We start from the raw sequence: 104,997 nt of genomic DNA on the forward strand, positions 1-104,997 counted from the left end.
CTCAACGCGATTTTCGAAACCCTTGCCGTGACGCAAGAGGATCTGCGCGCCTTCGGGCCATCCACGCACGTCATCAATATCCGCGACAGTTTTGTCCCACTCATCGATCTCGGCGCCGAACTCGGCTACCGGACACCCCTCGACGACTACACCGGCGGCGTGGTTTTGCTCATCGGGCAAGAAGACGGTCTGTCCGCCGCAGTGGTCGTGGATGCCATCGAAGACCAGCGGCAAGTGGTCATCAAAGGCCTTCAGGAATCCTATGGCCGTGTGCCCGGAATCGCGGCGGCCACCATCTTGGGCGATGGTCAGATCGCTCTGATCCTCGACCCCATCGACCTGATCGCCCAAGCCTCGGGGCTGACCAAGATCTCATCCGCCGTCAGCGGGCCAAAATCGCTTTCAGGTTCCTCTTCGCACGGAGACTTCACATGACCGATCCTGACACTCTGGCAGACAAGACGACCGATGGCTCGGTCCGCGAGTATCTGTCCTTTCTCGTAGGACGGCAGGATTACTGCGTCGATATCATGCAGGTTCGCGAAATCCGTGGCGGGGCCAAGGCAACGACGCTTCCTCATTCGCCACCCTACATGATCGGCGTGATCAACCTGCGCGGCACGGTCCTTCCGATCATGGATCTCGCGGGGCGCCTTGAACTGGGTACGGAGACGGACAGCGAGCGGAACGTCATCATCGTGGTGGCCATCGGTGAGCGGGTCGTCGGCCTTATGGTCGATGCGGTTTCCGACATTCTCGCCATATCTGAAGGCGATCTTCAGCAGCCCCCCGACCTTCCCGCGGATCAGCAACGCAGCTTCGTCTCCGCGCTGACGATTATGGACAACCGCATGATCCGCGTGCTCGACCTCGGCGCCGTTATCCCGCGTTCGGACGAGGAAGCCGCGTGACCTCTGACCTCCACCACGTAAAGGGCGGGCGCTCTCATGACTTCGCGCTCCAGGGGCCGGTCATGTCCCCCGACTCGTTTCGTCGCCTCGCCCACATTGCCATGCGGGAGGCGGGCCTCGCCATCGCCGATAACAAATCCGACATGGTCCGCACACGCCTCGCCCGCAGGCTCAGGCACCTCGGCCTGTCCAGTTACGAAGGGTATTGCGATCTTGTCGAGCGACCAGAAGGCGCGGACGAACTTGGTCAACTGATTTCCGCGCTTACGACGAACGTTTCTCACTTCTTCCGCGAAAGCCATCACTTCGATCTCCTCGCCACGGATGTCGCGAAAGACCTATTGGAAAGAGCGGGCGCAGGGCAGCCCACACGGATTTGGTCTGCAGGCTGCGCAAATGGGCAAGAGCCATACACGATCGCGATGGTGCTCAACGGCGTTGGGCTGGGACCAGAAAACGGTTGCAAGATCCTTGCGACTGACATCGATCCGGATGTGATCTCGTTCGCACGAACCGGCGCCTATCCGAAGCAAATGCTCGGCGGGCTTTCGGACGAGCATCTGTCGCGCTATTTCCAAGCCGATGGATCGGGCACGTTCAATGCCAAAGGTGCCTTGCGCGATGCGGTGACGTTTCGTGTTCGCAATCTCCTGAAACCTTGGCCAATGACTGGTCGCTTCGATGCCGTTTTCTGCCGCAACGTTGTGATCTACTTCGATAAAGAGACCCAGTCGCGGCTGTGGTCGAAATTCGCCGAACGCATCCGGCCGGGCGGCTGGCTTTTTCTGGGCCATAGCGAGCGTATCTCGCCATGCGCAGAAGCCTACTTCGCAAAATCGAGTGTCACCACTTATCGCCGGACCGATGTCCCGATCACGGCCACGGGAAAGGAAAGCTGATGCCCCTCAGAGACCAGATCAGAATTCTTGTCGTTGACGACATGTCGACAAGCCGCGGCCTCCTGACACAGGCGTTGGACGGTTTCGGGGTACGGCAGGTTGAAACGGCCGCAGACGGTCAGTCAGCGCTCCAGAAAATCGCGCAGTGGCCGGTTCATCTTGTCATTTCGGACATGAACATGCCCGGTATGAACGGTTTGCAGCTGCTTCACGCTCTCCGGTCCGGCGCACAAACGCGCCGGGTCGGCTTCCTTTTAATCACCGGCAAAGCCGACAAGACAATCATCGAGACCGGTAAAAAGCTCGGGATGAACAATTTCCTCCCGAAACCCTTTCAGCCGGACGATCTTCGCAAATCGATCGAAGCTATCGTCGGACGCCTTTGACGATGGCTGACAACCGGGGCGTTGCGCGATTTGATTCAGACCCTCGGCGCGCCGAACTCAATTTGGTACGGCGGGTCGGCGACGAACTGAAAAACGCTTCACAAGATTGTGGACGTCTACAAGTTCTGGTGTCGTCACTCTTGGACAAGACCGACCATCCGGATCTCGTTGGGGAATTCCATATGCTCCAGGATCTGGATCGGCTTCATCAGGTCCTCGCCGACTTGGCTTGCCTGTTGAATGAAATTGGTCGGGCCTCACAGGAGTTGACTCCTGACGACAAGGCTCTGGCCAGCCTTTTGAAGTTGGCCAGCCTTCGGCATCGGCTGTTTCCGGACCTCTCCAACATGGATCCGTCTGACGAGAATGAGGTCACGTTCTTCTAGGTCGAGCGACATCCTGTGACGCTTCGATTGTAATGAAGGGCTAGGCAACTCAGAAAAGCTCGACATCCTTCTTCTCGGTGCGTTCCGGAGAGCGCAGAGGCACCTCTTGCGACACGTACTTCAATCTCGCACGCCCGGTCCCCGGCCAGAACTCGACGCGGCGCGCGCTGGTGCCTCCGATGTCGTTTCCGACTTCGACGATGCCTTCTGTCTCGAGAAAATCTCGCACGAAAGCTGCATTCCGAAGGCCCGCATCCGACAGGCCGTCGATCATCCGCGCGCCACCGAACACCTTCGCTCGGAGGGTCCGCCGGTCCGCACCAAGACGGAGCAGGCCGTTTATGAGAAGTTCCATGGCATTGACGCCGAATCCAAAGGCCGCATCGGCCGATCGAGTATCGTCGACAAACAGGACATGGTTCATTCCACCGATCCCTCGACCCGGATCCCATATGCAGGCGGAGATGCAGGACCCCAGCAGGGTCGCAATGACGGCATCGGGTCCCCCGTCGATTGCGAAATCGCCTTGGGATATATAGGTCCGACCGGACTTTTTCTGTTGCAGGCTACTCACGTTCGACCTCCCGAACTCTAGAATCCGGCTTCGACGTTTCCCGTAACAGACGCGTGGCAATCTTCGGCAATGGCACCGCTTCCTGAACACCACCCATAACGGCTGCGACACGGGGCATCCCGTAGACGACACATGTGTTTTCGTCCTGGCCAAAGGTGGTGGCGCCGGCATTTCGTAGCGACCTGAGGCCTTCTGCACCATCGCGGCCCATCCCGGTCAAGAGCGCCGCCACAATCGATGACGCATGAGGGACTGCGGACAAGAACATCTCATCGACTGACGGGCGATGGCCGGAACGCTTCGGCGCGGTGACGAGGTTTGTCTGGAATGGCTCATCCGCGTCGATGTGCAAGTGATAGTGGCCGCCGGGTGCGATCACGACCTCGCCCTGCTGTACGCGCATTTTATCGCGGGCTAGGCGGACCCGCGGGACAACGGCTGCGTTGAGCCGAACCGCGAAACTCGCCAGAAAATTCTCGGGCATATGCTGGGTCACCATCGTCGGCGGGCAATTCTCAGGAAACTCTGAGAAGACACTCTCCAACGCTTCGACACCTCCCGTAGACGCCCCAATCAAGATGGTTTTTCCGTTCCATCGGAAATCATCCGCTTGCGGGACCTTTTTGGGGCGCAGCCTGTCCCGTCGCGGCGCTATGCTCGAGGTTGAAAGCTCGAAGAGCAATTCAGCAAGATGCGCGAGGGTGGACTGCGTTGCGCCGAACCGAGGTTTCTCCACACAGTCGAGCGCACCGAGGGACAGGGCGCGTAAAGCCGCTTCGCTGCCCTTGGCCGTCAGCGAAGATACCATGACGACCGGCATAGGCCGGGACCGCATCAACCTTTCAAGGAATTGCAGCCCGTCCATGCCCGGCATTTCAATATCGAGCGTCATGATGTCGGGGCTCAGGCTCTTACCATATCTCGCGCGTCGCGCGCTGAGGACGCTTCGCCGACGATCTCAAGGCGATTGTCTCCTTCGAGGCCGGTGCGGATCAGTTTTCGCATCGTTGAGGAGTCGTCCACGATCAGGACGCGGCGGGGACGGGTCATTTGCGCCGCGTCCCTCAGAATTCGTCCCACCCATCATCGTCGGGCGCCTGCGCCACGGCGGTAGCGGTGGTTCCGGTCGCCCGGGCCGCGCTGGCTTGCGGTCGCGCGGGTGCGGTGTCGCGTTTGGTCGTGAAGGCCACGGGGGCCGCCGCGTCGCTGGCCGGGGCGCCGGTCTGGAAGCGGCCCATGGTCCGGGCCAGCGTTTCGGCTTCGCGGGTCAGCGCATGGCTCGCTGCGGTCGTCTGCTCGAACATCGCCGCGTTCTGCTGGGTCACCTGATCGAGCTGGTTCACCGCCGCGTTGATTTCGGCAAGACCCGAGCTTTGCTCGCGCGAGCTTACGGCGATCTCGGAGACGTGTTTGGAGATTTCCGACACGCTTTCGACGATCCCTTTCAGCGCCTCGCCCGCCTGTCCGACAAGGTCCACGCCGCGTTTGACCTGACCGCCCGACGCCGAGATCAGCTCGTTGATTTCACGGGCGGCATCGGACGACCGCTGCGCCAGCGCCCGGACCTCCGAGGCGACGACGGCGAAGCCGCGCCCGGCCTCGCCGGCCCGTGCCGCCTCGACGCCCGCGTTCAGGGCCAGAAGGTTCGTCTGGAACGCGATGTCGTCGATGACGCCGGTGATCTTGGAGATCTGGGTCGACGAGTTCTCGATCTCGCCCATCGCCGTCACAGCCTCGCGCACGACCTCGCCCGAGGCTTCCGCGTTCTCGCGGGCCTTGTCGACGATCTCGTTGGCATGGGTCGCGCCATCGGCCGCCGACCGCACCGACGAGGTGAGTTGATCGAGCGCGGAGGCGGTTTCCTCCAGCGTCGCGGCCTGTTTCTCGGTCCGGGCCGACAGGTCGTCGGCGGCGGTGGAAATCTCGGCCGCCTCGCCGGTGATGAGATCGGCGTTCTCGATCACGCCGCGCATCGCCTCCAGCAGCTTGTCGGCCGCCTTGTTGAAGTCGTTGCGCAGTTGTTCATAATCCTCGGTGAAGGCCTCGTCGATCCGGGTCATCAGATCACCCTCGGCCAGAGCTTCCAGACCTTCGCGCAGCGCGTCCACGACCTTGTCCTGGGTGACCTTGGCCGCTTGGCGTTCCGCGTCGGCCCGGTCGAGGGCTTCACGATCTTCGGTCACGTCGTTTCCGACCAGAATGATGCGCAGAAGCTTCCCGTGGACATCCTGGACGGGTGTGAAACCGCCGTCCACGATCGTGACGCCGCCCCCGCGCCGCTTCAGCTTGAACGATCCATAGACGGTTTGGCCCTTGCGAAGACGGTCAAAGACGGTGCCACGCTCTTCGGCCAAGGTCGTGTCGAAGTCGAACACCTCGTCGGTGCGGACGCCACGAAGGTCTCCGGTTCCCATGTTGCAGGCCGAGCGGAACAGGGGGTTCGCGTCGAGAAGTTCGCCCGAGACGCCGAATTCGGCCTTGATCTGGTTCGATTCGATGGCCGTCAGGATCGCCTCGTTCATGTATTGCTCGGTCTTGTCGGACCATTCGATTACGTAGCCTTCGAGAGAACCGTCATCGTTTTCGACGCTGCTGATGACCAGTTCGAAGCGGCCTTCGCCGACGCTGATGTTCGCCTTGTAGGGAAGGTTGGCGGGATCACCGAGCAGTCGGCGCACCTTGTCCTTCAACGCGCCGGGGTGGAAGAAATCCATGTCGGTTCCGACGACGTTCTCGGGGTCGAACCCCTTCGCGGCCTTTTCGAAATCGGTCCGGAACTTGCGCATGATTTCCATGACAGAGTTGTTCGCGGACATGATGCGCATGTCGGCGCTCGCCATCATGATGGCGGCGGAGGAGGCCTCAAACGCCTTGCCACGGAACCGGTTTTCCTGCGCCAGTTCGGTGCCCATTTTCAAGGTCGTGCGGAGGCTGTCGACGGATTTCCCGAGATCGCCGAGTTCGTCGCCGCGCCGCGCCGTCTTGATGTCGATGTCGTAGTTCTCGCGCGACACCTCGTCGACGATTCTGGAGACGCCGACGAGAGGCTTGGTGATCCAGGCGCGGATTCCGGCCATCATGAGGAGCAGCCCCGCCAGCACGACAGCGGCCGAGATCAGGATGACGCGGTTCTGAACCAGTCGCGCCTCGGCGATAAGGTGTTCAGCCGTCCAGGCCAAGGCCACAGCGCCCACGGCACTGTCGCGTTCGCCGTAAAACACGGGCACGGCGATGTTGTAGCCGTCTTCGGACACGACCGTTTCACCGGTCCCGACCGCGCGTTCCGCCAATGTCGTGAGTTCGCTTTCGAGGTCCGGTGCTTGCCCTCCCGCGGAAATCACGCTTCCGTCCGCTTTCGTTGCAAGGCCATGCACCGTCTCGGCATTTTCGTGATCGGTCAGGCCGTGAATCTGCGCCGAAATGTCTTCGGCGTCGCCGAAGGCGATCGCGCCGCCCAAGGAGTCAGCCGTCATCTCGGAGATTTCCAGCGCCGAATGCTTCAACACGGTTTCGAGCTCGTAGACCGCCGCGCCCGTGTAAAGCCACGACGTCAGGGCGGTCAGCAAGGTCGACATGACAAAGATGACGCCCGCGAGCTTCAAGAAGATCGAATTGATGCGGACACCGCCGCGCTTTTGGGATTTCTCAGTCTTGTCCATGACCTTGCGTCTCCAGTTGGTCGTCTTGGATTAGAACAGGGCTTCGGCGTTGATGCCGACGGTCATCGCACCGATGACCTCGCCGCTGTCCGGGTCGGTGATCGCGAAGGACGCTTGGCCCTGATAGGAGCGGGTCGATTCGTCTTTCTCGATCTCGGAGAAATGGCGCGCGTCGGCACCCACACCGTAGGTTTCGGAGAACTTGGCTTCGTCGCCCTGCCAGAAGTCGGACGTCGTCGCCGAAGCCGCGACGTTCAGCCCGTGATTGTCCATGATGAACACTTCGGTGATGGCCCCGGCCGAGGCATCGACACGTGCACGCAGGAAATCCGATGCCGCGCTGTCGATGACGCGCGAGATCGTCGGGGTGTCGGCCTGCCCCACCTCGTTTCGCCACGCCTGATCCATTGCGTCGATATTGGCCTGTGTCAGGCCCGCGTGCGCCTCGTTCTGGGCGCGGATCGCATCGACGAGAACCGGGTCCGTCGCCCAGGGCGCGACATTTTCGTCGAGAAAGGCCCCCATCGCCGTGGAGGCATCGTCGGCGAGAACGGGGGTCGCGAGGCCCAGGGCCAGCGCGGTGGCGAGAAGTGATTTCATGTCGGGTCTCCGTTGCAGGACATTTCCCCCGGGATCGGGGACATGGTGCGAGACCCTACGCGGCTTGTCTTTCTCGTCGGTTAATGGCCCTCAAACCCTGCGGCGCAGATTTAGGAACATCTTTCAAATTGTTGATTTCAAACGAGAAAGGGCCGCTCCAACGAGCGGCCCTTCCGACATAAACGATCCCTTGGGATCAGCGCTTCGAGAACTGGAAGCTGCGGCGGGCTTTCGCACGGCCGTATTTCTTCCGTTCCACGACGCGGCTGTCACGGGTCAGGAAACCCGCGGCCTTAAGCGCCGGGCGCAGCGACGGTTCGTACAGTTGCAGCGCCTTCGAGATGCCGTGCTTGACCGCACCGGCCTGCCCCGAAAGACCACCGCCCACGACGGTCGCCATCACGTCGAATTCACCTTCGACACCGGCGACGGTGAAGGGCTGACGCAGGATCATCTGAAGCACGGGACGGGCGAAGTACTTGTCCATCTCCTTGCCGTTGACGGTGACCTTGCCGGAGCCCGGCTTGATCCAGACGCGGGCGACCGCGTCCTTGCGCTTGCCGGTGGCATAGGAACGGCCCAGCTCGTCACGAACGGGTTCGCGCGGCGCCGATGTTTCGATGACGGTTTCGCCTTCGGTGCCTTCGACGACCGAGTTCAGCTCATCAAGCGATTTGATTTCTTCAGCCATGATCAGCCCTCACGCGAATTCTTTTTGTTCATGGATTTGACATCCAGCACTTCGGGCGACTGGGCCTCATGCGGATGCTCGGCCCCGGCGTAGACGCGCAGGTTGGTCATCTGCTGGCGGCTCAGGCGGTTGCCCGGCAACATGCGCTTGACCGCGAGGGTCAGGAGACGCTCGGGGTATTCGCCTTCGAGGATCTGGCCGGCGGTGCGGTTCTTGATCCCGCCCGGAAAACCGGTGTGCCAGTAATGGATCTTGTCGGCACGCTTCTTGCCGGTCAGCTGCACCTTGTCGGCATTGATGACGATGACATTGTCACCGCAATCCATGTGCGGGGTGAAGCTGGGCTTGTGCTTGCCACGCAGACGCATGGCGATGATCGAGGCAAGACGGCCCAGAACAACGCCCTCGGCGTCGATCACGACCCATTTCTTGTCGATATCTGCAGGGGTTGCAGAAAAGGTTTTCATGTCATTCGGCCCTTGGTGGGTTGTCGGATGGCGCGGTTTTAGTGATTTCGCGCGCCCGGTCAAGGGCTTTGTTTCCGGCAAATGCAAGCAATTTCAATGACTTGCAATTTGGGTATTATTTTACCCCAACTATTCGGGCCTGATTTCCGGTGCGATGAGCGCCCGCGCCTCCTCGGACCCGCGCAGACGGTGGTGAAACGCCTCGAGGCTCGCGCGCGTCTCGTCCTGCGTCTGTTGTCTGAGGAGCGACCCGAAGTCATCTTCGAGTTCAAGGCTCTTGTGCGTCCAGGCGAGGATCGCCAGCGCATGTTCAGCGCGCCCCAGCCCCTTGTAGGCCTCGGCACGGTAATGGCGCAGAATCTCGCGCTCATCCGCCATTTCGAGGATCGTGGGGATCAGACGCTGGCGCACGAAGACGCCGAACTTGTCCAGCATCGCCCCCTGCACTTCGGGATCGCGGAACTCGAAAGGCCCCATGCGCTTTTCGGGCAGCACGACACGGGACCGCGTGATCGCCGTCGCGCTCCACGGGCGATACCCGGTTCCCTTGCCATGTGCGACGAGTTGCTCGACCGGATCCCACACGACCTGCGGCACCGGAATGACGCGCATCGCGCCGGAGCGCAGGAATTGCGCCTGCATCCCGACGCCCCCCCACATCTCGTCGTTCATCTGCCAGACGGCAAGGCCACGGCGCCGGCGCATAAGCCCCAGCGCGACGAGTTGCCCCGTACAGGCCTCCAAGACCGCTTTCGTATGTTCTTTCATGGACTTGCGGCTCGTTCCTTGCGATTCCAGAATAACCGAAATGGTCCAATCTCCGAGCGAAAGTTAAGAGCCGGTAGAAGAAACACGTTGTCTCGTTACCGTGGCGGAGACAATCATGCGTCAGCCTCACACATTGACCACCGATTGCATACGATCAAAGGGGCGCGGCCGGACCACGCCCCCGCATCGCCCGCACGCAAACCGTAGCCGCCCGAATCCTTTCGGAGCAGGCAAACCCCGCCGCGTCACTCAGGACGGCAGATTTCGCCCCGCAACGTGGCCAGAACCGTGCGGTAGACCAGACCGATCACGACGAGGATCAGGATCACCAGCACCCCAAGGCCGATGGCCTGATGCGCCGCCGTTCCTTCCAGACGCGCGAACAGGAACGACGCGATCGACAGCGCGGCCAGCGGGAACGACAGCGCCCACCAACTCAGGGCGAAAGGAATCCGGGCGAGGCGCGGGATCTGCGCCACCACGAGGGCCGCGAAGATATAGGCGATGTAGATCAGGCTGCGCGCGAACCCGTCGACGGCCCCTACCATCGCGATATAGGCCACGAAGGCGACCGACGGCGGCGCGATCAGGATCACCATGGTCGGAAACAGCCGGGCCGGGATCGGGTCGTGAAACACCAGCCGGTTCATGACGAGGGTCAAGAGCACACCCCAGAACATCATGCCGCCCGCGAAGAACAGCCACGACAGTTCGATATAGCCCATGCGCGCGCCGGCCACCGGGACGATCACGTTGCCGACGGCCGGGATGAACCACGCGGGCGTCAGGTGCCCGACCTGAAACGACCGATGGCTGATCCAGCCGGTCACGACCGCGATGGTCAGCACCGCCTGCCCGGCGGCCCCGACGATCCAGAGCGGCTCGGACAGGGCCGGATGAGTGTCGCGCAGGGCGGTCGCCAGCAGAAGCAGCGAAATCGTCATTGTCGGAAAGAACGCGATCCGCACCGGATGCTGCCACTCCTCGATCACGGCGCGGGGGTGGCGCAGAAGCTTGGCGAGGTAGAACGCGGCGATAGTGACCATCACACCGACGGCCACCCAGACCATGACCTCGGCCACCGCTTCGGTCCACCCCAGCACGGGGGCCGAGGCGCGCAAGGCCAGCGTCAGGCCCAGAAGCCCCATGACGATGGCGAAGAAGGTGATGGGAAAATGCTCCAGCCGGTTTCCCGCAATGGCGTCGCCCGTTGCCTCGGTCATCCTGTCTCTCCCGATCCGTTCACATTACGGATACTGCATGTGTTCCCGGCGCCAAACCTTGACCCAAATCAACGGGCCGTCATTGCTCCGGCGGGATCGAATAGGTCAGCCCCGCCCGCGCGACCGGCGCATCCTGACCTTCAGAGTAGATGAGCGTATCGCCCACGGCGAGGACTTTGCCGAGCTTCAGAATCCGCGTCTCGGCCCGCAGGTTCGCATTGGCGACGGGCTTACGCATGAAGTCGATGGCGCAATTCGTCGTGACCGCCAGCGCCTTGGGCCCGATCATGGCGAGGATACCGAGGTAAACCGACACGTCCGCCAGCGCGAACATGGTCGGACCCGACACGGTGTTGCCGGGCCTGAGATGCTTGTCATCCACCAGCGCGCGGGTGGTGATCCGCATCGGGGACACGTCCAGCACCTCGAAATCGCCGGCCACCTGCGGGAAATGCTCGACGAGGAACACGTTCAACTCGTCCAGCGACATCTTCAACTGCATCTTTATCCTCCTTCATGTCGCGCCTATCGTTGGTCAACGGACAAGGGAGGACAAGATGACGGATATCCTGCTGCGCGAGGACGTGGCGTCAATCGCGACGCTGACACTGAACGATCCGGGCAAGCTGAACGCGCTGTCCGACGCCATGCTGGCCGCGCTCAAGGCCGAGTTCGCGGCGCTGCGCGAGGATCGTTCGATCAAGGCCGTGGTTCTGGCGGGCGCGGGCAAGGCGTTCTGCGCGGGCCATGACCTCAAGGAAATGCAGGCCGGGCGGCAAAGCGAGGACGGCGGGCGCGCCTATTTCGCGGACCTGTTCGCCCGCTGCGGCGAGGTCATGCAGATGATCCCCACCCTGCCCCAGCCGGTCATCGCCCGCGCACACGGCATCGCCACCGCCGCCGGCTGCCAACTCGTCGCCTCCTGCGACATGGCGGTCGCCGCGACCGGCACCCGGTTCGGCGTGAACGGCGTGAACATCGGCCTTTTCTGCTCCACGCCCATGGTCGCCCTCAGCCGCAACGTGCCGCGCAAACAAGCGTTCGAAATGCTGACCACGGGCGAATTCATCGACGCCAGCCGCGCCCGCGATCTGGGCCTCGTCAACCGTGTCGTCGCCCCCGAAGACCTCGAAGCCGAAACCACCGCGCTCGCGATCACTGTGGCCGAAAAACTCGCCTCCGCCGTCAAGATCGGCAAACAGGCCTTTTACGAGCAACTCCAGATGCCACTGGATGCCGCCTATGCCTTCACCGGCGACGTCATGGTCCACAACATGATGGACACGTACACCGCCGAGGGCATTCAGGCCTTCATCGAAAAGCGCAAACCCGACTGGCCCGCCTGATCTTCTCTGTTTCATAAATACTTCGGGGAGCGCGAGGGGCTGGCCCCTCGCTCCCGCCCCATCCACACCCGCCACGCACGAACACACCCACCCCGCTTTCGCTGCACCTGCAAAGGCGCTAGGCTTCCCGCGACTCTCATCCCACAGGAGCGCGCCTCATGGACAAGATCAAGGTCGACAACCCCATCGTCGATATCGACGGGGACGAGATGACCCGCATCATCTGGGATCTCATCAAGACGCAGTTGATCGAACCCTATCTCGACATCGACCTGCTCTATTACGATCTGTCGATCCAGAAGCGCGACGAGACCGACGATCAGATCACCGTGGACGCGGCGATGAAGATCAAGGAGGTGGGCGTCGGCGTGAAATGCGCCACCATCACGCCGGACGAGGCGCGGGTCGAGGAATTCGGGCTCAAGAAGATGTGGAAGTCGCCCAACGGCACGATCCGCAACATCCTGGGCGGCGTGGTGTTTCGCCAACCGATCATCTGCAAGAACGTGCCGCGCCTCGTGCCGGGCTGGACCAAGCCGGTGGTCGTCGGGCGCCATGCCTTCGGGGACCAATACAAGGCCACCGATTTCACCTTCCCCGGCAAGGGCAAGATCACGCTGAAGTTCGAGGGTGAGGATGGCACCGTGATCGAGCGTGAGGTCTACGACGCCCCCGGCGCGGGCGTGACGATGGCGATGTATAACCTCGATGAGAGCATCATCGATTTCGCGCGGGCCAGTTTCAACTACGGCCTCAACCTCAAGTGGCCCGTGTATCTGTCCACCAAGAACACGATCATCAAGGCCTATGACGGGCGCTTCAAGGATCTGTTCCAGCAGGTGTTCGACGAAGAATTCAAGGACCGGTTCGACGAGCTGGGCCTGTGGTACGAACACCGGCTGATCGACGATATGGTCGCCTCCTCGCTGAAATGGTCGGGCGGCTATGTCTGGGCCTGCAAGAACTACGACGGCGATGTGCAGTCCGACACGGTGGCGCAGGGCTATGGCTCGCTCGGGCTGATGACCAGCCAACTCATGACCCCGGACGGTAAGATCGTCGAGGCCGAGGCGGCCCACGGCACCGTCACCCGCCATTATCGCCAGCACCAGAAGGGCGAGGCGACCTCGACCAACTCGATCGCGTCGATCTATGCCTGGACCGGGGCGCTGAAGCACCGCGCCAAGCTGGACGACAATGCCAAGCTCAAGGCGTTCGCGGACACGCTAGAGGCCGTCGTGATCGCGACCGTCGAGGGCGGACAGATGACCAAGGATCTCGCCCTTCTGGTCGGCCCGGATCAGGGATGGCTCACCACCACCGGCTTCCTCGACGCTGTGGATGAGAACCTGCAAAAGGCGCTGGGCTAAGGCCCTCAACCCTTCCGTAACCCAAGCCCGCTACCTTTCGCCCCGCGTTTCGGCGCAGAAGGGGAGCGTGCCATGCCGATCATCGGAGTCTACGACTGGTCCGCCGTGTCGATTCCGGCGGCGCTTACACCGGATCACCGCGACACCGACCTCGACGCCAACGATCCCGGGGCCCTGAACTACGACCCCTCGAGTCCGAGTTGGATCGGGCAGACCTATACCTATACCGGCGCTGGCCCGGTGCATCTCAAGGTCATCGACGATGACGGGATGCTCGAGGACAATAATGCCGAGACGGGGGCGATGGCGGTGCTTGCCGAAGACGTCACCCTGAACGGCGTCACCTATGCGGCGGGCAGCACGGTCTACTCGGAATTTTCGCTGGTCGACGGTTCCGGCGCCGAAGTCTGGATCATCACCATCGACGGCACCAACGTGGGCTTCTCGCCTCAGGTGCCTTATTACTACGTGCCAAAGGGGGCCACGTTCTATCCGAAGGCGAGCAGCGATGTCGCGCTGAACAGCAGCAGCACGGGCGACACGAACACGGTCGCATATGCGGGCGTGGTCTGTTTCACGGCGGGCACGATGATCGACACGCCGTCCGGTCCGGTGCCGGCGGAGCGTCTTGGGCCCGGCGACCTCGTGCGCACGCTCGACCATGGCGCGCAGGTCTTGCGCTGGACGGGGGCGCGCCGAGTAACGCTGGGACGGTTCCCCAACCGAAATCGCCCGGTGTCCTTCGCGCCCGGCAGTCTTGGCGGCGGCTGGCCGCGCCGCACCCTCGTCGTGTCCCCCCAACACCGTGTGCTTCTGCGCGGGGGCGAGGTTCGGCGCAGTTTCGGGGTGGATGAGGTTCTGGCCCCGGCGATCGGCCTGACCGATCTGCCGGGCGCGCGCGTTCTGCATGGGCGTTCGGGCGCGACCTATGTTCATCTTCTGCTCGCGCACCACGAAGTCCTGATCGCGGATGGTGCCCCTTGCGAAAGCCTGCACCTTGGCCCGATGACCCGGCGCGCGTTGGGGAACAGCCTTCCGCCAGGGCTCCGGCACGAACGCCCTGCCCGCCCGCTTGTCACCTGCGCCGAAGCGGCACGACATGCCCGGCGATTGCGCAAACGTGCGCGCAAAGCGCAAGCCGTCATCGGCCTATGCGACGTGACGGTCTGAACGCGCGCGGCCTCTTCCCTTCCCCGACGCCCGCGCCTAGCCTGACCCGAAGCAGGAGGCGCGCATGGTCGACGCGGTCGAACTTCACATCACCTATCCGGACGCCGAGACCGCACAGGCGGCTGCCGCGGCGCTGGTCGACGCGCGGCTCATCGCCTGTGGGCAAGTCAGCGCGGTCACATCGGTCTACCGTTGGAACGACGAGATCGAGCGCGAGTCCGAATGGCTTCTCACCGGCAAGACGCTCGCCTCGGCGCTGCCCGTGGTGGCCGACAAGGTGCGCGAAACGCACCCCTATGACGTGCCGCAGATCACCGCGCTCCCGATCGTGTGGGGGGCGCAGGATTACCTCGACTGGATCACCGACAACGTGGACGCCTGATGCCCTATCTCATCCTTTTCTTCGCCGTGGTCGCCGAGACCATCGGGACCACCGCGCTTCAGGCAAGCCAGCAGTTCACGCGGCTCGCCCCCAGCATCGTCGTGGTGATCGCCTATGGCATTTCCTTCGCGCTGCTCGGCTGGGCGCTCAAGTTCCTGCCGGTCGGTATCGCCTATGCGATCTGGTCGGGGCTGGGCATCGTGCTGATCGCCTTCATCGGCTTCGTCGTGTTCGGTCAGCGGCTCGACCCCGCCGCGATCTTCGGCATGGCGATGATCCTTGGCGGGATCTTCGTCATTCACCTGTTTTCCAAGACGGCCCCGCACTAGATGCTTCTGCTTTCCGCCCCGCCTGACCGACACTCGCTGGTCGAGGACGCCGTCGCATATGTCATCGCGACGACACTCGTCGCGCTCGGCATCGTGTTCCTGCAAACCGCCGGGCTGTTCACAGGCCAGATCGCGGGAACCGCCCTGATCCTGTCCTACTTGGGCGGCTGGCCCTTCGGTCTGGTCTTTTTCCTCCTGAACCTTCCGTTCTACGTCTTCGCCGCCCTGCGCATGGGCTGGATGTTCACGATCAAGAGCTTTATCGCGGTCATCCTGATGTCGACCGTGTCGGAGTTTTTCGCAGATACCATCACGCTCGACCTGCCGCATCCCGCCTACGGGGCGATCATCGGTTCGGTTCTGGCCGGTATGGGGCTTTTGAGTTTCTTTCGTCACGGGGCATCGCTTGGCGGGATCGGGATGCTTGCGTTGTATCTTCAGGACCGGTTCGACTTTCGGGCGGGCCTGACGCAGCTCATTTTCGATGCGGGTGTTTTCATCGTCGCCTTCTTCCTGTTCGAGCCGAAGGTGGTGATCTGGTCGCTGCTAGGCGCGGCCTTCCTGAACATCCTGATCGCGCTCAACCACCGTCGCGACCGCTACATCGCCAAAGGCTGACGCAGCGGAGGTTTTGACAGCCGGCCCGCGCAGGCGCCCAATGGCTGCGGGAGGACGACATGAACGACAAGACCTTTATCGAGACGAACGGCATTCGGCTGGCCACGCGCATCGAGGGCGACGGGCCGCTCGTCATCCTCGTCCACGGCTTTCCCGAGACCGCGTATAGCTGGCGCAAGCAGGCGTCGCCGCTGGTGGAAGCGGGCTACCGCGTGTGTATTCCCGATGTACGCGGCTACGGCAATTCGGACGCGCCGGAGGCCGTTTCGGCCTATGCGATGGAGGTCATGACGCGCGACTTTCTGGGTCTCGCGCAGGCGTTGTCGGAAGTACCCGCCGTCATTGTCGGGCATGACTGGGGCGCGCCCTTGGCATGGAACACCGCGCGGCTCTTCCCTGAGCAGTTTCGCGCCGTCGCTGGGCTTTCCGTGCCCTACGCACCACCTGGCGACGTCGCGCCGATCGACCTTTACCACAAGCTTTTCACCGACAAGGGCCGCTTCTTCTATCAGGTCTATTTTCAGGACGAGGGCGTGGCCGAAGCCGAGTTGGAGGCGGATGTCGAAGACAGCCTCGCCAAGTTTTACTACGCGTGGTCCGGCGACTGCCCGCCGAACGGATGGCCCAACGACAAGGCGCACGGCGACCCGGTGCTCAAGGGCCTGCCCCGGCCCGATCTGCCGCTGCCGTGGCTGACGCAAGATGACCTCGACCGCTACGCCGCAGATTTCCGCACCTCCGGGTTTCGTGGCCCGCTCAACCGATACCGAAATCAGCGGGAGGATCACGCGTTTCTCAAAGCGCATCCGTCGAACCCGATCATCCAGCAGCCGAGCCTGTTCCTTTATGGCGACCGTGACCCGGTGCTGACCATGTTCCGCACCCCGCCCGAGGATCTTCTGCCCAAGACGCTGGCCGACCTGCGCGGCGTGCACCGCCTGCCCGGTGTCGGCCACTGGACCCAGCAGGAAGCGCCCGAAGCGGTCAACAAGGCGCTCATCGACTGGCTCGCCACGCTTTGACGCCGCTTTGCCCCTAGCCATTCCGCCCGTCCGCCTGTAAGCGACCCGCGAGCAGGACAAGGACCCCGCAATGGAAATTCGCAATATCGCCATCATCGCCCACGTCGACCACGGCAAGACGACCCTCGTGGACGAGCTTTTGAAGCAGTCGGGCGCGTTTCGCGAAAACCAGGCCACGTCCGAGCGGATGATGGATTCCAACGACCTCGAGCGGGAGCGCGGGATCACGATCCTTGCGAAAGCCACCTCGGTCGAATGGAAGGGCACGCGCATCAACATCGTCGACACGCCCGGCCACGCCGATTTCGGCGGCGAGGTTGAGCGTATCCTGTCGATGGTCGACGGCGTTGTCCTGCTGGTCGATGCCGCCGAAGGCCCGATGCCGCAGACCAAGTTCGTCACCTCCAAGGCGCTGGCGCTGGGTCTGCGCCCGATCGTGGTGCTGAACAAGGTCGACAAGCCGGATGCCGAGCCCGACCGCGCGCTGGACGAGGTGTTCGACCTGTTCGCGAACCTCGGCGCCGATGACGACCAGCTCGACTTCCCGCATATGTACGCCTCGGGCCGTTCCGGCTGGGCCGATGCCGACCTCGACGGGCCGCGCAAGGATCTGTCGGCGCTCTTCGCGCTGATCGTGAACCATGTTCCGAAGCCCCGTCAGCTTGCCCATCAGGGCGAGGACTTCAAGATGCTGGCGACCACCCTGGGTGCCGACCCGTTCCTCGGGCGCATCCTCACCGGCCGCGTCGAGAGCGGCAAGCTGAAGGCGGGCGCCACGGTGCAGGCGATCAGCCGCATCGGGCAGAAGATCGAACAATTCCGGGTGTCCAAGATCCTCGCCTTTCGCGGTCTCGGCCAGACCGAGATCGACGAGGCCGTCGCGGGCGACATCGTTTCGCTCGCCGGTATGGGCAAGGCCACGGTGTCGGACACGATCTGCGCGCTGGCGGTCGAAGAACCGCTCGAAGCCCAGCCGATCGACCCGCCGACCATCACCGTGACCTTCGGCATCAACGACAGCCCGCTTGCCGGTCGTGACGGCAAAAAGGTGCAGTCGCGCGTGATCCGGGACCGTCTGATGAAAGAGGCCGAAAGCAACGTCGCGATCAAGATCAAGGATACGCCGGGCGGCGAGGCCTTCGAAGTGTCGGGGCGCGGCGAACTCCAGATGGGCGTCCTGATCGAAAACATGCGCCGCGAAGGGTTCGAACTGTCGATTTCGCGCCCGCAGGTCATCATGCGCGAAGAGGATGGCGTGCGGATGGAGCCGGTCGAGGAAGTCACCATCGACGTCGACGACGACTATTCCGGCGCGGTCATCGAAAAGATCACCGGCGCGCGCAAGGGCGATCTGGTCGAGATGAAACCGGCGGGCGCGGGCAAGACGCGCATCGTGGCGCACGTGCCGTCGCGCGGTCTGATCGGCTACCACGGCGAGTTCCTGACCGACACGCGCGGCACCGGCGTTCTGAACCGCGTGTTCCACGGCTGGACCCCGCACAAGGGCGCGATCCCGGGCCGTCGCGCGGGCGTTCTGATCTCGATGGAGGATGGCGAGGCCGTGGCTTACGCGCTGTGGAACCTCGAAGAGCGCGGCAAGATGTTCGTCGAGCCGCAGGAAAAGGTCTATCAGGGCATGGTGATCGGCGAGCATTCGCGCGACAACGACCTTGAGGTGAACCCGCTCAAGGGCAAGAAGCTGACCAACGTGCGCGCCTCGGGCACCGATGACGCGGTGCGCCTGACCCCGATCAGCCGCATGTCGCTGGAACAGGCCATCGCCTATATCAACGACGACGAACTGGTCGAAGTCACGCCGAACGCGATCCGCCTGCGCAAGCGCCACCTCGACCCGCATGAGCGCAAGCGCGCGGCCAAGTCGGCCTGATCGCGAAAAATCGAACACGACGAAAGGCCGGCGCGGTTTCCCGCCCGGCCTTTTTTCATGGCGCGGCCCTGCTCAGTTGCAGGGAATGGGTTTCATCAGCTTGTAGGAGGCTTCGAGCAGCGTCCGCTCTTCGCGGTAGACCGCCGGATATTCGACCAGCTCGACCCGGCCCGTCGACCGCTTGACGTAGGCCTGCCGTGCGGGTTCCATCAGAACCTTTTTCACCGAGTATTTGGCCGGAACCATCACCTCGTTGAAACAAGCCAGCAATTTCACCCGGTCGTTGCCGATGTTGATATAGCGCTCCTCGGCCGACGCCGACCCGGCGGCGGCGACGAAAAAGAGTGTCAGGATTGCCCTGCGCATTGCTCGTTCCTCAGTCTTGTTCAAACCGAAGCATTGTCGACAAATGCGGCACAATTATGCCCGCGCTCCGGAATTCTTCCGGCAGGTCGCGGGCGGGCGTTAAGGTTAATGCACGAAAAAGGGCGTGGAGATCGCCCCCCACGCCCAAAGGCTTGCCATGGCAGCTTGGACTTAAGCCCTTACTTGCACTTCGCCGCTTTGGCGACGTAGTGACCGGGGGCCGTCATGGTCTTGATCTCTTTGTAGACGGCCGGGTAATGCACCTTGACCATCTGACCTTTCTTGTTGTGCTCCCACTCGGTGTGAGCCGCCATGATCAGCTTCTTCGAGTAGGCGTACGAGGCCGGTACCCAGACTTTGTCATAGCAAGCCACAACTTGACCTTCCCAGGCAAAAGCCGGGGCAGCGAAGGCCGAAGCGAGCACAGCGCCAGCAATCAGTTTTTTCATTGATCGATCTCCCAAATGAATTGTTGGTAAATGAACCTTAACTAAGTTTTTCACAGTTGCGCGACAGGAATTCTCGTTTCCACCCCGTTAAACCCCCGATATTCCTTGGTTTTAGGTAAAATCCCCCAAATCCGGCTGAATCGGTTCAGTTTTGGCACCAATCCTGTGGCATGTTCGAAACATGCTAGGTTTCCCCTTTGGAAACAGCGTGATGAGAGCCAGCGTCGCGTTTCCGGGCCGGAAACAATGCCACAATTTTGCCGAATCACCGGGTCGGCTGGAAAAGGCCCAGTCGCTCGGTTTCGGGTCTGTTTGGCGGTTTCTTGCCGGGGAGTTACTCGGTCGTCTCGATGATGACCAGATCTCGCTCGGACGCGCCACGCGCGTGGTCGAGTGCGGCCTGATACTCGGGCGAGATATAGCAGGCCTCGGCATCCTCGACGGACGGGAATTTCGCGACCACGTTGCGCGGGCGATCCGTGCCTTCAAGCTGCACATAGCGCCCGCCGCGCGCGATGAAAGCACCGCCATGCTTGGCGATGGCCGGGCCCGCAAGCTCGGCATATTTCCCATAGGCGTCGGCGTCGGTGACCGTGACGTGAGCGATCCAGAGTGCGGGCATCTTATCCTCCAATTACCGATTTCGCCGCGGCGATCGCGGCATCTGCGTTGGCGGCATCCTTGCCACCGCCTTGCGCCATGTCGGGGCGGCCACCGCCGCCCTTGCCGCCAAGTTCGGCCACCGCCGCGCGCACGAGGTCGACGGCCGATACCGTATCGGTCAGGTCGGGCGTCACACCCGCGGCCACGGCCGCCTTGCCGTCGACATCCGCGATCAGCAGGACGGCACCGGAGCCGAGCCGCGCCTTGTGCTCGTCGATCAAAGGCGGAAGGTCGCGACCGGAAACGCCCGTCAGCGACTGGGCGAAGAACGCCACGCCGTTCACCTGTTCCGCGTCCGGCCCGGCCCCTGCGCCACCGGACATGGCGAGTTCCCGGCGCAACTGGTCGACCTGCCCGGCTAGTGTCTTGCGTTCGTCCAGAAGAGCCTGAAGGCGCGTCAGCACGTCCTGCTCGGACACTTTCAAAAGTCCCTCGACCTCGGACATGAGCATTTCGCGACGGCGCAATTCCCCCATCGCCGCCTCGCCTGTCAGCGCCTCGATCCGGCGCACGCCGGCCGAGGAGGCCGATTCAGCTGTCAGAACGAATGCGCCGATGTCGCCCGTGCGTTTCACATGGGTGCCGCCGCACAATTCGATGGAATAGGTTTCCTTGTCGACGCCCTTGCCGGTCGCCGCGCGGCCCATGGACACGACGCGCACCTCGTCCCCGTATTTCTCGCCGAAGAGCGCCTGCGCGCCAAGCGCACGGGCATCGTCGGGGGCCATGATGCGGGTTTCGACCGGCGTGTTCTGCCGGACGTAGGCGTTCACATCGCGTTCGACCCGCCCGATCTCATCCGCCGTCAGCGCCTTGTTGTGGCTGAAGTCGAACCGCAGACGGTCGGGCGCGTTGAGCGAGCCGCGCTGCGCCACGTGATCGCCAAGCGCCTCGCGCAGCGCCTCGTGCAACAGGTGCGTGGCGGAATGGTTGGCGCGAATGGCCGAACGGCGGTCATGCTCGACCGTCAGTTCCGCGCCCTGCCCGCGTTCGATCGACCCTTCGACCACCTCGGCGAAATGGATGAAGACGCCCGCCACCTTCTTGGTGTCGGTGACACGCGCCTTGCCGGTCTCGGTCGTGATCGTGCCGGTATCGCCGACCTGACCCCCGGCTTCCGCGTAGAACGGCGTCTGGTTCACGACGATCTGAACGCTGCCGGTATCGACCTTGTCGGTCTTGTCGCCGTCCGCGACAAGCGCGACAATCTGGCCCTCGGCCTTTTCGGTGTCGTAGCCAAGGAATTCGGTCGTGCCTTTTTCTTCGGCGATGTCGTACCAGACGGTCGCATCCGCCGCTTCGCCGGACCCCGACCATGCGGCGCGCGCTTTCGCCTTTTGCTCGGCCATCGCAGCGTCGAAGCCTTCAGTGTCCACCAGCCGGTCCTTTTCGCGCAACGCATCCTGCGTAAGGTCGAGCGGGAACCCGAAGGTGTCGTAAAGCTTGAACGCCGCTTCGCCGGGAAGCGCCGCGCCTTCGGGCAGCTTGGCCAGTTCCTCGTCCAGAAGTTTCAGGCCGCGATCAAGCGTCGCCTGGAACCGGGTTTCCTCGGTCAGCAGGGTTTCCTCGATCATCGACTGCGCCTGCCCGAGTTCCGGGTAGGCCTGCCCCATCTGCCGCACGAGTTCCGGGACAAGACGGTGCATCACCGGGTCTTTGGCCCCCAGCAGATGCGCATGGCGCATGGCGCGGCGCATGATCCGGCGCAGCACGTAACCGCGCCCTTCGTTCGACGGCATCACCCCGTCGGCCATCAGAAACGAGGTCGAGCGCAGGTGATCCGCGATCACGCGGTGATGCACGTTGTGGTCACCATAGGGGTCGACGCCGGTGGCATGGGCCGATGCCTCGATCAGCGCCTTGAACAGGTCGGTGTCGTAATTGTCGTGGCTGCCCTGAAGCAGCGCGCCGATCCGCTCCAGCCCCATGCCGGTGTCGATCGACTGCATGTCCAGTTCGCGCATCGAGCCGTCTTCGAACTGCTCGTTCTGCATGAACACGACGTTCCAGATCTCGATGAACCGGTCGCCGTCCTCTTCGGGCGAACCCGGAGGGCCGCCCCAGATGTGGTCGCCGTGGTCATAGAAAATCTCGGTGCAGGGGCCGCAGGGGCCGGTCGGGCCCATCTGCCAGAAGTTGTCCGAGGTGGCGATGCGGATGATCCGCTCTTCCGGCACGCCGACCTTTTTCCAGATCTCGAACGCTTCGTCGTCGGTGTGATACACCGTCGTATAAAGCTTGTCTTTCGGGATGCCGAACTCACGGGTGATGAGCTCCCACGCGAAGGGAATCGCCTCTTTCTTGAAATAATCGCCGAACGAGAAGTTGCCGAGCATCTCGAAGAAGGTGTGGTGGCGGGCGGTGTAACCGACATTGTCGAGGTCGTTGTGCTTGCCCCCGGCGCGCACGCATTTCTGCGAAGTGGTCGCGCGGGTGTAATCGCGGTGCTCGACCCCGGTGAACAGGTTCTTGAACTGCACCATGCCGGAGTTCGTGAACATCAGCGTCGGATCGTTGCGCGGGACGAGCGGCGAACTGTCGACGACCGTGTGGCCGTTCTTTTCGAAATAGCTGAGGAAAGTGGAGCGGATATCGTTCAGGCTGGCCATGGCGCGGGTCCGGGCATTCGTGTTTCGGTCCGCCCGGTTTATCGGGGGTCACGACCACTGTCCACCACGACGAAAAAGGACAGGCCGAGGCCTGCCCTTTCCCAGGTATTCTCCGCACCGGTTTCACCCGCCACGTGGGCCTTTTCCGGAGTTGGCCTTCACCGACCGATCAGTCCTCGACGACGTCCGCGTCGTCGAAGTCGGCGCCGCCCATATCGAAGTCGAGACCATGCGCCGCGCGGATCTTGTCCTCGATCTCAAGCGCGATGGAGGGGTTTTCCTTGAGGAAGGTCTTGGAGTTCTCACGCCCCTGCCCGATCCGCTCGTCGCCGTAGCTGAACCAGGCGCCCGATTTCTCGACCACGCCCGCCTTGACGCCGAGGTCCAGAAGTTCGCCGGTCTTCGAGATGCCTTCGCCATACATGATGTCGAATTCGACCTGCTTGAACGGCGGGGCCACCTTGTTTTTCACCACTTTCACACGGGTCGCGTTGCCCACGACTTCGTCCCGGTCCTTGATCGCGCCGATGCGGCGAATGTCGAGACGGACGGAGGAGTAGAATTTGAGCGCGTTACCGCCCGTGGTGGTTTCGGGCGAGCCGAACATGACGCCGATCTTCATCCGGATCTGGTTGATGAAGATGACCATGCAGTTCGACCGCGCGATCGAGCCGGTGAGTTTGCGCATCGCTTGGGACATCAGGCGGGCCTGCACGCCGACGGACGAGTCGCCCATGTCGCCTTCGAGTTCCGATTTCGGGGTCAGCGCCGCGACCGAGTCGACGACGACCATGTTCACCGCGCCCGAGCGCACCAGCGTATCGACGATTTCCAGCGCCTGTTCGCCGGTGTCGGGCTGCGAAATCAGGAGTTCGTCAAGGTCGACGCCCAGCCGCTTGGCGTATTGCGGGTCGAGCGCATGTTCCGCGTCGACGAAGGCGCAGACCCCGCCCTTTTTCTGTTCCTCGGCCACGCAATGCAGCGTCAGCGTGGTCTTACCCGAGCTTTCGGGGCCGTAGATTTCGATGATCCGGCCCTTGGGCAGCCCGCCGATCCCCAGCGCGATGTCGAGACCGAGCGAGCCGGTCGATGTCGAAGCGATCTCGGCCACCGGGTTGTCGGCGCCGAGCTTCATGATCGAGCCTTTGCCGAATTGGCGTTCAATCTGCGCCAGTGCGCTGTCGAGCGCCTTCTGCTTCTCGCTGTCGCGTTTCATATCAAGGTCCAGGAGGTTTGCGGTTGCCATGTTTTCCATCCTTATTCCATACCCGGAGCCGGGCAGCAATTGTTGCTCTTGTTCGCCTCTTGTTCTGGTTTTCTACATGAAGAACAAAAGAGAACATTTCAAGAAAATTCTATGGATTCACCTTGCGCCAAGCCTGGTTAATAAACCTTTAGCGCGGTCAGGATCGGAGTGGATTTTTGGAAAGCCGCGTCATTTCAGACGCTTGGCCTAGTGGATCTGGGCCGCGACTGTGGCCGTCAGTTCCGAAAGCGAAAACGGCTTGGGCAGGAACACCGAGTTCGGGATGCGCTTTTGGTGTTCGGACACCGATTCCTCGGCATAGCCCGACACGAACACGACCTTGACCCCGGGCCGGTCCTCGAGAGCCTTGGCCACCCAGGTCGGCCCGTCCATGCCGGGCATGATGACATCCGTGACTACCACGTCGATTTTGAGCGTCGGGTCTTCGAGCAGGGCGAGCGCGGATTCGGCGCTGTCGGCTTCGAGCACCGTGTATCCGCGCAGCGCCAACGCACGGGAGGCGAAGGCGCGCACCGGCGCCTCGTCCTCGACCAACAGCACATTGCCCGACTTGCGTTCGAGGTTCGGATCATGCGTCGGTTTCGGCACCGACGCCTTCTCGGCATCCTCCAGCGTCGCCGGCGCGGACGCGCGCTTGTCCTCGATCATCCGCGCGGCGGCTTCGCGAAGGACCGCATCCGTGCGCTCCTTCTCGGCCACCATGGTCGGAGACAGCATGTGGTCGGCGGGCGGTTCGTAAACGGGGAAATACAAGCTGAACGTGGTGCCCGACCCCTCGACCGAATCCACGAAGATGAACCCGCCGGACTGTTTCACGATGCCATAGGCCATCGAAAGGCCAAGTCCGGTGCCCTTGCCCGCGCCTTTGGTGGTGTAGAACGGCTCGAATATCTTGGCGATCCTAGAGGGCGGAATGCCGTGGCCGGCGTCGATCACGCGGATGGTGACGTAATCCCCGCGCGGCACCCGAACACGGTCGCGTTCCAGCGCACGGTCCAGATACACGTTATGCACCTCGAGACGGATGGTGCCGCCACCGGGCATCGCGTCGCGCGCATTGACCACGAGGTTCATCACGACCTGTTCCAACTGGCGTTTGTCGGCGCGCACCGGGCGGATGTCCTGATCGTGGAGGTAGTCGAGCGTGATGGTTTCCCCCACCAGACGCCCCAAGAGATGCACGAGATCGGCCATGCTGTCGGCAAGGTCGATGACGTCCGGGCGCAGGGTTTGCTTGCGCGAAAACGCCAGAAGCTGACCGACGAGCGCGGCGGCCCGGTTCGAGTTCTGCGAGATCTGTTTGAGGTCGGGGAAATCCTCGTCATCCGGGTTGTCGTGCCGTAGAAGCAGCAGGTCGCAATGCCCGGAGATCGCCGTCAGCAGGTTGTTGAAATCATGCGCGACGCCACCGGCCAACTGGCCGATCGCCTGCATCTTCTGGCTTTGCACGAATTGCGTTTCGAGGGTCTTCAACTCGGTCGCATCGCTCATGACGACGACAAGCGCATCGCCTTCGTCGTCGCGCACCTTTTCCAGCGAGATTTGCAGGAAGGTCTCTTCCTCGCCCTCGCTCGTGCGCAGGGTTTCGGTCCGACCCAGATTGCGGCCCACCCAAGCCTCGGACAACCAGTCCGACACGGGCCGCCCCAACCCCTCCACAAGGTCCGAGAACAGACGCCCCACAACCTCATCGACGCCCAGCAGCTTGCGCGCGCGTGCGTTCGCCATCGAAACGCGTCCGTTCGGCGCCAGACGCAGGAGCGGAACGGGCAGGCTTTCGACCACGCCCCAGTCGGCGGCTTCGAGCATCGGGGATTTGGGTTCGGGCAGCAGATAGATCTCCCGCCGTCCGGCCGAGCGTTCGACCTCGGCCACCAGCACCGGCATGACGCCGCGCGCGCCGTGGATCACGTGGGTTTCGCCGGGCCGGAGAGGGAGGTCCGAGAACACCCGGTCGAGCGTGGATTCGCGCCCGCCCAGAAGGCGCCGCAACGCTTCGTTCATGGAAAGGATCGCGCCGGATCGCGAGGCGGTCATCATCGGCAGGCCGATGTCGTCACCGGAATGGCCCGTCGGGCGCATCGCCCCGACTTCCTCGATCCGCCACAGGAAGGTTTCCGAGCCGACGCGATGGACCGACACGTTGACCTGCCCGCCCCGGATCGCCACGCCTTCGCGCGCCGCCCCCAGCGCCAATGCACGGTTTTGCAGGCGGTAGAGCAATGTCGCGGGCTGGAGCCAGAGATCGCCCAGCACCTCGGTCAACGTCTGACCCTCGCGCGCCTCGAACGCCGTGCGGGCAGCCGCGTTGGCGAACCGGATCGCGCCGTCGGGGTCGGTCATCAGCGTGGGCGCCGAATCCTCGGCCACGAGCGCCTCGGTCAGGCTTCTCAGACTTTCGGCCGCGCGGTCGTGCCAGAACTTCAGACCGAATGTCAGAAGCGCGACGGACAGGAGCGTGAGGCCGATCAGGAACAGAAGCAGCGCGGCGACCGGAGGCACGACGAACCACGAACCACCCAACGCGACGAGCGCCACAAGCACCACCGCCCACAGGCGCGGCGCCAACCCAAGCGCCGCCCGGGTCATCGGGCCAGGTGTAAGGACAACGTGGGACAAGACCCTACCAAGCGTTGATTCGACTGCGCCTCAGTCAACCTAGTCAGCGTTAACGTCAGCTTAATCGAGAAACGACATTCAATCTAGGGTTGCTATTCGCGTAAGTTAGCGCGTGCCGGGCGAAGTTTCGAGGATCGCAACGAAAAACCCATCGCCCCCGTCGAGCGGTGTGAAACGGCGCGAGGCGGTCAGGGTCCACTCCGGGCGTCGCGCGACGAAAGCCTTGATCTGGCTCATGTTTTCTTCGTCGAACAGAGAACAAGTGGCGTAGGCGATCCGCCCTCCGGGGCGCACGTGGTCGGCGATTTCGTCGAGGATCGTGGCCTGCATTAGGCACAGTGCGTCAAGCCCGTCCCGCGTCAGGGACCATTTCCCCTGTGGTGCGCGGCGCCAGCTTCCGGACCCGGAACACGGCGCGTCGGCGAAAACCAGGTCGAAGCCGTCGCCGGACTGACCCGGCGCGGAGATGTCGATGTCGACCCCGGCGCGACGGGCACGTTCCGGCAGATCGCGCATCCGCCCTGCGTCAATGTCATGTGCGGTCACGGCAGCGCCCTGTGCCGCAAGGGCAAGCGCCTTGCCGCCGCCCCCGGCGCAGTAGTCCAGCACCCTCATACCGGGCGTCACGTCGAGCAGATCGACCACCGCCTGACTGGCAGCATCCTGAAGTTCGACAAGCCCATCCTGATACACGCGGCTGATGTGAACGCGCCGCGCGCCGGAGGTGACTTCGAGGGCCGTGTCGGACAGGGTGTGCTCGGTCGTGCCGATCCCTTCATCGGCAAGTGCGGCTTGCGCGCCCGCACGGCTGACCTTGGCCGTGTTCACACGCAGAAACACCGGGGCCCGGTGCCGCAGCGAGTGCGCGACCGCCTCACAGTCCGCGCCGAGGCTGTCCTGCATCAACGGCAATACCCAGTCCGGCAGGTCGAGCCTTACGGCAGGCGGGGCATTTCTCAGATCGAGCACCGTGCGCTCTTCTTCGGTAAGGGGCGACGGCGCGAAACGGTCGCCGGTGAAAAGCCCATCCGGGTCGGCCCCTGCGGCGCGCAGCCCGCCAAGCACCAGTCCGCGCCCGGTTTCACCGCCGCCGAGCGTGGCGAAGGACCGTCGGCAACGGACCGCATCATAGACGATATCGCGGATCGCGGCCCGGTCCTTGGACCCCGCATAGCGGTTGGCGCGCCCCCAGCGTGTGAGCACCTGTTCCGGCGCAGCACCAGCCAGCCAGTTGTCCAAGATCTCGATCGCGGCCGAGAGGCGGGCAGCGGGCGTCATGCCTTACCCAAAATGTGAATATCGACCGCCAAGCCCTTCAAATCTCAGCCGATCCGGTAGTTCGGGCTTTCACGCGTGATCTGCACGTCGTGGACATGGCTTTCCTTAAGCCCCGCACCGGTGATCTTGACGAATTGGCAGTTCGTGCGCATCGCCTCGACCGTCGCGTTGCCGGTATAGCCCATCGCCGCCCGCAGCCCGCCGACGAGCTGGTGGACGACCGCATTCGCGGACCCCTTGTAAGGCACCTGCCCCTCGATCCCTTCGGGGACCAGCTTGTCGCTCGCCGCGTCTTTCTGGAAATACCGATCCGCCGAACCGCGCGCCATGGCGCCCAGCGACCCCATGCCGCGATAGCTCTTGAACGAGCGTCCTTGATACAGGATCACCTCGCCCGGGCTTTCGTCCGTGCCCGCGATCATGCTGCCGACCATCGCGCAGGACGCCCCCGCAGCGATCGCCTTGGCGAAATCGCCCGAGAACTTGATGCCGCCATCCGCGATCACCGGGACGCCCGTCTTGGCCGCTTCGCGCGCGCTTTCCATGACCGCTGTCAATTGCGGCACGCCGACGCCCGCGACCATGCGGGTCGTGCAGATCGAGCCGGGGCCGATCCCCACCTTCACCGCGTCTGCCCCCGCGTCGATCAACGCGCGTGTCGCCTCGGCGGTCGCGACGTTGCCAGCGATGATCTGAACCTCGTTGGACAGTTTCTTGGCCCGGTCGACCGCTTCGAGCACCCCGCGCGAATGGCCGTGCGCGGTGTCGATCACCACGATGTCGGCGCCCGCGTCGACCAGAGCCTCGGTCCGTTCGAACCCGCTGTCGCCCACGCTGGTCGCGGCTGCGACCCGCAGGCGACCCAGATCGTCCTTGCAGGCGGTCGGGTTCAGCACGGCCTGTTCGGTGTCGCGCAGGGTCAGAAGCCCGGTGAGCTTGCCGGTCTTGTCCGTGACAAGCAGCTTCTCGATCCGGCGCGACTTCATCAGGCTGATCGCCTCGTCCCGGTCGGCGGGCTCCTGAAGGATCGCAAGATCGTCGCCCGTCATCATCACGCGCACAGGCGTGTCGTCATGCTGGGCGAAGCGCATGTCGCGGTTGGTCACGATCCCGACGACGCGGCGGTTTTCGTCCACCACCGGGAAGCCCGTGAACCCGTATCGCTCGGTCAGCGCCTTGGCATCGGCCAACGTCTGATCCGGCGTCAGCGTGACGGGGTTATAAACGATCCCACTTTCGAACCGCTTGACCCGCCGCACCTCGCGCGCCTGTTCCTCGACCGTCAGGTTCTTGTGGATCACGCCGATCCCGCCCGCCTGCGCCATGCAGATCGCCATGCGGCTTTCGGTGACCGTGTCCATCGCCGAGGACAGAAGCGGTATGTTGAGCTTGATCGACTTGGTGACCCAAGTGGTCGTGTCCGCCGTGGACGGCAGCACCGTGCTTTCGGCTGGAACCAGCAAAACATCGTCGAAGGTAAGCGCCTCGCGAATCTCCATGAGCGGTCTCCTTTGGAGGGATCGTTTGGCACTTCCCTATTTCACGGGCCGGGAAGAATGGAAAGGGGTCCGGGGGCGAAAATCCGCAGCACTCATGCAGGTCTTTCGATCCGGGCCGAACCGTCACGATTGCCGTTTGCCTGCGGGCCGCTTGTGGATAGGATTCACGGCAGGACGAGGGAGGATCAGCCATGCGACGCGACATCGGAGCCGAATTCCGTGCCCTTCACAGGCCGGGCGATCCGTTCATTCTGGCGAATGCCTGGGATGCGGGGAGCGCGAAACTGCTGGTCGGACTGGGAGCCGAGGCCATCGCGACCTCGTCCTCGGCCCATGCCTTCACGCTCGGACGCCCCGACATGGGGCGCATCTCGCGGGAAGAGGCGCTGGGGCATGCCGAAACGCTAGTGCGTGCGGTCACCGTCCCGGTCTCGGGCGATTTCGAGAACGGCTTCGTCCATGACCCTGAGGATATTTTCGACACCGTGCTTCTGGCCTATGAGGCGGGGCTGGCGGGCATTTCCATCGAAGACGCGATGCTGCCGTCCCCCACGCCCTACGACCGCGACATTGCGGTCGCGCGCATCAAGGCGGCAGTCGAAGCGGCCCGGGCCCTGCCCCGCGACTTCGTTCTGGTGGCGCGGGCGGATGGCGTGATGAACGGCCAATACGATCTGGACGAGGCCATCGCGCGGGTGCGGGCCTATGAGGCCGTGGGCGCGGATTGCGTCTATGTCCCCCATCCGGGCGACCTTGCCGCGCAAAAACGGGTCTGCGACGCGGTGTCGGTGCCGGTGAACGCCTTGGCCGCCGGACCCTTCGCGGGGGTGACGCGGGCTCAGTTCGCCGAAATCGGGGTGGCGCGCATTTCCATCGGGGGCGCGCTGGCACGGGTGACGCAGGCCGCGATCCTGAACGCCGGTCGCGCCATGTTCGGGCGCGGCGACTTCTCGCCCCTCACCGCGGCGGCGAGCGGTGCCGAGGTCGACGCGCTGTTGTCGGGTCAGGCCGTCGTCACGTCGTAGTCGTAGATCCAGTCGTAGCGTTTGAGCACGCTGTCCGGCGACAGGTTGCCCGCGAAGCGCAGCGCATTGTGGCCCAAGAACCGCAGGACCGGGTTGGCGTAGTGGTAGTTGCGGGCATTGCCGTTCGCCGCTTCGATCACGTTCTCGGCCCGGTGGCGTCTGCGGGCCTGATAGAGCGCCGGACCTTCGTCCAGCCCCGCAACCGCGAGGCTATCGGCAAGCACCCAGGCATCCTCGAGCGCCATGACCGCGCCCTGCGCCATGAACGGCAACGTCGGGTGCGCGGCATCGCCCAGAATGACCGCAGGCCCCTTGTGCCACTGGTTCGCGACCGGATGACGGAACAGCCCCCAGATGTTCACCGTCTCGGCCCGGGCGAGCAGTGCGCGCGGCGCGTCGGCGAACATGGCGAAGGCCCGGCGCAGGTTGTCGGGGTCATCCGGGTGGTGCCAGCCCTCGTCGGCCCAGCCATCCCGCTCCTCGACCGCCACGATGTTGATGAGAGAGCCGTCGCGCAGCGGATAGGTGACCATGTGGCGGCCCGGCCCCATGAACACGCGGGCCTCCATGGGTTCGCCACCCGTTGCAGGCACCAGCGCGCGCCACGCGACCTGCCCGGTGAAAAACGGGTCACGCTTGCCGGTCAGGATTGGACGCAGGACCGAATGCAACCCGTCGGCACCGATCACGAAGGGCAGATCCCGGTCCACACCGTTCACCGTCAGCGTCACGTCGTCATGGCCGATGGTCGCCGCCGTCACTGCCTGCCCCGTCTCGACGACGACGCCCAGCCCGGTCGCGCGCGTCAGAAGGATGTCGATCAGGTCGGCGCGGTGCACGAGGCGGAAATCCTGATCGGGTCGCAGACGCTCCAGATCCATGCGGATGACGCTGCGCCCGGTCAGGCCGTCGAGCAGATGAACGGCTTTCGACCGGGGGCAGCGCGCGCGCACCTCGTCCCCGACCCCGAGCGCGTCCAGCACCGACAGGCCATTGGGGCTGACCTGAATGCCCGCACCGACCTCGCGCACCGCGTCGGCCTGTTCCAGAACCGTCACTCGCGCCCCGCGCATGGCCAGCGCACAGGCGGCGGCAAGCCCGCCGATCCCCGCACCGACGATGCAGATGTCCTGACCGATCAACATGGATGCCCCATCAAAAAAAGGCACCGGGGCGCATCCGCCGCGGTGCCGGTCAAATCTCATCCCCTGCGCCGACGATCAGTCGTCGCGATGAACCCGCTCGCGCCGTTCGTGACGCTCCTGCGCTTCGAGGCTCAGGGTCGCGATCGGGCGGGCGTCGAGGCGCTTCAGCGAGATCGGTTCGCCGGTCTCTTCGCAGTAGCCGTATTCGCCCTCGTCGATGCGGCGCAGCGCGCTGTCGATCTTGGCGACGAGCTTGCGCTGGCGGTCGCGGGTGCGCAGTTCAAGCGCCCTGTCCGTCTCTTCCGAGGCGCGGTCCGCGATGTCGGGAATGTTGCGGGTGCTGTCTTGCAGGCCTTCGATGGTGTGCTTGCTGTCGCCCAGCAATTCGGCTTTCCATTTCAACAGTTTGACGCGGAAGTATTCCAGCTGCCGGTCATTCATGAAAGGTTCGTCTTCGGCCGGCGTGTAGTTGTCCGGCAGGAAGCTTTCCACCTTCATCCCACTCTCCTCTTCAACCCCGGATGCCCCGTTAACTTGGTTACTTTTTACCATTCGGTGCTCTCCTGTGGGGTCGTGTATCCCAGCCCTCCGGGGATGTCACTACACAAACCGTTCGCCGTGTTCACGTTTTGGGCGATGGTGCCGACCAAGCTGCACATTTCGCAGTCTTGCACACCCAAATCCTCGTGCAAGTTTTTGAAAGATAACCATATCTCTGGCGCTCAAATAGGTGAAGGCCACCTGATTCTGCAACCTCTAATTCGCGTTTTGCATTAACGCGCGCCGCCCGTCCGTGCCGCCACGTTTCCGCGCGCCCCACTTGCATGTCAGCCTTGCTGCCGTTTACTTCGTGCCAACCAGCCGGGAGTGGATGATGCGATTTGAGAGCACCGAAACCTATGTCGCGACCGACGACCTTGCCATCGCCGTGAACGCGGCGGTCACGCTCGAACGCCCCCTGCTCGTCAAGGGCGAACCGGGCACGGGCAAGACCGAACTCGCCAAGCAGGTGGCCGAGAGCCTTGGCCTCAGGATGATCGAGTGGAACATCAAATCGACCACCCGCGCGCAGCAGGGGCTTTACGAATACGACGCGGTCAGCCGCCTGCGCGACAGCCAGTTGGGTGACGAGCGGGTTCATGACGTGTCGAACTACATCCGGAAGGGCAAGCTCTGGCAGGCCTTCGAGGCGGACGAAAGGGTCGTTCTGCTGATCGACGAGGTGGACAAGGCCGACATCGAGTTTCCGAACGACCTGTTGCAGGAGCTCGATAAGATGGAGTTCCACGTCTACGAAACCGGCGAGACGATCCGCGCCAAGCACCGCCCGGTCGTCATCATCACCTCGAACAACGAAAAAGAGCTGCCCGACGCCTTCCTGCGCCGCTGCTTCTTCCACTACATCAAATTCCCGGACGTCGAGACGATGCGCAAGATCGTCGAGGTCCACCATCCGGGCATCAAGGAGGCGCTGCTGACCACCGCGCTGACGCAGTTCTACGAAATTCGCGAACAGCAAGGGCTGAAAAAGAAACCGTCGACCAGCGAAGTGCTCGACTGGCTGAAACTGCTTCTGGCCGAGGATATGGACCCCGAAGACCTGAAACGCGATGGCTCGACCGCCCTGCCCAAGCTGCACGGCGCACTCCTGAAGAACGAGCAGGACGTGCATCTGTTCGAACGCCTCGCCTTCCTCGCACGTCGCGAACGCGGCTGACGCAGACCCTGACGATGCGACAGGCCCGCGCCCCGGCGTGGGCCTTTTTCATGCGCGCCTGCCCGAAACAAACCGCAGTTCGCCCGCGCATTGTCCCGGCCTTGCCCAAAATCGGAACCAGTTGAGCGGCTGACTGTTGGGCATGAGTATGATTCGAGTCGCCACGCTCTCGCCGCCGCAATTCCGCCACATTCCGCAGCGCGGCATTGTGCTGTGCGGCGATACGCCCACCACATCTTGCGGAGCGATTGTTGCCCGACACGGGACAATCCATTTTCTGCCCCAATTCGGCCACTTTCCGCTTGGGGAATCCGGGCGGGGTGACCTAACCATTGAACCTGCCTGGGGGGGCAAGGAACGGTGTGCCTGTAGCGTGTTGGGAGACACTACACAGATCTCCGTCCGTGCACTGACGCGTGCGGACGAGCCCCAGTGGCGTCGCCTCTGGACAGAGTATCTGCGGTTCTATGAGAGCGCGGTCGACGAGGAGGTGTACCTGACCACCTTCGAACGGCTTCTCTCGGGGAACGAACCGCAGCATTGCTTTGTCGCCGAGGCGAACGGCGAAGCTGTGGGGCTCGTCCATTTCCTCTATCACCGCCACAACTGGCGGATCGAGGACGTCTGTTACCTGCAAGACCTGTATGCCGATCCCGAGGTCCGTGGCCTCGGCGTGGGGCGTGCGCTGATCGAAGCGGTCTATGAGGCCGCCGACCGGAACGGCACGCCCGTGGTCTATTGGAACACGCAGGAGTTCAACACGACGGCACGACGCCTTTATGACCGGATCGCCGAGAAGACACCGTTCATCAAGTACCAACGGGGGATACGCACATGAACGGGCACAGATGGATCGTGGGGGCGGTCACCGGGGCGGCTCTGGTTCTGGCAGGTTGCACAGGTGCACTGCAAACGCCAGCGTCGGAGTTCGCCCGAGAAGTCACGGCGCGGCAGTTGAACCTGCCCACGGAACTGCCACCAATGAAGGCGTTCAATTCGGGACCGACGCTAGCCGTCGCCCGCTCGAACGGCGAGGTCGCGTCGGACTTTCTCGATCTGTCGTTCCAGCTTGAATCGGGGCGCGCCCTGCCCGTCATGTCGCGCTTCGAAGGTCCGGTGACGGTCAAGGTCTCCGGTCGCAAGGCCTCGGTCCTCGACAGCGAGCTGGACCAGCTCATCGGGCGCCTGCGCACCGAGGCGGGCATCGACATCTCGCGTTACACGGGTCAGGGCACGCCCTCGATCACGCTCGAGGTCATTCCGAAACGTCAGCTTCAGGCGCTCGTGCCCGGTGCGGCCTGTTTCGTGGCCCCGAACGTTTCCGGCTGGCGCGACTACAAGACCAACCGCCGCTCGCCGCGCACGGACTGGACCAAGTTGCAGGTGCGCACGCAGATGTCGGTGTTCATCCCCGGCGACGTGGCTCCGCAGGAAATGCGCGATTGCCTGCACGAGGAAGTGGCGCAATCGCTGGGCCCGGTGAACGACCTCTACCGCCTCGCCGACAGCGTGTTCAACGACGACAATTTCCATACTGTTCTGACCGGCTTCGACATGCTGATCCTGCGGGCCTACTATTCGCCCGAACTCAGCTCCGGCATGACCCGCGAACAGGTGGCGGCGCGCCTGCCCGGCCTGCTCGCGCGGCTCAACCCGGCGGGCGGCATGGGGTATCCGGTCGCCACCTCGCCGACCCCGCGGTCGTGGAAAGCCGCGATCGAGACCGCACTCAGCGCCAACGAAAGCGGCACCCAGCGACGCAAGGCCGCCGGTCAGGCCGTGGACCTCGCCCGCGCCTATGGCTGGAACGACACGCGCCTCGCCTTCTCGCTTTTCGCGCTCGGGCGTCTCAATCTGGGCATCAACTCGGACGTGGCACTGGCGGCCTTCCGCGAGGCCGAGGCGATTTATGGCGCCCTGCCCGGCACCCGGCTTCAGGCCGCGCATATGGGCGTGCAGCTTGCCGCCCATGCCCTGTCGCTCGGCAATGCCGATACCGCGATCCGCATCGTCGACAACCATATGCCCGCCGTGCGTTCGGCCCAGAATGCCGCGCTTCTGTCGACGCTCCTGATGATAAAGGCCGAAGGGCTCGAGATTCTGGGGCGCGACGCTGAGGCGCATCTGGTGCGTCTCGACAGCCTCGGCTGGGCACGATATGGCTTCGGTTCCGACGCCGAGGTGGGACAGCGGCTGCTTGAAATCGCCGCGATCTCGCCCATCAAACGAGGCTGACCCTCCGGGGCAGCGACTTGCCCCGGGAGGCCACATGATCGTTTTCGCATTCGCCGTGTTCGGCGCGCTTCTCGGCGCTTATCAGGCCCGCAAACGCGGGGGTCAGCGGCTCGACCTTGCGCAATACGGCGCGGCCTATGGCATGGCTTTTGCAATTCTCGGCCTGTTTGTTACGGTCTTCCTCAGCCGAGGCCTGTAACAGGAGCACGCCGCCCGTGTTCATTCCCTTTTTCGAAACGCTCCGGAACAACAAGGTTCCCGTATCGCTGCGTGAATACCTGACCTTTCTGGAAGGGATGCGCGCGGGGCTTGCGACCTATGACGTCGAGGCCTTCTACTACCTCGCGCGCGCCTCGATGGTGAAGGACGAGCGCAATCTCGACAAGTTCGACCGCGCCTTCGCGCAGGCCTTCGAAGGGCTTGAGGCGATCAGTTTCGATCAGGTGTTGGAGGCGGTGGACATTCCGTCCGACTGGTTGACCAAGATGGCCGAGAAGCACCTGAGCGACGAGGAACGCGCCGAGATCGAAGCTTTGGGTGGCTTCGACAAGCTTATGGAAACGCTCAAGAAACGGCTGGAAGAACAAAAGGAACGGCATCAGGGCGGATCGAAATGGGTCGGAACCGCCGGCACCTCGCCCTTCGGCGCTTATGGCTACAATCCCGAAGGCGTCCGCATCGGGCAGAAGGAAAGCCGCCATCAACGCGCGGTCAAGGTCTGGGACAAGCGCGAGTTCAAGAACCTCGACGACTCGGTCGAGCTTGGCACCCGCAACATCAAAGTCGCGCTCAAGCGTCTGCGTAACTGGGCGCGCGACGGGGCGCATGAGGAACTGGACCTCGATGGCACGATCCGTTCGACCGCCGAGCATGGCTATCTCGACGTCAAGGTCCGGCCCGAACGGCGCAACGCGGTCAAGGTTCTGCTGTTTCTCGACGTGGGCGGCAGCATGGACCCGCATATCAAGGTGGTGGAAGAGCTGTTCTCGGCGGCACGGACCGAGTTCAAGCATCTCGAATACTACTACTTCCACAACTGCCTTTACGAAGGCGTCTGGCGCGACAACCGCAGGCGCTGGACCGAACAGACCCCGACATGGGACGTGCTTCATACCTATGGGTCGGACTACAAGTGCATCTTCGTCGGTGACGCTTCGATGTCGCCCTACGAGGTCGCGATGCCGGGCGGTGCCAACGAGCACTGGAACCCCGAGGCCGGATCGGTCTGGCTGCAACGCGCGCGCGAACAATGGCCCGATCACCTGTGGATCAACCCGCTTCAGGAACGCTATTGGCCCTATACCCAATCGGTCGAGATGATCCGTGAGATCTTCGAGGATCGCATGGTGCCGATGACGCTTGAAGGGATCGACCGGGGGATGCGCGAACTGGTGCGCTGATCCGTCTGCCCTGTCAGATGTGGCGGATCAGGTCGAACCACTTCGAATTGTCCCAGGCGCCGCTGATCGGCTTTTCGGCCCCGTCGGGTGCGAAGGCCGGGTTGATGAAAAACACGTCCACCTGACACAGCCGGTTGTCGTAATAGCACAGGTCGATGATGTCGAAGAGCGAGAGGCCAGCATCCACAAGGTGCTGACACCGCGCGAAAAAGCTTTCGACATGCGCCTCCATCACGACGCCGGAGCATTGGCTCAGGATCGGTGCCGCGCCTTTCAGGATCATCTCTTCCGCCCCGTCCACATCGATCTTGAGCAGGAACGGCCCGGTAAGGTTCAGATCCTCGACCAGCGTCGACAGCGTGACGGTTTCGACCGCACGCAGCGTCTGCCCCGGCGCATCCGTGTCGTTCAGGCGCGCATGTGTGATCGTGCTGGCGTCCGATGTGGTCGACAGCGCGATCTGCGCCGTTCCGTCGCTGTCCGAGGCCGCGCGGGCATCGAGCAGGAAATCGACGCCCCGCGCGGTGTAAGTGCGCCTGATGCTGTCATGGTATTCGACGATCGGCTCGCACAGGATGTGGCGGCGGTCGCCCAGCGTGTCGATCAGTTCCGGCGTGCCATACTGCACGCCCACGTCGATCACGGTTTCCACCGGAAACCCGGCGGCAAGAAACTTGGCGATGGAATCGCGCTTACCCGGAATGCGTGGCAAGATGCGTGAAATATCGTCCATAAGGGACTCCCGTTCTGGTGTCCCCTCATCTCCACTTGTCACCCACAATCCCAAGTTGAATGGATTCTTCGTGAGCGGTCAAGTTTGTGAACGCCGCGACGCGCATACGCACTGGCGCGAGGACGCGGCAAACTCCATATTCCTGACATGCTGAAGTTCACGCCCATCCTGATCGCGCTGCTTTACGGGTTCGTCCTGTGGTGGTTCTCGGCATGGCGTCTGCGGCATGAACTGGACGCGAAATCGACCGAGCTCGCCGATCCCAAGCTGCGCGCGCTGACCGAGCGGATGGCACAGGCGCTCGACCTGCCGCGCATCCGCGTGAACATCTACGAGATCGAGCCGGTCAACGGCCTCGCCTCGCCCGATGGACGCATCTTCATCACGCGCGGGTTTTATGACCAGTATCGGCAAGGCAAGGTTTCCGCCGAAGAACTGGCGAGCGTCATCGCGCATGAACTGGGCCATGTGGCGCTGGGTCACGCGCGACGGCGGATGATCGACTTTTCCGGGCAGAACGCGCTGCGCACGGCGCTTATCATGCTGCTGGGACGGTTCATTCCCGGTCTGGGGCCGATGATCGCGGGCGCGCTGTCGTCGATGGTCATGGCGCGCCTGTCGCGCGGCGACGAATACGAGGCCGACGCTTATGCCACCGCCCTGCTCATGAAATCCGGGATCGGCACCGCCGCGCAGAAGTCGCTTTTCGAGAAACTCGAAGACCTCACCAAGAGCCGGGGCAACGGTCAACCCGCGTGGCTTCTGAGCCACCCGAAAACGCACCAGCGCATTGCCGCCATCGAAGCGAACGAGGCCAAATGGGCGCGGTGACGCGCCTCAGCCGAACAGCCGGTGACACAACTCCAGCCCTTCGACGAGCCGGTCGACTTCTTCCGTCGTATTGTACATGCCGAAACTCGCGCGCGCCGTGGCGGGCACGCCGAGGTGGTCCATCAGCGGCTGGGCGCAATGGTGGCCGGCGCGGATCGCGATCCCTTTCTTGTCGAGGATCGTGGACAGGTCATGCGCATGTGCCCCGCCTTCGACCGTCAGCGAAAAGATCGCGGCCTTGCCCGGCGCCTTGCCCTGCACGTTAAGCCAGTTGAGCCCCTCGAACCGTTCGGCGGCATATTTCGCAAGCGATGCCTCGTGGGCCGCGATATTCTCCATCCCGACGCCCATCATGTATTCCAGCGCGACACCCAGACCGATGGTCTGGACGATCCCCGGCGTGCCCGCCTCGAACTTCATCGGCGGATCGTTGTAGGTGACGGTTTCGCGCGTCACCTCGCGGATCATGTCGCCGCCGCCCATGAAGGGCCGCATCTCGTCCATCCGCTCACGCTTGACGAAGATCGCGCCCGAGCCGGAGGGACCGTAAAGCTTGTGGCCGGTGATGGCGTAGAAATCGACGCCAAGATCCGCGACATCCACCGGCATGTGCACCGCGCCCTGTGAGCCGTCCACCAGCACGGGCACGTCCCCCGCACCGGCCTTGATCGCCTTCACGTCGACGATGGAGCCGAGGACGTTGGAGCATTGCGTCACCGCGATCAGCTTGGTCCGCTCGGTCACGGCGGCCAGCACCTTGTCCGCCGGGATCGACCCGTCCGCGTCGGGTTCGACCCAGACGAGCCTGACCCCCTGCCGTTCGCGCAGGAAATGCCACGGGACGATGTTGGCGTGATGCTCGGCCACGGTCAGGACGATCTCGTCGCCCTCGGCCATGCGCGGCGCGGCCCAGCCATAGGCGACCATGTTGATCCCCTCGGTCGTGCCGGAGTTGAACACGATCTCATCCTCGGACGGCGCGTTCAGAAAACGGGCGACGATGCCGCGCACCGCTTCGTATTTCTCGGTGGCGAGGTTCGACAGATAGTGCAGACCGCGATGGACGTTGGAATATTCCTCGGCATAGCCGCGCGTCACCGCATCGATCACCACCTGCGGCTTCTGGGCCGAAGCCCCGTTGTCGAGATAGGTCAGCGGCTGGCCGTTCACCTCACGCGCGAGGATCGGGAAATCCGCGCGGATCTTGTTCACATCATACATTACCAAGCTCTCCCGAGGTCATGGCCCCGCCGACCCCGAGGATCGCAAGGATGATCGACAGGATCGCGACGGCGATGAAACTGGTCAGAAGGATCGTCAGGAATACGCGCAGGGCCGAGGCGAAACCGTGCAGTTCCGCGATGAAATGGCTCAGAATCCAGAACCCGGTGAAGCCACCGAAGAGCCACAGCAGCGCGGCGAGAGACGGGGCGAAAAGGCTTAGGACCAGAACGACGGTCTGCACGATCAGAAGCACGAAGTTCAGCCAGGCGACCGTGACGATCCCGTCCTCGAACCGGCCCGTTCCGCCCGCCGACCGGCCCAGCCAGTAGATCAGAAAAACCGTGATGACGGCGATCGACGCCTCGGCCATCGCGACGATCAGCGGCATCGCGAAAATCGTGCCTTCGAGTTCCGGCGCGGGCGGGAACAGGACCGACGACCCGACACCCAGAATGGCGCCGATCACCATGAGAAGGATCAGGATCTGCCAAAGCGTCGCCCGGTCGAGGTTCAGCGCGAACAGCTCCCGCGCGATCTTGCGCGGCTCCGGGATGGACTGCATCGCCATTCCGAGAAGGTATCCCGGCTCGAACCTCACGCAACCGCTCCCACACCCGCCTCGGCGCTGACGAGGTTGACGATCCAGTGGATCAGGAAGGCCGCAAGCGCGATGGCACCCACGATGCTTTCTTCGACGCCCGGTCCGATGAACCCGGTGACGAGGCCCCAGAGAAGCCACAGGGGGCTGGCGACGAGAAGCGCCCAGAACAGTGCGAAGCGGGCTGCGAACCACGTGCCCTGCCCGCCCACGACCTTCGCGATCAGGTGGCTGATCGCAGCGATGCCATAGGCGGCGAGCGGCATGATGAAGAGCCAGGCGAACATCGCGCCGCCCAGAAGCGGGTTCAGTTCCTGCCCGGTTTCGATCGAGATACGTTGCAGGCGCGGGGCTTGGGCCACGAAAACCAGCATGCAGGCGACCATCAGCACGGCCAGTGCACGATCTTCGCGCACCGTATCGCCGAGGCGGCGCAGAAACACCGCGCGCGGCGCACGATAGGCGCGGATCACGTCACGCACGACCGACATGCTTATCCCCGCCTGCGCAGCAGCCAGCTTTCCAGCCGCTCGGTGATTTCCTCGCGGAAGCTCTCGTCCTCGATCTCTTCGATGGCTTCGGCCACGAAAGCGATGACGAGCAGGTCCATCGCGGTGCCTTTGTCGACGCCGCGCGCGCGCAGGTAGAACAGCATGTCCTCGTCGATGGCACCGGAAGTCGAGCCGTGTGAACAGGCCACATCGTCGGCATAAATCTCAAGCTCGGGTTTGGCGAGGAACTGCGCTTCGTCATCCAGAAGCAGCGACTGCGACTTCTGGTATCCATCGGTCTTCTGCGCCCCGCGCTTGACGAGGATCTTGCCCTGAAACGCGCCCACGGCGCCCTTCTGGAGCACCTTCTTGAACACCTGACGGCTTTCGCAGTTTTCCGCATCATGCGTGATGAAAACCGTGTCGTCGTGGTGGAAGTCACCGTGACCGAGCGCCGCACCGGCGATGTGGGCCGAAGCATTGGCGCCCTTCATCTCGATGAAGCTTTCGTTGCGCGTGAGGCGACCGTTGGCCGTCAGCGTGAAGCTCTTGAACAGGCTCTCGGCTCCCTGACGCACGAACATACCGGTCACGGCCTGACGTTCATGGTCACGCCCCTGCGCCCGGATATGGTGGAACCGCGCACCGTCCGCGATGTCCACCTCAAGGCACTTGTTGAACCGCGCCGCAGCCGGGCCGTTTTCAAGCAGGGTAAGCTCCGCGCCGGGCTCCAGCTTGACCACGTTGTGCAGGATCGCGTCGGAACAGTCGTCTTCGTGCTTGTAGATGAGCGAGATGGGCTTTGCGGCCTTCCCGGTCACGCGGATCAGCACGCCGTCGGTCGCGAAGGCGGTGTTGAGCGCGGCGAGCGGGCGTTCCACCGGGGTCTGGCTCGCCAGTTCGACTGTGCCGAAAACGCCCTTCGCCCAGTGGATGTCGGCTTTCGCGGCCTCGGCCAGCCTGTCGATCTCGACCCCGGCGAGGGTCAGGTCATCGGATTGCGCGGCGTCGAACACGCCATCCACGAAGACGATCTTGATCCGGTCGACCTCACCGAAAACCGGCATCTCGTCGCCGTGGTCAAACACGGCGGCGGGGGCGGGCTTGGGTGCGTTGAGAAGATCGGGCTTGGTGAAGCGCCAGTATTCATCGCGCGGCGCGGGCAGGCCCATCGCCTCCAACCGGCCAAGGGCCGATTTGCGCGCCTCGGTGATCCACGCGCCGCCTTCGGGCAGCGTCAGCGCGCCCAGCCGTTCGGCCAGCGCGTCGCGCTTGCGCGCGAGCAGTTTTTCCTTCGCGACCGCCATTACGCGGACTCCATCAGATCGGCATAACCGTTCTTCTCGACCTCGAGCGCCAGTTCCGGGCCGCCCGACTTCACGATCTTGCCGCCCGCCATGATGTGCACGACATCCGGCACGATGTGGTCGAGCAGGCGCTGATAGTGCGTGATGACGAGGAAGGCGCGGTTCGGGTCGCGCAGGGCGTTCACCCCGTCCGACACCAGTTTCATGGCGTCGACGTCCAGCCCGGAGTCGGTTTCGTCCAGAATGCACATCTTCGGCTCCAGCATCGCCATCTGGAGGATCTCGTTGCGCTTCTTCTCACCGCCCGAGAAGCCCACATTGACGGGGCGCTTGAGCATATCGGCGTCGATCTTGAGGTCTTTGGCCTTGGCCCGGATCACCTTGAGGAATTCGGCCGCCGACATTTCCTCTTCCCCGCGCGCCTTGCGCTGCGCGTTCACGGCGGTGCGCAGGAAGGTCATGTTGCCGACGCCGGGGATTTCCACCGGATATTGGAAAGCAAGGAACAGGCCAGCGGCGGCGCGTTCTTCCGCTTCGAGGTCGAGCAGGTCGTTGCCTTCGAGCGTGGCGGTGCCATCCGTCACCTCATACCCATCCTTACCGGACAGCACGTAGGACAGCGTGGATTTGCCCGAGCCGTTCGGCCCCATGATCGCGTGGACTTCGCCAGCGGGCACTTCGAGGGACAGCCCCTTGAGGATCTGCTTGTCCTCTTCTTCCAGTTTGACGTGCAGGTTTTCGATCTTCAGCATTTTCGTAATCCTTGTCTGGGCGCGTCCGGGCTTAGCCGACGCTGCCTTCCAGCGAGATGGCGACCAGTTGCTGGGCTTCCATCGCGAATTCCATCGGCAGGGCTTGCAGCACTTCCTTGGCGAACCCGTTGACGATCAGGGCGACCGCCTCTTCCTCGTCCATGCCGCGCTGGCGGCAGTAGAACATCTGGTCGTCGTCCACCTTGGATGTCGTCGCCTCGTGCTCGACGCGCGAGGACGGGTTCTTGACCTCGATGTAAGGCACCGTGTGCGCACCGCACTGGTCGCCGATCAGAAGGCTGTCGCACTGCGTGTAGTTGCGGCTGTTCGTGGCCTTGGGGTGCATCGAGACGAGCCCGCGATAGGTGTTGTTCGACTTGCCCGCCGAAATACCCTTGGACACGATGCGCGAGCGCGTGTTCTTGCCCAGATGGGTCATCTTGGTGCCGGTGTCGGCCTGCTGCATGTTGTTGGTGATGGCGATCGAGTAGAATTCACCCTGGCTTTCGTCGCCACGTAGCACGCAGGACGGGTATTTCCACGTCACCGCCGAGCCGGTTTCGACCTGCGTCCACATCACCTTGGACCGATCACCCCGGCAATCGGCGCGTTTGGTCACGAAGTTGAAGATGCCGCCCTTGCCCTCTTCGTCGCCGGGGAACCAGTTCTGAACGGTCGAGTATTTCACTTCGGCATCGTCGAGGATGACGATCTCGACCACGGCGGCGTGAAGCTGCGCGGTGTCGCGCTGGGGTGCGGTGCAGCCTTCGAGGTAAGAGACGTAAGCCTCTTTGTCCGCGATGATGAGCGTGCGCTCGAACTGGCCGGTGTTTTCCGCGTTGATGCGGAAGTAGGTGGACAGCTCCATCGGGCAGCGCACCCCCGGCGGGATGTAGACGAAGGAACCGTCCGAAAAGACCGCGCTGTTCAGCGTCGCATAGAAGTTGTCGGTCGGCGGAACCACCGACCCCAGATACTTTTTAACAAGCTCAGGATGCTCGCGGATCGCTTCCGAGATCGAGCAGAAGATGACGCCCGCCTGCTCAAGCTCCTTCTTGAACGTCGTGCCGACCGAGACGGAGTCGAACACGGCATCCACAGCGACCTTCCGCTCAGAATTGTCGCCGTCCGCCGGAACCTCACCCGCGCCTTCGACGCCCGCGAGGATCATCTGTTCCTTCAGCGGAATGCCCAGTTTTTCATAGGTGGCGAGCAGCTTGGGATCGACCTCGTCCAGCGATTTGGGCTTGGTCTCCATGCTTTTCGGGCGGGCGTAGTAATACTGATCCTGAAAGTTGATCTCGGGATACTCGACCATCGCCCAGTCGGGCTCTTCCATCTGAAGCCAGCGGCGATAGGCCGACAGGCGCCATTCGGTCATCCACTCCGGCTCGTCGTTCTTCTGGCTGATGAGCCGAACGATATCCTCGGTCAGCCCCTTGGGGGCGTATTCCATCTCGATATCGGTTTCCCAGCCGTATTTGTACTTGTCGCCAAGCGATTTGACGGCATCGACCGTTTCCTGTTCGACGCCTTCCTTGGCGACCATCGTGTCGTCGGCCATCTTCGCCTCTCAATCCCCGCGCCGGGCGCGGAATTTCTCGTATTCGCGGAGCCAAGCTTCGGCAAATGCCGAAACGTCCCCCTCTGTCGTTTCCGGACCCAACGAGACGCGAAGGGCGCTTGCCGCCTGCGTGTCGTCGTATCCCATGGCGCGCAGAACCCGGCTGGCCCGGACCTTGCCCGAGGAGCACGCCGAGCCCGCAGAAACTGCGAAACCAGCGAGGTCCATCACCATCACCTGTGTCTCCCCTTTCCAGCCCGGCGTGATGAAACAGGACGTGTTGGGGAGCCTGTTCGCGTCTTTCCCGACAAAAATAGTCTCTCTCGCGGATTCTGAAAGTCTTTTTTCTAGAATATTTCTAAGTTCAGCGACTTTCGTCCACACGCCGGCATCCAGATCGCGGGCGGCGGCCTCGGCAGCGGCCCCGAATCCGGCAATGCCGATGACGTTTTCGGTCCCGGAGCGCCGCCCCATTTCCTGACCACCCCCCTTGATCCGCGCGTCCACGTCCAATCCCCGTTTCATAATCAGCGCCCCGATCCCCTTGGGACCGCCGATCTTGTGGGCTGATACGATGGCCATGTCCGCTCCGGACCAATTGAAGGCGAAGGGCAACTTGCCGAACGCCTGCGTCGCGTCGCTCATCGCAAGGCCCGCGGGCCAGGTCTGGACGATGCCGGTCTCGGAATTGGCGATCTGAAGGCTAGAATGCGCGGGGTCGGTGACCGTGACACCGCCGTCGGCCGCCACGGCGAGGCGTGGATCGCACCAGGCCGAAACCGCCTCATGCTCGATCTCGGCGCAGGCGATCCCCCGGTCGGCCAACGCGAGCGCGGCGGCCTCGGTCGCCGAGGACACGAACACGACATCCGCGCCGTCCGCACCAAGCGCGGTCGCGACCTGACGCCGCGCTTTTTCGATCAGGCCCTTCGCCGCGCGTCCCTCGGTGTGGACCGACGACGGGTTTCCGGCCACGTCCATCGCGGCGACCATCGCCGCGCGCGCCTCGGCCCTCAAGGGCGTGGTCGCATTGTAATCGAGATAGACCCGTGCCACCGGCGCCCCCTTCGCATCGTTGCAGGCGGGATGTAAGGCGGTCGCTAGTCCTCGTCCACCACTTCGAACAGGCTGGGCACCGCCGGACAGGGGGCAAGTTCGTTATGCACCACGTCCGACAGGCGCGTCTGGTGCAAAAAGACATAGACATGGGCCGACAGCCCTTCCCACAGCCGATTGGTCATCGACTGGGCGCGCGTGCCCGATTTGCCGCCCGACGCCCCGGCGCCCGTGTGCATCGCGCTGACCGTTTCGTCCACTGCGGCAAGGATTTCGGCCACACGGATCTCCGACGACGGCCGCGCCAGCATATAGCCGCCACCGGGGCCGCGCACGCTTTCGACCAGTTCGGCCCGGCGCAGCTTGACGAACAACTGTTCGAGGTAGGGAAGCGAGATTTTCTGCCGTTCGCTCAGATCGGTCAAGGACATGCGCGTGCCTTCGGGCTGTAGCGCCAGCTCGGCGAGCGCGACCATGGCGTAACGTCCCTTTGTGGAAAGCTTCATGTATCCCCCCGAAACATTGACGAAACCGCGCCTGCGCTTTACGTGACTTGAAACCCTGCGCCGCCGTCGCGCCGGAAACTCAATGCTTGTAATTTGCCCGGTCTAGCCAGTCAAGAAAACCGGGCACGAGGGAGAGACAGACCCATATGCCCGAGGTGATTTTTCCCGGCCCCGAAGGCCGGCTCGAAGGCCGCTACCACCCGCAGAAGGACCGCGACGCGCCGATCGCCATCGTGCTGCACCCGCACCCGCAGTTCGGCGGGACGATGAACAACAAGGTGGTCTACAACCTCCACTACACGTTCTTCAAAATGGGCTTCACGGTCCTGAGGTTCAATTTCCGCGGCGTGGGCCGTAGCCAGGGCGAATACGATCAGGGCGTGGGCGAATTGTCCGATGCCGCCTCGGCGCTCGATTACCTTCAGTCGATGAACCAGAACGCCAAGCATTGCTGGGTCGCGGGCTTTTCGTTCGGGGCGTGGATCGGGATGCAGCTTCTGATGCGCCGGCCCGAGATCACCGGCTTCGTCAGCGTCTCGCCGCCCGCGAATATGTACGACTTCTCGTTCCTCGCGCCCTGCCCGTCCTCGGGTCTCATCATCAACGGCACCGGCGACCGCGTGGCCCCGCCTGCCGATACGCATTCGCTGGTGGACAAGCTGCATGAGCAAAAGGGCATCACCATCACGCATACCGAGGTCGAGGGCGCCGGTCACTTCTACGAAGGCGACCACATGAACACGATGCTGGGCGCGGTCGACGAATACGTCCGCCGCCGCCTGACCGAGACCACGCGCTGAGGGAACGCCATGCAACTCATCGACGACGTCGCGGACCGGGTGGCCATCGAGGTGCTGAAACTCGTGGATGAAACCGGAAATCCCGACATCATCGAGGATGTGAAGAAGGTCATCGGCACCTCGTCCCAGACACTGGAAGAGGCGTTCATGACCGCGATCCGCGTGCGCCGGGCCGAGGCGCGCGCGATGGAACTGCTCGCTTCCCTGCGCACCCAGAACGGTTAGGGGCCGGTGGCCGCGCCAAACCTGATCCAGACGTTTCTGCGCCAGATCACTTATGGCGGCAACGACGGGATCATCACCACCTTCGCCATCGTGGCGGGCTTCGCCGGCGCACAGGCCGAAGGGGTAGCCGAGGTCGGGGCGGTCGCGGTCCTGATCTTCGGCATGGCCAACCTGATCGCCGATGGGTTTTCGATGGGGCTGGGCGAATTCCTGTCGGACCGCTCGACACGGGCCCTGTGGCGCGGCCGCGCCGCCCGGATCGACCGCCAGTCGGCACGCGAAACCCAAGCCGATCTCGCCGCCGCCCTCATGACCGAGGGGCTTTCGCCCGATGCGGCCGCCCGCGCGGCCGAGGCCATCGCGACCTCGCCCGCCCTCGCCCGCGACATGACGTTGCGCTACCGCGACAATGCCGAAACGCCCCATGGCGCGCCGCCCGCCCTGCGCGGCCTCGTCACCTTCGCGAGTTTTCTCGCCTTCGGCCTGATCCCGATCCTGCCGTTCTTCCTCGCGCCCGACCACCCGTCGACGCCCTGGGTCTCTGCCGCCGCCACGCTGCTCGCCCTCGCCCTTCTGGGCCTCCTCAGATGGCGCGCCACCCGTGAAAGCGCCGCGCGCGCGGTCGGCGAAACCCTGATCCTCGGCGCGCTCTGCGCGGCACTAGCCTTTGGCGCAGGCAACATCGTCGCGGGCCTCGGCTGACGCGCACCTCTTCTCTGTTTCAGAAATACTTCGGGAGGTCCGGAGGGCTGGCCCTCCGGACGCGCCGCAGGCGCGTAGCCACCGCGACGCGCTTAGGCGCGGCGCAACATCAGGCGCTCACAACCGATAGACATCCGCGAACTTCGCTTCGAGATACTCGAGCAGCGGCGCCTCGCTCGGCTCTTCCCCGCCACAGGCCCGCGTCACCACCTCGCGCGGCTCGAAAAGCCCACCGTGGCGTTGCAGGTTGTCGGCAAGCCACTTCGTCGCCTCGGCCGGTTCGCCTTTCGACAGATGGCTGTCCACCTCGGGCACCTGCGCGCGCAGCGCCTTCATCAGACAGCCCGCATAGACGTTGCCCAGCGAATAGGTCGGGAAATAGCCGAACAGACCCACCGACCAGTGCACGTCCTGAAGGCAGCCGTTCGACGGCTTGTCGACCTTCACACCGAAATCCTTTTCGAACCGGGTGTTCCATGCCTCTTCCAGATCGCGCACGGCGAGTTTGCCCGAGATCAGGTCGCGTTCCAGATCGAAGCGCAAAAGGACGTGCAGGTTATACTGCACCTCGTCCGACTCGGTGCGGATGAAGCCCGGCGTCACCCGGTTCACCGCGCCGTAGAACGCATCCGCATCCTTGGTCGACAGCGGGCCGAACACGTCCTTCATCCGGGCGAACAGCCATTCGGTGAAGGCGCGTGAGCGGCCCATCTGGTTCTCGTAGATGCGGCTCTGGCTTTCGTGCACGCCCATCGACACACCCGCGCCCAGAGGCGTCAGCAGGTAATCGCGGTCGATGTGCTGCTCGTAGCAGGCATGGCCGACCTCATGCACCGTCGAATAGATCGAGCCGAACGGATCGGTCGCACTGGTGCGCGTGGTGATGCGCACGTCGAGACCGGAGCCGGACGAGAACGGATGCACCGCCTTGTCGATCCGCCCGTGCGCCATGTCGTAACCGAAAGCCTTGGCGATTTCGCGCGTGAGCTTCATCTGCGCCTGTTCGTCGAACGTGCCGGTAAGCGGCGCGGGTTGGTGATCGGCCCCCATGACCCGGTCGCGCAGGTCCACCAGCCTCGGGCGCAGCGCGTCGAACATAGCCTCGAGCTCGGACGCCGTCGCGCCCGGCTCGTAGTCGTCGAGCAGCGCATCGTAGGGATCGCCGCCAATCGCGAGCGCCTCGGCCTCGTGCCGCTTCAGCTCCACCACTTTCTGAAGCACGGGGGCGAAGGCCTTGAAATCGTTCTCGGCCCGCGCGTCGGCCCAGATGCGCTGAGACGACGATGTGACGCGCGCGATCTCGCCCGCCAGTTTGACGGGCACCCGGCTGGTGCGGTCGAAACGACGCTGGATGTGCCGCACGTTGGCCTGCGCCACGGGGCCCAGAGACGCGGCGTCGATGGCCGTCAGCCAGTCGCCCACGCGCGGGTCCGTGCGCCGGGCATGCAAGACGTGCTCAAGCGCCTCGCTTTCCTCGGCGCGCTGCGGTCCTGCGCCGCGCGGCATGACCGTCTCCTGATCCCATCCCAGACGGCCGGCGATCTGGCCAAGCGCCTGCGTCTGGCGCTCGAACTCCATCAATTCATCGTAGTGCGACACGCCATTACCCCCTGACGGATTGAGCCTTCGGATAGCCCGCACGGTAACGCGCGGTCACGATGAGGGAGAAGGTCAGGATAGCCCCCGCCTGATGCACGATGGCGATGTGCAGCGGCGAGGCGTTCAGCACGGTCACGATGCCGATCACCATCTGAACTAGGATCATGCCGGACGCCAGCATGAAGGCGTTGCGTGTCGATGGTGCCGCCGCCTTGCGGCCCCGGAAAAAGGCACCGATGGCGAACAGGACCAAGAGATAGCCCACGATCCGGTGCATGAACTGCACGAGGCCGGGGTTTTCGAAGAGGTTGCGCCAGACCGGTTCGATCGAAAAGGCGTCCGGCGGAAAGAACTGCCCCGCCATCATCGGCCAGTCGACGAAACTGCGGCCCGCGTCGATCCCGGCGACCAGTGCGCCCAGCAGAATTTGCAGGAAAGCCAGATGCATAAGGCCCGTGCCCATGCCGAACAGCGACTTTTCGCGCAGGCGTCGCGCCTGCATCACTTCGGCCTCGCTGCGCCCAAGCAGCAGGATGCACCACAGGATCAGCGCGAGAATGGCGAAGGCGAGTCCCAGATGGGTCGCAAGCCGATAGGAGGCGACCGAGGTCATTTCGCCCTGAAGGCCGGAATGCACCATCCACCAGCCCACGGCGCCCTGCACCCCGATCATCACGCCGATGGTAAGCAGACGCCCGTTCCAGCCACCCGGCACACGCTTGGTGAGGGCGAAGAACAGAAAGCCCGCGATCCAGACCAGACCGATGAACCGGCCAAGCTGACGGTGGCCCCATTCCCACCAGTAGATCGACTTGAACTCCGACAGGCTCATGCCTTCGTTCATCAGCCTATACTGCGGAGATTGCTGGTATTTCTCGAACTCCGAGGCCCAGACTTCGCCGCTCGTCGGGGGCAATGAGCCACCCACGAGGTTCCATTCGGTGATCGACAGACCGCTGTCGGTCAGGCGCGTCATCCCACCCACCAGAACCATGACGGTGATGAGCGCGAAGAGCGCGATCAGCCAGGCCCGGATGCCGCGCCGGGCCCCGCGCCCGCCACCACGTTCGATCATGCCCGTCTGGGCGGTCTGGCGCGTCGGCGTATCCTGTCCGACCTCTTCGAAAATGCTGCGACCTGGTTGAGCCATCGGCGTCCTCATGTCTTGTTTCGCGGGACTATCGGGGAAGCCCCAGAAAATGCCAAGCCGGAATGCCGGTTTTAAGGGCGACTTTTGGACGCTTCCGATTGCACCCCATAGCTGGTTGTTGGTATAGAGAACGAAACAAAATGTGGTGAACACATCACAGGCGGAAGACCCATAACAAACGAACGGCGGACGACTTGAACGACACCCCGGAACCCCCTGAAAACGGTGGCGAATTGCCGCCCGAACGACCCACCTATTCCGGCCCCTCGATCACGATCGAGCAGGAGATGCGGAATTCCTACCTCGATTACGCGATGAGCGTGATCGTGAGCCGGGCGATTCCGGACCTGCGCGACGGGCTGAAACCGGTGCACCGGCGCATCCTTTACGCGATGCACGAGGTGGGCAACACGCACGACAAGCCCTACCGGAAGTCGTCGCGCCCTGTGGCCGACACGATGGGCCAGTATCACCCGCATGGCGACGCCGCGATCTATGACGCGCTCGCCCGGATGACGCAGGATTTCTCGATGTCGCTGCCCCTCCTCGACGGTCAGGGCAACTTCGGCTCGATGGACGGGGATAAGCCCGCGGCCTTCCGTTACACCGAGGTTCGGATGGAGAAGGCGGCGCAGGCGCTGCTGGAAGACATCGACAAGGACACGGTCGATTTTCAGGACAACTACGACGGCAAGCAGCGCGAGCCGATGGTGCTCCCGGCCCGGTTCCCCAACATGCTGGTCAACGGCGCGGGCGGGATCGCGGTCGGCATGGCCACGAACATTCCGCCGCATAACCTTGGCGAAGTCGTCGATGCGACGCTCGCCATGATCGAAAGCCCCGACATCTCAGACGAACGGCTGATGGAGATCATCCCCGGCCCCGACTTCCCGACCGGCGGCGTGATCCTTGGCCGTTCCGGTGCGCGCAAGGCGTATCTGGAAGGGCGCGGCAGCGTGATCCTGCGCGCCAAGACCCGCGTCGAAGAAATCCGCAAGGACCGCTACGCCATCGTCGTCGACGAAGTGCCGTTTCAGGTGAACAAGGCGATGATGATCGAGAAGATCGCGGACCTCGTGCGCGACAAGAAGCTCGAAGGCATCGCCGCCATTCAGGACGAAAGTGACCGTCTGGGCGTGCGCGTGGTCATCGAACTCAAACGCGATGCGACGCCCGAGGTGGTGCTGAACCAGCTTTTCCGCTTCACCCAGCTTCAGACCAGCTTCGGCTGCAACATGCTGGCCCTGAACGGCGGCAAGCCCGAGCAACTGACGCTGCGCGATTTCCTGCGTCATTTCATCACCTTCCGCGAAGAAGTCGTGGCGCGGCGCACCGCGTTCCTGTTGCGCAAAGCGCGGGATCGGTCGCACATCCTGTGTGGTCTGGCCGTCGCCGTGTCGAACGTCGATGAAGTGGTCGCGACCATCCGCGCCTCGGCAGACGCCGCCGAAGCGCGTGAAAAGCTGATGACGCGCCGCTGGCCCGCCGAAGACATCGCGGATTACATCCGTCTGGTGGACGACCCCACGCACACCATGAACGACGACGGGACATACAACCTGTCGGAAACGCAGGCGCGCGCGATCCTCGAACTGCGGCTCCAGCGCCTGACCCAGATCGGGGTCAAGGAAGTCACGGACGAGTTGCAGGAACTGGCGGGCAAGATCCGCGAATACCTCGACATCCTGCGCTCGCGCGACCGGATCATGGCGATCATCTCGGACGAGTTGACGGCGGTGAAGGACGAATTCGCCGTGCCGCGCCGCTCCGAGATCGTCGAGTGGTCCGGCGACATGGACGACGAAGACCTGATCGAGCGTGAGGATATGGTGGTCACCATCACCCAGTCCGGCTGGGCCAAGCGCACGCCGCTGGCCGAATACCGCGAGCAGAAACGCGGCGGTAAGGGCCTGTCTGGCATGGCGACCAAGGACGAGGACGTCATCACGACGCTATTCGTCGCCAACACCCACACGCAGCTTCTGTTCTTCACCACCGATGGGATGGCCTACAAGCTCAAGACATGGCGTCTGCCGCTGGGCGGCCGCACCTCACGCGGGAAGGCTATCGTGAACATCCTGCCGATCCCCACGGGCGTCGGCATCGCCGCGATCATGCCGGTGGACCGGGACGAGGCCGATTGGGACGACCTTCAGATCGTCTTCGCAACGTCGAAGGGCTCGGTGCGCCGCAACCGTCTGTCGGATTTCACCAACGTCATGCGCAACGGCAAGATCGCGATGAAGTTCGAGGGCGAGGACGAGAACACCCGCCTCATCAACGCGCGCATCTGCGACGAGAACGACGATGTGATGCTAGTGACCAACAAGGGCCGCGCGATCCGCTTCCCGGTGCCGGACGTGCGCGTGTTCAACTCGCGCAATTCGACCGGCGTGCGCGGCATCCGCCTTCTGGGCAAGGATGACGAAGTCGTGTCGATGTCGGTGATCCGCCACTTCGACGCCACGTCCGAAGAGCGCACCGCCTATCTCAAGATGCGCCGCCAAATGGCCGGGGCCGACGAGACGGACGACAGCGACGACGAGGATGAGGCCGTCGAAGGTGCGATCACGCAGGAGCGGTTCGAGGAAATGCAGGCCGCCGAAGAGCTGATCCTGACCATCACCGAAAAGGGTCTGGGCAAGCTGTCGTCAAGCCACGACTACCCCGTGCGCGGGCGCGGCGGTCAGGGCGTCACCGCCTTTACCAAGGCGATGCCCGGCGGCGATCTGGTCGCCTGTTTCCCGGTCGGGATGGAGGATCAGGTGATGCTCGCCACCTCCAAGGGCCAGTCGATCCGCTGCCCCGTCAACGGCATTTCGTTCCGCTCGCGCGGCGCGGGTGGCGTGAAAGTGTTCAACACCGGCAAGGGCGAAAGCGTCGTGTCGGTGGCCTGGATCGCGGAATCGGCGGACGAGGACGAGGCCGAGGAGGCGACGGATGCCTAAGGGCGTGCGGCGAACCTGATGTTCCCGACGCTCACACGCACCGAGGCGCAGGCGCGCCATTGGGATATCATCATCGCGGGGAGTTCCTTCTCCGCGATGTTCTTTTTGCAGGGTCTGCCGAAGGGGCTTTCGGTCCTCGTGATCGAAAAGGGTCGCCACATGACCCATGCCGAGCAGATCGCCAGCGGGTTTCGCAATCTCGAAGCCGTGCCGATGAACAATCGCTCCGGGCATGACAAGGAATGGGTGTTTCACAGCCTGCTGGGCGGCAACTCGAACTGCTGGTGGGCCTGCACCCCGCGCTTTCATCCCAGCGATTTTCGGATGCAGAGCCTTTACGGCGTGGGCGAGGATTGGCCGCTCAATTACGACGACCTCGCGCCCTTTTATCAGGAGGTCGAGGAGGCGATGGACGTGAACGGCGGCGGGTCGGATCACGTCCTGCCGCGCGACAAGCCGTTTCCTTACCCCGCGCATCTGCCGACGCGGTCCGACAAGGTGCTGCGGGCGCATTCGGACCTGTGGTGGGCGCAACCGACCGCGCGGGCCAACGGCGGGCCGCGCGCGCAGTGTTGCGCCAACGGGGTCTGCGACGAATGCCCGATCGACTCGAAATACTCGGTGCTGAACAGTTTCGACCGCCTCGCTTATGACGGCGCGTATCTGTTGACCGAGACCGAGGTGCGCGCCGCCCGGATCGAGGGCGGACGCGCAACGGGCGTATTGGTGCGTGACGCGGATGGCGAGGGCGAGATTTCGGGCAGCGCCGTGGCACTTGGCACCAACGCGCTTTTCAACGCCGTGATCCTGCTGCGCTCCGGCGTGGATCACCCCAAACTCGGCGTCGGGATCAACGAACAGGTCGCGCAGAATGTGCTGATCGACGGGCCGGGGCTGGGCTATTTCGGCGGCACCTCCGTCACCGGGCATGGCTACGCGCTGTATGACGGGCCGCACCGCGCCAATCATTCGGGCGTGTTGATGGAGACCTACAACGCGCCGATGGAGCTGCGCCCGGACCCCGGCAAATGGACCGAGAGGCTCCGAATGAAGATCATCGCGGAAGATCTGCCGCGCGACGACAACCGGGTGGTGCTGGACGGCGACGATTACGTGATCGAATGGGCCGGGCATGATGCCTATGCCTGGGACGGGCTGGCATGGGGGCTGGAGCGGATGCAATCGATCCTGCCCGACGGGCTGGATTTCTGGGGCTGGACCGAGCCGGTCAAGACCGAGAAACACGCGATGGGCACGCACCGCTTCGGCTCCGACCCCGCGCGCCATGTGGTGGACCCGGACCTGCGGGTGCATGGCGTTGACGGGCTGTTCGCTCTCGGCTCCGGCGTCTTTCCCACGTCGAGCCTCGCCAACCCGACGCTCACCTTATCGGCGCTGGCGCTTCGGGCCGGGCGGAAGGTTTCATGAAGCGGCGCGCGTTCATAGCCACCAGCAGCGCGGCGGCGCTTGTCGCAGCCACCCCGGCGCAGGCGCAGCTCTTCCGGGGGCGCAAGCTCGCCGCCCTCGTCGAACGCTGCCGCGCCCATCTGGCCAGAAGTTTCCCGGCCTCGGTCATGGCGCAACCCGCGACGGAAACCTTCCTCGCCGCCTATGCCGAACATGCGCTGGATCGTCCAGACCTGTTCCCCGAAGACGGTGCCTTCTTCCACTTCCTCACGTCCACCACCGTGATCGCCCATGTGGAAACCGGCGAAGACCTGTCGTTCGACGTGATTTTCGACCCGCATGACGCGCCTTGTTCGAACCATCTGGGCGCACTCTACGCTCCAGTTGGCGAACACGACGCCTAGCGTTTCCAGTCCGCGAACAGTCGCGGCAATTCACGTTCATTTCCCACAAATGCCGAACAATCACCTCGGCGCGTCCCCGATCCTGCCCCAATCGGATGGCCTATTGGGATCAACGCAAGAGGGACCGGACACATGGCCTATACCTATCGACGCATCGACCTGACCCGCCGCCCGACCGAGGCGCGCTTTCGCGATTTCCGGCCCACCGGACGCTATGCGCAGATCCTCGACCTGATCGGCTATGGCAAGGGACCGAAAAGCCCGCAGGCCGCCGCCCTCGCCGCAAGTTAACCGAATACCGCCTCCTCAAGGTGCAAACTGGCCCGCGCAAGCGGGCCTTTTCTTTTGCGCACCGAGCGCCTAAATCGCCACCATGTCCAAAACGCTTCATATCGTCGGCGGTGGCATGGCCGGGTCCGAGGCCGCGTGGCAGGCTGCCAACGCGGGGCTCGACGTGGTCATCCACGAAATGCGCCCCAAGGTCGAAACCTTCGCCCACCACACCGGCAAGCTGGCCGAGATGGTCTGTTCCAACTCGTTCCGTTCGGACGACAGCGAGCAGAACGCGGTCGGGCTCCTGCATTGGGAAATGCGGCAAGCGGATTCGCTGATTATGGCGGCGGCCGACAAGCACCGGCTGCCCGCAGGTGGTGCGCTTGCCGTGGACCGCGAACCGTTCTCGCAACACGTCACCGACACCCTGCGCGCCCTGCCGAACGTGACCGTAGTGGACGAGGAAATCACCGATCTGCCCGGCGAAGGCCATTGGCTGTTCACCACCGGGCCGCTGACCTCGCCCGCACTTGGCGAAGCCATCGCGCGGGAAACCGGGGCGGACCGGCTTGCCTTCTTCGACGCCATCGCCCCCATCGTCTATGCCGAAAGCATCGACATGGACGTGGTCTGGGCGCAGTCGCGGTATGACAAGGGCGAGACCGAGGAAGAGCGCAAAGCCTACCTCAACTGCCCGATGACCAAGGACCAGTACGAAGCGTTCATCGACGCGCTGCTGGCCGCCGACAAGACCGAGTTTCACGAGGGGGAGACGGCGGGCTATTTCGACGGTTGCCTTCCGATCGAGATCATGGCCGAGCGCGGGCGCGAAACACTGCGCCACGGGCCGATGAAGCCCGTCGGCCTGACCAACGCGCACAAGCCCGACGAAAAAGCCTATGCCGTGGTGCAACTGCGCCGTGACAATGCGCTCGGCACCCTGTTCAACATGGTCGGCTTCCAGACCAAGATGAAATACGGCGCGCAGACCGAGGTGTTCAAGATGATCCCCGGTCTGGAGAACGCGAGTTTCGCGCGTCTGGGCGGCATCCACCGCAACACTTTCATGAACTCGCCCACGCTTCTGGACGAACAGATGCGCCTGCGCACCCGTCCGAATGTGCGCTTCGCGGGTCAGGTCACGGGGGTCGAGGGCTACGTGGAAAGTGCCGCGATGGGGCTGCTTGCCGCGCGCTTCGCCATTGCCGAACTGGCGGGTGCCAGCCTGCCCCCGGTGCCGAACACCACCGCCATGGGCGCGCTCGTCACCCACATCACCGGTGGGGCCGAGGCCAAGACGTTCCAGCCGATGAACGTGAACTTCGGGCTGTTCCCGCCCGTGGACCTCAAGGGTGGGCGCAAGAACCGGCCTGCCCGCTACAAGGCCTATACCGACCGCGCGAAGGACGATTGGCGGAACTGGTTGACGGGTTCGGCGGTTGAGACGGCATGAACTATCTACTCGCCATTCTGCTGCCGCCGCTGTCGATCCTTCTGACGGGTCGGCCGATCCTTGCCATCATCATCTTCCTGATCTGGGTGCCCGCGATCATCTTTTCGGGCGGGCTCACGCATCCGATGTTCATCATCCTCGCGTGGATCCTGATCTATCAGTCGGGTGAGGAGCGACGCACGCGCCGGATCGAACGCGCGGCGGGCGAATAAGCCTCCGGGTGGACCTCCTGCCGTGAGCGTCCTACGCTTGGGCCATGGCTGACAAGTTTCTCGACAAGGTCTACGACACGGACCCCGACCGCCTGACCGATCTCTATGATGACTGGGCGGGCGATTACGACGGTGAACTCATCGACAACGGATATGCGACGCCGGGGCGGCTGGCCCGCGCGCTCGCCTCGGTCGCCGAGGACAAGAACGCACCGCTTCTGGACTTCGGATGCGGCACGGGGCTGGGCGGCGCGGCGCTGGCGGCTGTCGGTTTCCGCACGCTCGACGGCTGTGACGTGTCCGAAGGGATGCTTCAAGAAGCGCGGATGAAGGGCATCTACCGCAACCTCTGGCAGACCGACGAGTCCGGCCGCCTGCCCTTCAATCTGTCCGACTATCCTCTGGTTGCGGCGATCGGCGTGATCTCGACCGGGGCCGCACCTGCCGAGATGCTGCCCTATATCGCGCGGCTCATGTCGCCCGGCGCACTGCTCGCCTTTTCCTACAACGATCATACGCTGGAGGACGCCGCCTATATGGACGCGCTCGACAGCGTGACGGAAACCGCGTCGATCCTTTTCGACGCGGTCGGCGATCACATTCCCGGCCTCGGGTCCAAATCCCGTGTCTACGTGCTGGAGATCGGCTGAGTGCGCACCCGCTTCGCCCCGTCTCCGACGGGTCTGCTGCATCTGGGGCACGCGTTCTCTGCCCTGACCGTGTGGCAAGTCGCGGCGGATCTGGGGGGCACGGCGCTTCTTCGGATCGAAGACACCGACAGCACGCGCTGCCGGGCCGAATACGAAACGGCGATCTACGAAGACCTCGGATGGCTCGGGCTCGACTGGCCCGCGCCCGTGTGGCGGCAATCCGAGCACCTCGCGGACTACGCGGCGACGCTTGAGCGGTTGGCCCTGCGTGGCCTGCTTTACCCCTGTTCCTGCTCCCGCAAACAGATCGCCGAAGCCGGCGCGACGCCGGGGTGGGACGGGCTGGTCTATCCGGGCACCTGCCGCCAGCGCCCGATGTCGGAGGCACGACCGGGCGATGCGTTGCGCCTGAACTTGTCTGCTGCGCTCGAAGCGGCCGGCCCCTTGCCCGCCTTCACCGAAACCGGACCGCTCCACGCCGGGACGCATCGCCCCGATCCCGCCGCGCTCATCGCGCATGTCGGGGACCCGGTGCTTCGGCGCAAGGAAACCGGCGACCCGGCCTATCACCTCGCCTGTCCTCAGGACGACGCGGCACAGGGCATCACCCATGTCGTGCGCGGCGCGGACCTGTGGCACGCGACCTTTCTGCATGTGGTGATCCAGACGCTGATGGGCTGGCCCGTGCCCACCTATCACCACCACGACCTGATCCGCGACGAGGGTGGAGCGCGGCTTGCCAAGATCGCGCACAGCCGCGCCATCCGCGCCTATCGTGAGGACGGCCTGACGCCCGACGACCTGCGCGCGCGCGTCGGGTTCTGAACGCGCACAGGGAACATCGCGCCGGAGTCCTTGGTTTGTGACGGACAACACCGACCACAAGGAGCGCGCCCCCGCCATGTTCGACTGGCTGACCGAAAACATCGAAGTCGTCCAACTGATCGCGTCCGTGACCACCACGATCGTCTGGATCGTCTACCTGAACATCTTCCTTCAGGGCTTCATCCAGCAACGCAGGTCCAGTCTGCTCGTCAACCGCGGCGGCGGCGAAGACCTCGACAGCCGGTGTCTTGTCTCGAACATGGGGGCGCAGCCGATCTATTTGCTCGACGTTCTGGCGGCCACCGAGGGCAAGACCGCCCCGACGCTTGCGAGCGTGGTGGACCGAAAGGAACTGCGCGACGGGCAGAACGAGCGGCCCAGCGAAGTGACGGGACAGGGTCCGATCAACTGCGGCAGCTACGTAGACATCGGCAGCTTTCGCGACGTGGTGGAACGGGCCGAATTCCACGGGCTGAAAGCGGTCGAGAACGACAGCAAGCGCCTGAAGCTGATCGTGGTCGCCGCGACCAATCAGGCCAAGCACATCGTCGCCGCGAGCCGGGAGTTCGACATCGAGGGGGATGGAGACGCGGTTGCGGTGCGCCCCCGTTCGGTCGAAGCCCGTCAGATCCGCGCACGCCGCAAACGCAAACGCCTGACGAAGCTCCTGGAGGAAATCCAGCGCAAGAGAAGCGGCGAAGCGGTGGAAAGCGCCGAGATCGACCGGCTGTGAGGGATCACGCTATCGGCGTCATCAACTCAACCTCTTCGCCGTCGCGAACGGCGGTGTAGAAGCATGACCGGCGGTTCGTGTGGCAAGCCGGGCCTTCCTGTTCGACCACGGCCAGCAGGCAGTCACGGTCGCAATCGACCCGCAGGTCCACCAGCTTTTGCACGTGGCCCGAAGTTTCGCCCTTGATCCAGAACGCCTGCCGCGAGCGGCTCCAATAGGTCACGCGGCCCGTTTCCAGCGTCTTCGCGACCGCTTCGGCATTCATCCAGGCCATCATCAGCACTTCGCCGGTCCCGGCGGCCTGTGCGATGCAGGGGATCAAGCCCTTGTGATCGTAGACCAAGGTCTGAGGGTCGAAAGCCATGGCCGTTCCTTTCCAAACGCGTTTCGCTCGCCTATCTAGGGAAAACGCGACCAGACGGAAAGCCCCGGGGGAACCATGTCGGATTCGGATCTCATCAAGCTTTACTCCAAGCGCATCCTCGCGCTTGCCGCCGACATCCCGCATCTGGGCACGCTCGACGGCGCCCAAGGCACGTCCAAGCAACGCTCGCCGCTCTGTGGCTCGACCGTGACCGCCACGCTCAAGATGCAGGACGGCAAAATCGCGGACTTCGCCCAGAACGTGAAGGCCTGTGCGCTCGGCCAAGCCTCGTCCTCGATCTTGGGCGCGCATGTGATCGGTCAGGATCGCGACACCATCGCCGCCGCCCGCGATGCGCTGGTGAAGATGTTGAAGGAAGACGGGCCGACCCCGCCCGCCCCGTTCGACGAGCTGGAGGTTCTGCGCCCGGCGCGCGAATTCAAGAACCGCCACCCCTCGATCCTTCTGGCCTGGGAAGCGACGCTCGCCGCGATGGACGAGGCACAGGCCGCCGCCTGACTTATCCCTGAGACCGGACGAAAAAAATCGCCGCCTCCGGGAAGAGGCGGCGACAGTAAGCGGTGTGGGTCGGACCCGGGGAAAGAGGCAGTTCCGGGTGGGACAGGTGACGCTTGGGGGAGCGTCGGCATCAAGCTTGGGACAGGGATGCCGGACCCTTTTACCGCAGGCAGAAACTCAGAAAATAGCAGGCAGATGCAGCATGGCGATCAGACCGACCATGAGCGCGGCGCCTCCGGCCATATCCTGCCACAGCGTGGCGCGGGACCGGTTCAGGACTTGACGGATATCCTTGATCATGGCGGCTCTCCTGCTCTGTCGTGTTCGATTTGTGTTCTTCGTTAACACTTTGTTCTCATATTCGTTCACGTTCTGTAAAGAACTTTTTGAGAACATCTGAGAACTTTTTAGCATTCCGACAGGAACGAAACGCTAACCCACTGAAATCAAACGGATCGCCTCGTCCTGCCGCATGAGCCAGAGGAGAACACGGGCCGCCTCGCCCCGCGTGCTGGTCAGATCGGGGTCATCGGCCAGTAGCTTGCGCGCGTCTTTCTGCGCAACGGCCATCAGCCCGGCCTGATGTTCCAGATCACCGACCATGAATTTGGGCAGGCCCGATTGCGCGGTGCCGATCAGGTCGCCCGCACCGCGCATTTCCAAATCCGCCTCGGCGATGCGGAACCCATCCTCGGTCTCGCGCATGATACCCAGGCGCTTCTCGCCCGTCTCGGTGAGCGGCGACTGGTAGAGCAGCAGACAGGTCGAGGCTTTCGAGCAGCGTCCGACCCGGCCCCGAAGCTGATGAAGCTGCGCGAGACCGAAGTGTTCGGCCCGCTCGATCACCATGATGGTGGCGTTGGGCACGTCGACACCGACTTCGATCACGGTCGTCGCCACAAGAACTTTGGTCTCGCCGCGCTGGAACGCCGCCATCGCCGCGTCTTTCTCGGCGGGCGGCATCTGGCCGTGGACCAGCCCGACGACACCCTCACCCAAGGCCGCGCGCAGGTGCTTGAACCGTTCTTCGGCCGCGATCAGTTCGCTCACCTCGCTTTCGCCCACCAGCGGACAGACCCAATAGGCCTGCCCCCCGTCTTGGGCCACACCGCGTAGCCGCGCGACCACATCGTCAAGGCGCGACGTCGGGAGGACCGAGGTGGTGATCGGCTGACGCCCCGGCGGCTTTTCGTCGAGGATCGAGACATCCATATCGCCGTATTGCGCAAGCGACAGCGACCGGGGAATGGGCGTGGCTGTCATGACCAGAACGTCCGCGGCCTGCCCTTTCTTGCCCAGACGCATCCGTTCCGTCACCCCGAAACGATGCTGTTCATCGACCACGGCAAGGCGCAGGTCGTGATACGCCACATCGTCCTGAAATACCGCGTGGGTGCCGACGAGCACGTGGATATCGCCGCGTTTCAACGCCTCCAGCTTGGCGCGCCGCTCGCCCCCCTTGTCGCGGCCCGTGAGCAATTCGACGACGACACCTGCGGTTTCGGCCATCGGGCGCAGGCTCTCAAGGTGCTGGCGCGCAAGGATTTCGGTCGGCGCCATCATCACGCCCTGCCCGCCCGCCTCGACGGCGACCAGAAGCGCAAGGAACGCGACCAGCGTCTTACCCGCGCCCACGTCGCCCTGAAGCAGACGGTTCATCCGCTGTCCGGCGGCCATGTCGGCGGCGATATCCGCCACCGCGCGTTCCTGCGCCCCGGTCGGTTGAAAGGGCAGCGCCGCGCGCACCTTGTCCTGCAAAATGCCGGTGCCCACGCTCGCCCGGCCCTTGCCGCGCCGCATCCGGGCGCGGGCCAGCGCGAGGGTCAGTTGATGCGCGAAGAACTCGTCATACGCCAACCGCCGCCGCGCGGGCGCCTGTGGCGACAGGTCGTCCGGCCCCTGCGGCATATGCGCGATCCGGACCGCTTCGTGCCAGTCGGGCCAGTGTTCCTGTGCCTTGAGGCCGGGGTCGATCCATTCGATGAGCGGCTGGACCCGCGACAGAACCTCGCCCACCGCGCGGAACATCAACTTCTGCGTCACGCCTTGGGCCAGATGGTAAACCGGTTCGAACTCCGGGATCAGGTCGGCCTCGCCCGGTTTGAGGATATGATCCGGGTGCGGCATCTGGCGGATACCGTCGTATTCCTCGACCTTGCCCGACACGATGCGCCGTTGTCCCGTGGGCAGGTTGCGCGAAATCCAGTCCGGGTTGCCGTGGAAAAACACGAGGTAAAACGTCGTGAGCGCATCGGTCATCTCGACCCGATAGGGCCTGTTGCGCGCCGACGGCGGCAGGTGGCGCCCCACCTCCGCCTCGACCGTCACCGTGGCGGGCGGGCGAATTTCGGAGACCGAGGCGCGAAACGACCGATCGACCCCGGAATATGGCAGCGAAAACAACAGGTCGCGCGGCTGGGTGATGTCGAGTGCCGCGAAGGATTTGGCCGATTTCGGACCGATGCCCCCCAATGTCTCCAACTCGGCAAAGAGCGGGAAGAGGATTTCGGGTCGCGTGCTCATGCGCCGTTGATGAGGTCGAGCCAGCCGTCCTCGTCAATGGTTTCGATCCCAAGCTCGGCGGCTTTCTTGGCTTTCGACCCGGCACCGGGACCAGCGACGAGCAGATCGGTCTTGGCCGAGACCGAGCCCGACACCTTGGCCCCCAGCGCCTCGGCCCGCGCCTTGGCTTCGGCCCGCGTCATCTTTTCCAGCGTCCCGGTGAAGACGACCGTTTTGCCGGCGACGGGGCTGCCCTCCGTCTGCGGCGCCTCGACCGGCTCGATGTCGAGTTCGGCCACCAGCCGGTCGATGGAGGCGCGCTCGGCCTCCTGATGGAAGGTCGTGACGAGCGAGGTGGCCATGGTTTCCCCGACCCCGTCGATGGACAAAAGCTCTTCCCACGCCGCGCCGCCCTCGGGCGACGCGCCGGTCATCGCGGCCTCGAACGTCGGCCAGTCGCCGTAGTGGCGCGCCAGCAGATTGGCGGAGTTTTCCCCCACGTGCCGGATGCCGAGTGCGAAGATCACGCGGTTGAGCGGAATGCGCCGCCGCTCTTCGATGGCCTCGAAGAGTTTCGCCGCCGATTTTTCGCCCCAGCCGTCCCGGTTCTTCAGCTTGGCGAGCGCCGCACCGTCGCGCCGGGCGAAGGTGAAGATGTCGGCGGGTTCGCGGATCGGAAGGCCCTCGTCGAAATAGAAGGCCTCGACCTGTTTCGCGCCCAACCCCTCGATGTCGAAGGCCGAGCGCGAGACGAAGTGCTTGAGTTTTTCGACCGCCTGCGCCGGGCAGATCATGCCGCCGGTGCAACGGCGCACCGCATCCCCCTCCTCCCGGATCGCTTCGGAGCCACATTCCGGGCAGGTGTCGGGGAATACGTAAGGTTCGGCGTCGTCGGGACGTTTCGTGAGGTCGACATCCGCGACCTTGGGGATCACGTCGCCGGCGCGGTAGACCTGCACCCAATCGCCGACGCGGATGTCCTTGCCGCCCCGGATGTCGCCGCCCTTGGAATCGCGGCCCGCGATGTAGTCTTCGTTGTGCAGCGTGGCGTTCGACACGACCACCCCGCCGACTGTGACGGGGCTGAGCCGCGCGACCGGCGATAGCGCGCCCGTGCGCCCGACCTGAATGTCGATCGCTTCAAGCCGGGTCCAGGCCAGTTCCGCCGGGAACTTGTGCGCGATGGCCCACCGGGGCGTGGTCGAGCGGAACCCGAGCCGTTTTTGCAGCGCGAGGTCGTTGACCTTGTAGACGACACCGTCGATGTCGTAACCGAGCGTCGCTCGTTGTTCTTCGATGGCGTGATAATGGTCGAACATCGCCTCGGGCGTCTCGACGATCTTGGTCAGCGGATTCGTGGAAAACCCCAGATCCGCGAGTTTTTCGATGGCCCCCATTTGCGTGTCCGCCAGAGGATCGCTGAGTTCGCCCCACGCATAGGCGTAAAAGCGCAAAGGCCGCGCCTCGGTGATCCGGCTGTCCAATTGACGAAGCGATCCGGCCGCCGCGTTGCGCGGATTGGCGAAAGTCTTGCCGCCCTTTGCCGACTGGCTTTCGTTGAGCCGGGCGAAATCGTCATGGCTCATGTAGACTTCGCCGCGCACTTCAAGGACATCCGGCGCGCCCGACAGGCGCTGCGGAATGTCGTCAATGGTGCGCGCGTTCGCGGTGACGTTTTCGCCTTCGCCGCCATCGCCCCGCGTCGCGGCCTGCATCAGTTCGCCGTTTTCATAACGCAGGGAAAGCGACAGACCGTCGATCTTGGGTTCCGCAGTAAAAGCGAGCGGCTCTTCGGCGGAGAAGCCCAAGAACGCGCGCACCTGGCGGTCGAAGTCAATGACGTGGTCGTCGTCGAAAGCATTGGCGAGCGACAGCATCCGCACCCGGTGTCGGACCTTGGAAAACCCTTCGGCCGGTGCCGCCCCCACCTGATCGGTCGGGCTGTCATCCCGCTTCAGTTCTGGAAACCGTGCTTCGATCTCGGCGTTGCGCCGCTTGGCCGCGTCGTACGCCGCATCGGACATCTCCGGCGCGTCTTCGGTGTGATAGGCGGTGTTCGCTGAGGCGAGCAGATCGGCCAGCCGCGCGAGCTCCGCCCGTGCACCAGCCTCGTCCAGTTTTTCGACAGCGGTTTCCGAATGTCCGGTCACGTGGCCCCCCGTTCGCTTGCCTGACAAGAGATAGAACCGGGCGCCGGTATCGTCCAGCGGTCGGTCACGGCGGGCGGGGGAAGAAAGGCCCGGCAGTCAGGTCTGCCGGGCAGTCGGGAGGATCGAAATGAAAGACGAACCTGTCAGCAATCGTTCCGGCCGGCCCCGCGCGCCGGCAATGTGCACCTGTGGGCCTCAGGCCCCCATCGCCACCTGTGGGTCCATCTCGACCGGCTGCGGATCACGCAGCACATAGCCACGGCCCCAGACGGTTTCGATGTAGTTCTCGCCCTCGGTGGCCTCGGCGAGTTTCTTGCGCAGTTTGCAGATGAAGACGTCGATGATCTTGAGTTCCGGTTCGTCCATCCCGCCGTAAAGGTGGTTGAGGAACATCTCTTTCGTCAACGTCGTGCCCTTGCGCAGGCTGAGGAGCTCGAGCATCTGGTATTCCTTGCCGGTCAGATGAACCGGCCGCCCATCGACTTCCACCGATTTCGCGTCAAGGTTTACCGCGACCCGGCCCGTCTGGATGACCGACTGCGAATGGCCCTTGGACCGGCGGATGATGGCGTGGATGCGCGCGACCAGCTCGTCGCGGTGAAACGGCTTGGTCATGTAATCGTCGGCCCCGAACCCGAAGCCGCGCAGCTTGTTCTCGGTGTCGTCGTTGCCCGACAGGATCAGGATCGGCGTTTCGATCCGCGCGAGGCGCAACTGGCGCAGAACCTCGTGCCCGTTCATGTCCGGTAGGTTCAGGTCCAGAAGGATCAGGTCGTAATCATAGAGCTTAGCGAGGTCGACCCCCTCCTCCCCCAGATCCGTGGAATAGACGTTGAGGTTGGCGTGAGTCAGCATCAGCTCGATCGAGCGAGATGTGGTCGGATCGTCTTCGACGAGCAGGATTCGCATCGGTCAGTCTCCAGATAAGTTCCCGTTCCGTTCGTTCACACTCTCGCCCCAAATGGTTAACGTCCCGTTACCCATGCGTGAGTCATAGCTCATTCTACCTAGGGTTGTCTATATTTCTGAAGCGCCGTGGCTTTCAACGCGGCTTCTCCGTGGGTTTCGACCGCATGTTGCCACTCCGCGAACTCCTCCTCCGACAGCGCGTACATCCTGAGCGCATCGGGCAGGGTCACGAGGCCGAACTTGACCGCGCGCACCACGGCGGCCTTGCGCGAGGCGACCCAGCGCCGTGTGTTCGCAGGCGGCAGGTCGGCACGGGTCATATGGCTGCCGTCCGGCAATCGCACGGCGCGCGGTCCATCGACTTTCTTAAGGTACATCACGGTCTTCCCTCGAACTAAGGCACAAGCACTTTTGCGCGAGGGGCTTAATGTTGCGTGAAACCCGGCCTTGTTGTTATGTGCAATTTTCATATATTCGCGCGTTCAAAGGAGCGTGCCATGAGCCTCGACACCGAAATCCGCGTCAATTCGCTGGGCTTCGCCAAGCCCGAAAGCGAGACCCGAGTGGTCGTCGCCATGTCCGGCGGCGTCGACAGTTCCGTGGTCGCCGCCAAGCTCAAACGCGAAGGCTACGATGTCATCGGGGTCACGCTCCAGCTTTACGATCACGGGGCGGCGCTGGCCAAGAAGGGCGCTTGCTGCGCGGGGGTGGATATCCACGATGCCCGTCGTGTGGCCGAGGAAATGGGCTTTCCCCATTACGTGCTCGACTATGAGAACATCTTCCGCGAAGCGGTCATCGAAGAATTCGCCGACAGCTATCTCGGTGGTGCGACACCCGTGCCCTGTATCCGCTGCAACGAGCGCGTGAAGTTCAAGGATCTGCTTGCGACCGCCAAAGACCTCGACGCCGACTGCATGGCGACCGGGCACTATATCCAGCGGTTCGACGGCGACGCCGGGCCGGAACTCCACCGGGCGGCCGATGCGAACCGGGATCAGAGCTATTTCCTGTTCTCGACCACGCCGGAGCAACTGTCGTTCCTGCGCTTCCCGCTCGGCCACCTCAAGACCAAGGACGAAACCCGGGCCCTCGCCCGCGAATTCGGATTGGAAGTGGCCGACAAGCCGGACAGCCAGGACATCTGTTTCGTGCCCGACGGAAACTATGCCGGCGTGATCGAAAAGCTGCGCCCGGGCGCCGCCGAGCCAGGCGAGATCGTCCATGCGGACGGGCGCGTGCTGGGCCGCCACGACGGCGTGATCCACTACACCATCGGACAACGCCGGGGCCTGGGGATCGGCGGTCTGTCCGACCCGCTCTATGTGGTGCGCCTCGACACCGAGACCCGGCAGGTCGTCGTCGGCCCGAAAGAGATGCTCGCGACCCGCACGATCCCGGTGCGCGAGATCAACTGGCTCGGCGACGCGCCCTTCACCTCGCAAGGCGAATGGCACTTGTCCGTCAAGGTCCGCTCGACGCGCCCGCCGCGCGAAGCGGTGATCCGGCCGATTAGCGAAACCGAAGCCGAGGTCGAACTGCTGACGCCCGAAGAAGGCGTCTCACCCGGTCAGGCCTGCGTGTTCTATGCCCCCGACAGCTCCCGCATCTTCGGCGGCGGCTGGATTCACACGGGCCACTGACCCCTTCTTCGTTTCCGAAATACTTCGGGAGGTCTGGAGGGCTGGCCCTCCAGAGCCGCCAACGGCGGCTGCCACCGCGACGTCCCGGCACAGCCGGGGCGGCGCAAAAGCTGCGTGCGCGCAGGCGCACACATTTCGAAAGATCAGGTCTAAAGATCAGGCTGACGGAGACTGGCTCAGGTCGATCATGGCCGAGAACTCGGCGGAACAGGCCACTTCGCCGTCCACCGTGGCGCGACCCTCGAATTTCCAGATCTTCGACCCGCCGCGGATCGTCTTGATGTGCATCTTCAGCACGTCGCCCGGCACCACCTTGCGCCGGAACTTCACCTTGTCGATCCCCATGAAGTAGACCAGCGGTTCCTTGTCGACGAGGTCGAGCGACATCGACACCATCACCGCCGAGGTCTGGGCCATCGCCTCGACGATAGTCACGCCGGGCATGATCGGCGTCTGCGGAAAGTGTCCCTGAAAATGCGGCTCGTTATAGGTGACGTTCTTCACCCCGACGGCGCTTTCGTTTGTCACGATATCCTCGACCCGGTCGATCAGCAGGAACGGGTAGCGGTGCGGAATGCACCGTTGGATCATGTGGATATCAGCCGAAAGGGGCGCGTCTGTCATGTGAACATCCTTTGAATACTGGCACGCCTTTTGCCCCGTGGCAGGCGCGGGCGCAAGGGTTTGCGCGGCGCGGGGCTATTCGGGCGCGGCCGGCGTGTCCGGGTCGGCGGGGGCTTCGGGAACGAGGTTCGAGCCTTCACCGAAGGTTTCGTCGATCAGCGCGATCGCTTCTTCGGTCACGTCGATGGCGTTCGCGGCCAGCAGCACCGACCGCTTGTCGAGCAGGACGACCGCCCCGCGCTGCTGCATGATCTGGCCAAGCGCCGGGCCGATCCGGTTGTAGAAATCCCGCTGCGCCGTCTCAAAGCGCCGCACGAAATCCGATTGGGCGGCGTCGCGGTCGTTGCGCAACTGAACGACACGGGCATCGAAGGCATCGGCGGCCGCCCGGAACTCTTCCGCCGTCATCGAGTCGCGCTGATCCGTCAGCGCCTGCTCTTCGGCCTCCAACTCCTGCTCGATCTTGCGGGTTTCTTCCGACAGGGCTGCGGATTCCGCGTCGAGATCGGACGAAACGCGCTGGCCGAACCGGCTTTGCTCGAACAGCGCCTCGCGGTCGATGGTCAGGATGGGCGACACCAGCTGACCCAGATTCTGGGCCAGCACCGGCGGCGTGACGGACAAGACCGTCACGAGCGACAGGATCAAGGCAATCAGACGCATGGCAACCTCCGAAGGGGCGCGAACCTGATCAGAACTGGGTCTGGATCGTCACCTCGAACCGGCCTTCGCGGTCGTAGCCCTGTTTCACGACGGGGATCGAGTAGTTGAATCGCAGCGGGCCGATGGGCGTGTCCCAGAACAGCGACGCACCGACCGAGGACCGCAGGTAGAATGCGTCGTCGATGGTGCCGCCCAGCGTGTTGTCCAGGCCCCAGAGCGAACCGACATCGGCGAACACGCCGCCACTGATCCCGTATTCCTCGGGCAGACCAAGCGGGAACTGCGCCTCGACGCGGGCCGCGACGAAGTAGTTGCCGCCAAGCGCATCGGTGTTCGCGACGGTCAGGTCACGCGGGCCGGTGCCGTTGAAGCGGAAGCCCCGCACCTTTTCCGGGCCGAGCGTGAAGCGATCCGTCACGCGCGCACCTGCGCCGCCGATGGAATAGAGCGCGCCGCCCTCGACCTCGGCCCTCAGCGTCACCTCGTCGTTCATGATGCGGGTCTGCGCCCGCGCCAGAGCCGTCGCCTTCAGGTATTGGTTGTCGGCCCCAAGACCGCCGACCTCGGTGTCGATTTCGAGGAAGAAGCGCGACATATCGTCGAGCCCGGAAATCGCCGAGTCGAAGGTGTAGGTCAGGCCCGCGTGCCCGCCGATCTGCCAACCGCGCCCGGCCTCGGCCATGAGCACGGCGGAACTGGCCGGATCGACGTTCGCGATGTTGGACCCACGCACGCCCGCCTTGACCGCGACGCGGCTCGACGGGCTGATCGGGAACTCCAGATAGGGTTCCACCAGCAGCCGGGTGGTGTCGTAGTTCGCATTCGCCGAGGCCAGCGTGTCATAGTAGAACGCGTTGATCCCAAGCTCGAGATCGCGGCCCAGAAGCCGGGGTTCGGCGAAGGAGAACGAGTAGTTGCGGACGGCGACGCCCCAGTTGAACTCGGCGCTGATGTACTGGCCGCGACCCAGGAAGTTCGATTCGCTGAACGACGCGTTCAGACCGAAACCGGAGGCCGTCGAATAGGACGCCCCGAAGGAGAGGGAACCGGTGCCCTGCTCTTCCACGTCCACGTCGACCACGACTCGGTCCGACGCCGAGCCTTCGCGCGCCTGCACGTCGACATTCGCGAAATAGCCAAGGGCGCGGATACGTTCGGCGGCGCGACGGATTTCGCGCGGATTGAACGGGTCGCCTTCGACCGTGCGGAATTCCGAGCGCACCACGCGGTCGAGCGTGGTCTGGTTGCCCTCGATGTCGATCCGCTCGACGATCACGCGCGGCCCGCGGGTGATGGCGAGCGTCACGTCCAGCGTGCCTTCGCGTTCGTTGCGCACGATGCGCGGCTCGACGGTGATGAAGTTCAGACCCTTCTGGGCCGCCAGACGCTCCATCCGCGCGATCGCGTTGTCCACGTCCGACGGGTTGTAGACGCCGCCCTGACGCAGACGGGCCGCGCGCTCGAATTCGGCGGTGTCGACACCGTCGACCTCGGAAATCGTGTTCACCTGACCGACGCTGAACTGCTGGCCCTCGGTGATCTTGAATGTCACCTGATAGCCGTCACGGCTGCTGCCCGCTTCGGCGGCGACCGCTTCGGCCCGGAAATCGACGAAGCCGCGCGAATTGTAGAAATCCGTCAGAACCTGCTTGTCGAACTCGATCCGGCCGGGGTCATAGGTGTCGGACTGGACGAAGGCCCGCAGAAGGCCCGCCTGTTTCGACGTCAGAACACGGCGCAGACGGGAGTCGGCGAAGCTGCGGTTGCCGGAGAAGGACAGACGCTCGATCTCGGACACCCGGCCCTCGATCACTTCGAAGACGAGGTCGACGCGGCCATTGGTGCGCCGGATGATGCGCGGCGTCACTTCGGCGGCCAAGCGACCCTTTTGGGCATAGTATTCCGCGATCACCTGCGCGTCGCGCTCGGCGACGGCGGGCGAGAACACCTGACGCGGGCGCGACTGGATGATCGCGATCAGATCCTCGTCGTCCTCGCGGCGGTTGCCCTCGATATTGATGCGGCTGATGAACGCCTGTTCCTGCACCCGGACGACCAGCGTGCGACCGCTCGGCTGAAGCCGGACCGTGTCGAACAGGCCCGAACCCTGAAGGCGCTGATAGGCGTCGTTGAGTTGGGCCGCGCTGACCGTCTCGTTCTTGCCGAATCCGAGGTAGGCGAGGATGGTCGCCGCTTCGATCTTTTCGGTCCCGACGATCTGCACCGAGGAGAAATTGTAGGACTGCGCGAGTGCCGCCGATGGCACGATCAGCGAAGCCCCTGATACCCCGAAGAAAACCGCCGTGGCAGCCGGTGCAAAGACGGATTGGCGCAGCCCCTTGGCGCGGGCGGCACGCTGCTCGTTATACGTCATCTTGTTGTCATCCGCTCAGACATCCCAGTCCCTAGTGTGACTAGCGGGTTTGGGGGGCGGTGTCAAAGCAAGTCAAACGACTGAGGGCCGCGCTATGGCGGCCCTGCGACAGGTTCGAAAAGTGTAAGTTTTCAGAGCGGTGCGACCCGCCGTGAAATCAGTGCAGGAACGCGCCCAGCAAGGCCCCGCAGCCAAGGGCGGCCGCCAGCGTGCCGACATACAGAAGACGGTCCCAGTTCAGGTCCATCAAAAGGTGAAGCCCGCGGTAGCTGTGTTGAATGTGTTCCATGCGCTCGTACCTCCAGCGTTATGGAGGGGAAACTCACATGGGATTCGGGCGGGACCACATCCGAATTGCGGCAAGATTAAGGCATTTGCGATCGGCTTCACGGCGCAGGTGGGCGCGCCCGGCTCTCGGGGCCTATGGGCAGAAGAGATCGTTCGTCACGCCCAACACCATGATCGACAGGATCAGGGCCAGGCCGACCGCGAGCAGAACCCGCATCGCGCGGTCCGACGGGGGCTTGCCCGCCACCGCCTCATAGGCGTGGAACACGAGGTGGCCGCCGTCCAGCACCGGGATCGGGAACAGGTTCAAAAGCCCCACGGCGGTGGACAGCACCGCGATGAACCAGATGAAACTGTCCAGCCCCTGACTCGCCGCCGCACCCGAGGTTTCGGCGATGCCGATGGGCCCGCGCAGGTTACAGGACGAAATCGCCCCGGTAATCATGTGCCACAGGCCGGACAGCGAAGACGAGATGATGTAGCCCACCTGCCCCACGCCCGTCGAAACGGCCTCGCCGAATGAAGGCGCGCGGGTTTCCGGCTCGAACACGAGGCCCCCAGCGATTCCGATCAGCCAGCGGGTCTCGAACCCGCCTTCGGGCAGCGGCAGGTCGACCCGGCGCGGGGTCAGATCGACGCTGATCGCTTCGCCGTCGCGTTCGATGCCAAGCGTCAGGGCCGCCCCATCGCCCTCGCCCACGATGGCGCGCAGGTCACCGAAGGTCGAAACGGGTTCACCGTCGACGGTCAGGATCAGGTCGCCTTCGCGAATCCCCGCGTCCGAGGCCGCCGACTGCGGCGTGACGGAACTGACGTAGGGCGGGAACGGATGCAGCGCCTCGACCGTCACCTCCTGCCCGCCGCGCAGAACCACGTATTCCACCGGGCTTTCGTTGGGCAGACGCGACACGAACCCGTCGAATTCGTCCAGCGACGGGGTTTCCTCGCCCGCGATGGACAGGATCTGGTCGCCCGGCTCCAGCGCCTCGAGCCCCGAGACCGGCGCGACCTCTTCGACCGTCAGCGGGTCGGTGGCGATGCCGGTGTGGAACGCCATCGCGAAGAAGATCAGGGCCGACAGCACGAAGTTGAAGATCGGACCCGCCGCGACGGTCGCCGCCCGCGCCCAGAGCGGCGCGCCGTGCATGGTATGCCGCCGTTCTTCATCCGACAGGCCGGCCATCGCCCCCTCGTCCACGCCCGCTGAAGCCGCGTTCGCATCCCCCCGGAACTTGACGTATCCGCCCACGGGGAACGCCGCGATCTGCCATTGCGTCCCATGCTTGTCGGTCTTTTTCGCCAGCACCGGCCCAATGCCGATGGAAAACACGTCCGCCTTGATCCCGGACAGACGCCCGATGATGTAATGGCCGTATTCGTGGATCGCGACGATGATCGTCAGCGCGATGATGAAGGCGATCAGGGTGAAGGCGAGGTTGCCGAAAGACGGGATCAGCGCGGTCAGGTCCACGTGGCACTCCTTTTCGGGGTCTTCGCCCCTGATATTATCTCTTCTGCTCGTATCCGGGCCATGTGGTCGGCCGCGCGCACGTTATCAAGAGTAAATGCGGCAGACATGAGGCCCGTGTCACCCGACAGTTCCGTGAGCACCCCTTCGACGACCCCGGCCATATCCATGAAACCGAGCCGGTGGGCGATGAAGCCGTCCAGCGCGGTTTCCTTGGCGGCGTTAAACACCGCACCCGCCATGCCGCCGGCCTCCATCACCTCGCGCGCAAGGCGCAGGGCCGGATAGCGGGCATCTTCGGGCGCGCGGAATTCAAGCTGGCCGATCCGGGCAAGGTCCAACCGCTCGACCGGGAGCGGTTTGCGCTCCGGCCAGTTCAGCGCGTATCCGATGGCGTGGCGCATGTCCGGCGGGCCGACATGGGCCATGAGCGCCCCGTCGTTGAAGCCGACAAGCGCGTGGATCAGGCTTTGGGGATGAACAATGACCTCGATCTGATCGGGGCGCACCCCGAAGAATTCGCGGGTCTCGATCAGTTCCAGCGCCTTGTTGAACATCGAGGCGGAATCGATGGTGATCCGCTGTCCCATGTCCCAGTTCGGGTGGCTCGACGCCTCTTCCAGCGTGGCCGAGGCCAGTTTGTCGATGGGCCAGTCGCGGAACGCGCCGCCCGAAGCGGTGATGATGACCCGCTCGACGGCGGCCATGTCTTCACCCACCAGCGCCTGAAACACGGCGGAATGTTCGCTGTCCACCGGGAGGACGGTCGCGCCATGATCGCGCGCTGTGCCGAGGATGAGAGGCCCCGCCGTGACGAGGCTCTCCTTGTTCGCAAGCGCAAGGGTCGCGCCTTGTTCCAGCGCCGCCAGCCCCGGCGGCAGACCGGCTGCTCCGACGATGGCCGACATGACCCAATCGGCCGGACGGCGCGCCGCGTCGGTCAGCGCCGCCTCGCCCGCGGCCACTTCGATCCCGGTGCCGGACAGGGCCTCGCGCAGGTCGGCGAGGCATTCCTCATGTGCCGTTACCGCGACCTCGGCGCCGAGCGCCTTGGCCTGCCGGGCCAGAAGATCGACGTTGCGCCCGCCGGTCAGGGCGACCACCTCGAACGCCTCGGGGTCGCGCTCGATCAGGTCTATGGTCGAACAGCCGATGGACCCGGTCGCACCGAAAATGGACACCCGCCGGGTCATGGGAAGATCCCGAACCCCAGCGCGGCCACACCGGCCAGTGCGGCGACCGCCACCAGCGCGTCGAGCCGGTCGAGCACCCCGCCGTGGCCGGGGATCAGGGCCGAACTGTCCTTGACCCCTGCCCGGCGTTTGAGCCAGCTTTCCGCGATGTCGCCCATCTGCCCGGCAAAGGCGAGCACGACGGCGCCCAACGCGCAAAGCGCCCAGTGAACGTCCAGAAGCCCCGGCCCGACCAGTGCGCCGAACAGCCCCGCGCCGACCCATCCGGCCACCGTGCCGGACCACGTCTTTTTCGGGCTGATACGCGGCCAGAACTTCGGCCCACCGAACGCACGCCCGGCGAAATATCCCAAGATGTCCGAAATCACGACGATCCCGATCAGGGCGAGGATACCGCGCGGCCCGGCCACGAGTTGACCGAAGATCAGAGACAGCGCGGCGACGGCAAGGAGCAGACCATAGGCGAGCCACGTCCGATGGCCCGCGCGGATCAGAAGCAGACCGACCGCGAGCGGCACGAAGGCCACGAGAAGTGCCCGCATGACGCCGAAGGTGACGGCGGTCCAGATCGCCTCGGCCCCGCCGGGTTCCGGCCCGGCCAGCGGCAGGACGAAGGTGATCGCGAGAACCGCCACCGGAAGAAGCGCGATGATCCAACGGCGCAAGGTCGGGATTTCGACCTCGCACAGTTTCGCAAGCTCGCGCAGCATCAGCACATAGACGATCACGACGAAGATCGACCACGCCAGCGGCCCGCCGAACAGGGCGCCGAGGGCGATCAGCACGATCACGCCCGCGGAAATCACCCGCGTCGACAGATCGGACCATTTGGAGGCGGATGCGGACGTGTCAGCCATTCTTCACCGCGCCGAAACGCCGGTCGCGCATGGCGAACCGATCGAGGATCTCGGCGAACTTCGCCCGGTCGAAGTCGGGCCAGAGCGTGTCGATGAACTCGTACTCCGCATAGGCCGACTGCCAGAGCAGGAAATTGGACACCCGCGCCTCGCCCGAGGTGCGGATCACCAGATCGGGGTCGGGCAACATGCAGGTGTCGAGGTATTTGGGCAGCGTTTCCTCGTCGATGGTATCCGGGTCCAGCTTGCCCGCCTTCACATCCTGCGCCAGCCGCTGTGTGGCGCGCGCCACCTCGTCCCGCCCGCCGTAGTTCAAGGCGACCGTGACATGCACCCGGTCGTTGTCCTTGGTCAGGTCTTCCAGATCGTCCATCAGACGGCGCAGCTTCGGGTCCAGCTTGATGCGGTCGCCGATGAAGCGCACGCAAGCGCCCTCGTCGTTCAGCTCATGCGCGGTCTTGTTGATATAGCGGCGAAACAGGCTCATCAGCCCCGCCACTTCGGCCTGCGTCCGCTTCCAGTTCTCGGTGGAAAACGCGAAGAGCGTGATGTGCGTCACGCCAAGGTCCGGGCAGGCCTCGACCACTTCGCGCGCGCGTTTGGCGCCTGCATGATGGCCGAACAGGCGCGGTCGACCGCGCTCCTTGGCCCAACGCCCATTGCCATCCATGATGATGGCGACGTGGAGGCCCTTGCCGGTTCCGATCTGGCTTTGCTCGTTCACGGGGCGGCTCCCTCGTCAGGCAACGCGTGACACGCGCCGGTCAGACCGAAAGGTCAGACCTGCATAATCTCTTCCTGCTTGGTCTCGAGCGTCTTGTCGACATTGCCGATGTATTTGTCGGTCAGTTCCTGCACTTCGTCGTGCCAGATCTTGTTGTCGTCCTCGGACATGCCCGCAGCTTTCGCTTTCTTGAGCTGTTCCATCCCGTCGCGGCGCACGTTGCGGATCGCGACCCGGGCGCTTTCGGCGTATTGCGCGGCGACGCGGGCCAGTTCCTTGCGGCGCTCTTCGTTCAATTCCGGGATCGGCAGCATGATGATGGTGCCGTTGGTCTGGGGGTTGATGCCCAGGCCCGACTCCATGATCGCCTTTTCGACCGCGTTCACCAGCGATTTGTCCCACACGTTGATCGTGACCATGCGCGGCTCCGGCACGTTCACGGTGCCCACCTGGTTGATCGGCGTGCGCTGACCATAGGCTTCGACGTGGACAGGCTCCAGCATCGCGGCCGAGGCACGGCCCGTGCGCAGCGAGGCGAGTTCCGTGCGCAGCGCCCCGATGGCGCCTTCCATACGGCGTTCCAGATCGTCGATGTCGATCTCAAGCTCTTCGTCAGCCATGCCTCAATCCTCCTGACCGTGGACCTGCGTCCATTGTTTGCGCTCATATACTCTCATCGGGCCGCACTGTATAGAGACGCGGGCCCTCGGGTCTGCCGGCCCGACCTCAGGCGGCAGGCTTGGCGTTCTTGACCGTGGTATAGGTGCCTTGCCCGGCAAGAATGCCCTTGAACCCGCCCGGTTCGTCCAGCGAGAACACGATGATCGGCATGTTGTTGTCGCGGGCCAGCGCGATGGCCGAGGCATCCATGACACCCAGACGTTTCGCCAGCGCCTCGTCATAGCTGACCACGTCATAGCGTTTTGCATCGTCGAACTTCTTGGGGTCCTTGTCATAGACCCCGTCCACCTTGGTGCCCTTGAAGATCGCTTCACAGGCCATTTCGTTGGCGCGCAGCGTGGCGGCCGTGTCGGTGGTGAAATAGGGGTTCCCGGTGCCGGCGGCGAATATGCAGACCCGCTTTTTCTCGAGGTGGCGCACGGCGCGGCGGCGGATGTAGGGCTCGCAGACCTGATCCATCGGGATCGCGCTGATGACACGGGTGTAGACGCCAAGCTCTTCCAATGCCGACTGCATGGCGAGCGCGTTCATCACGGTCGCGAGCATCCCCATGTAATCCGCCGTCGTGCGCTCCATCCCCTGTGCGGAGCCCGCGAGACCCCGGAAGATGTTGCCGCCGCCGATCACCATGCAGATCTCGACGCCCATGTCGTGAACCGACTTCACCTCCTGCGCGATACGCGCGACGGTGGGCGGGTTCAGGCCGTATGACCCGTCGCCCATCAACGCCTCGCCTGAGATTTTCAGCATCACCCGTTTGTATTTCGGTTGGCGAGCGTCGGCGGGGGCGTTGGTCACGGCCTCGGTCATGTCTTTGCGTCGTCCTCGGGGGTCATGTATGGATCGCGCGCAAAATGTCGGAAATCCCCGGCGGGCGCAATCCGCGAAAAACCGGGGGCTGGGAAGAAAGCATGTGATGGCAGAGGAGCTTGCGGCCCCCTTTCTCGATGATCTGCCGCCGGACCGCCCGGTTCTGATCGCCGGACCGACGGCGAGCGGCAAGTCGGCGCTGGCTCTGGCGATCGCGCGCACGGCGGGCGGCGTGATCGTCAATGCCGACGCGCTTCAGGTCTTTTCCAACTGGCGTATCCTGACCGCCCGCCCGTCGATCTCGGAGGAAGAGGTTGCGCCGCACCGGCTTTACGGTCACGTGCCCGGCGACACGTTCTATTCGGTCGGGCACTGGCTGCGCGAGGTCGCGCCGTTCTTGTCCGGCCCGCAGCGGCCCATCATCGTGGGCGGCACCGGGCTTTATTTCTCGGCTCTGACCGAAGGGCTCGCCGATATTCCCGCCACACCGCCGGAAGTGCGCGCCGAAGGCGAGGCGCTGCTGGCCGAAAAGGGCCTTGACGCCCTCATGTCCGACATCGACCCCGAGACGCTCGCCCGGATCGACACCCGCAACCCCGCCCGCGTGGCCCGCGCGTGGGAGGTTCAGCGCACCACCGGCAAGGGTCTGGCGGCCTGGCAGGACGACACGCCCCCGCCCCTGCTGCCACTGGCCGACGCCCTGCCCCTTGTCCTCAATTCCCCGCGCGACTGGCTTGCCGACCGGATCGCCCGGCGGTTCGACGCGATGCTGTCAGCGGGTGTGCTGGCCGAGGCCGAGGCCAATCTGACCACGTGGTCGCCCGACCTGCCTTCGGCCAAGGCCATCGGCGCGCGCGAGCTTATCGCGCATTTGAAGGGCGAGATGACGCTGGACGCCGCACGCGACGCCGCGATCATCGCGAGTCGGCAATATGCCAAGCGTCAGCGCACATGGTTCCGGTCGCGGATGTCGGACTGGACGCAAGTCACGATACCCTGACTCCCGCTAGTTCACGAATATGTGGCCCCTGTGCGACAGCGGCAAAAAGCCTCGGAGTTATCCACAGGAAAACCCGCAGACTGTGGATAGTCGGGGGCGACAGGTCTGTGGAAATCGTCTACCGCTGAAGGACCGCGATGAGGGGGCGACATGGCGGTAGGACGAATCGAACAAAAGTCGGTCGTTCGAACGGGGACAGACAGGGAGAACCAATAAAAAATGGACCAACTGAACGCGCTGAGCTCTCCCTTCCGTGTCATCCCTCTGGCCCGCCTCGCAAGCGGCGGACGGTGGCGAACCGAGGCGATGCGCAGCTACGGCGCCCCTGTTCTCCTCTGGTTCACCCGCGGTCAGGGCCGCATCACGGTGAACGGCAAGACCTCCGGCTACACCTCGCACAACGCGATCTACGTGCCTGCGGGCACGATGCACGGGTTCGAGATGAACTCGACCGTCCACGGGATGATCGTCGTGTTCCCGGTCGGCGTGGAAGACGAGCTTTCCCTGCCCGAAGACCCCGTGCACCTGCGCCTTCAGGAAGCCGATCAGCATATCGAACTGAATCGGCTGATCGAGAACCTTCAGTCCGAACTGGAAAGCGGCAACCTTGCCTCGGACCGCGCCATGCTGTGTCACGCGGGCCTTCTGTCGGTCTGGATAGAACGCCAGATGCGCGCGCTCGACATCGAAGAGCCGGACGAGGATGCCTCGTCCCGCCTTGCCGCCGCCTACACCGCGCTGGTCGAACAGGAATTTCATTCCGCCAAGACCGTCCGCGACTACGCCAAGGAACTGGGCGTGACGCCCACGCACCTGAGTCGTGTGTGCAACAAGGCTTGCGGGCGTCCGGCCTCGTCGATCCTTGCCGACCGCGTGCATTACGAGGCGCGGCGACTGCTGACCGAAACGCATATGCCGATCAAGGACATCGCGTCGTCGCTCGGCTTCGCCTCGGCGGCCTATTTCACGCGGGCGTTCCAGAATCACACGGGGCGCACCCCGTCGCAGTTCCGGCGCGGCGCCTGATCGTCTTGTGACCCATTGGTCACTTGACGAAGCCCCTTCCCAATGATGACGTGAGTCCAACCGACGTCTCTAAATGAGACTCTCGGCGATTATAAATTGACTTTTAGTGAAACCGCGCGTCTCGTATTCACGAGAGGTTGGACACCATGGACAGTCAGGACATCACTTGCCGTTGTGGAACGGTGCGCCTGAGCGCGTCCGGTCGCCCGTCCGGGGCGACCATCTGCCATTGTGCCGAATGCCAGACCGCCGCGATGATCTTCGAGCGTCGGTTCAATGCGCCGGTGGCCGATTCCGAGGGCGGGACGTTCCATGTGCTGTGGCGCAAGGACAGGCTCACCTGCCAGTCCGGCTCCGACAAGCTCGCCGCCCATAAGCTCGACCCGAAAAGCCCGACCGACCGGGTCATCGCCACCTGCTGTGGCACGCCGATGTATCTTGATCGCAAGGGGCGGCCCTGGGTCGGGGTCTTTGCGGACCGTGTGCCGGAACAGGCGCGCCCGGACCCGGAGCTCAGGGTCTATGCAAAGGATCGGGTCGAAGCCGGCCAACACGCCGACGGCGTGCGCACCTATCCGGGCTATTCACGGCGCATGTTGTTCAGACGCTGGCACGCGATCTGGCGCAGCGGGTTCGAAACCGATCACATGGGGTTCGTCGCCCGCGACATCTGATCTCAGCCGCCGAGGATCGCTTTCACGTATCCTTCGGTTTCCTTATAGGGCGGGACACCGTTGTATTTCGTCACCGCTTCCGGCCCCGCGTTATAGGCCGCGAGCGCCAGCTTCCACGACTTGAACGCCTTATACTGCTGGGCGAGATACCGCGCCCCGCCGTCGAGGTTCTGAAGCGGGTCGTCCGGGTCCACCCCTAGAAGCGACGCGGTTTCGGGCATCAATTGCGCAAGACCGATGGCGCCCGCATGGGACTTGGCCGACGGGTTCCAGCCCGATTCCTGCTGCACGAGCCGCAGGAACAGGTCTTCGGGAATGCCGTGCTTGGCCGCCGCCGCCTTGGCATGGGCCAGATACTCGCCCTTGTAGCTGCCGCGAAACGCCGGAACATGCTCTTTCGGGCGCGGCTGATACCGGGTCGAGCCTGCGTATTGCTCACGCGCCCGCCCGTCGAGAACCTTCAAGGCATTCTCGAAACTGCGTTGTCCGTTCGACGAGGAAAACGTCTGTGCCGCAACCGGCGCGCCCACCGCGACCGACAACGCCACCGCACCTGCGAGTAGTCCCTTCATCACCGCCCAGCTCTCCGTTTTGACCGGACTATACCGTCAATTGCGGTGACTCGCCAGCCTCGCGCACCCGGACCGGCAGCGGGCCTCCGCCGTCCCGGTTCCGGGGATTTTAACCTTTCCTTCACCGGGCACGGGTGATGTAACGATTTGAAGCAAGTTTTACAGATTCGGGAGGTGCTCATGGCTGGGTCCGTCAACAAGGTGATCATCGTCGGCAACCTCGGGCGCGACCCGGAGGTGCGGACGTTCCAGAATGGCGGGAAGGTCGTGAACCTGCGCATCGCGACGTCGGAGAACTGGAAAGACCGCAACACGGGCGAACGCCGCGAACGCACCGAATGGCATTCGGTCGCGATCTTTTCCGAGCCTCTGGGCCGGATTGCCGAGCAATATCTGCGCAAAGGTTCGAAGGTCTATATCGAGGGCCAACTCGAAACCCGCAAATGGCAGGACCAGTCTGGTCAGGATCGGTATTCCACCGAAGTGGTGCTGCGCCCCTATCGCGGTGAACTGACGCTTCTCGATTCGCGCGGCGGCGACTCGGGTGGCGGCAACTACGGTGGCGGCTCGTCCTCGGGCTCCGGCTACGACGATCGCGGCGGCTATGACAGCGGCCCCTCCGGCCCGGCGTCGGGCGGCGGCAGCTTCGACGACGAGATCCCGTTCTGAGGATCGACGACAGGGGCGCATCGGGCGCCCCTTCTCACATCCCCTGCCCGGTCCTATCTCTGACATATGCGCTGGTCTTTTCCCATCGGCCGCCTGCTCGGCTCCGAACTTCGCGTCCACGCGACCTTTCTGATCCTGCTCGCCTATGTCGGCGGCAGCGCCTATTCGTTCGGCGGGCTGGACGCGGCGCTGGTCAATGTGGCCTATGTGCTCGCGCTGTTCGCCTGCGTCATCGCCCATGAATACGGCCATGCCCTGACCGCGCGGCGGTTCGGCATTCCGACGCCGGACATCACGCTGTTGCCCATCGGTGGGGTCGCACGGCTCATGCGTATCCCGGAAAAGCCGGGGCAAGAGGTGCTCGTCGCCCTCGCCGGGCCTGCCGTGAACGTGGTGATCTTCTTCGTCCTCTGGATCACCGCCGGGCTGAGTTTTGAGGCGGCCCCCCTCACCGGCGGCATGACCTTCGCCGATCTGCCGCGCGAACTGGCCACGCTGAACCTGATCCTCGCCGCGTTCAACATGATCCCGGCCTTCCCGATGGATGGTGGCCGCGTGTTGCGCGCAACCCTCGCGATGGTCACCGACAGGGTGAAGGCCACGCGGATCGCGGCGGGTGTCGGTCAGGTGCTCGCCGTGGGGTTCGGCATCTACGGTTTCTATATCGGCAGCTTCATCTACCCGATCATCGCCGTCTTCATCTTCATGGCCGCCCGTGCCGAAGCACGCGACGTGCGCCTGCGCGCGATGGCGAAGACCGAAACCGCAGGCAACGTCATGGCCACCGGGTTCAAGGCGCTCGGCACATCGCTGACACTGGAACAGGCGCGTGAGGCCTTCGACCGGGAGCGTGTGGCGGAATTTCCCGTGGTCGACAGCGCGAGCCGCCGCATCACCGGTCTGCTCGCGCGAAAGCAACTGGACGATCAGTATCACACGCTGGGCGCACAGGCGCCGATCACACGGGTGATGGCCACGAACGTGCCCGTGGTGCAGGACGGCACGCCGCTCGCCCATGTTCTGCGCCTGCTGAACAGCGCCCCGGCGGTCGCGGTGACGGATGCGACCGGCGAGGTCGCGGGCTATATCAGCCACCGGACCGTGATGGACCGGCTCGGGCGTTAACGGGCCGAAAGCGCCTCGGACAGGATCATTCGCACGAGGTCGAGGTCGACCTCGTCCGTGACGAAGGCCTCGCCGATGCCGCGCGCCATGATGAACTTGATCGTGCCCGCCTCGACCTTCTTGTCCTGCCGCATGAGGTCGATCAGACCCTCGGCATCCGGCAGGTCGCCCGGAATGTCACGTAGGTCGCGCTTCATTCCCATGGCCGACAGATGCTCACGAAAACGGCTCGGCGCCTCCTGGCTCATCCAGCCCATCCGCGCCGAGGTCTCGAACGCCAGTGCACAGCCGATGGCGACCCCCTCGCCATGCAGAAGGCGGTCGGAATAGCCCGTCGCGGCCTCGAGCGCATGACCGAAGGTATGGCCGAGGTTCAACAGCGCCCGGTCGCCCTGCTCGGTTTCGTCCCGCGCCACGATGTCGGCCTTCATCTGGACCGAGCGGCGCACCGCCTCGGTCCTGAGCGCGATGTCGCCCGCCGCCATGGCAGGCGCGTTCGCTTCGAGCCATTCGAAGAAGTCGAGCGACCCGAGGCCGCCGTATTTCACCACCTCGCCGTAGCCCGCCAGAAAGTCTCGCTCCGACAGCGTGCCCAGCACGTCGATATCGGCCAGCACGAGCGAGGGCTGGTGGAAGGCCCCCACAAGGTTCTTGCCGCGCGGCGAATTGATCCCGGTCTTGCCGCCGACCGAACTGTCCACCTGCGCCAGAAGGCTAGTGGGCATTTGCACGAAGCGCACGCCCCGGCGCAGGATCGCCGCCGCGAAGCCCGCTAGATCGCCGATCACGCCGCCGCCGAAGGCCACGACGACATCCTTGCGCTCGACCCGCTGGGCAAGCAGCCACTCGACGGTTTCGGTGAGATGCGCCCAGCTTTTCGTGGCCTCGCCCGCAGGCAGAATCAACGCCTCGCTCTCGATCCCTTCGGCCTTCAGCGCCGCCTGCAACGCCGCCAGATGCAGCCCCGCGACGCGCTCTTCGGTCACGATGGACACGCGCGGGCGGTTCAGCAGCGGCGCGATCTGCGCGCCCGCCTGAGACAGCAGCCCCGGCCCGATCCGCACATCATAGGAGCGATCGCCAAGCGCGACGTGAACGGTTTCCATCCTAGACCTCCTCGAGCACGTCGGGCCGCGTTTTCAGAACGTCGATGACGTGGGCGGCCATATCGGAAATCGAATACTTGGGGTCCGCGTCGGCCACCAGATCGGCGAGCGCGTAGATCGGCTGACGTGCCGCATAGATCTCGGCAAGCGTTTTCTTCGGATCGGCGGTGCGCAACAATGGCCGGGTCGTCTTGTGCCGGACCCGCTGCCACAGCAGGTCCAGATCCGCCCGCAGCCACAGCGACACGCCCGCGGCCGAAATCGCATCGCGGTTGCGTTCGGCAAGGAAAGCACCGCCCCCCGTGGACAGCACGATCGGGCCGGTCGAAAGCAGCCGTGCGATCACCTCGGCCTCGCGATCACGGAAGAAAGCCTCGCCGTCGCGCTGGAACACCTCGGCGATGGTCATGTTCGCCGCCGCCTCGATCTCGGCATCCGAATCGAGGAAGGGCACCCCCAGCCGCGTCGCCAAGGCCTTGCCGACCGCGCTCTTGCCCGCGCCCATCATGCCGACCACCGTGACTGGCTTTTTCAACACCTGCTTCAACCTGCACCTGCGAACGGCAGCAGTCTGCCGACCGGAATGTGAATGCGATCACATGGCGTGACCGCGCCGGACATGCCATATATGAACTGCACGCGGGGGCAAACCCGTGATCAGGCAAGATCGGGCAGAGACAGAGGCACAAAGGGGACCCAATGCTTTGGCGGCTCATAAAGTTCGTCGCGACAATCGTGATACTCGGGGCAATCGGCATCGCGGGCTATGCGCTCGTCGGGGACCTCAAGCCGCCTGCGTCCGAGAATTCGCTCTCGGTGACGCTGGATGATGGCTAGGACCGCCGCCGCCCTCGTCCTTTTCATCGCGCCGGGGCTGGCCCTCGCGCAGGATCCGGGCGCGCCGATGTCCGCGATCAACTGGCTGTCCGACAGCGTGAACGAACCCGCCGACGTGCCGCTCGGCCCGTCGAATGGCGCGGGTGAGACGACCGGGGCCGAGGTCGCCGCGATCACGGTCGCTCCGCTGGACGCCTCGTCGGGACCGCGCCCGGATGCCATCGGTCTGCTTGCACCGCATGTGACGGGGTTGCCCGCCGACCTGTGGGGCGCATCACAGCCCGAGGATGTCGTGCGCCGCATTTCCGACGAGCGGTCCGATATGCTCCCGGCCCTGCAATCGCTCCTGACCGAGATTTTGCTGGCCGAACTCGATCCGCCGCAGGCCGGCGGCGGTGACGGGCAGGCCGTGTTCCTCGCCCGGATTGACAAGCTGCTGGACATGGGCGCGGTGGAGGAAGCCCACGCGCTCCTCACGCAGGCCGGGGCCGCGACACCCGATATCGTGCGCCGCTGGTTCGACGCGGCCCTTCTGATCGGTCAGGAGGACGAGGTCTGCCGCGCGATGGAGGCCGCGCCGGACCTGTCGCCCACCTACCCGGCCCGTGTCTTTTGTCTGGCGCGTGCCGGGGACTGGGACGGTGCCGTTCTTGTCATGGGCAACGCCCGCGCGCTGGGCGAGATCACCGAGGACGAAGACCTGCTTCTCGCGCGTTTCCTCGACCCCGATCTGTTCGAGGACGAAGCGCCGCCCGAACCGCCGCGCCCGATGACGCCGCTGGCCTTTCGGCTGTTCGAGGCCATCGGGGAACCTGTGCCGACCACCAATCTGCCACGCGCCTTCGCCCATGCCGACCTGCGCTCGAATATCGGCTGGAAGGCGCAGGTCGAGGCGGGCGAACGGTTGGCCCGCGCGGGCGCCCTTTCGGACAATCAGCTTCTGGGGCTCTACACGCTGCGCGAACCGGCCGCCTCCGGCGGCGTGTGGGAGCGTGTTCGGCTGGTGCAGGATCTGGACCGCGCCGTCAGCGAGGGCAATCCCCGCGCGGTCGAGGTGATCCTGCCGCGCGCATGGTCCGCCCTGCAAGCCGCCGAACTCGACATGCCCATCGCGCGGCTTTACGGGCAGACCATCGCCGGGATGGACCTGAAGGGCGAAGCCGCCGACATCGCGTTTCACATGGGCCTGCTGGGCGACCGGTATGAGATCATCGCGCTGGAAGCGGACCCCGCCGGCGCGATGGATCGGTTTCTGGCGGGCGTCGCTCAGGGCAATGTGGCGGGCCTGACCCCGCCCACGGACGCGGCTAGGGCGGTGGCGGACGGGTTCTCGGCCACCGCTATCCCGGGCCGCTACGCCGATCTGGTCGATGGTGATCGGCTGGGCGAAGCGATCCTCGCCGCGATCAGCGACTTCACCGTCGGCACCCGAGGCGATTTCGACGAGGTGGCCGATGCGCTCGCCCTGTTCCGCGCGATCGGGCTTGAGGATGTGGCGCGTCGCGCGGCCCTCGATTTCCTCATTCTGGAGCGGCGCGGATGAGCCCGCGCTCGCCGGACCTGTGGATTTCGGCGTTTCTGGAGGCGCAGGCCGCCGAACTGGACGCCTCGCAGAACACGCTGCTCGCTTATGGACGTGATCTCAAGGACTTCTCGGGATACCTTGATCGGATGGGTGAGGATTTCGGGGGCGCCGACCGGGCCACGGTCGAGGCCTATCTGATCGATTGCGAGGCACAGGGCCTTGCCGTTTCCACCCGCGCGCGGCGGCTATCCGCGATCAAGCAGATCTACCGTTTCGCGTTTGAGGAAGGCTGGCGCACAGACAACCCGACCCTGCGCATCACCGGGCCGGGCAAGGCCAGACGCCTGCCAAAGACACTGTCCGAGGACGACGTCGAACGCCTGCTGAACGCGGCCAGGCAGCATGGGCGGACCGATGCGGACCGGCTGCGCAACGCCTGCATGATGGAGGTGCTCTACGCCACCGGAATGCGGGTGAGCGAGCTTGTCACCCTGCCCGTTTCGGCCGCGCGCGGCGATCCACGGATGCTTCTCGTCATGGGCAAAGGCGGCAAGGAACGCATGGTCCCGCTTTCGCCACCTGCACGCGCGGCGCTCGCCGCCTGGCTCGACGTGCGCGACGCGGCCGAAGACGCGGCCCGTTCCAAGGGCGCGAAGCCTTCGCGTTTTCTGTTCCCGTCGACCGGCAAGGACGGCCACCTGACGCGCCATCGCTTTCACGGCCTCATCAAGGATATCGCGGTGGCCGCCGGCGTGTCGCCCGAAACCGTCACGCCCCACCGACTGCGCCACGCCTTCGCGACGCATCTTTTGGCCCACGGCGCCGATCTGCGTGCGATCCAGACGCTTCTGGGTCATGCCGACGTGTCGACGACCGAAATCTACACGCATGTGCTGGACGAACGGCTGAAGGAACTTGTCCTGAGCCATCATCCGCTGGCGAAAAAGGGCGGCGTGACCTGACCGGGCGCGTGCCTAGCCGTAGAGCGCCTTGGCCCGGTCCTCGAAAGCCCGCACGATGCGCTGCATGGCTTGGTTGAACACCACGCCGATCAGGTTTTGCAGCACCATGTTCTTGAATTCGAAATCCACGAAGAACTCGACCTCGCACCCGCCCTCGACATCGCGGAACTGCCAATAGCTTTTCATGTATTTGAAGGGGCCGTCGAGGTATTCGGTGTCGATGCGCATGTTTGCCGGGTCCAGCACCACGCGGCTGCCGAAGCGTTCGCGGAACACCCGGAACGAGATCACGAGGTCGGCTTCCATCACCTCGGTCCCGTCGGGCTGCGGCGTGACCTTGCGCAACCGCGCCGCCGCGTTCCACGGCAGGAATTCGGGGTATTTCCCAACGTCCGCGACAAGATCGTACATCTGCTGCGCGGTGTAGGGCAGAACCCGTTTTTCGCTATGTGTCGGCATGTCGCCCCTTCGGCCCGTGACTCGGGGCGCAAATTCCATAAGGTAGGGCCCGGATGCAAGGGGGCGAGCGGGAGTCGGGTTCATGTCGCGGCCATATGTCATAGACGAAATGATCTCGGCCAAGGCCATCGCGGCCCGGATCGAGGCCTTGGCGAAAGAGATCGAAGCGCGCTTCAAGGGCACCGACAAGCTGGTGGTCGTGGGGCTTTTGCGCGGGTCTTTCGTGTTCATCGCGGATCTGGTGCGCGAGCTCGACCTGCCGGTCGAGGTCGATTTCCTCGAAGCCTCGTCCTATGGCAATTCCACGGTGACGAGCCGCGAGGTGCGCATCCTCAAGGATCTGCGCGGCGAGATCGCGGGGCGTGACGTGCTGGTGGTCGAGGATATCGTCGACACCGGACACACGCTGAAACACGTGATCGGCCTGTTGAAATCGCGGGAGCCGAAACGGCTGTCCTGTATCGCGCTTCTCGACAAGCCGACGCGGCGCGAGGTGGATGTGAAGGCCGACTGGATCGGGTTCGAAATTCCGGATGAATTCGTGGTCGGTTACGGCATCGACTACGCCCAGCGAAACCGCAACCTGCCCTTCATCGGGGCCGTGCGCTTCACCGACGGGGCCTGAGCCGTGTTCAACATGCGCCAGTTCTTTCGCATGGCGAAATGGGCGCGCAACCCGCCGGGCGAGAAACAGGTGAAACTGTTCCTTATCGTGGTCGCGCTGTGCCTCGTCCTCTTCGGGATCGAACGCCTGGTCGGCTGGCCAGACTGGCTGACGATGGACAACACGCCGGGCGGAAAGATCACCCGGTAGCGCCGAGGAGCCGCGGGGCCGCGCGTTCGAGCCCGGCGATGATAAGGTCGCGAACGGCCCGGATGCGCGGCACTTCGGCCAGATCGACGTGGGACGCGACCCAGAGGTCCACCGCCGTCGCCGCGATCAGCCCATCCAGCCGTTCGAGCCGGGGATCGGGATCGCCCAGAATGCAGGGCAGGATCGCGCGGCCCTGCCCGGCGGCGGCCATTTCCCGCAACACGGGAAAACTGTCGCAGCGGGCCCCGATATGCGCCTCGCCGGTGATCTCTTTGATCTTCTCGCCCAGCGTGATGCGGGCAAGGTTGCCGGACAGGCCCAGCCACGCGTCCCGCCCTCCGGGTGCGCCGTAGACCGACATGCCCAGCCGGGCGGCGACCACGCCGGTCAGTTCCGGGGGCAGCTTGGCGGCGGGACGCACCGCGATGTCGGCGTCGAGCCGGGCGAGGTCGGCGTGCTGGTTCTGTGAGCTGAGTTCGATTTCCAACCCCTCCGCGCCAAGCTGCACCGCCGCGATGATTTCCGGCAGGATGCCCAGGCAAAGCGTGTCGGTCGACGTGACGCGCACCACGCCCGCCAGCGGTGATCGCGCCGCCGTGATGGCCCGCTCGACCCCGAGCGCCGCCTCCTCCACCGCCTGCATCGCGTCGAGCACCCGGCGCCGTCGCGGGGCGATGCGATAGCCGCGCGCGGTGCGGTCGAACACGGCAATCCCCATGTTTTCCTCGAAGGCGTTCACCCGTCTGAGAACCGTGGCATGGTTGACGCCAAGCTTGCGCGCCGCCCCCGAGAGCGAGCCTTTGTCCGCCACGGCAAGGACGTAGCGCAGATCTTCCCAGTCCATCTGTTTCATTTCGCACAGACCCTTTGCGATTTTCCCGACTTCACCTTCATTTTCCAACAGCTAGCGTCGCAAGAAGCCAAAATCCACAGGGAGACAGCCATGATTACCATTCGCAGCGCGCTTCTGGGCCTCGCGGCCGCCGGCACGTTCGCCACCGTTCTGCCCGCAGCCAGCCACGAGCAGGGCCTGCCCGCCGCGGTGAAGGCGCGCCATGCACAGATGCAGCTTTACGCCTTCAACCTCGGCACGCTCGGCGCGATGGCGCAGGACAAGATGGACTATGACGCCGAAGCCGCCAGCGCCGCCGCGTCGAACATCGTGAAACTGTCCAGCCTTGCCGCCGGACCGATGTGGGCGCCGGGCACCTCGGCGGACGATGTCGACGGCAGCCGCGCCCTGCCCGCGATCTGGACCGACATGGACGGCGTGATCGAAAAGGCGGTCGCCCTGAACGAAGCCGCGGTCGCGATGGAAGCGGCGGCGGGCGAAGGGCTCGATTCGCTCAAATCTGCGTTTGGTCCCCTTGGCGGGGCCTGCGGTGACTGTCACAAAGCTTACAGGCAACCCGAATAAGCGGCGGACACGGCTGCTGAACGACCGGGCCCGATGCGGCCCGGTCTTTTTGATGTAAGGAGACCCTCATGCGCTGGATCGTTCGTCTTGTCGTGCTCGCCGTCATCGTGGCCGCCATCGGCCTGTGGGTGACGCGGCCCAAAACGGACGATGCCGAGCTGCTGGCGGGCCTCACCCCGGACACGGCGCATGGCGAGCAGGTGTTCATCGCCGCAGGCTGCGCCTCGTGCCACATGGCCGAGGACGCGGATGCCGAGGACAAGCTGGTGCTGGCGGGCGGGCAACCCTTCGCCTCGCCCTTCGGCACCTTCCGCGCGCCCAATATCTCGATGGACCCCGAGGCCGGGATCGGCGACTGGGCGGCGATCGACCTGTGGAACGCGCTGCATCACGGCACGTCGCCCGAAGGTCAGCATTACTACCCCGTCCTGCCTTACGGCGCGTATATCCACATGGCGCCGCAGGACGTGGTCGACCTGCACGCCTATATGCAGACGCTTCCCGCCGATGGCACGCCGTCCCAGCCGCACGAGGTGGGCTTTCCGTTCAACATCCGCGCCTCGCTTGGCGGGTGGAAACTGCTGTTTCTGACCGACGACTGGGTGATGCAGGGCGACCTGTCGCCGGAGCTCACCCGCGGGCGCGAGATCGTCGAGGGCATGGCCCATTGCGCCGAATGTCACACGCCGCGCAACGCGCTGGGCGGGCTCAAGACCGGGGCCGACTGGATGACGGGTGCCCCGAACCCCGCCGGGCGCGGATCGTTCCCCGATCTGACGCCGCCGGAAATGTCGTGGTCCGAAGGCGAACTGGTGGAATATTTCACCTCCGGCTTTACGCCCGAGTTCGACTCGGCAGGCGGGCACATGGCGCTGGTCGTCGAGAACCTTTCCCAACTGTCGGAGGAGGATCGCGCAGCGGTCGCGGCCTATGTGAAGGCGCTGCCGTTGGAGTGAGCGTCACAGCCCCGTGACAGTGAACATGAGCGGCGCGTGGTCCGAGAACCGGGCGATCCAGTCGTCGCGCGAGGCGTCCTCCGCCTCGACCGCCCATCCCCCGACATGAACCTTGGCGCCCTGCCCCTGATCGACGAAGGTCAGCGTCTCGGTCGCGAACACATGGTCGAGGTCGGCCGGCGCGTAAGATGACGTCGAACCATTGTTGAACGTCGTGTCATGGGTCTTGGGCAGACGCACCATCCCGTAACGGCGAAACCGCCGATCGAGCCGCGCGATCTCCTCGGCCGCCGTGATGTCCTGATCGCTGTCCTTCAACGTCATGCCCATGGTGTTGAGGTCACCAGCGAGGATGAACCGCACCTCCTGCCCCAACCCCTCCGACACGCCGTCCAGCGTTCTTTTCAGTCCGAAGGCCTTTTCGAACATGGCGTCGCGCAAACCGAAGCCCTCGGGCGACGGCAGGCTTTTGAGGTGATTGAACAGGATCGGCAGGTGGCTTCCATCCGGTGCGGTGACCGTCACCAGCGCACCGGGGCGCAGACCGGGGTTGTTGCGCTTGAACTCGTTCTTCTGGGTCATGAAGGCGGTGATCCCGTGGCGGATGCCGATGAGCGTTTCCTGCGTCTGCGGCCCCTCGGTGATCGCGAAGACATAGCCGGGCATACGGTTGACGAATTCGGAAAACACCCGGCCCGATTCCACCTCCATGATCGCGAAGATGTCCGGCGCTTCCCCCGCCACGTAACCCGCCACCCGCGCCACCCGGTCGCGCCGGCTTCCGGTGCCTGCGCCAGTGAAATGTTCGACGTTCCACGACAGGACTTTCAGATCCACGACGCGCTCCAATCTCTGCAATCAATGCATCAAGGATAGCCCCGCAGCGCGTGGATGGAGAGGCAGGAATTCCGCTAGATTATGACCTGCTCGCCGCACGCATGATCGTGCCCTGCGCGGTCGCACATAGTTTTTCCGTCCCGCCGGACACCGCGAACACGTCCGCGCGCACGACGGCCTGACTGCGGCCCGAACCGACGACTTCGGCACGCGCCACCAAGGCCTCGCCCTTTCCGGGGCGCAAGTAGTTGATCTTGAACTCCTGCGTCACGCTGCCCTCGCCCATGAGCGGACCGCCCGCGAAGGCGAGCGCCATGTCGGCCAGTGTCGCCACCACGCCGCCATGCGCCATGCCGAGGTGCTGGGTGTGCCGGGCTTCCAGACCAAGGCGCAGTTCGGATTTTCCGAGCGACAGCGCGACGAGTTCGACGCCGATTTCAGCCGCGAAGGGCTGCCGGGCGATGATGTCGCGCCCGAGCGCCTCGATGTCGTCGTCGGTCACGCGAGGCCGAGTTTGGCGTTCCGCGCGTCGCGAAGCCGCGCGAAATCGTCACCGGCATGATAGGACGACCGGGTGAGCGGCGTGGCCGACACCATCAGGAATCCCTTGCCGTAGGCGGCCTTTTCGTAGCTCTTGAACTCGTCCGGCGTCACGAACCGATCGACCGCGTGGTGCTTGGGCGTCGGTTGCAGGTATTGCCCGATGGTGAGGAAGTCGATGTCGGCCGCCCGCATGTCGTCCATGACCTGCATGACGCCCTGACGGTCCTCGCCCAGCCCCACCATGATCCCCGACTTGGTGAACATGCTCGGGTCGAGTTCCTTAACCCGCTGCAACAGCCGCAGCGAATGGAAATACCGGGCACCGGGCCGCACGCTGGGATACAGCCCCGGCACGGTTTCGAGGTTGTGGTTGAACACATCCGGCTTGGCCTCGACCACCGTTTCCAGCGCGCCGGGGCTGGATTTCAGGAAGTCGGGCGTGAGGATTTCGATGGTGGTGCCGGGGGCCTGCTTGCGCACAGCGCGGATCGTCATGGCGAAATGCTCGGCCCCGCCGTCGTCCACATCGTCCCGGTCGACGCTGGTGATGACCACGTGATTGAGGCCCAGCTTCTTGACCGCATCGGCCACCCGCCCCGGTTCGAACACGTCGAGCGCATCCGGGCGGCCTGTGGCCACGTTGCAGAAGGTGCAGCCGCGCGTGCAGATCTCGCCCATAATCATCATGGTGGCGTGGCCCTGCGACCAACACTCGCCCACATTTGGGCACCCGGCCTCTTCGCAGACGGTCGAGAGCTTGTGCTCGCGCATGATCCTGTGGGTATCGGCATAGCCCTGGCCACCCGGCGCCTTCACCCTGATCCAATCGGGTTTCTTGGGCTGGGCATTGTCCGGGCGATGAGCTTTCTCGGGATGGCGGCTCGCCGGGATCTTCAGGTCACGCATGATGTCCTCCGTTCTGCCCCACATATATCCATTCGGCCCTGAATGTCACCGCGAAAACCGGGCGTCCGTTATGCAACCGGGTCATGGCTGGCCACCGGATTCGGTTTGAGATGCGCGACCGGCGCGGGCAATCGCGCCCCGAACGCGCAAATTTTCGACCGTCGAAGCCTTCGCGCCCGCCCGCATATCTGCCATGTTGCGCCGCAGCATTGTCTCTGCGCGTGCAGTATGATCTTAGAACTCCTGTAAACTTTCCGGCGATTCCAGACGGAAAGCATCAAGTTTGTACAAGAACTCAGGAGAGACCCATGAACGTCGGTGATCGTATCCCCGCCTGCACCTTCAAAACCCGCGTGCGCGATGAAAGCGTCGGGGGCCCGAACCCGTTCCGCTGGCAGGACATGACCTCGGACGATTACTTCGCGGGCAAGCGCGTCGTGCTGTTCTCGCTCCCCGGTGCCTTCACGCCGACCTGTTCGACTTACCAGCTTCCGGGCTTTGAAAAGGGCTTTTCGGATTTCGCCGCGCAGGGCATCGACGAGATCTACTGCATGTCGGTCAACGACAGCTTCGTCATGAACAAATGGGCCATCGATCAAGGCCTGACCAACGTCAAGGTGATCCCGGACGGTTCGGGTGAATTCACAAAGGCGATGGGGATGCTGGTCGCCAAGGACAACCTCGGCTTCGGGGCCCGCTCGTGGCGCTATGCGGCCATCGTGAACGACGGCGTGATCGAGGCGCTCTTTGTAGAGCCGGGCATGTGCGACAACCACGGCGAAGACCCCTACGGCGAAAGCTCGCCCGAGAACGTGCTGAAATGGCTCAAGGAAAACGCGACGGCCACGGCCTGATCGCGCCCCTTGCGTAACGTCGAAGGCCGCCTTTCGGGGCGGCCTTTTTCGTGCCCCCGGCCAACTCGACCGACACCCCGCCCGGCGCTAGACTCGTCTTGGCCCCATGAGGACAGGGAGGGTGGACCGGGCACCATGTCAGCGAAACGGAAATCCGCGCGCCTTGCGCTGGCTTTTCTGGCCTTCGTCGTGGGCCTGCCGGCCCTCGCCGATGTCGAGGTGCACGTGGTTTCGGTCGGACAAGGTCGCCAGACCGACGATTTCTACGCTCTGCCCGAGATCAATCTGCTGGTCGATCGCCCCGGTTCGGATGTGGCGCTGGTTCTGATCGACGGCGGCCAGGCGCATTGGCGGATCGAGGGCGCCGAGGGCACCCACATAACTGAGGTGGTCAGGGACGGGCCGGACGACGCGCCCGCCCGCGTCACCCTGTCGGGTATTCCCATGCAGATCGAAGAGGGCCCCGACCTGCCCCTCGTCTTCGGGCCTGTGGGCGCGGATTTTCGCGCGATGCTCGACACCGTTGGGGACAGGTTCGGGATCGACCGCATCGCCAGCTTCACCGCGTTGCACAAAGCCGGGCGGGCCGCCCTCAGGGTCGACCGGGTGGACCGTGCGACGCCGGGACTGTCGCGCGATTATCTTGCCGATCACCTCGCAGACCCGCGCGACCTGCCCCCCGAGTTGCGGGGATGGATCGAGACGCCGGGTGAAACGGGCGGTCCCGACGTGCGGTTCGATGAGACGGGGGTGACGCTGTCGGACCCTTCCGGCCTACGGTTCCTGCCGATCACGGGGGATGTGCCCGCCATCCTCCTGCCCGCTGCGAGCGTGTATGACCCATCCTCGCACACCGTCTTTGCGGTGAGTTATGGCGGGCCGGGGTATCTTTATGCCGTCGACGCGCTCACGGGCGCTTGGCGGGTCATCGCGGAGTTGAACGACTATGACGCCTCCGCCCTGCTCTTCGATCCCGCCACCGGGCAGGTCATCCTGACCGGAGCCTTTTCCCGGCCGGGGGATATCCGGGCCTTCACGCAGGACGGCGCCATGACATCCACCTTCGTCCCGACGATCGGATTTCCGGGGCTCACCGATCTGTTCGATTACGGCAACGAACACGGACCGCCATTGGTCCCGCACCTGTTGCGCGATGGCTGGCTGCTCGTCTCGGCCTCGGGCCCGTCAGGGCCGGCCTATCCGGATGCGGGCGCGTTCCGGCTTTACGCGGTCGCGCTGCGCTCCGGCGAGGTGAAGCTGCTGGCCTATGAAAACGACTGAGCGGACGAGCCCTCAGCCCTCGATCATCTCCACCCGCGTCGCGTGCCGCCCGCCTTCGAATTCGGCGTTCAGAAACGCGTCCACGATGTCGAGCGCGAGCCCCTCGCCCACGACCCGCGCGCCAAGCGACAGGATGTTCGCGTCGTTGTGCTGGCGGATCATCCGGGCCGAGAACGTGTCGGAGCAGACGCCGCACCGGATGCCCGCGACCTTGTTCGCCGCCATCATGATGCCCTGCCCGGTGCCGCACAGGATGATCCCCAGCGCGCACTCGCCCGAGGCGACCTTTTGCGCCGCCGCTTGGCCGTGCAGCGGGTAGTGCGTGCTTTCAGGCGTGGTCGGACCGATATCCACGGCCTCCCACCCCTCAGCCTCGATATGCTTGGCGATGGTCTGGCGCAGCTCGATGGCCGCGTGGTCGCTGGACAGGACGATGCGTTTGTTCTGGGTCATTTCGGGTCACTTCGCTGGAATTGCGCCCCCGTGTAGCCCGGGCGCCCAGACATGAAAAGGGCCGCGCGTGGCGGCCCGTTTTCCCGACTGTCGCCGCGGCTTATTCCGCCGCTTCCGGCGTGCTGCCGTCGCTGGCGCCCTGCGTGGCCTCGGCCATGTCGCCTTCGGGCTTCTTGGCGCGGGGTTTGCGCGGGGCGCGGGGTTTTTTCGGCTTTTCGGCGTGCGTATCGTCCGCCTTCTGCGCGTTCTCCGGCGTTTCGACCAGACCGTTGTCGTCGTCCTGCGCCGTTTCGATCACGTCCGGCTGCGGCGACGAACCGGGATCGTAATTGTCGTTCGACCGATCGCGGTTCTGCTTTTCCTCGCGGCGCTGGGCATCGCGGTTCTTGCGCTGGTTGTTCCCGTTGCCGTCGTTGTTGCCGTTCGACTGATTGTCGTTCTGGCCGTTGCCGCCGCTGTTCCCGCCCTGCTGGGGCTGGTTCTGCTGGCGCTTGGCCTCGGCGTCCTTCTGGGCTTCGGACAGCAGGCGCGCATAGTGCTCGGCATGCTGTTGAAAGTTCTCGCCCGCCACGCGGTCGTTGCCGAGGAAGGCATCGCGCGACAATTGCGTGTACTTGTCGATGATCTGCTGCGGGGTGCCGCGCACCTTGCCCTCGGGTCCGGAGCTGTCGAAGACCCGGTTGATGTTGTTAGAGGGGGAGCGGTTGCGGTTGTTCTTCCCGCGCGAACGTGATTTCGAAGATCTCATAAGTTCCTGTATCCAGCCTGTTTTCTGGCTCTCGGTCCGCGCAACTCCTCCGCTGCGTCTCTGCGGTCCGGCTTTTCGGCTTGTCGCACCGAGAGGCGAACGGCCTCATCAGGTGCTATCCTTGAGTAAACACGCAGGTCAGGGCGTGACAAGGGGCATTTTGTCGTTTCCGTAAGATAACCGGGGATTTTTGCCACTATGTGACGTGAAAACCCTGAGAAATCGTTAGGAAAGCGGGGCGCGGGCACCGATCACCCGGTCCCTTCCATCCATGTCGGGGTGAATCCGCACGTCGTCAAGCCCTGCCGCCGCGAAAATGTCGGACACGGCGCGGCCCTGCCGAAACCCGATTTCCACCAGTAATCGCCCGCCCGGGTCCATATGGGCCAGCGCCCCGGCCGCGATCTTGCGGTATGGGTCCAGCCCGTCCCCACCGGGGGTGAGCGCCATCTGCGGGTCGAACCCCAGCACTTCGGGCGCGAGCGAGGGCATTTCGTCCGCGGCGATATAGGGCGGGTTGGACACGATCAGGTCGAAGCGGCCCTGAACCCGCGCGAACCAATCCGAGGCGAGGAAGGTCAGACGGTTGTCCACCCCGTTCAGCGTCGCATTGCGCGCAGCGACCTTCAGCGCGGGGTCCGACAGGTCCGTGGCGACCGCGAAAGCCTCGCGCCATTCGGCGAGCAGCGTGATGGCGAGGATGCCCGATCCGGTGCCGAGGTCGAGAATGCGCGACGGCGGCGCGCCGGTCAGAGCCTCGGCGATCAGCGTCTCGGTTTCGGGGCGCGGGTCCAGTACGTCGCGGGTGACCGTGAAATCCCGGCCCCAAAACTGCCGTCGCCCGATGATCTTCGACACCGGCTCGCGCGCGATCCGGCGGTCGAGCATATCCTCGTAAGCCAGCATGTCGGCGGGCGAGACCTGCATGTCGCGCTCCAACGAAAGCCGCATGACCTCAATCCGCAAGACCTGAGCGAGGAGGAGCTGGGCGTCGCGCGCCGCACCGTCGATCCCCGCCTCGCGCAGCCGTGTGGTGCCCATCGCCAGCGCGCCCGACAGGATCACCCTTCGAGCTCCGCCAGTTTCGCGGCCTGATCCGCCTCGATCAGCGCGTCGATCACCTCGTCCAGATCGCCCTGCATCACGTCGCCCAGCTTGTAGAGCGTCAGGTTGATCCGGTGGTCCGTCATGCGACCTTGCGGGAAATTATAGGTGCGGATGCGTTCCGAGCGGTCGCCCGACCCCACCTGCGCCTTGCGGGCCGAGGCGCGTTCGTCATGGGCGCGCTGGCGTTCGGCGTCGAACAGCCGGGTTTTCAGCACCTGCATCGCGATCTCGCGGTTGCGGTGCTGGGATTTTTCCGAGCTGGTCACGACGATCCCGGTGGGGATGTGCGTGATGCGCACGGCGGAATCGGTCGTGTTGACGTGTTGGCCACCCGCCCCGGAGGCGCGCATGGTGTCGATGCGGATGTCGGCGGGGTCGATGTGAATGTCCACATCCTCGGCCTCGGGCAGCACCGCCACCGTGGCCGCCGATGTGTGGATGCGCCCACCGCTTTCGGTTTCCGGCACCCGCTGGACCCGGTGCACGCCGCTTTCGAACTTCAGCCGGGCAAAGACGCCGTCGCCCGAGACCCGCGCCACGACCTCTTTCACGCCGCCCACCTCGGTCAGGCTTTGCTCCAGCGTGTCGAATTTCCAACCCCGCGCCTCGGCATAGCGTTGGTACATGCGCAGCAGATCGCCCGCGAAGAGCGACGCCTCGTCACCGCCCGTGCCGGGCCGGATTTCGACCATCGCGGGGCGCGCATCCGCCGCATCACGCGGAAGGAGTGCCACCCGCATCGCCTGCTCCATGACCGGAAGCCGCTCACGCAAACCCGGCAATTCGTCTTCCGCCAGTTCGCGCATTTCCGGGTCCGACAGCATCGCCTCGGCGTCTTCGATGTCCGACAGAAGCTGGCGGAAGGCCGCGATTTCCTCGACCACAGGTTTCAGTTCGGCATATTCGCGCCCGACCTCGGCGATTTCGTCGCCTGACAAGCCCTGAGACATCTTCGCCTCAAGGAATTGGAATCGCTGTGTGATCGCGTCGAGTTTGTCGAGTGGCACCATCCGGGTCTCGTCGCGCAAAGCCGTGATTTGGTCAAGCCCGTGTTATCGGCTACCGTAACCCATGCGCGCCCTGTTCCTCCTGCTTTTCACCGCCGCGCCGGCCCTGGCCGATCCCGACTGCTTCTGCACGGATCGCGAGGGCGCGCGGGTCGAACTGGGGCAGGAAATCTGCATGACGGTCGATGGCCGCGCCTTCATGGCGCGCTGCGAGATGACGCTGAACACGCCATCGTGGAAACCGACGGGCGAGATGTGCGTGTCCTCACGCCTCCGCTTCGAGCCGGTCGAACCAGCGCGTGACCTTGGCCGCGTTCACCCCCATGTCGCCCTTGCCGAACACGAGATGCGACTGAACATGCAGATTGCCGTCCTCGACCCAGATCACCGCGATATCCGGGAATGCCCAAAGCTTTGAGCGCGTAACGAAAGTGGCGGGGTCGGTGCCGTCGCCGATCCGCTCGGTGCGCGGGGTGGCGGCCGCGATCTCGACCATTCTGTCCAGCGCGTTTTCCGGCAGGTCCGACAATGGGCGGACCACCTTGATCCCGCCGATCGAGGGATGGACGCCCTCGGCATCCGGGCCGGGCTTCGCACTCAGGCGGTCCTGCGGCAGCGGTGACACCCGGACCCAGAGTCCGAAGACGATGACGAGCGCGACGAGAACGCCGATGATTTTCAGGAGCATTTGGCCTCCGACCTGTTAGCTTAGGCTCAGGTTAACGGCATTTCGGAGGAAGACCATGGTTTTGCGGATATTCGTGATCGCGGCCACCCTGCCCGCAGCGGTGCTCGCCCAGGCATACGACGGGGTCTATTACCCGTCCGGCATGACCGGCTGGTCCTGTCAGACCATCGGCATGGACGGGGGCGCCGTGGCCATCCAAGACGGGCAGTTGATGGGGGTCGAGAACACCTGCGACCTTATGAACCCGGTCGGTGTCACGGGGATGGAGGCGACGCTTTACGATATGGAATGTTCCGCCGAAGGGACCACCTATACCGAGCGCGTCATGCTGATGCACTCGGGTGAAGGGGTCTATGTCATCCGCGACGGGTTCGTCGCCGAATGGGCCCGCTGCGAGTAAGCGGAGCGGGCTTGCGCCCGCACATTGTCAGCACGGGCCCGCCTGCGGGCGGGCCCGCGCGGGCGGAGGGAGGCCAGCCTCCCTGACCGGATTTGCAGGCAAATCCGGTCCACCCTCCGAGGTTTTTTTTGAAACAGAGAAGGGATCAGCGGCGGGTGTAGCCCCAGAGGCTGAGGATCTCGACCGCGACATGCGCGCCCGCGATGGCCGTGGCGCCCGTGGGGTCGAAGGGGGGCGACACCTCGACGATATCGCCGCCGACGATAATCGTGCCCTTGAGCCCGCGCAGGATCGCCGCCGCTTGCGCCGAGGTGAGCCCGCCCCAGACCGGGGTGCCGGTGCCGGGGGCGAAAGCCGGGTCGAGCCCGTCGATATCGAAGGTGAGATAGGCCTGCGCGTCGCCCACGACCGACTTGATCCGCTCGACGACCGCGTTCGGACCTATGTCGTGCACCTCGGGCGCGTCGATCACGGTGATGCCGAGGGTGTCCTCGTTCACGGTGCGGATGCCGATCTGGACGGAATGCGCGGTGTCGATCAGCCCCTCCTCGACTGCGGTGTAGACGAAGGTGCCGTGATCCACGCGGGTCGGGTCCGGGTTTTCCCAGCTGTCGGTGTGGGCGTCGAACTGGATGAGCGCCAAGGGCCCGTGCTTCGCCACATGGGCGCGCAGGATCGGAAGCGTGATCGAATGGTCGCCGCCCAGCGTCACCACCGCGCAATCCTGCGCGAGGATACCCGCGATGTGGCGTTCGATCCGGTCGCGGATCTCGACCGGGGCCGCGTAATCGAAGGCCATGTCGCCGTAATCGGCGATGGCGAAGGTCGACATCACGTCGTAATCCCAGCCATAGGGAGGTTCGGGGGTTTGCAGCGCAGAGGCTTCGCGGATCGCGCGCGGGCCGAGGCGCGTGCCGGGCCGGTTGGTCACCGCCTGATCGAACGGAATGCCCGTGACCGCGATATCGGCATGGGTCAGATCCTTGGTGTAACGGCGGCGCAGGAAACTGGTCGCGCCCGCGAAGGTGTTCTCGAACGCGAGTCCCTTCATCTCGTCCCGCGTGAATGCGACATCGACTTCGTTCTGTGCGTCTTCGAGCGACATGGTGCCTCCTCAATGGTCGCGCGCAGGGTGCCACCGGGCCGCATCCCCCGCAAGCTCTGGCGATGCGCGGCCCGCTTTGCTACGGGTTCGGACGAAGGAGACGCTCATGACGAATTCGGACGACATCGTGCACGACCCGGCAGGCGGCATCCCCCGGTTGGTCGAGATCATGCGGCGCCTGCGCGACCCGGACACGGGCTGCCCGTGGGACATCGAGCAGGATTTCGCGACCATCGCGCCCTATACCATCGAAGAGGCCTATGAGGTGGCCGACGCGATCGAGCGCGAAGCATGGGGTGAGCTGCGCGGCGAATTGGGCGATCTGTTGTTCCAGTCGGTGTTTCACGCCCAGATGGCGTCCGAACGCGGGCTGTTCGACATCGACGACGTGGCCAACACCATGTCGGACAAGATGGTCGCGCGCCACCCCCATGTGTTCGGGGACGAAACCCGCGACAAGTCCGCCGAACAACAGACCGTGGACTGGGAGACGATCAAGGCCGCCGAGCGTGCGGCGCGGGATCGTGGCGGGGTGCTCGACGATGTGGCGCTGGGCCTGCCCGCGCTCTTGCGGGCGGTGAAGCTTCAGAAACGGGCCGCACGAGTGGGCTTCGACTGGCCCGACCTCGAGCCGGTGCTCGCCAAGGTGGCCGAGGAGGCGCGCGAGGTGGTCGAGGCGCGGGATCACCTGTCGCACGCGGAACTGACCGAAGAGATCGGGGATCTTTTCTTCGTGCTGGCCAACGTGGCGCGGCATCTGAAGGTCGATCCGGAGGCGGCCTTGCGCGGCACCAATGCCAAATTCGTGCGCCGCTTCCGGGGGATAGAAGCGCGGCTTCAGGCGATGGGCAAACGCCCCGAGGACAGCGACCTTGCCGAGATGGATGCGCTCTGGGAGGCCGTGAAGGCCGAGGAGAAGGCCGGCGCGAATTCCTGATTGTTTCCGTGCGGTATTGACCTGACGAATTTAGTCAGATTTAACGCGGGCGAACGCAATACGGAGGATTCCATGTTCCGCACCACCATCACCGCCGCCTGCCTTGCCGCGACCGCGATGCCGGCGCTCGCCGAGGTCAACGTCTATTCCTACCGCCAGCCGGAGCTCATTCAGCCGCTGGTCGATGCCTTCACCGAGGACACCGGGATCGAGGTAAACGTGGCCTTCCTGAACACCGGCATGGTCGAACGGCTTCAGGCCGAAGGGCAGCGTTCGCCCGCCGATGTGATCCTGACCACCGACATCTCGCGCCTTGCCGAACTGGTGGCCGCCGACGTGACCCAGCCGGTCGACAGCGAAACGCTCACCACGCAGATCCCGGAGAACCTGCGCGACCCCGACAACCAGTGGTTCGCACTGACCACCCGCGCCCGCGTCGTCTATGCCTCGAAAGAGCGCGTGGCCGAGGGCGAAGTCACGACCTACGAGGATCTCGCGGACCCGAAATGGGAGGGGCGCATCTGCACCCGGTCCGGCACCCATGCCTATATGGTCGCGCTAACCTCGGCGGCGATTCACCACATGGGCGAAGAGGGCGCGAAAGCCTGGCTCGAAGGCGTGAAATCCAACCTCGCGATGAAGCCGCAGGGCAACGACCGGGCGCAGGTCAAATCGATCTGGGCCGGCGAATGCGACATCTCGCTGGGCAACACCTATTACATGGGCGAAATGCTGGACGACCCGGAACAGACCGAATGGGCCAACTCGGTTCGCATCGAGTTTCCGGTGTTCGAAGGTGGCGGCACGCACGTCAACGTCTCGGGCATGGCGATGACCAAGGCCGCGCCGCACCGCGAAGACGCGCTGGCGTTCATGGAGTTCCTCGCCTCGGACAAGGCGCAGGAAATCTATGCCGAAGCCGTGCACGAATACCCGGTGGACCCCGAAGTGCCGAACGCGCCGATGGTCGAAAGCTGGGGCAGCTTCACCGCCGATGATGTGGCGCTGATGGATCTGGCCAAACTGCGCCCCGACGCGCTGCGCATCACGCAGGAAGTCGACTACGACGGCTGACCCCTTCGGGTCACACCGTCCGGCGGTCAGGGGGAACGGCGCTCGATCCTGAGCCAGATGCCATCCTTGCCGCGTACGGTCAGATGGGCGACCGGCATGGCCGGTCTGCCCTCGACCGTCTCGAACCGGAACCGGCGCAGAAGCATGGCCAGAAGGAGCGGTCCTTCGACCATCGCGAACCCGGCCCCGGTGCAGACCCGTTGCCCCGCCGAGAACGGCATATAGGCCTCACGCAGACAGGTCTTGCCGTTCTCGGTCGCGAACCGGCCCGGATCGAAGTCGTCCGGCCGCTCCCACAAGCGCTCATGCCGGTGCTGGTGCCACGGGCTGAGAACGATCTGCGCGCCCTTCGGCACGTCACGGTCCCGAAAATGCTCGGGACAGGCCGCTTCGCGCACCATCATGGGCACCGGGGGGTAGAGCCGCAGAGCTTCGCGAAACACGTCGCGCGCGATCCGCAGGCGCGACACGGTCCCGAACTCCGGCGTGTCGCCCAGATGGGCCCGCGCCTCCTCCGCCACCCTGTCCTGCCACTCGGGGAACAGGGCGAGCAGGTAGAGCGTCCAGGCCAGGGCCGAGGCCGAAGTCTCATGCCCCGCCAAAAAGAAGATCGCCACCTGATCGACCATCTCGGCGGTATCGAAGGTCTCGTGCGTGACCGGATCGCGGGTCGTCATAATCTTGGTCGCCAGATCGTCGGGTGCCGTGCCTGCCTCGATCGCCGCCATGCGGTCCGCCGTCATCTGCGTGATGAGCGCGCGAATCTCGGCCGCCGTCCGTTTGGTCGCCCGGCTGTGAAAACGGGGAAACCACTTCGGCAAGGGCAGCACCGCGCCAAGGTTCAGGACCGGTTGCGCGCGCTGGTGCTCGCGGAATTTCTCGAACACGCGCGAGGCGGTCCGATCCTCGATGGGGACAGAGAACAGGGTGCGAAAGATCACATCGGCGGCGGCATGGCTGGTCTCGGGCTCGATATCGACCGCCTGACCCACAAGCGTCTCCATCCGTGCCTCGGCCGCCTGCCCCGCCGCCCACATCGCCGGAAACGTGTCGCGCAGCCGACCGCCTTCGAAGGCCGGGTCGATGATCCGGCGTTGCCGCTTCCACGTCTCGCCGTTGGTCACGAAGACCGAATTGCCCAGAAGCGGGGCCAAACCTTCGCGGATGCGGTCGGATTTCGGGAAATCGTCGGGGCGCTCCTTCAGCACCATTTTCGTCAGCGCCGGGTCGTTGCAGAGATAGGACCGGAAGAGCGGTGTGCGGAACTCGGCCATCCACGCACGGTATAGGTGGCCGGGCTGGGCCGACAGGATATCCTCGCGAAAGAGCCGCGCATAACGGCGCAGCGATACGCGGCCCGGACGCGGGGCGGGCTTGGGCGGCTGCATCATGACGCCATGCTCGTGAATTTCGACGCCGCCACCCTGATCGCGCTTTGCGATGGGGCCCGCCCCGCGAACCGCTCGGCCAGCGTGAGCGGCCCTGCCGTGATGCGGAAATAGTCATAGTCGCCGGGACGGTCGAAGGCGCAGAGATACTGGAAATGCAGCCGGAAGAACCGCCAGCGCAATTCCTTCCAACGTTCCGGGCTGAGGGTCTGGGTGAAGGCCGCCGAGATCACAAGCGGCCAGCGTTGCCCCTCGGGCGCGACCCCCGACACCGCCACCGGATCGCACAGTGCGAAAGCACAGCCATCCCCGGGCGCGGTCACGTCGAGCCAGAACAGGCTGTCGCTGGTGGACAGGTCGTGCAGATCGCGTCTGAGCCGGTCGGCATCGCTGAGGAACGACACCATCGGCACCACCTGCCCCAGCGTGAGAAAGCCAAGCCCGGGCCCGTCCGCCGGAATGCGCCGGGCCCGGTCCAGATCGGCAAGGATCGACACGCCGAGATGCGCGCCCGACGAATGGCCGACGACCAGCACCTCGTCCACGTCCTCGGCAAGCGCGGCGGCGATCTGGTCCGCGAACGCGGCGATCCGCGCCTCAAGCTCCGGCGGATTGGCCCCCCGAGAGCGTGCGGAATAGGCGTAATCGTGCATGAGGTAATAGACGAACAGCTTGTTGTCGTAACGCCGGAACGCGCGCAGCACGACCACCAGCACGGCGACGAGCGCCAGCCAGAACACGAGATGCGGCAGGATGCCGGACAGAACCGCGCCCACCGCCCATTTCAGAATGCCGCCTACGATCCAGCCCGCGAGCAGCGCGACGACCAGTTGCAGGATCAGCATACCGACCGGATAGAGCGCGGCCATCACCGGCCCCTTGCGCAACCGCATCAGTCGCCACAGCGCCCCCGACCCGATATAGGTCCAGGCCGTGCGCGCCATCAGCAGATAGGTCTGGGGAATGTTCAGCTCCATCGATGTGCGCACGATGTCGGACCAGACCAGCACGTCGAACTCCGCCTCGACCTCGCCGCCCTCGATCGCGCCATCGACCTGCCAGCCATAGGTCGCGCCGCCCTGCCGCCCGACCAGCCCGATTTCGTAGCCGGAGATCCGCGCCTGCGCGGCCCCTTCGCTGCGGTAAAGCTCGCGGTAGCGGCGGGGATGAATCGGGTCGTAGCCGGGGATGTAGAACACCCGCCGCCGCCTCACGCTCTGTCCCTGCCCGTCCGTCATCGCTCACTGCCTCTTTCGCGAAACGATAGCCCCCGTTTCCGGCGAAAATAAGCCCCTCACGCGACAATCCGGGCGCAGGCCCGCCCTCTTCTTCGGTCCGAAAATACCTCGGAGGG

At 64.4% G+C, this 104,997-nt stretch carries 112 protein-coding genes and 1 pseudogene; 51 read left to right on the top strand and 62 right to left on the bottom strand.

The genetic code is table 11. The annotated features are described in order from the left end of the window. The 5 genes from RB2654_RS23855 to RB2654_RS23305 all read left to right on the top strand — a co-directional run. Positions 1–435: chemotaxis protein CheW (locus RB2654_RS23855; protein WP_008328841.1), on the top strand; the 435-nt coding region annotated here is incomplete at its 5' end. Next, complete coding sequence (locus RB2654_RS04040) at positions 432–911, top strand: chemotaxis protein CheW (protein ID WP_008328842.1); 480 nt, start codon at positions 432–434, stop codon at positions 909–911. The genes RB2654_RS23855 and RB2654_RS04040, both read left to right, overlap by 4 nt. Positions 912–973: 62 nt before the next feature. Next, the gene (locus tag RB2654_RS04045; RefSeq protein WP_050771930.1) at positions 974–1,810 is read left to right on the top strand and encodes a CheR family methyltransferase; all 837 of its coding nucleotides are present in this window, start codon (positions 974–976) and stop codon (positions 1,808–1,810) included. Further along, a complete protein-coding gene (locus tag RB2654_RS04050; RefSeq protein ID WP_008328846.1) occupies positions 1,810–2,196 on the top strand; it encodes a response regulator in 387 nt (128 codons plus the stop codon). Before RB2654_RS04045 ends, RB2654_RS04050 begins: the two co-directional genes overlap by 1 nt. A 2-nt stretch (positions 2,197–2,198) precedes the next feature. Then, complete coding sequence (locus tag RB2654_RS23305; protein ID WP_148912550.1) at positions 2,199–2,582, top strand: DUF8776 family protein; 384 nt, start codon at positions 2,199–2,201, stop codon at positions 2,580–2,582. 49 nt (positions 2,583–2,631) lie between these two features. Here the strand turns inward: RB2654_RS23305 and RB2654_RS04060 are convergent, their stop codons facing one another. The 9 genes from RB2654_RS04060 to RB2654_RS04100 form a co-directional block, all read right to left on the bottom strand. Beyond that, the gene (locus tag RB2654_RS04060) at positions 2,632–3,006 is read right to left on the bottom strand and encodes a chemotaxis protein CheD (protein ID WP_008328849.1); all 375 of its coding nucleotides are present in this window, start codon (positions 3,004–3,006) and stop codon (positions 2,632–2,634) included. 142 nt (positions 3,007–3,148) lie between these two features. Further along, positions 3,149–4,048, bottom strand: a complete 900-nt coding sequence (gene cheB, locus RB2654_RS04065; RefSeq protein WP_008328850.1) for a chemotaxis-specific protein-glutamate methyltransferase CheB — start codon at positions 4,046–4,048, stop codon at positions 3,149–3,151. A 172-nt stretch (positions 4,049–4,220) separates the two neighbouring features. Then, entirely contained in the window at positions 4,221–6,815 is a 2,595-nt protein-coding gene (locus RB2654_RS04070) for a methyl-accepting chemotaxis protein (RefSeq protein WP_008328851.1), read from the bottom strand. A gap of 30 nt (positions 6,816–6,845) precedes the next feature. After that, on the bottom strand, positions 6,846–7,415 hold the full coding sequence (locus tag RB2654_RS04075) for a cache domain-containing protein (RefSeq protein ID WP_008328852.1): 570 nt from the start codon (positions 7,413–7,415) through the stop codon (positions 6,846–6,848). 196 nt (positions 7,416–7,611) lie between these two features. After that, entirely contained in the window at positions 7,612–8,106 is a 495-nt protein-coding gene (gene rpsI, locus RB2654_RS04080; protein ID WP_008328853.1) for a 30S ribosomal protein S9, read from the bottom strand. Between the two features lie 2 nt (positions 8,107–8,108). Continuing rightward, positions 8,109–8,573, bottom strand: a complete 465-nt coding sequence (gene rplM / locus RB2654_RS04085; protein WP_008328855.1) for a 50S ribosomal protein L13 — start codon at positions 8,571–8,573, stop codon at positions 8,109–8,111. Between the two features lie 129 nt (positions 8,574–8,702). After that, positions 8,703–9,341 (bottom strand): hypothetical protein, encoded by a 639-nt coding sequence (locus RB2654_RS04090; protein WP_008328857.1) that lies wholly within the window; start codon positions 9,339–9,341, stop codon positions 8,703–8,705. Positions 9,342–9,586: 245 nt separating this feature from the next. Next, entirely contained in the window at positions 9,587–10,564 is a 978-nt protein-coding gene (locus RB2654_RS04095; RefSeq protein WP_008328858.1) for an SLAC1 anion channel family protein, read from the bottom strand. A gap of 79 nt (positions 10,565–10,643) precedes the next feature. Beyond that, a complete protein-coding gene (locus RB2654_RS04100) occupies positions 10,644–11,066 on the bottom strand; it encodes a PaaI family thioesterase (protein WP_008328860.1) in 423 nt (140 codons plus the stop codon). A gap of 55 nt (positions 11,067–11,121) precedes the next feature. On the opposite strand from RB2654_RS04100, the gene RB2654_RS04105 reads away from it, so the two are divergent. The 8 genes from RB2654_RS04105 (at position 11,122) to typA (ending at position 18,689) form a co-directional block, all read left to right on the top strand. Beyond that, complete coding sequence (locus tag RB2654_RS04105) at positions 11,122–11,910, top strand: enoyl-CoA hydratase (RefSeq protein ID WP_008328862.1); 789 nt, start codon at positions 11,122–11,124, stop codon at positions 11,908–11,910. 158 nt (positions 11,911–12,068) lie between these two features. After that, positions 12,069–13,280 (top strand): NADP-dependent isocitrate dehydrogenase, encoded by a 1,212-nt coding sequence (locus tag RB2654_RS04110; protein WP_008328864.1) that lies wholly within the window; start codon positions 12,069–12,071, stop codon positions 13,278–13,280. Between the two features lie 72 nt (positions 13,281–13,352). After that, complete coding sequence (locus tag RB2654_RS22260) at positions 13,353–14,450, top strand: Hint domain-containing protein (protein ID WP_008328865.1); 1,098 nt, start codon at positions 13,353–13,355, stop codon at positions 14,448–14,450. 64 nt (positions 14,451–14,514) lie between these two features. Then, on the top strand, positions 14,515–14,832 hold the full coding sequence (gene cutA, locus RB2654_RS04120; protein WP_008328866.1) for a divalent-cation tolerance protein CutA: 318 nt from the start codon (positions 14,515–14,517) through the stop codon (positions 14,830–14,832). Continuing rightward, complete coding sequence (locus RB2654_RS04125; protein WP_171042978.1) at positions 14,829–15,161, top strand: DMT family transporter; 333 nt, start codon at positions 14,829–14,831, stop codon at positions 15,159–15,161. Before cutA ends, RB2654_RS04125 begins: the two co-directional genes overlap by 4 nt. Beyond that, positions 15,162–15,779, top strand: a complete 618-nt coding sequence (locus tag RB2654_RS04130; protein WP_008328868.1) for a YitT family protein — start codon at positions 15,162–15,164, stop codon at positions 15,777–15,779. Positions 15,780–15,838: 59 nt separating this feature from the next. Continuing rightward, on the top strand, positions 15,839–16,801 hold the full coding sequence (locus tag RB2654_RS04135; RefSeq protein ID WP_008328870.1) for an alpha/beta fold hydrolase: 963 nt from the start codon (positions 15,839–15,841) through the stop codon (positions 16,799–16,801). A gap of 70 nt (positions 16,802–16,871) precedes the next feature. Further along, positions 16,872–18,689 carry a translational GTPase TypA gene (typA, locus tag RB2654_RS04140; RefSeq protein ID WP_008328871.1) on the top strand — a complete coding sequence of 606 codons (1,818 nt, stop codon included), beginning with the start codon at positions 16,872–16,874 and terminating at the stop codon, positions 18,687–18,689. Between the two features lie 72 nt (positions 18,690–18,761). On the opposite strand, the gene RB2654_RS04145 is transcribed toward typA, so the two are convergent. From RB2654_RS04145 to guaB, 8 genes are all read right to left on the bottom strand, one after another. After that, entirely contained in the window at positions 18,762–19,055 is a 294-nt protein-coding gene (locus RB2654_RS04145) for a hypothetical protein (RefSeq protein ID WP_008328874.1), read from the bottom strand. Positions 19,056–19,234: 179 nt separating this feature from the next. Continuing rightward, entirely contained in the window at positions 19,235–19,504 is a 270-nt protein-coding gene (locus RB2654_RS04150; RefSeq protein ID WP_008328876.1) for a hypothetical protein, read from the bottom strand. Positions 19,505–19,838: 334 nt separating this feature from the next. Next, positions 19,839–20,126 carry a DUF1330 domain-containing protein gene (locus tag RB2654_RS04155; protein ID WP_008328877.1) on the bottom strand — a complete coding sequence of 96 codons (288 nt, stop codon included), beginning with the start codon at positions 20,124–20,126 and terminating at the stop codon, positions 19,839–19,841. Between the two features lies 1 nt (position 20,127). Then, a complete protein-coding gene (alaS, locus tag RB2654_RS04160) occupies positions 20,128–22,776 on the bottom strand; it encodes an alanine--tRNA ligase (protein ID WP_008328879.1) in 2,649 nt (882 codons plus the stop codon). Positions 22,777–22,945: 169 nt separating this feature from the next. Further along, entirely contained in the window at positions 22,946–24,022 is a 1,077-nt protein-coding gene (gene recA, locus RB2654_RS04165; RefSeq protein WP_040884382.1) for a recombinase RecA, read from the bottom strand. 207 nt (positions 24,023–24,229) lie between these two features. Further along, positions 24,230–26,632: a hybrid sensor histidine kinase/response regulator gene (locus RB2654_RS04170; RefSeq protein WP_008328883.1), complete on the bottom strand. Its 2,403-nt coding sequence runs from the start codon at positions 26,630–26,632 to the stop codon at positions 24,230–24,232. Between the two features lie 135 nt (positions 26,633–26,767). Further along, positions 26,768–27,940, bottom strand: coding sequence for an RsmB/NOP family class I SAM-dependent RNA methyltransferase (locus tag RB2654_RS04175; protein ID WP_008328884.1), 1,173 nt, complete (start codon positions 27,938–27,940; stop codon positions 26,768–26,770). Between the two features lie 44 nt (positions 27,941–27,984). Then, complete coding sequence (gene guaB / locus RB2654_RS04180; protein ID WP_008328885.1) at positions 27,985–29,439, bottom strand: IMP dehydrogenase; 1,455 nt, start codon at positions 29,437–29,439, stop codon at positions 27,985–27,987. A 191-nt stretch (positions 29,440–29,630) separates the two neighbouring features. Here guaB and RB2654_RS04185 point away from each other — a divergent pair, with 191 nt between their 5' ends. Next, positions 29,631–30,464 carry an isocitrate lyase/PEP mutase family protein gene (locus RB2654_RS04185; RefSeq protein ID WP_008328887.1) on the top strand — a complete coding sequence of 278 codons (834 nt, stop codon included), beginning with the start codon at positions 29,631–29,633 and terminating at the stop codon, positions 30,462–30,464. Here RB2654_RS04185 and RB2654_RS04190 read toward each other — a convergent pair. Both RB2654_RS04190 and dksA read right to left on the bottom strand, forming a co-directional pair. Beyond that, positions 30,443–31,609: an FAD-dependent monooxygenase gene (locus RB2654_RS04190; RefSeq protein ID WP_008328888.1), complete on the bottom strand. Its 1,167-nt coding sequence runs from the start codon at positions 31,607–31,609 to the stop codon at positions 30,443–30,445. The two genes, RB2654_RS04185 and RB2654_RS04190, sit on opposite strands and share 22 nt — an antisense overlap. Positions 31,610–31,684: 75 nt before the next feature. Continuing rightward, a complete protein-coding gene (gene dksA, locus RB2654_RS04195) occupies positions 31,685–32,107 on the bottom strand; it encodes an RNA polymerase-binding protein DksA (protein ID WP_008328890.1) in 423 nt (140 codons plus the stop codon). Between the two features lie 376 nt (positions 32,108–32,483). On the opposite strand from dksA, the gene RB2654_RS04200 reads away from it, so the two are divergent. From RB2654_RS04200 to RB2654_RS04220, 5 genes are all read left to right on the top strand, one after another. Next, positions 32,484–33,326 carry an AAA family ATPase gene (locus RB2654_RS04200; protein WP_008328891.1) on the top strand — a complete coding sequence of 281 codons (843 nt, stop codon included), beginning with the start codon at positions 32,484–32,486 and terminating at the stop codon, positions 33,324–33,326. Between the two features lie 376 nt (positions 33,327–33,702). Continuing rightward, complete coding sequence (locus RB2654_RS04205; protein ID WP_008328892.1) at positions 33,703–34,164, top strand: GNAT family N-acetyltransferase; 462 nt, start codon at positions 33,703–33,705, stop codon at positions 34,162–34,164. Beyond that, a complete protein-coding gene (locus tag RB2654_RS04210) occupies positions 34,161–35,561 on the top strand; it encodes a DUF2927 domain-containing protein (protein WP_148912583.1) in 1,401 nt (466 codons plus the stop codon). Before RB2654_RS04205 ends, RB2654_RS04210 begins: the two co-directional genes overlap by 4 nt. Before the next feature lie 34 nt (positions 35,562–35,595). Further along, positions 35,596–35,760, top strand: a complete 165-nt coding sequence (locus RB2654_RS23670; protein ID WP_008328894.1) for a hypothetical protein — start codon at positions 35,596–35,598, stop codon at positions 35,758–35,760. A 16-nt stretch (positions 35,761–35,776) separates the two neighbouring features. Then, positions 35,777–36,961 carry a vWA domain-containing protein gene (locus RB2654_RS04220; protein WP_008328895.1) on the top strand — a complete coding sequence of 395 codons (1,185 nt, stop codon included), beginning with the start codon at positions 35,777–35,779 and terminating at the stop codon, positions 36,959–36,961. A 13-nt stretch (positions 36,962–36,974) separates the two neighbouring features. Here the strand turns inward: RB2654_RS04220 and RB2654_RS04225 are convergent, their stop codons facing one another. Continuing rightward, a complete protein-coding gene (locus tag RB2654_RS04225; RefSeq protein ID WP_008328896.1) occupies positions 36,975–37,694 on the bottom strand; it encodes an FkbM family methyltransferase in 720 nt (239 codons plus the stop codon). A 147-nt stretch (positions 37,695–37,841) separates the two neighbouring features. Between RB2654_RS04225 and RB2654_RS04230 the strand changes: the two genes are divergently transcribed. Next, entirely contained in the window at positions 37,842–38,525 is a 684-nt protein-coding gene (locus RB2654_RS04230) for a M48 family metallopeptidase (protein WP_008328898.1), read from the top strand. Between the two features lie 6 nt (positions 38,526–38,531). Here the strand turns inward: RB2654_RS04230 and RB2654_RS04235 are convergent, their stop codons facing one another. The 8 genes from RB2654_RS04235 to iscR are packed head-to-tail and all read right to left on the bottom strand — an operon-like array spanning position 38,532 to position 46,023. Then, positions 38,532–39,746 (bottom strand): cysteine desulfurase, encoded by a 1,215-nt coding sequence (locus RB2654_RS04235; RefSeq protein WP_008328899.1) that lies wholly within the window; start codon positions 39,744–39,746, stop codon positions 38,532–38,534. Next, complete coding sequence (locus tag RB2654_RS22265; RefSeq protein WP_148912584.1) at positions 39,739–40,347, bottom strand: Yip1 family protein; 609 nt, start codon at positions 40,345–40,347, stop codon at positions 39,739–39,741. The genes RB2654_RS04235 and RB2654_RS22265 overlap by 8 nt, the downstream gene beginning before the upstream one ends. Further along, entirely contained in the window at positions 40,344–40,838 is a 495-nt protein-coding gene (locus RB2654_RS04245; RefSeq protein ID WP_008328902.1) for a hypothetical protein, read from the bottom strand. The genes RB2654_RS22265 and RB2654_RS04245 overlap by 4 nt, the downstream gene beginning before the upstream one ends. 2 nt (positions 40,839–40,840) lie before the next feature. Next, positions 40,841–42,145, bottom strand: coding sequence for a Fe-S cluster assembly protein SufD (sufD, locus tag RB2654_RS04250; RefSeq protein ID WP_008328903.1), 1,305 nt, complete (start codon positions 42,143–42,145; stop codon positions 40,841–40,843). After that, positions 42,145–42,897 (bottom strand): Fe-S cluster assembly ATPase SufC, encoded by a 753-nt coding sequence (gene sufC, locus RB2654_RS04255; RefSeq protein WP_008328904.1) that lies wholly within the window; start codon positions 42,895–42,897, stop codon positions 42,145–42,147. The genes sufD and sufC overlap by 1 nt, the downstream gene beginning before the upstream one ends. Positions 42,898–42,928: 31 nt before the next feature. After that, positions 42,929–44,461, bottom strand: coding sequence for a Fe-S cluster assembly protein SufB (gene sufB / locus RB2654_RS04260; RefSeq protein WP_008328905.1), 1,533 nt, complete (start codon positions 44,459–44,461; stop codon positions 42,929–42,931). A gap of 9 nt (positions 44,462–44,470) precedes the next feature. Continuing rightward, positions 44,471–45,517 carry a cysteine desulfurase family protein gene (locus RB2654_RS04265; protein WP_008328906.1) on the bottom strand — a complete coding sequence of 349 codons (1,047 nt, stop codon included), beginning with the start codon at positions 45,515–45,517 and terminating at the stop codon, positions 44,471–44,473. Between the two features lie 44 nt (positions 45,518–45,561). Beyond that, positions 45,562–46,023 (bottom strand): Fe-S cluster assembly transcriptional regulator IscR, encoded by a 462-nt coding sequence (iscR, locus tag RB2654_RS04270; RefSeq protein WP_040884385.1) that lies wholly within the window; start codon positions 46,021–46,023, stop codon positions 45,562–45,564. 146 nt (positions 46,024–46,169) lie between these two features. Here iscR and RB2654_RS04275 point away from each other — a divergent pair, with 146 nt between their 5' ends. The 3 genes from RB2654_RS04275 to RB2654_RS04285 are packed head-to-tail and all read left to right on the top strand — an operon-like array spanning position 46,170 to position 47,750. Then, positions 46,170–46,823, top strand: a complete 654-nt coding sequence (locus RB2654_RS04275) for an alpha/beta hydrolase (protein ID WP_008328908.1) — start codon at positions 46,170–46,172, stop codon at positions 46,821–46,823. Between the two features lie 9 nt (positions 46,824–46,832). Then, positions 46,833–47,048: a hypothetical protein gene (locus RB2654_RS04280; protein WP_008328909.1), complete on the top strand. Its 216-nt coding sequence runs from the start codon at positions 46,833–46,835 to the stop codon at positions 47,046–47,048. 6 nt (positions 47,049–47,054) lie between these two features. Then, a complete protein-coding gene (locus RB2654_RS04285; RefSeq protein WP_008328910.1) occupies positions 47,055–47,750 on the top strand; it encodes a VIT1/CCC1 transporter family protein in 696 nt (231 codons plus the stop codon). 117 nt (positions 47,751–47,867) lie between these two features. On the opposite strand, the gene RB2654_RS04290 is transcribed toward RB2654_RS04285, so the two are convergent. Both RB2654_RS04290 and ctaA read right to left on the bottom strand, forming a co-directional pair. Then, positions 47,868–49,349, bottom strand: a complete 1,482-nt coding sequence (locus RB2654_RS04290; protein ID WP_008328911.1) for a carboxypeptidase M32 — start codon at positions 49,347–49,349, stop codon at positions 47,868–47,870. A gap of 4 nt (positions 49,350–49,353) precedes the next feature. Continuing rightward, on the bottom strand, positions 49,354–50,499 hold the full coding sequence (ctaA, locus tag RB2654_RS04295) for a heme A synthase (protein ID WP_008328912.1): 1,146 nt from the start codon (positions 50,497–50,499) through the stop codon (positions 49,354–49,356). A 194-nt stretch (positions 50,500–50,693) separates the two neighbouring features. Between ctaA and gyrA the strand changes: the two genes are divergently transcribed. The 9 genes from gyrA (at position 50,694) to RB2654_RS04335 (ending at position 59,404) form a co-directional block, all read left to right on the top strand. Beyond that, positions 50,694–53,447 carry a DNA gyrase subunit A gene (gene gyrA, locus RB2654_RS04300; RefSeq protein ID WP_008328913.1) on the top strand — a complete coding sequence of 918 codons (2,754 nt, stop codon included), beginning with the start codon at positions 50,694–50,696 and terminating at the stop codon, positions 53,445–53,447. A gap of 18 nt (positions 53,448–53,465) precedes the next feature. Continuing rightward, complete coding sequence (locus RB2654_RS04305; RefSeq protein WP_008328914.1) at positions 53,466–54,875, top strand: GMC oxidoreductase; 1,410 nt, start codon at positions 53,466–53,468, stop codon at positions 54,873–54,875. Continuing rightward, positions 54,872–55,258 (top strand): hypothetical protein, encoded by a 387-nt coding sequence (locus RB2654_RS04310; RefSeq protein ID WP_008328915.1) that lies wholly within the window; start codon positions 54,872–54,874, stop codon positions 55,256–55,258. Before RB2654_RS04305 ends, RB2654_RS04310 begins: the two co-directional genes overlap by 4 nt. 132 nt (positions 55,259–55,390) lie before the next feature. Further along, complete coding sequence (locus RB2654_RS23310; RefSeq protein ID WP_008328916.1) at positions 55,391–55,549, top strand: hypothetical protein; 159 nt, start codon at positions 55,391–55,393, stop codon at positions 55,547–55,549. 82 nt (positions 55,550–55,631) lie between these two features. After that, positions 55,632–56,984: a methylenetetrahydrofolate--tRNA-(uracil(54)-C(5))-methyltransferase (FADH(2)-oxidizing) TrmFO gene (gene trmFO, locus RB2654_RS04315; RefSeq protein WP_008328917.1), complete on the top strand. Its 1,353-nt coding sequence runs from the start codon at positions 55,632–55,634 to the stop codon at positions 56,982–56,984. Next, positions 56,981–57,196, top strand: a complete 216-nt coding sequence (locus tag RB2654_RS04320; protein WP_008328918.1) for a hypothetical protein — start codon at positions 56,981–56,983, stop codon at positions 57,194–57,196. Before trmFO ends, RB2654_RS04320 begins: the two co-directional genes overlap by 4 nt. 44 nt (positions 57,197–57,240) lie before the next feature. Next, entirely contained in the window at positions 57,241–57,846 is a 606-nt protein-coding gene (locus RB2654_RS04325) for a class I SAM-dependent DNA methyltransferase (RefSeq protein ID WP_008328919.1), read from the top strand. Beyond that, a complete protein-coding gene (gene gluQRS / locus RB2654_RS04330) occupies positions 57,847–58,671 on the top strand; it encodes a tRNA glutamyl-Q(34) synthetase GluQRS (protein WP_008328920.1) in 825 nt (274 codons plus the stop codon). A 37-nt stretch (positions 58,672–58,708) separates the two neighbouring features. Next, the gene (locus tag RB2654_RS04335; protein WP_008328921.1) at positions 58,709–59,404 is read left to right on the top strand and encodes a hypothetical protein; all 696 of its coding nucleotides are present in this window, start codon (positions 58,709–58,711) and stop codon (positions 59,402–59,404) included. A gap of 4 nt (positions 59,405–59,408) precedes the next feature. On the opposite strand, the gene hisI is transcribed toward RB2654_RS04335, so the two are convergent. After that, positions 59,409–59,768, bottom strand: a complete 360-nt coding sequence (hisI, locus tag RB2654_RS04340) for a phosphoribosyl-AMP cyclohydrolase (protein WP_008328922.1) — start codon at positions 59,766–59,768, stop codon at positions 59,409–59,411. A gap of 75 nt (positions 59,769–59,843) precedes the next feature. Between hisI and RB2654_RS04345 the strand changes: the two genes are divergently transcribed. Continuing rightward, positions 59,844–60,287, top strand: a complete 444-nt coding sequence (locus tag RB2654_RS04345; RefSeq protein ID WP_008328923.1) for an iron-sulfur cluster assembly scaffold protein — start codon at positions 59,844–59,846, stop codon at positions 60,285–60,287. Between the two features lie 177 nt (positions 60,288–60,464). Here RB2654_RS04345 and RB2654_RS24005 read toward each other — a convergent pair whose 3' ends face one another. The 5 genes from RB2654_RS24005 to sciP form a co-directional block, all read right to left on the bottom strand. Next, complete coding sequence (locus RB2654_RS24005; protein ID WP_008328924.1) at positions 60,465–60,587, bottom strand: hypothetical protein; 123 nt, start codon at positions 60,585–60,587, stop codon at positions 60,465–60,467. A 132-nt stretch (positions 60,588–60,719) separates the two neighbouring features. Next, complete coding sequence (gene recG / locus RB2654_RS04350) at positions 60,720–62,810, bottom strand: ATP-dependent DNA helicase RecG (protein WP_008328925.1); 2,091 nt, start codon at positions 62,808–62,810, stop codon at positions 60,720–60,722. Then, positions 62,807–64,939 carry an NAD-dependent DNA ligase LigA gene (gene ligA, locus RB2654_RS04355; RefSeq protein ID WP_008328926.1) on the bottom strand — a complete coding sequence of 711 codons (2,133 nt, stop codon included), beginning with the start codon at positions 64,937–64,939 and terminating at the stop codon, positions 62,807–62,809. The genes recG and ligA overlap by 4 nt, the downstream gene beginning before the upstream one ends. Positions 64,940–65,134: 195 nt before the next feature. Then, positions 65,135–65,848 carry a response regulator transcription factor CtrA gene (gene ctrA, locus RB2654_RS04360; protein ID WP_008328927.1) on the bottom strand — a complete coding sequence of 238 codons (714 nt, stop codon included), beginning with the start codon at positions 65,846–65,848 and terminating at the stop codon, positions 65,135–65,137. Positions 65,849–65,946: 98 nt separating this feature from the next. Further along, a complete protein-coding gene (gene sciP, locus RB2654_RS04365) occupies positions 65,947–66,225 on the bottom strand; it encodes a CtrA inhibitor SciP (protein WP_040884390.1) in 279 nt (92 codons plus the stop codon). A 120-nt stretch (positions 66,226–66,345) separates the two neighbouring features. On the opposite strand from sciP, the gene mnmA reads away from it, so the two are divergent. Next, positions 66,346–67,491: a tRNA 2-thiouridine(34) synthase MnmA gene (gene mnmA / locus RB2654_RS04370; protein ID WP_008328929.1), complete on the top strand. Its 1,146-nt coding sequence runs from the start codon at positions 66,346–66,348 to the stop codon at positions 67,489–67,491. Between the two features lie 156 nt (positions 67,492–67,647). On the opposite strand, the gene fabZ is transcribed toward mnmA, so the two are convergent. From fabZ to pyrH, 10 genes are all read right to left on the bottom strand, one after another. After that, entirely contained in the window at positions 67,648–68,115 is a 468-nt protein-coding gene (gene fabZ / locus RB2654_RS04375; protein WP_040884392.1) for a 3-hydroxyacyl-ACP dehydratase FabZ, read from the bottom strand. A gap of 75 nt (positions 68,116–68,190) precedes the next feature. Beyond that, on the bottom strand, positions 68,191–68,778 hold the full coding sequence (locus RB2654_RS04380) for an OmpH/Skp family outer membrane protein (protein ID WP_008328931.1): 588 nt from the start codon (positions 68,776–68,778) through the stop codon (positions 68,191–68,193). Positions 68,779–68,806: 28 nt separating this feature from the next. Then, positions 68,807–71,152, bottom strand: coding sequence for an outer membrane protein assembly factor BamA (gene bamA / locus RB2654_RS04385; RefSeq protein ID WP_008328932.1), 2,346 nt, complete (start codon positions 71,150–71,152; stop codon positions 68,807–68,809). A 157-nt stretch (positions 71,153–71,309) separates the two neighbouring features. After that, positions 71,310–71,441: a hypothetical protein gene (locus tag RB2654_RS24010; RefSeq protein ID WP_008328933.1), complete on the bottom strand. Its 132-nt coding sequence runs from the start codon at positions 71,439–71,441 to the stop codon at positions 71,310–71,312. 132 nt (positions 71,442–71,573) lie between these two features. Beyond that, a complete protein-coding gene (gene rseP / locus RB2654_RS04390; protein WP_008328934.1) occupies positions 71,574–72,911 on the bottom strand; it encodes an RIP metalloprotease RseP in 1,338 nt (445 codons plus the stop codon). After that, on the bottom strand, positions 72,902–74,101 hold the full coding sequence (gene dxr / locus RB2654_RS04395) for a 1-deoxy-D-xylulose-5-phosphate reductoisomerase (RefSeq protein WP_008328935.1): 1,200 nt from the start codon (positions 74,099–74,101) through the stop codon (positions 72,902–72,904). The genes rseP and dxr overlap by 10 nt, the downstream gene beginning before the upstream one ends. After that, a complete protein-coding gene (locus RB2654_RS04400; protein WP_008328936.1) occupies positions 74,098–74,958 on the bottom strand; it encodes a phosphatidate cytidylyltransferase in 861 nt (286 codons plus the stop codon). Before RB2654_RS04400 ends, dxr begins: the two co-directional genes overlap by 4 nt. Further along, positions 74,951–75,628, bottom strand: a complete 678-nt coding sequence (gene uppS, locus RB2654_RS04405; RefSeq protein WP_083783449.1) for a polyprenyl diphosphate synthase — start codon at positions 75,626–75,628, stop codon at positions 74,951–74,953. Before uppS ends, RB2654_RS04400 begins: the two co-directional genes overlap by 8 nt. A 107-nt stretch (positions 75,629–75,735) precedes the next feature. Further along, positions 75,736–76,302, bottom strand: coding sequence for a ribosome recycling factor (gene frr, locus RB2654_RS04410; RefSeq protein ID WP_008328938.1), 567 nt, complete (start codon positions 76,300–76,302; stop codon positions 75,736–75,738). Between the two features lie 106 nt (positions 76,303–76,408). Next, positions 76,409–77,173 (bottom strand): UMP kinase, encoded by a 765-nt coding sequence (gene pyrH, locus RB2654_RS04415; RefSeq protein WP_008328939.1) that lies wholly within the window; start codon positions 77,171–77,173, stop codon positions 76,409–76,411. A gap of 106 nt (positions 77,174–77,279) precedes the next feature. Between pyrH and miaA the strand changes: the two genes are divergently transcribed. From miaA to RB2654_RS22270, 3 genes are all read left to right on the top strand, one after another. After that, positions 77,280–78,173 carry a tRNA (adenosine(37)-N6)-dimethylallyltransferase MiaA gene (miaA, locus tag RB2654_RS04420; protein WP_040884394.1) on the top strand — a complete coding sequence of 298 codons (894 nt, stop codon included), beginning with the start codon at positions 77,280–77,282 and terminating at the stop codon, positions 78,171–78,173. 219 nt (positions 78,174–78,392) lie between these two features. Beyond that, positions 78,393–79,199, top strand: coding sequence for a helix-turn-helix domain-containing protein (locus RB2654_RS04425; protein WP_008328941.1), 807 nt, complete (start codon positions 78,393–78,395; stop codon positions 79,197–79,199). Between the two features lie 146 nt (positions 79,200–79,345). Continuing rightward, positions 79,346–79,873 (top strand): GFA family protein, encoded by a 528-nt coding sequence (locus RB2654_RS22270; RefSeq protein ID WP_008328942.1) that lies wholly within the window; start codon positions 79,346–79,348, stop codon positions 79,871–79,873. 2 nt (positions 79,874–79,875) lie between these two features. On the opposite strand, the gene RB2654_RS04435 is transcribed toward RB2654_RS22270, so the two are convergent. Then, positions 79,876–80,445, bottom strand: a complete 570-nt coding sequence (locus tag RB2654_RS04435) for a lytic transglycosylase domain-containing protein (RefSeq protein WP_008328943.1) — start codon at positions 80,443–80,445, stop codon at positions 79,876–79,878. Between the two features lie 180 nt (positions 80,446–80,625). Between RB2654_RS04435 and ssb the strand changes: the two genes are divergently transcribed. After that, positions 80,626–81,114, top strand: a complete 489-nt coding sequence (gene ssb / locus RB2654_RS04440) for a single-stranded DNA-binding protein (protein ID WP_008328944.1) — start codon at positions 80,626–80,628, stop codon at positions 81,112–81,114. Between the two features lie 66 nt (positions 81,115–81,180). Beyond that, complete coding sequence (locus RB2654_RS04445) at positions 81,181–82,239, top strand: site-2 protease family protein (protein WP_008328945.1); 1,059 nt, start codon at positions 81,181–81,183, stop codon at positions 82,237–82,239. Here RB2654_RS04445 and aroB read toward each other — a convergent pair. Further along, complete coding sequence (aroB, locus tag RB2654_RS04450; protein WP_008328946.1) at positions 82,236–83,345, bottom strand: 3-dehydroquinate synthase; 1,110 nt, start codon at positions 83,343–83,345, stop codon at positions 82,236–82,238. The genes RB2654_RS04445 and aroB overlap by 4 nt on opposite strands. 1 nt (position 83,346) lies before the next feature. Continuing rightward, positions 83,347–83,904, bottom strand: a pseudogene (locus tag RB2654_RS04455) (shikimate kinase); the annotation flags it as partial. Between the two features lie 140 nt (positions 83,905–84,044). Between RB2654_RS04455 and RB2654_RS23175 the strand changes: the two are divergent. From RB2654_RS23175 to RB2654_RS04465, 3 genes are read left to right on the top strand one after another with little or no spacing between them, the layout of a single operon-like run. Beyond that, positions 84,045–84,182 (top strand): hypothetical protein, encoded by a 138-nt coding sequence (locus tag RB2654_RS23175; protein WP_008328948.1) that lies wholly within the window; start codon positions 84,045–84,047, stop codon positions 84,180–84,182. Next, complete coding sequence (locus RB2654_RS04460; RefSeq protein WP_040884396.1) at positions 84,175–85,725, top strand: hypothetical protein; 1,551 nt, start codon at positions 84,175–84,177, stop codon at positions 85,723–85,725. The genes RB2654_RS23175 and RB2654_RS04460 overlap by 8 nt, the downstream gene beginning before the upstream one ends. Continuing rightward, positions 85,722–86,669, top strand: coding sequence for a site-specific tyrosine recombinase XerD (locus RB2654_RS04465; RefSeq protein WP_008328950.1), 948 nt, complete (start codon positions 85,722–85,724; stop codon positions 86,667–86,669). The genes RB2654_RS04460 and RB2654_RS04465 overlap by 4 nt, the downstream gene beginning before the upstream one ends. Before the next feature lie 12 nt (positions 86,670–86,681). On the opposite strand, the gene RB2654_RS04470 is transcribed toward RB2654_RS04465, so the two are convergent. Continuing rightward, on the bottom strand, positions 86,682–87,128 hold the full coding sequence (locus RB2654_RS04470; RefSeq protein ID WP_008328951.1) for a type II toxin-antitoxin system RatA family toxin: 447 nt from the start codon (positions 87,126–87,128) through the stop codon (positions 86,682–86,684). An 82-nt stretch (positions 87,129–87,210) separates the two neighbouring features. Between RB2654_RS04470 and hpt the strand changes: the two genes are divergently transcribed. Then, positions 87,211–87,753, top strand: a complete 543-nt coding sequence (hpt, locus tag RB2654_RS04475) for a hypoxanthine phosphoribosyltransferase (RefSeq protein WP_008328952.1) — start codon at positions 87,211–87,213, stop codon at positions 87,751–87,753. A 3-nt stretch (positions 87,754–87,756) separates the two neighbouring features. Continuing rightward, positions 87,757–87,942, top strand: a complete 186-nt coding sequence (locus RB2654_RS23675; protein ID WP_008328953.1) for a hypothetical protein — start codon at positions 87,757–87,759, stop codon at positions 87,940–87,942. Here the strand turns inward: RB2654_RS23675 and RB2654_RS04485 are convergent. Beyond that, on the bottom strand, positions 87,932–88,795 hold the full coding sequence (locus tag RB2654_RS04485) for a LysR family transcriptional regulator (RefSeq protein ID WP_050771932.1): 864 nt from the start codon (positions 88,793–88,795) through the stop codon (positions 87,932–87,934). The genes RB2654_RS23675 and RB2654_RS04485 overlap by 11 nt on opposite strands. A 90-nt stretch (positions 88,796–88,885) precedes the next feature. On the opposite strand from RB2654_RS04485, the gene RB2654_RS04490 reads away from it, so the two are divergent. After that, positions 88,886–89,359, top strand: coding sequence for a c-type cytochrome (locus RB2654_RS04490; RefSeq protein ID WP_008328955.1), 474 nt, complete (start codon positions 88,886–88,888; stop codon positions 89,357–89,359). A 68-nt stretch (positions 89,360–89,427) separates the two neighbouring features. Then, positions 89,428–90,315, top strand: a complete 888-nt coding sequence (locus RB2654_RS04495) for a c-type cytochrome (RefSeq protein WP_008328956.1) — start codon at positions 89,428–89,430, stop codon at positions 90,313–90,315. Between the two features lie 3 nt (positions 90,316–90,318). Here RB2654_RS04495 and RB2654_RS04500 read toward each other — a convergent pair whose 3' ends face one another. The 3 genes from RB2654_RS04500 to lipA all read right to left on the bottom strand — a co-directional run bounded on the left by RB2654_RS04500 (position 90,319) and on the right by lipA (position 92,601). Further along, on the bottom strand, positions 90,319–91,152 hold the full coding sequence (locus RB2654_RS04500) for an endonuclease/exonuclease/phosphatase family protein (protein WP_161600679.1): 834 nt from the start codon (positions 91,150–91,152) through the stop codon (positions 90,319–90,321). 79 nt (positions 91,153–91,231) lie between these two features. Continuing rightward, entirely contained in the window at positions 91,232–91,654 is a 423-nt protein-coding gene (locus tag RB2654_RS04505; protein WP_008328958.1) for a PaaI family thioesterase, read from the bottom strand. Next, positions 91,651–92,601 (bottom strand): lipoyl synthase, encoded by a 951-nt coding sequence (lipA, locus tag RB2654_RS04510; RefSeq protein WP_040884397.1) that lies wholly within the window; start codon positions 92,599–92,601, stop codon positions 91,651–91,653. Before lipA ends, RB2654_RS04505 begins: the two co-directional genes overlap by 4 nt. Positions 92,602–92,909: 308 nt before the next feature. On the opposite strand from lipA, the gene RB2654_RS04515 reads away from it, so the two are divergent. Together RB2654_RS04515 and RB2654_RS04520 are read left to right on the top strand one after the other, a co-directional pair. Next, complete coding sequence (locus tag RB2654_RS04515; protein WP_008328960.1) at positions 92,910–93,455, top strand: peroxiredoxin; 546 nt, start codon at positions 92,910–92,912, stop codon at positions 93,453–93,455. A gap of 135 nt (positions 93,456–93,590) precedes the next feature. Continuing rightward, entirely contained in the window at positions 93,591–94,736 is a 1,146-nt protein-coding gene (locus RB2654_RS04520) for a hypothetical protein (RefSeq protein ID WP_008328961.1), read from the top strand. A 12-nt stretch (positions 94,737–94,748) separates the two neighbouring features. Here RB2654_RS04520 and rpiB read toward each other — a convergent pair whose 3' ends face one another. The 5 genes from rpiB to RB2654_RS22275 form a co-directional block, all read right to left on the bottom strand. Next, positions 94,749–95,189: a ribose 5-phosphate isomerase B gene (gene rpiB, locus RB2654_RS04525; protein WP_008328962.1), complete on the bottom strand. Its 441-nt coding sequence runs from the start codon at positions 95,187–95,189 to the stop codon at positions 94,749–94,751. A 100-nt stretch (positions 95,190–95,289) separates the two neighbouring features. Continuing rightward, positions 95,290–95,937, bottom strand: a complete 648-nt coding sequence (locus RB2654_RS04530) for a DUF4167 domain-containing protein (protein WP_008328963.1) — start codon at positions 95,935–95,937, stop codon at positions 95,290–95,292. 225 nt (positions 95,938–96,162) lie between these two features. Further along, positions 96,163–97,002 carry a peptide chain release factor N(5)-glutamine methyltransferase gene (gene prmC, locus RB2654_RS04535; protein WP_008328964.1) on the bottom strand — a complete coding sequence of 280 codons (840 nt, stop codon included), beginning with the start codon at positions 97,000–97,002 and terminating at the stop codon, positions 96,163–96,165. After that, positions 96,999–98,054: a peptide chain release factor 1 gene (gene prfA, locus RB2654_RS04540; protein ID WP_008328965.1), complete on the bottom strand. Its 1,056-nt coding sequence runs from the start codon at positions 98,052–98,054 to the stop codon at positions 96,999–97,001. Before prfA ends, prmC begins: the two co-directional genes overlap by 4 nt. Before the next feature lie 262 nt (positions 98,055–98,316). Beyond that, positions 98,317–98,739, bottom strand: coding sequence for a DUF1499 domain-containing protein (locus RB2654_RS22275; protein ID WP_008328967.1), 423 nt, complete (start codon positions 98,737–98,739; stop codon positions 98,317–98,319). A 55-nt stretch (positions 98,740–98,794) separates the two neighbouring features. Here RB2654_RS22275 and RB2654_RS04550 point away from each other — a divergent pair, with 55 nt between their 5' ends. Continuing rightward, on the top strand, positions 98,795–99,139 hold the full coding sequence (locus tag RB2654_RS04550; RefSeq protein WP_008328968.1) for a hypothetical protein: 345 nt from the start codon (positions 98,795–98,797) through the stop codon (positions 99,137–99,139). Between the two features lie 145 nt (positions 99,140–99,284). On the opposite strand, the gene speB is transcribed toward RB2654_RS04550, so the two are convergent. After that, positions 99,285–100,244, bottom strand: a complete 960-nt coding sequence (speB, locus tag RB2654_RS04555) for an agmatinase (RefSeq protein ID WP_008328969.1) — start codon at positions 100,242–100,244, stop codon at positions 99,285–99,287. Positions 100,245–100,350: 106 nt separating this feature from the next. Between speB and mazG the strand changes: the two genes are divergently transcribed. Together mazG and RB2654_RS04565 are read left to right on the top strand one after the other, a co-directional pair. Further along, a complete protein-coding gene (gene mazG / locus RB2654_RS04560; RefSeq protein ID WP_008328970.1) occupies positions 100,351–101,181 on the top strand; it encodes a nucleoside triphosphate pyrophosphohydrolase in 831 nt (276 codons plus the stop codon). Between the two features lie 72 nt (positions 101,182–101,253). After that, a complete protein-coding gene (locus tag RB2654_RS04565; protein ID WP_008328972.1) occupies positions 101,254–102,255 on the top strand; it encodes a Fe(3+) ABC transporter substrate-binding protein in 1,002 nt (333 codons plus the stop codon). A gap of 26 nt (positions 102,256–102,281) precedes the next feature. Here RB2654_RS04565 and RB2654_RS04570 read toward each other — a convergent pair whose 3' ends face one another. Both RB2654_RS04570 and RB2654_RS04575 read right to left on the bottom strand, forming a co-directional pair. After that, positions 102,282–103,643: a cytochrome P450 gene (locus tag RB2654_RS04570; RefSeq protein ID WP_040885448.1), complete on the bottom strand. Its 1,362-nt coding sequence runs from the start codon at positions 103,641–103,643 to the stop codon at positions 102,282–102,284. Continuing rightward, positions 103,643–104,881, bottom strand: coding sequence for a hypothetical protein (locus RB2654_RS04575; RefSeq protein ID WP_008328974.1), 1,239 nt, complete (start codon positions 104,879–104,881; stop codon positions 103,643–103,645). Before RB2654_RS04575 ends, RB2654_RS04570 begins: the two co-directional genes overlap by 1 nt. Between the last annotated feature and the right edge of the window lie 116 nt (positions 104,882–104,997).

Source organism: Maritimibacter alkaliphilus HTCC2654, from assembly GCF_000152805.1.
GTDB lineage: Bacteria > Pseudomonadota > Alphaproteobacteria > Rhodobacterales > Rhodobacteraceae > Maritimibacter > Maritimibacter alkaliphilus.

What these genes read in the sequence shown, in the direction of transcription:
- RB2654_RS04490 (WP_008328955.1), top strand. Translation starts at nt 88,886, where the DNA reads ATGATTACCATTCGCAGCGCGCTTCTGGGCCTCGCGGCCGCCGGCACG.
- RB2654_RS04200 (WP_008328891.1), top strand. Translation starts at nt 32,484, where the DNA reads ATGCGATTTGAGAGCACCGAAACCTATGTCGCGACCGACGACCTTGCC.
- lipA (WP_040884397.1), bottom strand. Translation starts at nt 92,601, where the DNA reads ATGCGTGACCTGAAGATCCCGGCGAGCCGCCATCCCGAGAAAGCTCAT.
- RB2654_RS04170 (WP_008328883.1), bottom strand. Translation starts at nt 26,632, where the DNA reads ATGACCCGGGCGGCGCTTGGGTTGGCGCCGCGCCTGTGGGCGGTGGTG.
- RB2654_RS04050 (WP_008328846.1), top strand. Translation starts at nt 1,810, where the DNA reads ATGCCCCTCAGAGACCAGATCAGAATTCTTGTCGTTGACGACATGTCG.
- miaA (WP_040884394.1), top strand. Translation starts at nt 77,280, where the DNA reads ATGGCAGAGGAGCTTGCGGCCCCCTTTCTCGATGATCTGCCGCCGGAC.
- RB2654_RS24010 (WP_008328933.1), bottom strand. Translation starts at nt 71,441, where the DNA reads ATGGAACACATTCAACACAGCTACCGCGGGCTTCACCTTTTGATGGAC.
- RB2654_RS04145 (WP_008328874.1), bottom strand. Translation starts at nt 19,055, where the DNA reads ATGCGCAGGGCAATCCTGACACTCTTTTTCGTCGCCGCCGCCGGGTCG.
- RB2654_RS04465 (WP_008328950.1), top strand. Translation starts at nt 85,722, where the DNA reads ATGAGCCCGCGCTCGCCGGACCTGTGGATTTCGGCGTTTCTGGAGGCG.
- RB2654_RS04110 (WP_008328864.1), top strand. Translation starts at nt 12,069, where the DNA reads ATGGACAAGATCAAGGTCGACAACCCCATCGTCGATATCGACGGGGAC.
- RB2654_RS04280 (WP_008328909.1), top strand. Translation starts at nt 46,833, where the DNA reads ATGCAACTCATCGACGACGTCGCGGACCGGGTGGCCATCGAGGTGCTG.
- RB2654_RS04135 (WP_008328870.1), top strand. Translation starts at nt 15,839, where the DNA reads ATGAACGACAAGACCTTTATCGAGACGAACGGCATTCGGCTGGCCACG.
- ctaA (WP_008328912.1), bottom strand. Translation starts at nt 50,499, where the DNA reads ATGGCTCAACCAGGTCGCAGCATTTTCGAAGAGGTCGGACAGGATACG.
- RB2654_RS04130 (WP_008328868.1), top strand. Translation starts at nt 15,162, where the DNA reads ATGCTTCTGCTTTCCGCCCCGCCTGACCGACACTCGCTGGTCGAGGAC.
- hisI (WP_008328922.1), bottom strand. Translation starts at nt 59,768, where the DNA reads ATGGCTTTCGACCCTCAGACCTTGGTCTACGATCACAAGGGCTTGATC.
- hpt (WP_008328952.1), top strand. Translation starts at nt 87,211, where the DNA reads ATGTCGCGGCCATATGTCATAGACGAAATGATCTCGGCCAAGGCCATC.
- rpiB (WP_008328962.1), bottom strand. Translation starts at nt 95,189, where the DNA reads ATGACCCAGAACAAACGCATCGTCCTGTCCAGCGACCACGCGGCCATC.
- ctrA (WP_008328927.1), bottom strand. Translation starts at nt 65,848, where the DNA reads ATGCGAATCCTGCTCGTCGAAGACGATCCGACCACATCTCGCTCGATC.
- RB2654_RS04550 (WP_008328968.1), top strand. Translation starts at nt 98,795, where the DNA reads ATGGTTTTGCGGATATTCGTGATCGCGGCCACCCTGCCCGCAGCGGTG.
- RB2654_RS23310 (WP_008328916.1), top strand. Translation starts at nt 55,391, where the DNA reads ATGGCCTATACCTATCGACGCATCGACCTGACCCGCCGCCCGACCGAG.
- RB2654_RS04320 (WP_008328918.1), top strand. Translation starts at nt 56,981, where the DNA reads ATGAACTATCTACTCGCCATTCTGCTGCCGCCGCTGTCGATCCTTCTG.
- prfA (WP_008328965.1), bottom strand. Translation starts at nt 98,054, where the DNA reads ATGGTGCCACTCGACAAACTCGACGCGATCACACAGCGATTCCAATTC.
- RB2654_RS04045 (WP_050771930.1), top strand. Translation starts at nt 974, where the DNA reads ATGTCCCCCGACTCGTTTCGTCGCCTCGCCCACATTGCCATGCGGGAG.
- RB2654_RS04100 (WP_008328860.1), bottom strand. Translation starts at nt 11,066, where the DNA reads ATGCAGTTGAAGATGTCGCTGGACGAGTTGAACGTGTTCCTCGTCGAG.
- RB2654_RS04470 (WP_008328951.1), bottom strand. Translation starts at nt 87,128, where the DNA reads ATGCCGACACATAGCGAAAAACGGGTTCTGCCCTACACCGCGCAGCAG.
- uppS (WP_083783449.1), bottom strand. Translation starts at nt 75,628, where the DNA reads ATGGATGGCAATGGGCGTTGGGCCAAGGAGCGCGGTCGACCGCGCCTG.
- RB2654_RS24005 (WP_008328924.1), bottom strand. Translation starts at nt 60,587, where the DNA reads ATGATCAAGGATATCCGTCAAGTCCTGAACCGGTCCCGCGCCACGCTG.
- RB2654_RS04275 (WP_008328908.1), top strand. Translation starts at nt 46,170, where the DNA reads ATGCCCGAGGTGATTTTTCCCGGCCCCGAAGGCCGGCTCGAAGGCCGC.
- dksA (WP_008328890.1), bottom strand. Translation starts at nt 32,107, where the DNA reads ATGAAGGTGGAAAGCTTCCTGCCGGACAACTACACGCCGGCCGAAGAC.
- RB2654_RS04520 (WP_008328961.1), top strand. Translation starts at nt 93,591, where the DNA reads ATGTCAGCGAAACGGAAATCCGCGCGCCTTGCGCTGGCTTTTCTGGCC.
- RB2654_RS04190 (WP_008328888.1), bottom strand. Translation starts at nt 31,609, where the DNA reads ATGTTGATCGGTCAGGACATCTGCATCGTCGGTGCGGGGATCGGCGGG.
- RB2654_RS04105 (WP_008328862.1), top strand. Translation starts at nt 11,122, where the DNA reads ATGACGGATATCCTGCTGCGCGAGGACGTGGCGTCAATCGCGACGCTG.
- dxr (WP_008328935.1), bottom strand. Translation starts at nt 74,101, where the DNA reads ATGACCCGGCGGGTGTCCATTTTCGGTGCGACCGGGTCCATCGGCTGT.
- RB2654_RS04460 (WP_040884396.1), top strand. Translation starts at nt 84,175, where the DNA reads ATGGCTAGGACCGCCGCCGCCCTCGTCCTTTTCATCGCGCCGGGGCTG.
- RB2654_RS04305 (WP_008328914.1), top strand. Translation starts at nt 53,466, where the DNA reads ATGTTCCCGACGCTCACACGCACCGAGGCGCAGGCGCGCCATTGGGAT.
- iscR (WP_040884385.1), bottom strand. Translation starts at nt 46,023, where the DNA reads ATGAAGCTTTCCACAAAGGGACGTTACGCCATGGTCGCGCTCGCCGAG.
- RB2654_RS04485 (WP_050771932.1), bottom strand. Translation starts at nt 88,795, where the DNA reads ATGAAACAGATGGACTGGGAAGATCTGCGCTACGTCCTTGCCGTGGCG.
- cheB (WP_008328850.1), bottom strand. Translation starts at nt 4,048, where the DNA reads ATGACGCTCGATATTGAAATGCCGGGCATGGACGGGCTGCAATTCCTT.
- RB2654_RS04245 (WP_008328902.1), bottom strand. Translation starts at nt 40,838, where the DNA reads ATGTCGGTCGTGCGTGACGTGATCCGCGCCTATCGTGCGCCGCGCGCG.
- speB (WP_008328969.1), bottom strand. Translation starts at nt 100,244, where the DNA reads ATGTCGCTCGAAGACGCACAGAACGAAGTCGATGTCGCATTCACGCGG.
- frr (WP_008328938.1), bottom strand. Translation starts at nt 76,302, where the DNA reads ATGGCTGACGAAGAGCTTGAGATCGACATCGACGATCTGGAACGCCGT.
- mnmA (WP_008328929.1), top strand. Translation starts at nt 66,346, where the DNA reads ATGAGCCTCGACACCGAAATCCGCGTCAATTCGCTGGGCTTCGCCAAG.
- mazG (WP_008328970.1), top strand. Translation starts at nt 100,351, where the DNA reads ATGACGAATTCGGACGACATCGTGCACGACCCGGCAGGCGGCATCCCC.
- RB2654_RS04515 (WP_008328960.1), top strand. Translation starts at nt 92,910, where the DNA reads ATGAACGTCGGTGATCGTATCCCCGCCTGCACCTTCAAAACCCGCGTG.
- RB2654_RS23175 (WP_008328948.1), top strand. Translation starts at nt 84,045, where the DNA reads ATGCTTTGGCGGCTCATAAAGTTCGTCGCGACAATCGTGATACTCGGG.
- aroB (WP_008328946.1), bottom strand. Translation starts at nt 83,345, where the DNA reads ATGGAAACCGTTCACGTCGCGCTTGGCGATCGCTCCTATGATGTGCGG.
- RB2654_RS04155 (WP_008328877.1), bottom strand. Translation starts at nt 20,126, where the DNA reads ATGCCCGCACTCTGGATCGCTCACGTCACGGTCACCGACGCCGACGCC.
- RB2654_RS04435 (WP_008328943.1), bottom strand. Translation starts at nt 80,445, where the DNA reads ATGAAGGGACTACTCGCAGGTGCGGTGGCGTTGTCGGTCGCGGTGGGC.
- fabZ (WP_040884392.1), bottom strand. Translation starts at nt 68,115, where the DNA reads ATGACAGACGCGCCCCTTTCGGCTGATATCCACATGATCCAACGGTGC.
- RB2654_RS04400 (WP_008328936.1), bottom strand. Translation starts at nt 74,958, where the DNA reads ATGGCTGACACGTCCGCATCCGCCTCCAAATGGTCCGATCTGTCGACG.
- RB2654_RS04210 (WP_148912583.1), top strand. Translation starts at nt 34,161, where the DNA reads ATGAACGGGCACAGATGGATCGTGGGGGCGGTCACCGGGGCGGCTCTG.
- bamA (WP_008328932.1), bottom strand. Translation starts at nt 71,152, where the DNA reads ATGACGTATAACGAGCAGCGTGCCGCCCGCGCCAAGGGGCTGCGCCAA.
- RB2654_RS04570 (WP_040885448.1), bottom strand. Translation starts at nt 103,643, where the DNA reads ATGCAGCCGCCCAAGCCCGCCCCGCGTCCGGGCCGCGTATCGCTGCGC.
- RB2654_RS04310 (WP_008328915.1), top strand. Translation starts at nt 54,872, where the DNA reads ATGAAGCGGCGCGCGTTCATAGCCACCAGCAGCGCGGCGGCGCTTGTC.
- RB2654_RS04575 (WP_008328974.1), bottom strand. Translation starts at nt 104,881, where the DNA reads ATGACGGACGGGCAGGGACAGAGCGTGAGGCGGCGGCGGGTGTTCTAC.
- sufC (WP_008328904.1), bottom strand. Translation starts at nt 42,897, where the DNA reads ATGCTGAAGATCGAAAACCTGCACGTCAAACTGGAAGAAGAGGACAAG.
- RB2654_RS04495 (WP_008328956.1), top strand. Translation starts at nt 89,428, where the DNA reads ATGCGCTGGATCGTTCGTCTTGTCGTGCTCGCCGTCATCGTGGCCGCC.
- recG (WP_008328925.1), bottom strand. Translation starts at nt 62,810, where the DNA reads ATGAGCACGCGACCCGAAATCCTCTTCCCGCTCTTTGCCGAGTTGGAG.
- trmFO (WP_008328917.1), top strand. Translation starts at nt 55,632, where the DNA reads ATGTCCAAAACGCTTCATATCGTCGGCGGTGGCATGGCCGGGTCCGAG.
- RB2654_RS04445 (WP_008328945.1), top strand. Translation starts at nt 81,181, where the DNA reads ATGCGCTGGTCTTTTCCCATCGGCCGCCTGCTCGGCTCCGAACTTCGC.
- sufB (WP_008328905.1), bottom strand. Translation starts at nt 44,461, where the DNA reads ATGGCCGACGACACGATGGTCGCCAAGGAAGGCGTCGAACAGGAAACG.
- RB2654_RS04095 (WP_008328858.1), bottom strand. Translation starts at nt 10,564, where the DNA reads ATGACCGAGGCAACGGGCGACGCCATTGCGGGAAACCGGCTGGAGCAT.
- RB2654_RS04225 (WP_008328896.1), bottom strand. Translation starts at nt 37,694, where the DNA reads ATGGACGATATTTCACGCATCTTGCCACGCATTCCGGGTAAGCGCGAT.
- recA (WP_040884382.1), bottom strand. Translation starts at nt 24,022, where the DNA reads ATGGCAACCGCAAACCTCCTGGACCTTGATATGAAACGCGACAGCGAG.
- RB2654_RS04090 (WP_008328857.1), bottom strand. Translation starts at nt 9,341, where the DNA reads ATGAAAGAACATACGAAAGCGGTCTTGGAGGCCTGTACGGGGCAACTC.
- RB2654_RS04530 (WP_008328963.1), bottom strand. Translation starts at nt 95,937, where the DNA reads ATGAGATCTTCGAAATCACGTTCGCGCGGGAAGAACAACCGCAACCGC.
- pyrH (WP_008328939.1), bottom strand. Translation starts at nt 77,173, where the DNA reads ATGACCGAGGCCGTGACCAACGCCCCCGCCGACGCTCGCCAACCGAAA.
- RB2654_RS23670 (WP_008328894.1), top strand. Translation starts at nt 35,596, where the DNA reads ATGATCGTTTTCGCATTCGCCGTGTTCGGCGCGCTTCTCGGCGCTTAT.
- rplM (WP_008328855.1), bottom strand. Translation starts at nt 8,573, where the DNA reads ATGAAAACCTTTTCTGCAACCCCTGCAGATATCGACAAGAAATGGGTC.
- ssb (WP_008328944.1), top strand. Translation starts at nt 80,626, where the DNA reads ATGGCTGGGTCCGTCAACAAGGTGATCATCGTCGGCAACCTCGGGCGC.
- RB2654_RS04070 (WP_008328851.1), bottom strand. Translation starts at nt 6,815, where the DNA reads ATGGACAAGACTGAGAAATCCCAAAAGCGCGGCGGTGTCCGCATCAAT.
- RB2654_RS04380 (WP_008328931.1), bottom strand. Translation starts at nt 68,778, where the DNA reads ATGCGTCTGATTGCCTTGATCCTGTCGCTCGTGACGGTCTTGTCCGTC.
- RB2654_RS04185 (WP_008328887.1), top strand. Translation starts at nt 29,631, where the DNA reads ATGCGACGCGACATCGGAGCCGAATTCCGTGCCCTTCACAGGCCGGGC.
- RB2654_RS04075 (WP_008328852.1), bottom strand. Translation starts at nt 7,415, where the DNA reads ATGAAATCACTTCTCGCCACCGCGCTGGCCCTGGGCCTCGCGACCCCC.
- guaB (WP_008328885.1), bottom strand. Translation starts at nt 29,439, where the DNA reads ATGGAGATTCGCGAGGCGCTTACCTTCGACGATGTTTTGCTGGTTCCA.
- typA (WP_008328871.1), top strand. Translation starts at nt 16,872, where the DNA reads ATGGAAATTCGCAATATCGCCATCATCGCCCACGTCGACCACGGCAAG.
- RB2654_RS22270 (WP_008328942.1), top strand. Translation starts at nt 79,346, where the DNA reads ATGGACAGTCAGGACATCACTTGCCGTTGTGGAACGGTGCGCCTGAGC.
- RB2654_RS04230 (WP_008328898.1), top strand. Translation starts at nt 37,842, where the DNA reads ATGCTGAAGTTCACGCCCATCCTGATCGCGCTGCTTTACGGGTTCGTC.
- cutA (WP_008328866.1), top strand. Translation starts at nt 14,515, where the DNA reads ATGGTCGACGCGGTCGAACTTCACATCACCTATCCGGACGCCGAGACC.
- rpsI (WP_008328853.1), bottom strand. Translation starts at nt 8,106, where the DNA reads ATGGCTGAAGAAATCAAATCGCTTGATGAGCTGAACTCGGTCGTCGAA.
- RB2654_RS04565 (WP_008328972.1), top strand. Translation starts at nt 101,254, where the DNA reads ATGTTCCGCACCACCATCACCGCCGCCTGCCTTGCCGCGACCGCGATG.
- RB2654_RS04345 (WP_008328923.1), top strand. Translation starts at nt 59,844, where the DNA reads ATGTCGGATTCGGATCTCATCAAGCTTTACTCCAAGCGCATCCTCGCG.
- RB2654_RS23305 (WP_148912550.1), top strand. Translation starts at nt 2,199, where the DNA reads ATGGCTGACAACCGGGGCGTTGCGCGATTTGATTCAGACCCTCGGCGC.
- RB2654_RS04060 (WP_008328849.1), bottom strand. Translation starts at nt 3,006, where the DNA reads ATGAACCATGTCCTGTTTGTCGACGATACTCGATCGGCCGATGCGGCC.
- RB2654_RS22260 (WP_008328865.1), top strand. Translation starts at nt 13,353, where the DNA reads ATGCCGATCATCGGAGTCTACGACTGGTCCGCCGTGTCGATTCCGGCG.
- RB2654_RS04040 (WP_008328842.1), top strand. Translation starts at nt 432, where the DNA reads ATGACCGATCCTGACACTCTGGCAGACAAGACGACCGATGGCTCGGTC.
- RB2654_RS22275 (WP_008328967.1), bottom strand. Translation starts at nt 98,739, where the DNA reads ATGCTCCTGAAAATCATCGGCGTTCTCGTCGCGCTCGTCATCGTCTTC.
- sciP (WP_040884390.1), bottom strand. Translation starts at nt 66,225, where the DNA reads ATGTACCTTAAGAAAGTCGATGGACCGCGCGCCGTGCGATTGCCGGAC.
- RB2654_RS04235 (WP_008328899.1), bottom strand. Translation starts at nt 39,746, where the DNA reads ATGTATGATGTGAACAAGATCCGCGCGGATTTCCCGATCCTCGCGCGT.
- RB2654_RS04325 (WP_008328919.1), top strand. Translation starts at nt 57,241, where the DNA reads ATGGCTGACAAGTTTCTCGACAAGGTCTACGACACGGACCCCGACCGC.
- RB2654_RS04150 (WP_008328876.1), bottom strand. Translation starts at nt 19,504, where the DNA reads ATGAAAAAACTGATTGCTGGCGCTGTGCTCGCTTCGGCCTTCGCTGCC.
- RB2654_RS04175 (WP_008328884.1), bottom strand. Translation starts at nt 27,940, where the DNA reads ATGACGCCCGCTGCCCGCCTCTCGGCCGCGATCGAGATCTTGGACAAC.
- alaS (WP_008328879.1), bottom strand. Translation starts at nt 22,776, where the DNA reads ATGGCCAGCCTGAACGATATCCGCTCCACTTTCCTCAGCTATTTCGAA.
- sufD (WP_008328903.1), bottom strand. Translation starts at nt 42,145, where the DNA reads ATGGCGGTCGCGAAGGAAAAACTGCTCGCGCGCAAGCGCGACGCGCTG.
- RB2654_RS04425 (WP_008328941.1), top strand. Translation starts at nt 78,393, where the DNA reads ATGGACCAACTGAACGCGCTGAGCTCTCCCTTCCGTGTCATCCCTCTG.